This is a genomic window from Carboxylicivirga sp. M1479 (assembly GCF_007097485.1).
Lineage (GTDB): Bacteria > Bacteroidota > Bacteroidia > Bacteroidales > Marinilabiliaceae > Carboxylicivirga.
Map to the genome: position 1 here is coordinate 1 of NZ_VKDE01000013.1, position 112,860 is coordinate 112,860.

A 112,860-nucleotide genomic window follows, 5' to 3' on the forward strand; every position below is an offset into this window, starting at 1 on the left:
TTGATTATAGGGCTTGAAATTGATTTGTTTCATGCTTTTAAGATACTAAATATCAGGCACATGAACAAACTAACTCAGCTGTAATCAATTGATTATGAACGAAAAAAGAGGGAATCCGTTTTTGGACACCCTCTTTTTTGTTATACGTAAATACTGTCTCTTTTTATAATGGACAATGCCTCAAACGGCACCCTGAGCCATCATGGCATCGGCTACTTTAACGAAACCGCCTATGTTAGCCCCATTGATATAATTAATAAAGCCGTTTTCGTTTTTACCGTACGAACAACACGTGGAATGAATTTGTCTCATAATGGCTTGTAAGCGCTCATCTATTTCTTCGCGAGTCCAACTTAGGCGCATGCTGTTCTGGGTCATCTCAAGTCCTGAAACGGCAACACCACCCGCATTAGCAGCTTTGCCTGGACCAAATAGAATTTTGTTCTTAATAAATACATGGATAGCTTCTGGACTGGATGGCATATTTGCCCCCTCAGAAACACAAATGCATCCATTTGCAATCAATGCCAAAGCATCTGCTTCATCAATTTCATTTTGAGTTGCACTTGGTAGAGCAATGTCTCCTTTTTCTGACCAAGGTCGCTTGTTTTTAAAGTAACTAACACCATATTTCTTGGCGTACTCTTCAATTCGTCCGCGTTTATTATTTTTAAGATGCATTACGTATTCCAGCTTCTTATCATCTATACCATCGGGATCAAGAATATACCCACTTGAATCGGATAAAGTAATAACCTTGCCACCTAGTTGAGTTACCTTTTGAACCGTGTACTGTGCTACATTACCCGAGCCAGATACCAGAATCTTTTTACCATCAAAGTCTTCGTTTTTAGTTTTTAGCATTTCTCGTGCGAAATAAACATTGCCATAACCAGTGGCTTCTGGACGTATCAAGCTACCGCCCCAATTGAGGCCTTTACCTGTTAATACTCCTGTGAATTCGTTTCGTATGCGTTTGTATTGCCCAAATAAGAAGCCAATTTCACGGCCTCCAACGCCTATATCACCTGCAGGGATATCCGTATTAGGTCCAATATGGCGATATAATTCAGTCATGAAACTTTGACAGAATCGCATTACTTCGTTATCTGATTTCCCTTTAGGGTCGAAGTCACTACCGCCTTTGCCTCCTCCCATTGGAAGAGTTGTTAAACTGTTTTTAAAAACCTGTTCAAACGCTAAAAATTTTAATACGCCTAAGGTAACTGTGGGGTGAAAACGTAAACCGCCCTTGTAGGGACCAATGGCACTATTCATTTCTATTCGATATCCGCGGTTAACGCACATAATGCCTTTGTCGTTTACCCATGGGATTCGAAACATAATTACCCGCTCAGGTTCAACAATGCGTTCTAAAATTCTTGCATGCCTGTATTTAGGGTGTTCATTAAGGAAATCTTCAAGTGATTCAACTACTTCGTGTACTGCTTGATGGAATTCTGGTTCAGCGGCGTTTTTAGCTTTTAAATCAGCCATAAATGCGGCGGTGTTGTTGGGTGATGCTACTGACATAATGATAGATTTTAAGGGTTTATTTATAATTCACAACGGAGGTTCTAATCCTTATCTATTATGTGCACTAGAGTTATTTGGCTAGTAGGTTGCGTAAAATAAAAAGTTAAGCAATTAATGTAGAAAGAGCGAATGTACTGTGCTTTTTTATGCTTAGAAAGCATTAAAAAATAGGGTTTAAAAACTAGTTCTTTTTCAGTAACTTATGTTGTAATTCTTTTTGCTATGAAGAAAGGGGAACAAGAACATAAATTAGCAAGTAAATTTGATGTTACACCACGATCATCACGTGTGTTAAAAGTACTTGATGAGCTTAATGAAATAATGTTGTTGGGCAACCCGATTGATGAAACCCTGGAAGATTTAGCTAGGGTAGCGTCAAATGGTTTTTCTTACAACGATGCTCTAGTTCGGATTCAATATAAAGCTCAGGTTTACCCAACTAAAGAGTTGATGGAAACCGATTGGGTTTTAACTGAACGTTTTTCAACGATTGATAATCAAAAAGGAGTCATCGATGCATTTTACCATCAAGAACATCCACGTGAGAATGAAGGTGTTTTTACCAAAGATGAAAGAACGCTGTTGAACCAACTGGCACGCATGATTTCTGGTTATATTAATCGAGTGCTGGCCGAGCGAAACCGTTCCGAATCATTGGAGCGATTAAAGGAGTTAGATACAATTAATCGAACCACACGCATTATTAACGAGGGGCAATCGGTAAAGGATGTGTTGCAGCAAATAGTATTTACCATTCCTATGGGTTGGCAATATCCCAAATATACAGTCGTACGTTTGCAGTATGACCAAGCTGAATTTACAAGTGAATATTTTGTAGAAAGCGAATGGGTACAAACTCAGCGATTCCATACTGTAGATGGAAAAACTGGTTCATTGGATGTATTCTATACAAAAGAATTTTCAGCGATTAATGGTGATCCCTTTCTGGCTGAAGAAAGAGACTTATTAATTAATTTATCCCGCCTAGTAACTGATTACTTAAATAATCAATTGGCAATAAAGGAACAGCTTGAAAAGAATGAGAGGCTGAAGGAATTGTCAGCCATTAACGAGACTTCGCGCATTATTGCTTTGAACCTTGGAGTGCCCTATACATTAAATAAAATTGCCACCAAGTTACCTGCGGGTATGCAGCATCCTAATTATTCAGTAGCTCGAATTGTATTTGGTAACGATGTATTTACGAGTGATGGTTTTGCCGAAAGTCCGTGGTTATTGAGTCAATCTTTTGAAACCATCAATGGCAAAAAAGGAGCTGTGGAGGTGTTTTACCTAAAGGAGATAGCCAAAACAAAAGAAGAGCTATTCCTCAACGAAGAAAATGACCTGATTAAAAATATCAGCCACCTTATTGTTGGTTATTTAAATGGCGAAGAAGCTCGAAACTTGGTAGAACATATTAAAAGGCCTTATTTAAAAAGACCTCTGCAGGTAACTGCCAATCTTAACGAGGCATATAAAAGCAAGCACCTACTCCAGAATTTCATGCACCGCAATAATGCCGCACGCGATATTTATCACGATCTGATGCCTTTTAGGGTAAAGGAAATATTGTTGGTGGCCAACCTTTACGATGCTTATGCAATAGAAAATGAGGGACGTTTTACAGAGCAGGTAATGGGCGGATTTTATCAGTTACACTTATCCTTGTTGCCGCGAGTAACTGGTGTTACCACCTATCAGGAAGCAATTAATAAATTAAACGAAAAGCATTACGATTTAATAATTGTGATGGTTGGTGTTGATAAACAATCGCCCGTTGACCTCAGTCAAATGGTCAAAAAAGATTTTCCGTACATACCTATTTTTATGCTGCTCAATAACGATGCAGATATTCCTTTTTACCAGGCCAGACAAAGGGAACTGGGTGTTCTAGACGAAATTTTCGTATGGAATGGTGATCCTAAAGTCTTTTCATCGATGGTATTTCACTTGGAAGATAAAGTGAACGTAGAGAATGATACGGAAATTGGTTTAGCACGGGTTATTTTATTAGTGGAGGATTCAGTAAGGTATTACTCCAAGTATTTGCCTTTACTCTATGCTAGTGTGTTGGAGCAGACCAAACGTTTAATTGACGATGTTAAAGAAGATAAGTTGTATGGCGTATTGCGTTTAAAGGCACGACCTAAAATACTATTGGCAAGGACCTATGAGGAAGCATTGGAGATGTTTGAAAAATATAGGGATTATTTATTGTGTCTGATTTCGGATGTTGAATTCTCTAAAAATGGCCAAGTAAATGCAAATGCAGGTTTTGATTTGGTTAATTATGCCAAAATTCAGATTCCCGACTTGCCCGTTATTTTGCAATCTTCCAAAATAGAATACTCGCAAGATGCCTATGAGCTTAAAACTGTATTTATTAATAAGTACTCTGAAAGTTTAATTCAAGACATTAAAACTTTTATCAGCCATTATTTAGGCTTTGGTAATTTCTCCTATAAAGATGCGAATGGACGAACGATTGCGGTAGCCAGTAATTTAAAAGAGTTTGAGCGAACAATGCGTAAGGTGCCTGTCGAATCAATTGTTTATCATTCCCGAAAAAACCATTTTTCCTTGTGGTTAATGGCAAGGGGCGAGATTAAAATAGCACGTAAAATTGCTCCTAAGCGGATAACTGATTTTGAAGATGCAGAACAAATTCGTAGCTACTTACTAAAAGTTATAATTGAACATCGAAAAGAAAAAAATCAAGGCAAAGTTATTGATTTTGACGAAGTGGAAGTTATAGATACCACCAATATCGTTCGTTTATCAGGAGGCTCTCTTGGAGGTAAGGGGCGTGGTTTATCTTTTATCAATACCTTGCTGTTTAATTTCGACTTTGCCGCTTACGTGCCTGGCATTAATATTCAAACACCTCGAACTACTGTAATTGGCACGGATGAGTTTGAACAGTTTATAGAACGCAATAATTTTCACGAGTTGGTATTTCGTCAGTTAAGTTATGCCGAAATCAAAGAGCTCTTTCTAAAGGGTAATTTATCTGCAGAGCTTGTACAGTATTTAGATCGCTTGATGGATCAATTTACCAGGCCCATAGCTGTGCGTTCTTCAGGTTTGTTGGAGGATAGCCAAAAACAGCCTTTTGCTGGTGTGTTTGAGACTTATTTGTTGCCCAATAATGCCAATAGTAAAAGTGATCGTTTAAATGAGCTTTGTAAAGCGGTTAAAATGGTATTCGCATCGGTTTACAGTGATAAAGCACGAGCCTTTACCGAGGCGGTTGATTTTAAGGTTGAAGAAGAGAAAATGGCCGTTGTGATTCAAGAGGCTGTTGGAAAACAACATAACGACACCTTTTACCCGCATATTAGCGGTGTTGCACAATCATACAATTATTATGCATTCGGACATATGAATCCTGAAGACGGTTTTGCAGTTGCAGCATTGGGTTTTGGTAAGTATGTGGTCGATGGAGAAAAAGCATTTCGTTTTTGTCCTGTTTACCCTGAATTGGATAACGTAACGCCAATTGAGCAAATGAAAAACTCCCAAACCGAATTTTATGCCATCGATATGCGCCAACACCACCTGGATTTTTCTGCGGGTGATTCTGCTGGATTGGTAAGGCTGGATATTGATGATGCAGAGATGCATGGCGCCTTAAAGCATTTGGCATCTGTTTATAATGTAGATAATCAACACGTAGAATCTGGATTAGAGAGTAGTGGTCCGCGCATTATTAATTTTGCTAATATATTAAAGCATCATTATATCCCATTTGCAAAATCATTGGAAGTAGTGCTCGATGTGGTAAAGGAGGCCATGGGTACACCTGTTGAAATTGAATACGCCATTGATTTGACGAAAGATGAAGAGGGAAGAGCTACGTTCTATTTATTACAAATTAAACCATTATTAGGTGGTGATCAGAATTATTCTATCAATCCAAACAGTATTGATAGTGAGAATGTTATTCTTCAATCCAACCAAAGTATGGGAAATGGTAAGAACAAAACCATATCCGACATTATTTATATAGATAGAAATCGGTTTGATAAAGCTAAAACAAGAGAGATGGCGGATGAGATTGAGCAGTTTAATTCGATGCTTAAAAAACAAAACAGGAATTACATGCTTATTGGTCCAGGTCGTTGGGGTACAAGAGATCCCTGGATAGGAATTCCCGTTACCTGGTCGCAAATTTCGAATGCTAAAATGATTGTCGAAACCGATTTGGAGGATTTTCCCTTGGAGGCCTCTGGTGGATCGCATTTTTTTCATAATGTAACATCCATGCAAGTCGCTTATTGCTCGGTTAGTGAAAGTGATGCCTCATCATTTATCAAATGGGATGAATTGAATAATGCCAAGCTAATTGGACAAACAACTTATTTTAGGCATATTCGATTCGATAAACCAATAGTTATACGCCTTGATGGAAGAAAGCGTAAGGCCATTGTAACAAAGGGGTCTTGAATGAATCTATCACTAGGGATACCTCTTTGTAGCTAAGTGTTGTAGTGAATACCCAATGGTATTCTGTAATAAAAACTGAATTAGATGACAAAACCATTGAATATACAAAATGCCAATTATTTCTCAGAAACCCCATTTGGCCATTTAATGCAACGGCGCATACATAAAGTACTCTTAATATGTAGTGGTTACGATGCTTTTATGCTTGATGAGGATGGGCGAATTGATGAACAAATATTTAATGAGTACGTGTCATTAAACCTACGTTATCCACCACAATTTATCCATGTAGAAACATCGGAAGAGGCCCTTGTTGTGTTGGAAAATGAACCGATTGATCTGGTAATAACGATGTTGAGTATTGGAGGGATGGATCCTTTTTCCATGGCTAAAAAGGTAAAAGAATCTTACGAATCTATTCCCATTGTAGTGCTCACGCCATTTTCGCGAGAAGTTTCAGTACGTATGAGTCGCGAAGATACCAGTGCGATTGATTATGTGTTTTGCTGGTTAGGGAATGCAGATATAATGCTCGCTATCATTAAGCTGATTGAGGATGAAATGAATGTGGAGCACGATGTGGAGGAAGTGGGTGTTCAAACTATTTTACTGGTTGAAGATTCTGTGCGTTTCTATTCGAGTTACCTGCCTCTGATATATCGAATTATCCTTACCCAGGCGAAAAAGTTTATGGATGAGGGTTTGAACGAGCATCAAAAAATGATGCGTATGCGTGGGCGTCCCAAAATACTTTTAGCCAGAACATATGAAGAGGCAATAGAATTGTATGAAAGTTACGAGGAAAACTTACTTGGTATTATATCTGATGTATCCTATAACAAAGGAGGTGTAAAAGATACCGAAGCAGGATTAAAGCTAGCCCGACATGTAAAAGGGAGAAATAAGTACATGCCTTTTCTCTTACAATCGTCAAACAGAAACCTTGAGGCTGAAGCCAAAGAGTTAAGGGTTGCTTTTTTATACAAACATTCCTCTTCACTTCTTCGTCGTTTAAAGCACTTCATCAATAAATATTTGGCTTTTGGCGATTTCGTATTTGTTGATCCTAAAAGTGGTAAAGAGGTTGGTCGTGTGAGTAACTTAAAAGAGTTGCAGGATAAAATATATAAAATACCAGACGAATCGTTGTTTTATCATTTTCAGCGTGATCATGTTTCGAAATGGCTTAATGCACGCGCCTTATTTTCCGTAGCTGAAGTGATTAAGTATTTGAAAGTGGAGGATTTTACCGACTTGGAGGCCACCAAACGTTTTGTGTTTGATACAATTGCGAACTTTAGGTATAGTAAAGGAAGAGGTATTATCGCCAAGTTTTACCGTGAAAAGTTTGATGAATACCTAACTTTTACGCGTATTGGCGATGGAACCATTGGAGGGAAAGCACGTGGGTTGGCTTTTTTGAACTTGTTAATTAAAAAATACAATGCTTTTTATGCAATGGATAATGTGGTCGTTACCATTCCGCGAACTGTTGTGTTAAGTACCGATGTGTTTGAAGAGTTTATGGAAGTTAATGAGTTGTACCCAACAGCTTTGTCTGAAATTGCCGATGAAGAGATATTGGATGCTTTTGTGAAAGCTCATTTACCCGAACGGATACATGGCGATTTATTAAAATTTGTTTCGGTAATAGAGGGGCCTATAGCTGTTCGTTCATCGAGTGTTTTGGAGGATAGTCATTATCAGCCTTTTGCTGGTATTTATTCGACCTATATGATTGCCAATAGTGATGAGGAAGAACTCATGTTAGAGCAGTTATGTAATGCTATCAAATGTGTGTATGCTTCAGCTTTTTACAATTCGAGTAAGCGCTATATGGAAGCTACCATGAATGTGATTGATGAAGAGCGGATGGGTATTGTTTTGCAAGAAGTTGTTGGGCAAAAGCATGGCGATGTATTCTATCCTACATTTTCGGGTGTTGGCCGCTCAGTTAACTTTTATCCAATTGAACCAGAAAAGGCAGAGGATGGAACTGTCAATGTGGCAATGGGCTTGGGGAAGCATATTGTTGAAGGGAGTGCGTCATTGCGTTTCTCGCCAAAGTACCCTCAAAAGATATTGCAACTGTCGAGCACAGATATGGCAGTGCGCGAGACTCAAAAGAATTTCTTTGCGCTGGATTTGAAATCATCGAGCTTCCACCCTGCTGTAAATGACTCGATAAATATTGTTAAGCTTGATTTAAAAACGGCGGAAGCACACGGAACTTTACGTTGGTTAGGGTCAGTTTATGATTACAACAACCACATGATTCGCGATGGTTTAATGGCTAAAGGGCTCAGGCTGGTTACTTTTTCCAATGTGCTTAAATATGATGCGTTTCCATTGGCGCCAATTATAGAAAAGGTATTGGAGATTGGTCAAAAAGAGATGAATCAACCTGTTGAAGTGGAGTTTGCTGTTGATTTACAGGTGCCACAAGGTCAACCACCCATTTTTTACTTATTACAAATACGCCCTATAGTTGATACCAAAGAATCGATTAACGAAAACCTGGAAGAGGTTAATCCAACGGATACCATTATTTATTCTAATTCGGCCTTGGGTAATGGGGTAATTGAAGATATTCAGGATGTGATTTATGTGAAGTCGGAAAACTTTAACCCAGCCAATAATACTCTGATTGCACCAATAATTGAAAAGTTAAATGCTCCGTTTCATGCTAGTCAAAAGCCATATGTACTCATTGGTCCAGGGCGATGGGGATCACAAGATTCATGGTTGGGTGTGCCAGTTAAGTGGACACAAATATCTGCTGCTCGGTTAATTGTTGAAACTGGATTAGAGAATTACCGTGTTGATCCAAGCCAAGGAACACATTTCTTTCAGAATCTTACTAGCTTACGTGTTGGTTATTTCACTGTTACGCCATCCATAGGTGATGGATATATTAATACGGAGTATCTTAATGATTTGCCAGCTGTGTATGAAGATGAATACGTTCGCCATGTGCAATTGCCATTTATGAGTTGTATAAAAATAGATGGTCAAAAAGGAATAGGCTTGCTTGATTTTCCAAAAGGCAATAATGATGGAGAAGACGATGTTCAGTCGGATTTTAATTTGCAATAATATTGTTAAGGATTGAATAGTTGTCGTATGTCACAATTATCATGTGTAGAATGTATTTTGAAAAAAAGCATAAAAAAAGACTGGTTAAAGCCAGTCTTTTGTACGTCAACATATAATGTTTTTAGTCTTCAGTTGGAATAATTAAAGGTAATCCCTCGTGCAATGAAGCCGAGATATGAGCATTTATGTAACCATCAATTTGATAAAATTGTGATGCTACCTTTATACCTAACTTCTTTTTCATTTGCTTGTAGTACTTGGCTCTAAGCGAGGTGCGTTTTTTAGTGATTTTAATACCTTGCTGAATTGTTTTATCGAGTTCTTCTTCTGTCATCTTACCTTCATTTTCAGCAATCGACTGTAGGAATTTAATACGTTGTTGACTCATTGGTTTTAATTCTGCCTCATAAGCTTCGTATATTTCCCAAAATGTTTCGGCTTCATTGGTAGCTAAATCCATGTTTTGTGCAAAAAACACTTTTACTTCTGATTTTAAAATAGATCCAATTAGGCCAATTTCTTGTGTGGTGGCCTGTGATTTAACTGTCAAATTCGTTAATAGGGCTAGGCTTAGAATAAATAGTAATTTCTTCATGCTTTATTGTGTTATAGTTTAATTATCTATCAATGTAAACCAAAAGTATGATATATTTGTTCTAGATAACAAGTACAATAAATATTTTTTTTGGAGAGACTTATTTAATGAAAAAAAGGAGAATAGACTTATTGCTCCTCCAACCTTAATTTAAATTATACAAGTATGTTAAAAAGATTGAATTTTATGCTGGCAATCGGACTGGTTTTTACCGTTTTTGCCTGTTACCCTGGTGGGGCCGAATTTGTGGATGAATTGGATACATCCATTTCAAAATATGATGATGAATATGCATGGGATGCGTTAAGTGGAAAAACTTATTCTATACCGGATAAAATTACCTATGTGAAAGACGGAAAGCCTGTTTTGGCCCCTGATCGCAAGCATGATGCTGCCATAAAAGCTCAGTTAAGAGAAGAATATGGTAATCTTGGGATGACTGAGGTTGCAGAGGGTGTTGATCCCAATATTGCAGTGGCTATAACCATTATCGAGCAAAATAACACTGGCGCAGCCTGGATCCCCGGCGGTGGCTGGTGGGGTGGCTACCCAGGATGGGGATGGGGTGGCTATTATCCTTGGTACCCTGTTTATTATAGCTTCAAAACTGGTTCTGTAGTAATCGAAAAAGGAGACTATGACAATAGGGATGAGGTGGAAGAAACCATTCCATTGATTTACTCAGGTGTCTTAGATGGCCTACTACAAGGAAGTGATGATTACATAGGTGATCGTATTGAACGTGGTATTGATGAACTGTTTAATCAAGTTCCTTTTAACTAACATTTACCTCAATATTTATAAAGAAAGTAATATGAAATTGATAAGATCTTTTTTAATTGTTGCATTTGCTGTTGTTAGCATTGGGGTAAATGCACAAAATAAAACAAATGCCTTTTATGGTATGGCTATGCCAATGGGTGATACAGAGAGCTATATAAGCCCAACAAGTTTTCGCGGTGCTAATATTGAATTCGAAAAATTAGTTAACCCCCGTGTTGGTGTAGGTTTATTAGTAGGTTGGAACACATTTTATGAAGCTAAGGATAGAGGTACTTACCCTATACAGAATGGTGAGATTACTAGTAATCAATACCGTTATTTAAATGCAATTCCAGTACAGGTAACCGGTAAATATTATTTTGCTGGTGATGATGCCATGATTAGGCCTTTTATTGGTCTTGCTGGTGGTACCTACTACATGGAGCAGCGAGTTGATAATGGTTTGTTCTCAAGTAGTGCTAAAGGATGGACTTGGTCCGTGGCTCCTAAAGCAGGTGTTTTGGTTCCTTTGTCGTTTCGTACAAGTTTAGCGCTTAGTGTTGATTATAGCACATCGTTTAAATCATCTGATTTAGAACAGCAAAACTGGTTAGGTATAAACGTAGGATTTAGCTGGGACTATTAAAGAAAAAAAAGTTGTAATAAATTAAGCGAGTCGTTTTTGAGCGGCTCGCTTTTTTTTGTGCAAAAAGATAGAGGTTGCCAATGGCAACCTCTATACACACAGGAATTGTTGGGAGGAAAATAACTCTCATAACGGTTTCAAAGATCTTCTTTTGCTCGAATGTACTAGTTACCTCTTTGTTATTTCTAGTTTAAATAAAGATTACCAAGCAGTATTTTGGATATCTGTCATTATGGCTTATAAAATTCAGAATTAGTGACTAATTGACGCTCGACATTCGTAATGCTCTGACATTCTGACTTATAACGAGAATTGGTATAGTCATTGAACTATCTGAGTCAAGAAATAAAACAAATAAAAACTTAAATAATAGGAGATTTAGTTATGAGACTAGTAAGAGTAAACAATTCGTACCCACAGGTAAGTAACTTATTTAATAGTTTATTGGGAAGTGAAGTTGTTAACGAATCAGCAAGATTATGGAATAGCCATTCCGTAAATCTACCCAAAGTCAATATTATTGAATCAGAAGCATCTTTTGAATTAGAAGTTTCCGCTCCTGGTTTCGAGAAGGATGATTTTAACGTGGAGGTAGAGAATAATATTCTAACAATTGAAGCTTCTAAAAAGGAGACAGAAGCCAATAAGAGTTACTCGCGCATTGAGTTTAAAAATGATTCATTTAAGCGTTCCTTTTCATTGTCGAAAGAAAAAATTAATGAGTCAGGTATTGAAGCAAAATATGAGAATGGAATATTAAATGTTATGCTTCCGATTAAAGAGGAAGCCAAGGCTAAGCCCAAGCGTTTGGTTAGTGTAAATTAATTTTTTAGTGCTTTTTCATAATAAGGTAGAGGTTGCGCATGGCAACCTCTATTTTTTTAATATAACTTTCGTTTTTGTCTGGTGTATTTGCCACCAATGCTATTTAGTGGATTAGCAGTTTCGCTACATGGTACGGCAGGTCGTCTGCCTCCTGATCGGTAACGGGCTCGCTGGTTAAATTCAAAAATTAGCGAGAGTTCGTGAGCACCTGCTGTTGACCAACCTAAACTTCCTATTGTAATATCATAACTATAACCTATCCTAATAGAGCCAAGGTCGTATGCTAATAGGGCAATTATAGCATCTTGATTAACAGCTGCACTTTCATGGGCGTTATTAAAAACAGGTAATCCACGATACCATACGCCTATTTCCAATGGTGAATTATGCCAATATACTCCCAGATCGAGCTGGTTAAATTGATCTTGCCTTTGATACCTAAAACTCGCCGAAAAGGCATGTTGTATGGCGTTTCTTCTTCTTTCACTCCAGATGTTCATCCCACCAAATACAACATATTTTAATTCTGCCTTAGCGTCCTCATTCATAAAAGTATAGTTCGGTTTGGCTAAATGATCAACTGTTAAACCAATCCAATATTTAGGACTGTATAAAAAGACTGAACTGGCTAAATCGATGTAATGCACTTGTTCGTTGGATAGACGATCGTAAGCTCCACTTGAACTGCTATTTATAGGTGGTTGATCGGGGAAAATGGCTTTTGAAAAATCTACTGCTTTATTTCCGTATGCAAACTGTATGGCAGGTATAATTTGCCAATAATCTGAGATAACTAAGTTATATGAATATTGAAAAGCAGCATTAGTTGTTGTTAAACCTGCACTGCCAGCTTTATCTTGTATCAAATAAAAGCCAATTCCACTGTTGAATTTCGAGAAGAAATTATCAAACGATATAGAGTAGGTAGAAAAAGCTTTAGATACTTCAGGCCACTGATTGCGATAGTTCACAATTAAGCGACCGCCATCTGTTGCTCCAGCTAGAGAGGGGCTGAGGTACAGTGGATTCGCATAAAATTGCGAAAAGTGCGGGTCTTGCGCCACAGCTGTAAAGCTGCAGAATACCAATATAATATTAAGTAGCTTTTTAATCATCTGAACAATGTTACATCTCCCGTTTGTGTTTCAATATTTCCGTTGGAATAGCGACAGTTCACTTTCCATATATAGACACCGCCTTGGCATATTTTTCCACGATGATAGCCATCCCATCCAATATTGATGTCTTTGCTTTCAAAGATGAGCTCGCCCCAGCGCGTAAAAATTCGCAATTGGTACTCTACTATGCCCTCGTAGTTGAATGGGTAAAAAACAAAGTTATCGGATGATCCGGGTGTGTATTCACCGCCCGATGAACCTGAGGGGCTAGGGGTAAAAGCATTCGGGAAACTTATAGCACCTGCTTCTTCCACAATGGCAGCTTCTCTAATGGTGTGCTCGTCAGTGCATCCTAAATCATTTGTTGCCATCAAAGTTACATCGTAAACTCCTGCTTTTTTATAGAGGTATTGTATGGAGTGTTCGGTAGATGTTTCGCCATCTCCAAAATTCCACAAATAACTAGTGGCTCGTTCCGAATGATTGATGAATGATACCGTTTCAGGAAGTTTAACTAGTGTTGGTCTTACTTCAAAATCAGCTAGTGGTGTATCGTACACCTTTATTGTAGCATTATCTGCTTCAACCAATCCGCCGGGACCCTCAGCCATTAGCTTAACCTTATAATTGCCTGAAGTATGATAAGTGTGGGCAGGTTCTTTTTCTGATGAAACATTGCCATCGCCAAAGTCCCAGAAGTAGGTGTGTGCATCAATCGTATTATTGTAAAACTGAACTTTTAATGGAGGACACCCCTCTGCATTGGGGCCGTAATCTAAAGCTGGTAGCGTGGGGTAAATACTTACAATTTGCATAGCCGAATCACTACACTCTTCTCCATTTACTTTAAGCCAAACTTCATACTCCCCGGATACTCCATACGTGTGGGATCCTGGATTTTTCATAAGCGATGTAGCCATATCGCCAAATTTCCAAAAGTAATCCCAATCATTTCCTTGAGTCAGGTTTTGAATGTTAACTGTTGATTCTGGCATTTGCATCTCTTTTGGGCTTAAAGAGAATGATGGTGTTGGTCGTCGGAAAACACTTACATTGGTGTAGCTTGTGTCAGAACAGCCATAGCTTGATTGTGCAATTAATTCCACCTCATAATCTTTGTCTTGAAGCGTTGAATTGACGAATGTATTATGACCATTAAAGGCTGATGAGGTGTTGCCATCGCCAAAGTCCCATAAAAACTGATTGGCACCAATAGAATTGTTAAGCAAGCTTTCGGAGTATGGAGTGCATCCTGTTCCACCATCGGAAATTGAAGCCGTTACTTTGGGGTAAACATTGAGGTAATGAAAACTTGAATCTTTACAACCTGCCGAGTTTTCAACTACTAACTTTGTTTGAAATGAGGCGGCCGATAATTCTGAATTAACATAGGTGTGTTGAATATTATCCGATCCGTCTTCTAATGTTTCACTTCCATCGCCAAAGAACCAACTACTTGAAGTGGCACCGCTTGATAAATTAGTTAAGTCTGCAGTAAAAGGCGAACATCCTTCATTCAGGTTTGGTTTAAAACTGCTAATAGGAGATGGATGTACAGTAACAATGGTTTCGCTTGAATCCTGGCAGCCAAAAACGGAGCTGGTAATAAGTTTAATGGTAACTTCTTTTGCGCTTGATTCTGTGTTTTCAAAAGTATGGGAAACCTTGTTGCTACCATCTAAAGATTGACCATCGCCAAAGTGCCACAGATAGGAGTAGGCTCCCGGGTCTGCTAAAATCTCAGTTTTTAAGGGGTGGCACCCTTCCAATGGACTTGTTGTAAAGTTGTATGAGACGAGCGGGTAAACTGTTACAAACTTATCCAAAGTATCCTTACATCCATAGGTGTTATTCGCCACAAGCATTACCTTAAATGATTGTACGTAATGTTCTTCGTTACTAAAGGTATGGCTTGGACTTTCCGTTGAGCTAGTTTCTCCATCTCCAAATTGCCATTCGTAGTCGGTGGCTCCTTCAGATTGATTAGTAAAAAGAAGTTCTAATGGACTGCATGCTGGTTCTTCATTATTTTGAAATTGTGCCAAAGGTGTTGGTAACACGCTTAGGTCAAATCGTCCGGTATCAACGCAACCATAGTTGTTAGATGCTACGAGTTCAATTTCATAATCAATCGGATCGAGTGAGTTGTTTGTAAAGGTATGAGTGGGGTTGCTTTGGTTGGAAATATATCCATCTCCAAAATCCCAAAAATAAGTATCGGCATTGCTCGATGTATTGGTGAATGGCAACGTTATGGGACTGCATGATTCGTTATTAAAGGGTGCGATTTCTGCACTTGGAATTGGATAGAATTCAATGTTTAAAGTGTCGCCTGCGATACAGCCATTATTGTTTTCAACCCATGCGAATTGATACATTCCGGCTTGTGAAACATTTACATTGGTGTTGGCTAGATTGTTATTATCAAACAGACCGCTGCTGGGCCCATCAATGTTTTTCCAAATGCCTATCCCCATATCTGGGATCGCTCTAAGTGGGTATGTAAGGCTACAAGTATCGGCATCATTCATTATTCCTGGTTGTGGAATTTGATAAAATGTAATGGTAACATCCGATACATCAATACATTCGTTGTTGTTTTCAGTCCACCTGAATGTGTAGCTTCCATAGGAATCAACTATTAGGGTTGATTTAGGATTGAAAATATCTGCAATATCTACAGCTCCTGCACCTGCCACTAAGCTCCACTCACCTATTCCAACAGATGGTGTTGCATCTAAAGTGTATTCTAAACCACAAGCTGTATCGTTGGAGCCTGCCTTGCTCAGCGGTTGTTCATAAACGTTGACATATACACTGTCAATGTCTTCGCATCCATATGAATCGCGTACCATATAGGCATACTTAAATAAACCTGGGCTTGAGCTCTCAAATACTGGGTTTTCACTGCTTGTTGATGATAATAAATCTGTTCTATCGCCATCCCATTGATGAAATACAAAAGTTCCTGATCCTCCCGTTGGATTTGGTTCCAATGCTTTGGCAACATCGGTGCATAAAGTTAGTTGTTGGTTCAAAAATTGAATACTAACAGAATCGACTATAATATTAACAGTGTCTTCGTCAAAGCATCCTCTGTTATCTGTAACGCGGTAAACAAGTTCGAAATTCCCTTCAATAATGGATTCAAATGTTGGGTCAACAATCGAAGTGTTACTAAGTGGTGTCGTGTCTTCGCTCCAATTGTGGGTATATGGTATTTGGCCTTGGGATGGGTTGCCATTTAGTTGTAACTGCGTACCAGGACATAAATGAGCTTCAGGACCTGTTGAGATATCGGCAAGGGGAGAATCCCAAACCTCAATGGTGATGGAGCCAGTGGCACTACATGCATTGCCATCCTCAACATAGTAAGTGATGGTGTGAATACCTGGTTTTGCCATCGATGGATCAAACTCGCCTGTCCATTCGTTTGTTATGCCGGGTCCTGACCATTGGCCACCTGGGGTAACTGGATTAAGTATTACAGGTGCATCGTATTCACAAAATGGACCTGCAGGAGTTATGCTGCCGTTTGGATCATCAACAATGACAATAACGGCAGTAGTTTGTACTGGATCATACCCTTGATCGTAAGGGTTACAATAGTTCCAATTATTAAGGGTTACCTCAAACTCATCGCCAACTACTCTATCGTCAGGCACAAATATTGGGAGTGCCTCATTCCAAGGTGTTGTTGGAGCTAATATTGGTTCAAAAGTTTCGTCAATAGATCCAGAATAAGGATATGCTCTAACGGAACCGTTTACCCTAGCGTTGTCAATGAAATTTCCTGCGCTATTATTGGTTCCATAGATCCATTGTATCCATCTCTTGCGATCGTTTGGTTGGTCGTTTTCATCTGGAGGAACACAATTCCATTGGCTGTTATCCATGAAGGTTACGCTACCGCTATTACCCACACAGATAGGAAAAACTCTGGGGTCTATTGAAATTTCACCACCATTTTTGTCATCAGTATCCCATACGGTTACAATTTGCTCTTGTACAGTACTTGTGCATACTACGTCATCAACAACAAGTGATACGGTAGGGTGGTAGTTGCATTCATTTCCACCAATGGGGTATACATGGTTGTGCGAGGCAGACCATTCGTTTAGTGCCGGGTCTGTAAGAGTGGCATCAATGGTTTGTATTGCCGATCCATCGTTCCAGTCAAATTGCATTTTTACATTGCCAGTTCCGCCATCATTAACACCCCTGTATATAACGTCCCAAGTGACTGTTACAGGTGCACATAATTTGTCTGGTACTATGTCGTTAGCTTTTGAAGTTATGGTACATGATTGTGCATAACTGTCAAAACCAACAAGTACAAACAACATTATTAAAATAGCTCGTAGTTTACCGTCCATAAGCGCCTTTAATGTGAGTAGATCTCTTAACTTACTTGTTAACAGATGTGTATTTTTCTATCTTTTAGTAATTGTTCTAGTTCATATACAATCTTTTTTTTGATGACTTATGATTGTTTACCTGAAAAGATGAGTTTAGTCATTTTTTTTGTTCGAAAGATTTCGAAAATTTACAACACTGAATTCAAACAAAACTCCCTGGGAAATCCAAATAGTAATATTGACTATCCGTCGGTACTACGTAACTTTTTGCCATTTGGTTCCGATCAATAGCATTTTTTTTAATAAGAAACTAAAAGGAAATCTACGATGTTTAATAAATTAATTGCAGGATTACTGCCCCATTTTCCGAAAAAATTCGTGTGGGTTTTTTCAAAGAAATACATTGCAGGTGAGACAATTGCAGAGGCCATAGCGGCATCAAAAGCCTTGAATGAGAATAATATGTCGGTAACTGTTGATTTGTTGGGTGAGTTTATCACCAACTTAGATCAGGCTCGGCATAGTAAAGAAGAGTACCTGGAAATAATTGATCGCTTCGAAGGGGATAAAATTGAAGGTACCTATTCTTTAAAACCAACCAGTTTTGGTCTTTTACTGGATGAAGATGTTTGTTATCAGCACATACGTGAAATTGTGCAAAAAGCTGCTTCATACGATCGTTTTGTTCGTATTGATATGGAAGATTCTAAATGTGTGGATTTAGAAATTGAGTTATTCCGAAAGCTAAAAGCCGAATTTCCCAAAAATGTGGGTTTGGTAGTGCAGGCATACCTAAAGAGAACTTTGAAAGACTTGGAGGATCTAATGGATTTGCATACCGAAGAAACGCCTGTCAATTATCGCCTTTGTAAAGGTATTTATGTTGAGCCCAAGGAAATTGCTTACAAACAATACGAGGAGATTAACGAGCACTACCTCGAAGATTTGGAGTATTTGTTAAAGAATAAAGTGCATGTTGGGATTGCAACTCATGACAAAAAGTTAGTGGATGGCGCCATAAAAATTATAAAGGAAAACAACATTCCAAATGAGCAATTTGAATTCCAAATGTTGTACGGTGTTACACCTGAGCTGAGGCAGCAGGTTTTAGATAAAGGATACAAAATGCGTGTTTATGTGCCATATGGAAAAGACTGGTTTGGTTATAGTACCCGCCGTTTAAAGGAAAATCCAAAAATGGCGAACCATATTATAAAATCCTTATTTGTAAAAGGATAATAAGGATTAAAAGTTTTTTAAAGTGGCATCTTATGAGAGTAGGATGTCATTTTTAGTTTCTATTCTTAAAAACTTTTAAATGCTTGTAAAAGAATGTTTGTAACACCCCTCTGCTAAGCATAAAAACGTTCATAGCCAGCCATAAGGCGTGGTTGTTGTATGTTGTTTTTAACGAATAATAGAGTATGAAGAAAACGCATGTTGCTAAAAGCATGGTGTTACGCATTAATCGAGATGAGGTGGTTCCAATAAAAATGCCATCCCAAATGAATGAAGAGAAACCAGTTAAAGGCAAGATAATCAGCCATGGTAAAAATTGTTTAGCTGTATCTATTACTTCGCTTTGATTGGTAAATAGCAGTATTAACTGGTCTCCCAAAGTTCCATAAATTATCATAAAAACAACGGCAAAGCCACTACCCCAGCCAAATAAGTATTTAACCGTTCTTTTTATTTGTGGTATGTTTTTCGCGCCTGCAAATTTACCAACTAAAGCTTCTGCCGCATAGGCAAAACCATCGAGAAAGTACGAGAATAGAAATAAGAATTGTAGTAAAGCGCTATTGGCTGCTAATATTGTATCACTGGCGCCAGCCGACTTGGACGTGAAGAATGTGAATACTATAATTATGCAAAGCGTTCGTAGAAAAATATCTCCACTTACATCTAAAAAGCGGAAGAGACCAACTTTGTCAAGTACTTCCTTAAAGTTAAACTCCTTTAGTATATAGTGGTATTTTTTAAGAAATAGGACTATTGCCAGTATTATTCCGGCGATGTTTGCAATGACTGATCCAAGAGCAACACCCTCTACTTTCATGTCAAGTACTTTAACAAAAAAGAAGGACGACAGAATATTGATAATGTTGATAGTAATGGAGATGATCATTGGATAAATAGCATTTTGCATACCAAGAAACCATCCATTAATTACCATTAATGAAATAGCCAATGGAGCCGCCCAAATACGCACGTAAAAGTAATTGCTTGCTAATTCCTTTACTTGTGAGCTGCCTTCGAGTATGGTAAAACTTGCTGTTATTATGCCTTTTTGAAGAAGTAATAGAATAACTCCTGCGCTAATGGCCAAAAACATACCACGGAAAAGCATCATGGCCATTTCCTGATTGCTATTGCGACCATATGCTTGTGCTGCCAGGCCACTAATACTCATGCGTAAGAATGCAAAACCCCAGTAAACAAAATTAAAAACAACTCCACCCAAAGCAACGGCACCCATAAATATTGATGAATCCTGATAACCCATCAAATGCATATCAACCATGCCTAATAAAGGAACGGTTAGGTTGGTTAAGATGTTAGGAAGTGCGAGTTTTAATATGTTCTTATTCATGCGTGCAAATTAGGTGTACGAAGATAGTTTTATTTGAGATAAAAACGATATGTAATCAATTGTCTAGTTATTAGGTGTTTGAGTTTAAGGATGCATGATTTTAAAAATAAAAGATAAAATTGTCTTTATTTTATTTGGACTAATTCCAAATAGTTTTTAGTTTTGAATCGTTATTTAAATTATTAACCCGATAACAATTGAATTATGGCTTTTGAATTACCGCAATTAGAATATGCATACGACGCATTAGAACCACATATCGATGCGCGTACAATGGAAATACATCATACAAAACACCATGCAACTTATACTGCTAATTTAAATGGAGCTGTTGAAGGAACTGAACTTGAAGGTCAAAGTATTGAGACCATACTAGCCAATATTTCTAAACACTCGGTGGCAGTGCGTAATAATGGAGGAGGTTTTTATAACCACAATCTATTCTGGACGGTTATGTCGCCCAACGGTGGTGGAAAACCAAGTGGCGAATTAGCAAGTGCTATTGATAAAGCATTTGGATCGTTTGATGCATTAAAAGAAACATTTAATAAGGCAGCAGCAACACGTTTTGGCTCAGGTTGGGCCTGGTTGGTTAAGCAAGCCGACGGTACGCTAGCTGTTACTTCTTCAGCAAATCAAGATAATCCGTTAATGGATATTGCTGATGTGAAAGGAACACCAATTTTAGGATTGGATGTATGGGAACATGCTTATTACTTACACTACCAAAATAAACGTCCTGATTATATTGGCGCATTCTGGAATGTTGTCAATTGGGACGAAGTAACAAGACGTTTTAAAGTTTAGTTTGTTCATTTTGTCTGGGAAAAAAGGGAATTCAAACGTGAATTCCCTTTTTGTTTTTTTACAGTTTTTTGAAAACATAAATATGCTATGTTTGTTTAATCCCAAGACAAATACTTAAAACGAACAAATATGAGCTTTGAATTGCCAAAATTACCGTACGCGCTTAATGCGCTTGAGCCAGTAATATCTCAAAAAACACTTGAGTTTCATTACGGAAAGCACCATCAGGCATATGTCAACAATTTGAATAACCTTATTAAAGGAACCGAATTTGAAAATGCTGATTTGGATACGATCGTAAAAAAGTCAGAAGGTGGTATTTTTAATAATGGCGCCCAGGTTTGGAACCATACTTTTTACTTTATGTCGTTTAAACCCAATGGTGGGGGCGAACCTAAGGGGGCTTTAGCCGAAGCTATTAATTCTACCTTTGGTTCATTTGATAAATTTAAAGAAGAATTTTCTGCAGCCGCAGCAACAGTATTTGGTTCAGGTTGGGCATGGTTGGTTAAGAACGATGCAGGTGCCTTATCTATTGTAAAAGAGAGTAATGCTGGAAATCCTCTTCGCGATGGTTTAACACCTATTTTAACATGCGATGTTTGGGAGCATGCTTACTATCTTGATAAGCAGAATCTTCGTCCTAAATACATTGAAGAGTTCTTTAGTATTTTAGATTGGGATGTTGTATCGGCTAGATACTAAGACAATTAAAAAATAGAAGATACAGCGGGACTTGATTACTTTTTTAGTATATTAAGTCTCGCTTTTTTGTACCCTTTAAACAATAACTAAAAAGAGTTTTTATGCTTAAAGATTTGATTCTTAAGAACCGTAGTTACCGTCGTTTTTATCAGGATGACGTGGTGGAACTGGAAACTTTACACGAGTTAATTGATTTGGCTCGTTTATCGCCCTCAGCCCGTAATGCACAACCCCTAAAATATTTTGTGGCTAATTCCGCTGATATCAATGATAAAATTTTCCCCCACCTTTCCTGGGCTGGTTATTTAAAAGACTGGGCAGGGCCAGAAAAAGGAGAACAGCCAGCTGCTTATATCATCGTATTGAACGATACTGAAATATCGGCCAACTATTTTTGCGACGATGGTATTGCTTCGCAAAGCATATTATTAGGCGCCGTGGAAAAAGGTTTAGGTGGGTGTATAATTGGCTCGCTTAACCGTTTGCAGTTACAACGCGAATTGCGCTTGTCCGATAACCTTAAAATTGTTCATATTATCGCCCTTGGAAAACCTAAGGAAGAGGTTAATATCGAAGAAATGAAGGACGATAGTATTAAGTATTGGCGAGATGTTAAACAAGTGCATCATGTGCCGAAGCGAGATTTGAAAGATATTATTATATAAGAATTAGTAAACTTGATAAACCCGATGCTGAGCGTCGGGTTTTTTGTTATGTGATTGTTTCCAACCAAATTGCCTCTTTAGTTGTTATATTATTAGAGTTTTCAAAAATCATACAAAACCCAAGTGCTATGAGAAAATATATTTTGGCCATATTCTTGATCCTACCAGCTTATTTAATGTCAATTGCACAAGAGCAGTCAAGTGATTCTTTACGAATAACGGGAGTTGTGTTTGGGCAAGATAGCTTAGAGCTATTACCCTATTCAAAGCTGAAAATTGGATCAAGCTCCTATGTTTCTGATGAGGAAGGGCAATTTTCATTTTGGGCCAAAGAGGGCGAGGTTGTACAGTTCTCGCATATGGGTTTTAAGGATACGTATTTGCAAGTGGATGATACATTGCAGTATAAAAACTTTATGTTGGGTGTATTCTTAACAAGAGATACTGTTCGCATTAGTGAAGTTATTGTTATGCCTCGTTATGAGAACTTGGCTTTGCAGGCTAAAACAATGCCACTGATCGTGACTCCCGACGATGCTTATGCATCAAATAATGTTCGATCATCTACTTACCAGGCTTTGACACAAACGCCATTGAAAATGGATGCAGAAATGAATCAGAAAATGGTATTGCAGGAGCGCGTTTGGAGTACTATATACAAAACTCAGATTCCGCCGAATCAAACAGTTGGAATTACCTCGGATAATTTAGCTCAGATGCGCTTGTTTTTACCTAAAAATGAGCAAAAAGTGAAGGAGGTTAATTTGCAGCCATTGAATAGGAACGAACTGGATTTGCTGTTAAGGATCTATCAACAACGTCAAGAGTTACTGAAACCGCAGCCTGAATGAGCAAAACCTTTCTAAAATCAGATAAATATCAGTAATATATTCAAAGAAAATAGTCACTTTTGCAATTCGTAAAGGTTTGTTCTAGCAAAAATAAAATAATGGAATTTACTTTAAATGGAAAGAAAGGGTATTCGAAAGTAGAATCATACGATGATGAAACGACAAATGATCTTTCGAATCACTATAAAAAGATACTAGAGTCTTTAGGCGAAGATACCGAACGTGAGGGTTTAGAAAAGACGCCTTTGCGTGTGGCTAAGGCCATGCAGTTTTTAACGCAAGGGTATCACATGGATCCTGAAGAAATTATTAAGTCGGCTATGTTTCGCGAAGATTATCAGCAAATGGTAGTTGTTAAGGATATAGAGCTATACTCAATGTGTGAGCACCATATGTTACCATTTTTCGGCAAGGCTCATGTGGCTTATATACCTCGACACCATATTACCGGCTTAAGTAAATTAGCACGTGTAGTAGAAGCATTTGCACGGCGCTTACAAGTTCAGGAGCGTTTAACGACACAAATAAAAGAGTGCATTCAGGATACTCTAAATCCTTTAGGAGTTGCCGTTGTTATTGAGGCGCAACATATGTGTATGCAAATGCGTGGTGTTCAAAAGCAACACTCCGTAACAACAACATCTGATTTTACAGGTGCTTTTCAAAAGAACTTGGCAACACGAGAAGAGTTTATGAAGATAATTAGTGCTCGCTTGCATTAATAGGAAATAGAATAATACAAAAAAGGCCCGCTTTCTTTTGAAAATGTGGGCCTTTTATATTTTAGCTTGTTCTAGAAGAACAACACAGCACCAATTTGAAAGTACTCTGTTTTTGAGTCGGTATCTTCTATAACATCTACCAATCCCCAATTGTATTTGGCTTCTACTCCAAGCATTAGAAACTTAACGCCAAGTCCTAGATGAGCACCTGCATCAAATGTTGAAACATCCAAATCAACTTCTTGACCATCAATTTTGTAATCGCCACCAACTTTTAAAGCACCACTTAGTCCGCCAAGTCCATAGATGGGCCCCAGTTTGACACGAAGCGCTATCGGGATGTTCACATAATGGAGCTTTAACTCAGATTTAAATTGTGTATTAAATAATGAATAAGTTTTCTCGCCTTTAACTTGATAGTATTCAAGACCTGTGTCAAGTTTAAGAATACTAACACCAATGTTATTACTCTTAAAAAAACCAACGTAAAAACCATTTGATTCATCAGACAGTTCAACACCATCTATTGCTATAAAGCTACTCTGCCATCCAGCTCTGATTCCTTTACCATCCGGACCATCTTTTGCTTGGGTGGTAGAAATAAACCCCAGCATCACTATTACCAAACTAAATACTAAACCTCTTTTCATAGTTATATAATTAAGTTGATTAAAATTTGATCCTCAAGTTAATCAATCAATTAATAAATGTAAAGCTTGACCAAGGAGCTTAATTATAATAAAGTAACAAACCTGGATGTTTTGAGTATAAAAAAGCCGAACCCTTTAGGATTCGACTCAATAGATTTGGGTAAATTTTATGTAATTGCTCTTATAACCCAATTAATTTAAAGCCAAGTGAGAAAGTCAAAACATCTGTTTTTTGACCAATGTTTGCACTTGCCAAATCTGATATGTCAGATAATCCCCACTCATATCGAACATCAGCTGTTAAGCGCCAAAATTCAATGCCTCCGCCAGCTTGGAATGTCCAGTTGGTATTTTTAAACTCATTCCATTCTGGAATATCAGTTTTTGTATCAGCAATGAATGATGCAACTGGTCCGGCAACGCCATAAATTTTTACGGCTTTTAAATCGATTAATTGCAGGTTGGCCAAAATTGGAACATCCCATGTGTGAAAAGTATAATCAGTTGTTTCTGGTAATTCGTTTTCAGGTATTGCCGATATATTTGATGTTTTCTTCGCATAATACAATTCTGGTTGTATGGAAAATGCTTCTGTTAATCGTAGTTTACCATACGCTCCAATTAGAAAACCACTGTTGGCTTCATTTTTTATTTGTACCCCATCAGGAACATCGTTTAGTTTAATTTTTGTGGAGTTGAATCCTGCTTTAAGACCAATTGCAATGCGGTCTTGAGCAGTTGTTGATCCAAAGGCAATAGTGATCAATGCCAAAAATAATAATGTCTTTTTCATATGATTCTAATTTGTATACATTTGCCACATGAACTTACTAAAAAAGTCATGCGCTTCTGTGTGAGTTAATTCGTATGGCTCCTATTATGTATTTGTAGTTATTCGAATTTACTTCCCTTTCCTAAGTGTGCATATATGACAGCTAAAATAATTATAACACTTATAAATAATTGTAAGTTTTTTATATTTCTTGCGTCTAAGTGAGCAAATGATAATCAATCAAAGGTTTATTAATATGTAACGAGCCATGAGAATAGCTTCTCACACAGGAGGATGACAAAATTGGCGAGTTCCATATGGCAAATGAATACAAACTTCAGACATATGAAAATTTTTATATCAGTAGTAGCGGTTTTATTAATAAGTACAAGTTTAATAGCTCAGGAAGGGATTAATGTATCGGAAAAAGCACCCTTGTTTAAGGCGAAAGATCAAAATGGTCAATTAATTGATTTGGCAAAAGAATTAGAAAGTCATAAAGTTGTGTTGGTTTTTTATAGAGGTCAATGGTGTCCGCATTGTAACAGACATATGTCTGCTTTGCAAGATTCTTTATCCTTGATAAATGATAAAGGTGCTAAAGTTATTGCTATAACTCCTGAAAAAAGCGAAGAAATAGATAAAACTGTAGAAAAGACAGGCTTGAATTTTTCGGTTGTTTACGACGAGAATCATCAGATTATGGATGCCTACGCTGTTACGTTTACGATGAGTAAAAGTAAATTTGCGGCCTACAAAATCTATGGTATAAATATTAATAAGGCTAGTGGAAATGAAGATAGAGCTTTACCAATTCCAGCTACATATATTATATCAAAGGATGGGCTTGTTATTGATCGTCATTTTGAGAAAGATTACAAAAGGCGAATGAGCGTTAAGAATATCCTTAAAGCCTTGAAGTAACTGTTAGCTCCTGCTTTTCAATGGCAAAAGTTAAATAGTTGTCTTTGTCTATGTAAAGGATAAGTGGTGTTTCTTCTCCTCCTTCAAAACGGGTGGCTTTTCTGATTAATGTTAGAATGTAGTAATCCCAATCCGAATCGCAGCACATTTCAGTGCAATTAGTATTGGAAAATGAGATGGTACCGTCTTGTTTGGCTTTGTAGGTTCCGCCACAGGTGTTAGCCGATAGTTGCAAGCTAAATTCTTCTTGTTTAGGGAATGATATTTTGATTGGATTTTGATCCTCTCCACTTGCAGGGTAGGCTGGTGCATGCACTTCTTCTAAGGCATATATTTGTTTGAAATAATGCTTTTGAGTGACATAATTTACTGGATCGCAACTCATCAATGCGATTAGTACAATTAAAAGGGGTATTTTAAAATGAGGGCTTAGCATGTTAGGTTTTTAATAAAAGACAAGGGCAAAGTTAAATGGTTGCTTCTAAAAAGTAAATAATTATTGACGAACTGGTAAAAAACGCAGTTGAAGTGTAATAATATCTGCAGTAGTAATGCCGTTCTTTATCGTAGGTTGCCAACCTGCACCATTTCTTATTGCTTGAATTGCAATAGAAGAATATTCATCACCAGGACTTTTTTTAACCTCTATATTGGTAATGTTACCTTGTTTGTCAATGCTTAATTTAAGTTTTACAAGCTTTTGTTTGTTGGACCCATTGGCAGGACTTACTAAGGTCTTTTCAATCTCTGTTATGTATTTTTTCATTCCACCAATCGGTCTGGCTTCTCTGTTTAGGTTATTTCCTTTACTTTTAATAGCTATGTTAAACTCGTTATTGTTTGAAATGTTGTCGGTATAGTTACTGTCAGTCGTGATGCTCTGGACGGAAAGTGCTGTCTGAGGCAATGATGTTTTTTGACTTATGTTGGTGTCAATATTCTGCGCAGAATCATCGAAATTTGAGTACGCAACGCTATATGCTTGAACAGTGCTTTCTTTATGATCAGCTTTAGGAGGAGAAGTTTGTTTTGATAAGGAGCTGCGTTTTTTAGCAAGGTTTCTGTTGGCAGCTGTTGCACCCATAGCTCCTTCGGATTTTATCTCAGTGGGGTAGTTAACTTTCATTACCTCTTGTTCCAGCCTACTCGATGACTCATTGTTACTTTTATCAATGCTAATAGATTCCACTTCGGCCAATTCAAATGCTTCCTCCTGATCTTCCTCATTCTCTTCAACAATTGATAATGATGCTTGATCCATTTTTTGCATCACTTCTTTTTCTTCTTCTTCTTTTGTTTGAGTTGTATTGTTTGGAACAACTTGGCTTTTCGCTGCTTTTATGCTTGTGTTTTCAATTTGTTTAGGTATATCCAGTTCTGTTTTCATATTTGTATTGTCGGATACGTATACAGTGTCAGATGGAGTTAATTGCCATAGAATAGAAATGATACCAATAACTATAATAACAGAAGCTGCTACGTATAATATTGGGTGTTTCCAGTTTAAGCTTGGAGTTTTGCGTAGTTTTGATTTCAGTTTTTTAATATCCGAGTCAAAGTCATCTTCATTAATGGTAGATAAGCCGTCCAATGCATCTGACTCAAACGGATCTTTCAGGAGTTCACGTTCGAAATTGTGCGCGTCAATATTAGACATTTCGTTTTTTAGGTATTTTTGAAATGCCTCCTTATCATGTGGTTTTGTATGACGGTTTTTTTTACTCATTGTGTGCTTCGATGCATATTTTTAAATTACGTTTGCCATTTTGTATATAGCTCTTTACTTTTTTTATGTCAATATTAAGTTGTTCACTAATTGTTTGATAACACAATTCTTTATAATAAAATAATTCAACACAGGCCCTTTGATGTTCTCGAAGTTTGTTTAGGCAGTCTTCTAACCTCTCGTCCATTTCTTCGGGTTCCCAAGTGTTATAATCAGGATGCACAAAAGGGTTCAATTCCATAAGTGCCTGTTCATTTTTTTTATACGCACGTTCTTGTTTCAATCTAGCCTGTTGGCTTCGTAGACGCATTAAACATTGGTTTTTGCTTACCACATACAGCCATGGTTTAAAGTTGTCAACTTGTTTAGATAATAATTCCTTTCCCAGTTTTTCGTAAACCTCAATTACACAATCCTGAGCATCATCCCTGTTTTTAAGATATTTAAGGCATACACCGTACACAAGGTGCATGTAGCGTTCAAACAAAACACCAAGCAAATCAATGTTGCCAGTTTCCTGAAACTGATTGAGTAACTGATTGTCGCTTTTATCTGTGTTTTTAGGCTTTTTAATCCTCATACATTTCTTTGATGTTTTTAAAAGTAGAAAAAAAAGTAACACCATTTATGGAATAAGTCTTCAAGCTGCATCATAATAGCAAACGTTAAACTCGCATTATGTATTAGAATGTCGTTATGAACATTGAAAGAGCAATAAAACAAGGTTTTATCGAAACGAGGCATAGCACAGTTCTGGTGAGTTGAGATGAAACAACGAAGTGACTTGTTTTGAAGCAATTTCAATGTGTAATAGATTTTCTAATGCCTATTGCGTGTTAAATTAAAACCTTACGATTATGAAGAAGTTAATAATGATTTTAGCAGCTGTAATTTGTTTATTAGATGTAACAATGGTAGCACAACAGCGCACCCTTTCTGGTATTGTTAGTGATGAAAATGGTAAGCCTCTCATGGGTGTTTCCATTGTAAGTAAAATTTCTAATCACTCCACTGTAAGCGATGAAAAAGGTGTATTTGGTATCGAAGTAGTTGGGGATTATGATGTTTTACGCTTTATATACATTGGCAAGAAAGCGGAGGATATACGAGTTGGTAATAGAATGCATCTCAATGTTACTTTATTGGATGAGGTGTTATCGCAAGAGCCCCAGGTTATCCATTTTGAAATGGAGCAAGATCAGCTTTTTGTAAAAGCAAGCAGGCAAAATCGGTCTCAGCTCCAGATGCAAAAAAGAGCTGGTGTGCAAGGTCAGGCGAATTATTTTGTTTCTTCGCCGCCGCTTGGCGACTTTAATACTGAAAGTTATGCCCCAATTGATGAAAATGGATACAAGCAAACTTTAAAAAATCCTTTATCAACCTTTTCTTTAGATGTTGATAGAGCATCATATGCCAACGTACGTCGCTTTTTAAATAATGGACAAATGCCTCCTAAAGGATCTGTGCGTATCGAAGAAATGATCAATTATTTTAACTATGAATATAATGAGCCAACTGGAGATCATCCGTTTTCTCTCAATGCAGAATTAGCTACATGTCCTTGGGAGAAGGAGCATTATCTTATGAAGATTGGTTTAAAAGGGCAGGAATTAGAAATGGATGATATGCCTGCTTCTAACTTGGTGTTTTTAATTGATGTATCAGGATCGATGAATAGCGCAAATAAATTGCCTTTATTAAAGTCATCGTTGCGGTTGTTGGTAAATAAGCTGAGGCCAGAAGATTATGTTGCCATAGTGGTTTATGCAGGTGCATCAGGCGTTGTGTTAGAGCCTACTTCAGGGCAAGAAAAAAAGAAAATAATCGACGCTTTGGAGTCATTAAAGGCAGGAGGTTCAACCGCTGGAGGTGCAGGATTAGAGAAAGCCTATCAACTGGCGAAAAAGCACTACGATAAAAAAGCAAACAACCGAATTATTTTGGCTACTGATGGCGATTTTAATGTGGGCAAAAGTTCCAATGCAGCCATGGAAGATATGGTAGAGCAGCAAAGGAATAGCGGTATTTATATGACGGTTTTGGGCTTTGGTATGGGTAATTATAAAGACGATAGAATGGAAATAATTGCCAATAAAGGAAATGGTAATTATGCCTACATTGATAATTTGCAGGAAGCACAGAAAACTTTAATCACGGAGTTTGGAGGTACTTTATTTACCATTGCCAAGGATGTGAAGTTTCAAGTGGAATTTAACCCTTCTAAAGTTTTGGCTTACCGCTTAATTGGTTATGAAAATCGTCTGTTGAATAGCGAGGATTTTAATGATGATCAAAAAGATGCTGGTGAATTGGGAGCAGGTCATACTGTAACTGCCTTGTATGAGATTATTCCCGTTGGAGCAACCAATGCTGATAAGTGGATTACCAGTGTTGATGATTTGAAATACCAAAAACAAGCATCCGTAGTATCGTCTGATGATTGGCTCACGATTAAATTACGATACAAACAACCAGACTCTTCAGAGAGTATTTTAATTCAAAAAGCACTAAAGGGGAAAGTAAAAGAATATATAAAGGCCAGTAATGATTTTCGCTTTGCAGCATCTGTTGCCGCTTTTGGTATGTTGATGAATAACTCTGAATATGTGGGAACTTGCAGTTTTGAAAGTGTTAGAAGTATGGCTGAGCAAGCTCGAGGAGACGATAAGCAAGGGTTTAAAGCGGAGATGATCCGCCTTGTTACAACAGCTGAATTGTTGAGTCAGCAATATGCTCGGGATTGATGAATAAAAAGTTATTATCATGTTGGGTTCTGTTTGCACAAATGGAACCCTTCATTATTTTTGTAGCAGAACAAACCTAAAACGACATAATGGACGCTACAGAATATCTTGCTTTTTTACCCTTATTAATTTATGGTATTGCCTTGGCTGATTTGTTTGGACAATGGAAGCGTTTATTAGAACCCAAAGGAGTCTATGCTCCTTACCTTATTTTTACAGTAATTCTTACCGAAGCGGCCGTTTACAATGTGTTTGTGTATGCCGAGTTGGTTACTCATTTAAAGAACCTGAGCTACCATCATTATTTGCTAAAATTACTGCCACCATTCTTATTTATGCTGACGATTAATGTGTTTACCCCTGAAAAAGGGGATGATACCAAAGCTTATTTTATTAAGCAGATGCCCAATTTCTTTACCATGCTGGCAGCATTTATGGCCACTCACTTTTTCTATAGTTTTGGCGAAGGTGTTGTGACCATCGCTTTACGTAGTGTTGCAATTGTTTTAGTGTTAGTAGCAGGCTTTACCCGAAAAATATGGATGTGCTACCTTTTTGTTGTTATTTGGTTCTTATCTCTCTTTGCTCGTGCCGATTTTACTATTACAATGTAAAAATAATTTATTCTGCTGAGGTAGAGTTTATGCCTGCCATTGCTACATCTTCCCAATAATTAGGGTACGATTTTGTAATTACCATAGGATCGTTTATAACAAGTTGAGGGAATTTATAGGCAGCTGGAGCAAATGCCATGGCCATGCGATGATCTTTGTAAGTGTCAATTACTATTTCATCCTTACTTGAGATCTCACATTTTTCCCCATCCCAGCTTAAATCATCCCTTTGGTTACTTTTAAGTACATAACCCATTTTCTTTAGCTCATTCATCAGGGCTACAATGCGATCAGTTTCTTTTATTTTGAGTGTTTGTAGTCCTGTAAAATGAAAAGGAATTTCAAGCAAACAGCATGTTACAGCCAATGTTTGTGCCAAGTCGGGTTCGTTAATAAAATCGTATTTAAATTTCGAAGTTCTGGTCCCTGTATTGGTCAAAGTAGTTCCTTTCTGGGAAAACTTTGTTTTAACACCAAGAAGCTCAAACATCTTTTTAATATTTGAATCTCCTTGAAGGCTAATCTTCTTTAAACCCTTGAGGTTGATTTCTAAGTCTGGATTAAGAGCTGCTATTTCGTACCAATAGCTTGCTGCACTCCAGTCCGATTCTGCAGTTACTACTTTTGGTTGGTAATGACCTTCAGGAATAGTGATGACATTGCCTTTCCAGTGGCTTTCAACTCCAAAATCCTTCATTAGGGATAATGTCATTTCAAGGTATGGTCGTGAAATAATTTCTCCACTCAAGGTTAACCTTAGGCCATTTTCTATGGTTGGAGCAATCATTAGCAGAGCAGATATGTACTGGCTACTCACATTGCCAGGTAGTTCTATATCGCCACCTTCCAGGTTACTGCCAAAGATGCGCAAGGGCGGATAACCTTCTTTTTCGATGTATTCAATTTTTCCCCCCAGTTGATTAAGTGCATCCACCAATGTTTTTATGGGGCGTTGCTTCATGCGTTCAGATCCAGTAAGTACCCATTCGCCCACAATTTTTGATAAAAAAGCCGTTAAAAAACGCATGGATGTACCAGCAGCACCAACGTCAAACGTTGTACTATTGGAATTAAGCACACCAAGCATCGCTTTTGTATCATCGCTGTCTGATAAGTTTTTAATATCGTAAGGACTATAACTTAAGGCATTTAATAATAACAAACGGTTGCTGATGCTTTTCGATGATGGTAGTTGAACCTGAACTTTGCCTGTAACGTGTGAGTTGGATAAAATATATTGCATGTTTATTGACTTCAAATTGTTAAAATGATTGTTGATTAACCCAAGAGTATTACTTAAGGTTTCTGTAAAAATGCAGGGCATCAAAAACCTCTTTTTTACTTGCCTGACAATTGATTTGAATCTTACCTATTTCTTCAAGCAAGGTAAAGTTGATTTTATTGGATTCATTCTTTTTGTCATGCGTCATTAGTTGATACAATTCATCAAAGTGCGATTCCTCGTAATCAAAATGACCAAAAATAGCTTTTAGCTGATTGGCAATTTCCATTACCAGAGGCATTGGGAATCCCAATCGCGAATGCGATAGGTAAAGTTCGCATATCATACCAAAGGCAACCGCATAACCATGCAGCATCGCTCTGTTTTCGTGCATGGCCAAGCTTTCAAATGCATGACCAAAGGTATGGCCAAAGTTAAGAGCCTTTCGTATATGGTTTTCCAGTGGATCGTTTTGTACAAAATGATCCTTAATACGAATTGAATCGGCTACTAAGTCCTTAAGTTGTGAGTAATCGGGGTTAAAAATGTCAAATGCCTTTAGTTGATCCCAGCGTTCGGACGAATAAATAAACGCATGCTTAATCATCTCTGCAAAACCCGAAACAATGTTTTCCTGATCCAAGGTATCCAGAAAGCTGGTTTCGATTAACACGGCAGATGCTTGATTGAAAACACCTACTTCATTTTTAAAACCCTCGAAATTAATTCCGGTTTTCCCACCAATGGAGGCATCTACCTGAGCCAGTAAGGTGGTTGGGATATTGATGAATTGAATACCGCGTTTAAAAGTGGACGCAGCAAAGCCTCCCAAGTCGCAAGGCATTCCTCCTCCGAGTGTTATTAATAATGACTTTCGGTCGGCACCGCCATGGCTTAATAAATGCCAGACCTTACTTAATGTTTCAACTCCTTTGTTGCTATCACCCGATGGAATGATAACAGTGCGCTCTACCGATAAACCAATAACATCTTTGATTTTTGGAAAGCACTTTTCATAGGCTATTTCGTCCGATAATAAAAAGACTTTATCGTGTGAAAAATTACTAATTAGCTGCTCAATGTCTTTTTTTAAATCTTCTGCAATAAATACATTAGATTCTTTTGATATTAACGGAAACATGCCTGATAATTATTGATGAAACACCTTGGTTTTTCTATTCACAAAGCAAAACAAATAATAATTGCTTTGTTCCGTGCAAAAATAGTTATTTTTAGCAATCAGAAATATCTTTTTATTTCTGTTTAGGAAAAAGTTTCAAATTGATACATTTCGAGCATGACAATTGTCATATTGATAGGAGTCGAAGGGTGATCAATAATTAATAAAGAATGGAAATACGATTTGATAATAAGAAAAGGGCGAAGAGCATTAGTAATGTTTTGAGTTTGGTAGTTATGCTGGTGATACTAGCTATTGGCTTGAATTACTTGTGGTTCGAAACTACGGATAAGGCAATAGAAGTAAGTTTGTGGCTTGCTTTAGTTGTTATAATTGTATTATATTACATAGGTGGATTTTGTTATGTTGAATTTATGGGCAACGACTCCAAATTAGAAGTGAAATATTATAATTTATTCCCTTTTTGGCGTGAGTACAAAAGAATCGTATTGCCCATTGAGCGATTAAAAAGCATGAAAGTACGTGCTGGACTTGGTATTTTAGGGAGAGGTTTGTCAATTTATGGTCGCATTAGTGGTCGGCTAGCCATGTTTCCAACTGTTGGCTTGAGCGCTTTAAGTAAATCGCAATTAGATGAATTAAAACAATATGCGGCAAGTGTATCAAAATAGATTCTTTAAAATGAGTCATCTACTTAGTCTCTGGAAGAAAACTCAGATATTTCTCAAGCGCTTGAATGGAAAAGTTAAATTTCAAGGCTTGGTCTTTTTGAAAATCAAGGAGTTTACTTTTGTAAATGACTGTTTTCAAAAAGGGCGTAACGAAGAAATTGGACTTTTCGGGCAAGCACTACTTAAAAGTATGATGAGCTGTTTCTTATTGCTTATTGGCTTGTTGGCATCAGCTCAATATGGTAATCACGATTGGTATATCAGTCCAAAAATATCATTTGCCGACTTTAGTGACCGAAACAACTGGGATGGATACAGCATTAGTAAGGTGCCTCCAATCTCGGTAGGTGTAGAAAAGGGAGTGACTGATTTCTTAAGTTTGGGTTCTTTTATCGGCATCAGCCATGATAAATATGTAAACGATACCTTGTCAAGCAATATTCACCGTTACTCCGATATGGTGATTGGAAGTGGTGGTATGGTTCATTTTGCTGGTTGGATTGAGCAGTGGACCGACTATTCGGTATTTCTGGGTGATTGGGATATATATGCTGGCTTTAATGTTCTGTTCAAGTGGAAAAGTACAAATGAAACAGATGTGTGGAATGAGGAATTAATGATATTTGAAGATCATAAAAGTGACTCATTTGACATGAAACTTCGACCTCTAATGGGGGTGCGGTACTTTGTAACGGACAATTTTTGCATGATGCTTGAAATCGGCTATGCCAATATGGGTTTGGTGACAACGGGTGTTACTTTCCGAATTCCTAACCAGAACTACTAGATTATTATATAGTTAAGCACTGCAATCGGATTTAAACTTGCAAGGTTCCATGTTGTGTATCCGACATCAGCGACGTAGCTTGGGACCCACTTTTCTTTGATTTTGAATAGACAGAAAGCTGTATGACCGTAGGGAGTTCTTTCTGTCTCAAAACAAAGAAACTAGTGGGTAAGCGAGTGGTGTAGTCGGCGGGCTTCTTTGTTTACTTTCTTCGGCTGAAGGAAGAAAGTAAAAGCCCTTGCGACTAGAGCAAAATCAAGTTTTTTCCTCTTAAATAGAAGAGTTTCGCGAAAAAAGTTTTTAAATGCGATTGCCCTGTTTAGTTAAGTTAAAATGCTGATAAAAAAGTTGCCTTATACTTTTGTAAAAGTAACAGTATACTTTAGGTAAAGTTACCTTATACTTTAGTGAAAGTTGCAGCATACTTTGTGTAAAGTTCAAGGTAACTTTTTACAAAGTACGCTTTGACTTTTGGACATGAATAATAGGATTATGAGTACATTTCTGTGGATTAATAATAATTTGTAACGAAAGGAAGCAATGAAATACCCTGTTTTGTGAGATGATTTTCCTTTCTTTTGCATCGCCCAAAAAAACAAAACGCTAGTCCCATTGATGCTACCACCGGCTCTAATGATTAATCAATTTCACAATCAAAGTAGGTCAAGCTCCTTTGGTGTTCAATTAAATTAATCACTATTCACGCCTTGGCATGCCCGCCAATGGAGCAGGCCACCGAACTGTCGAAATTGCATTTCGAGTGGGGCAAGGAGGATAGCCAAAAGTGAAGGGTGAAAAACTAATTAATTAAATAATGTGCCAGCCCTGCACTAGGGCAGTGAATGATTTTAACATCGTGTGAGAGTTTATTGATTCTGTTTAATCATAATGCTTGGTAAGTTAATAATATTTTCTACTTTAGTAATTGATAATCAAACCTTACATTGTCAGATCGCTTAAAATATCAAATAGCCATCAGCTTGGTTAAGGGTATTGGCCCAAAACTAGCTCGTAACCTTGTTGCCTATGTTGGCGATGAGCAGGCCATCTTCTCCGAAAGTTCAAGAGCTTTAATGGCTATTCCTGGAATAGGAAAAAGCTTAGTCAGTGCCATAAAGTCAAGAGATGTGCTCGATAGGGCTGAAGAAGAATTGGAGTTTATTACCCGGCATAATATCCATACACTATATTTCAACGATGACAGTTATCCCAAGCGTCTGACTATGTGTGACGATGCGCCAATTATTCTGTATGTGAAAGGCCAGTTGCAGCTCAATCAGAACAAGGTAATAGGGGTGGTTGGAACAAGGAAGGCATCTGATGAGGCACGTATTAATTGTGAAAAACTCATCGAAGGCATTGCTAAGAGGTATCCTAAAACATGTATTGTAAGTGGTTTAGCTTATGGTATTGATGTTTGTGCCCATCAGGCTGCTTTAAAATTTGGCTTACCAACTTGGGGCGTTATGGCGCATGGCCTTGATCGTATCTATCCGCCCTTGCATCGGAATATTGCTAAAGAAATGCTTGTAAATGGCGGTTTGGTAACTGAGTTTACTTCGGGAACAAATCCCGACAAACCTAATTTTGTGAAACGAAACAGAATAGTAGCTGGTTTGGTAGATGCTCTGGTAATGGTGGAATCTGGCATTAAAGGCGGTGCTATTATTACTGCACGTATTGCTGAGTCCTACAATCGCGATGTGCTGGCTTTTCCTGGTAGTGCGCACGATGACTTGGCCAAAGGAGGTAATTATTTGATTAAGAAAAATATTGCAGCACTAATTGAGGGAGTAGATGATTTGGAGTATGCTCTAGCTTGGGAAAGTGTTGCGAAAGATCAGGCTGTTCAGTCTACCTTGTTTGTTGATTTTAAGTCGGCTGATGAAGAATTACTGTATAACGTACTGAAAGAAAATAAAGAGTTAACAGCAAATGAATTGTGCATAAAGAGTGGTTTAGCAGTGAGTAAAGTTAGTGCTAATATGTTGGCCTTAGAATTTAATGGCCTTGTTAAGTGCTTGCCTGGTAATGCTTTTCGTATACTGAAATAATGAGAGATGAATCAAAGGCTTAGTAAATTTTATTTGATCAAACATGGCTAAAGGAGCTTAAAATGAGTGTTGTTCATGTTTGTTTTTGGTAAAACACGACTAAAGTCCTATCGTAAATGGGGTTTTTACTACATCTTGAAAATGAAGCTAAAATATCAGTAAAACGAGCAACAAAAAGTATATTTTTGCGTAGAAAACACACATACGTTAGAATAGTAGAGTAAATTATAAAAGAAGGACGGGGATATGGGCATAAATACCCAAGCGTTAATCAATATAGGATTACGAGGAAGGATTGCATCTTTGATGTTAATCCTTAGTTTGTTGGTGGGAGTTGAGGTAGTAGGGCAAATAGTATATACTGGTGGGCGAGCCAGTTTAACCGGATTAGAAATTTTAACTGCTGCGGGTATTACGGGAGACGATTTAACTCATGATCATGACTGGACTACAATACCAGCTGGCCTTACTATTGCAGAAGGTGCAACGTTACGTTCAGATGACGATGTTATCACTTGGTCAGGAGGTACTGGTAGCTCTTATGTTGGATTAGAATGGCATGCTGGGGGTCATGGAGGTGTTCCTGTAACTATTATTGTTACAAATTCGCCGCCTGTACCTGTTTGTCAAGATGGAGTGGTTAGGTTAGCCAAATACTTAGTTGATACGGATTATGTAGAAGGTGTAGATGCAGCACCTCCAGGTCACCTTCAGAAAGGTTATTGGTCGGAGACAGCTGGTTTGACATTAACTGATGTTAATGATCCTGATGCCATTATAACAATACCTGCATCCGCACAAGAAGGCGATACATATACTCTGACATGGTTTCATGCAACAGATCAAACTTATACAGTAACTATTGCAGTAACCGGGCAAGTGGCACCAACTGTGCATTTGCATAATGAGGATGGAAATGAGCAAGATGTGCTATTTTGTTCATTTCCTGGAGGACAGTATACATTCGCAACAGTAGCTTCATCTGGTAGTATAAATATCGTAGATTTATTTAAGCAAAGTGAGGATGGAAGCACAGAAGAGATAATTAAAGATAGTAATACTCCCAGTGACCTGAGAGTTAACTTTGGTGGAGATAAAATTGTTAGTCAGGATTTGTTTTATGCCATGGTGGATGATGGTCAATGTCTTGATATTACCACAAATCGAATTAGATTAGGTGAACTAACAAGTGTTGATGTTCAGATACAAGGGGGGAAGTCAGCTTGTGATCCTACTATATTTGACGGTAATCATGTGCTTGAAGTGATGCCTTTTGATGAAAATAATTTTGACTATCAGTGGCAATTTAATGGGGCTGATATACCATTAGCTACAACATCAACCTATACATTAGAAGATGTTGCAAATGGGGGCTATGGAGCAGGAAGCTATACTGTTGTTGTAACAGATCCGACTGGAACTTGCGGACCTTTTCCGACAGCACCTGTTGTTGTAAGTGATACGCCTATGCCATCAATTTCAATTCTTGATAAACCTGACGGTTCAGGTGTTTTTGGTATGTGCGATGATGGTGTAAGTCAATTATATCTAGAAACACAACTTGATGCAGCAGAGCCTGCTAATAGCGGATATGCATGGTTTCATAATGGTGGCCTTCTAAGTGGGAATAGTAATTCATTTTTATTAGATAACGATCCAGGAACGGATCCAGATAATACTAGACCTGAATATAACGCATATGGCGAGTATGTTGTTGAAATATATGACGTAAACAATCCTGAATGTAGGAGCACTTCAGAGCCAATGCCTGTGAATGTTGTTAGTGCACCTACGGCTTATTCAGTTAGTGGTAGTAATCTTTGCAAATTGCCAAGCTCAGGTGCATCCATTAATATTGGAATGGCTAATAGCGAGGCTGGAGTGCGTTATGTACTTCTGAAAGATGGTGCTGAAATTGAATATGTCGATCGTAATGCAACTGGCTCATTTATATTTCCTGCAGTCAGTGATTTGGGAACTTATACAGTTGTAGCGCGAGCAGGAACATGTGCAGATGTGAATATGTTAGGTTCAGTCACAATCGAACAGTCAGTTAGCCCTCAAGATATCATGGCGCTAACTGGTAATTTGTGCTCTAATGATAACAATATTATTGGCTTAGCTGCTTCTGAAATGGGTGTAAGTTATTCTTTATACACTGGCATTGATATAGCTAGTGCTCTTGCCGCTGGGCCAATAGAATCAATAATTGGAGATGCTTCCGGAGCGGGTGGTCCTGTTTCGTTCAGTACTGTTTTATCTACTGCTGGAGTCTATTGGGTGCAGGGAACAAGAGTTAACTGTTCTGAATGGATGAATAATTCAATTACCATTGTACAGGGGCCCGATGTTAGTGGTATGGCATTGGTTGGTTCTAATGGTTGTTCCAATGAATTGAAGAATATTGGTTTAAATACCACGGAATTAAATGTCTTTTACGAATTATTGCGTGATAATAATATAGCGGCACCAGTTTCTTCTTTTACTGGTGATGGATCGGGTAAGAGCTTCTTTCCAGCAGTGCAGCTTTTGGCCCCTGGTGTTTACACTGTCAGAGCGACAAACGTCAATAATTGTCAAGAAATGGTGGCGGGCAACATCACAATCACTAAACAGCCAGATGATATAAGCTTCTTAACGATTAGCCCAAGTTACGTATGTGGAACAGGAACTATTACGATAAACCCTGGCGAACTTGGTGTGCGATATACTGTCTATCTAGATAATGGCGCGGGTAATAATCCTGTATTACCTGCAATGGAACAAACGGGTAATGGTGTAAACTACATTACTTTTGGTGGGCTTACTACTCCCGGAACCTATTCTGTTTTTGCCGAAAATAGTGTATGTTCTCGTTTTTTGAGTGATGTTTTGATTGTAGAGAAACAACCTATCCCTCAAACGGTGAGTATACCCGATTATAGTTATTGTACAAACGAAACAGGTGTTACAGTTAATATTGATGGCACTGAGAATTTAATTAATTATGTTTTAGTTGATAACTCAGGCAATGATGTATTAACAATAACTGGTGATGGCACGCTACGTAGTTTTTCAAATATTACAAAAGGAACGTATCATATAGAGGCTAGAAGTCCTAACCTAAGCTGTATAGTTACTTTAAAGGATGTACTCAATAATAGTGATTATTTTACCATACAGGAAAATACATTACCAGATGTTGATATATTAAATTTACCTGATAATTTTTGTGAGGATGAAGTAAATATAACCTTAGTTGGTGAACCAAGCAATGCAAGTGGTGTATGGTCAGGTGCAGGTCTTGGCTCCTTCTTAATTGACAATGGCGATGGTACTGCTACGTTTGAACCTGGCATGGTTGGTGTACCTGGAACAACATATGACTTAACATATACATATACAGATGGTTCTCAATGTATAAACAGCATTACTAAAGGAGCAACAGTGCATGCCAATTCCATTGATGCCACCACTTTGGAAATTGTCTTGTTTGATGATACGACTCCAAATACCGAGTACTGTGAGAACTCTCCTTCAATAGACATTAAAGCTAAGTTTAAAGGACTCGATCAGTTTTATGATTATGCTGTTTTTAGTGGACCTGGTGTGACATCAACAGGCTTAGGTACAGCCAGCTTCTCACCAGCAGACGCAGGCCTAGGTGATCATCAAATTACTCTTACTTTTCAGGATCCTTTAACGGACTGTGTGGGTAGTGTTACCTTGGATGTTTCCGTAGGCACACCAATTAGTATTGTTGGTTTGGCGAGTGAATATTGTGCTAATGATAATACTGATTACCCACTTCAGGGATATATTGATGGAGTATTGCCACCAGCAACGGTTGATAACTCATCATTTGAAATTGTCGATCCCGATGGAAATACTGTTGGGGATGGCATTGTAAATAATACGCAGAATTTTAACCCTAACCAGATTGTTACCTCAAGTAATGGTAAAACGGGTGTTTATACAGTAATTTATAGTTATAATAGTGGTTCGTGTGTTAATGAATTAATTCAGGAAATTAATATCATTGAAACTCCTGATTCAAGTTTTACTTTCCCTACCGATGATAATGGTGTGGAAATAGATAAGTTTTGTGCTAATTATGGTTTTGTTGGCTTGAAACCCTCAGATCCTAATATTGCTAATTATAGTTCTTTGTTTACCTTGAATGGAAGTATTATTAATAATGGCTTTAATACTACCACCAGTAATCTTAATTTATTTCCAACTTTAAATACAATTGTTCATCGTGTAGATAATAATGGATGTATTTCAACTAAAACAAGAACGTTTTCAGTTAATGAACCCAATGTTACTATATTATTGCCTTGCAGCATCTATTTTGAAAATGATGATCCATTTCAAGTCGTTGCAAGCGGTCTCGATGAAAATAATGGAACTGCTATATTTGAAATGTTTGCCAGTGACGGTAGTTCAGTTGCATGGTTGACGGATTCCGACTTAAGTGATAATATGGCAACGATTGATCCCAATGGGCATGTCGGCAATAATTATCGTGTTGTAATGACTTTCAAATCTGATAATACCGATTGTGAAAAAGTCGTTGAGACATCATTTGATATTTACCCAGCACTTGATTTTAACGGAGTATTCGATGGCGATAAAATATGTAATAGTTCAGGTCTTATCACTTTAAGTGGTACATCTATTCCAGCAGGAGCAAGTGCAGAGTTTACTATCATAAGCGGTTTAACAAATACAAGCAATGGGGTTGCGACAATTGACCCAGCTAGTATGAGTATTGGTATCAACACTCTTGAATTCAAACTTACAGGAGCTGATGGTTGTGTTCATACAGTCAGTAAACAAATCGAAATTCTTGATACTCCTTCTGCTATCTATGATATTCAAGGCGGAGGAATATATTGTAAGGATGCTCCGCTCGCAACAAAGGGACGAACTATTGGTTTAACAGGTTCATCCATTGGTGTTACCTACGAGTTATTAATAAATGGAGGAAGTTTATCCATACCTGTCACTTTCGATGGTACAGGTAGTTCATTTAACTTTACGGTTAATAATGATGGAACAGGTGGAGACCAACTTTTTACCAGTACAGGTAATTATACCGTAATTGCAGATATGGGCGGTTGTGCTGCCGTTATGAATGGCAGTACAGATATTATCATGTATGAGCTATCACTTAACTTGGATAGCCAAACGGATATTAGCTGCTTCGGAGATTCTGATGGAACCGTTACTTTAATCGGTGGTGGCGGTAGCGGCAACTATGAGTACTCAGTTGACGGTACGTCATGGCAATTATCACCAACATTCACAGGATTAGGTTTAGGCGATCACGAATTTTCGATACGAGATATTTCTATTCCGGCCGATAAATGTTCTGAACGAATTGATATATTAACAGTTAACGTTCAACAACCATTAACTGCGTTGGATGTTAACCTGCTTAATAAAACAAATGTTGGCTGTACCCCTTGTACAGCAGGTGTCGATTGCGAAGGAAGTGCAACTATTTCTATTTCTGGCGGAACACCAGATGGTGCATTGCCAGATGGCTATACGATTATTTGGTCAACAGGTGGTACTGGTTTAACAGAAACAGGAATGCCTGTTGGAAACCATAGTGTTCAGGTGACTGATGCTAAGGCTTGTACTACAACTTTTGGGGTTGAGATTATTGCCAATACACCAATAATGCTTACCGAGCATGCTGATGCCAATTTGCATATTGACAATGACTGTCATAATGGTACAAGTGGAGAATTTGTTGTAGTGGCAACAGGTGGTAGTGGAACTTTCGAATTTTCATTAACCGATCCGGCAACAACAACTGAAGTTTGGTTGCCAGCTACTAATGTTAATGAGTTTAACTACACCGGTTTGAGTGCTGGTGCTTATAATATTTGGGTACGCGATGCTGATGCTCTTTACCAAAGGTGCATAGTTAAAGTTGATACTCCAATAACTATCAGCGAACCAAATATTTTAACAATTACTGAAGAAGTTGTAAGTCATAAGGATATTACTTGTAGTACTGCTACCGATGGTGAATTTACTGTTAAAGCAAGTGGTGGTTTATCAGGTACTTACAATTTTTCTTTGACCGACCCTGCTATTGGTGCTTCGTGGCAAGCGGCCAATACAGCTCTTTTAGATGGTTTGTATGTAACAGGTGTTGGTGCTGGAGTACACAGTGTTTGGGTACAAGATGCAGTTTATAATTCTTGCGAAACACAAAAGGTTGATGTTACAATTCTGGATGTCAATCCATTAACATACACTGTAATAGACAATACGAATGTTTCGTGTCATTTAGGCAATGATGGACGACTAGAAGTTTTAGCGCAGGGAGGAAGCGGTAATTATGTTTATCAGTGGGAGCAGCCTGTTGGGACGATCATTTCAAGTGGACCGGTAAATTACATTGAAGACTTATTAGCTGGAGATTACCATTTGACTATTCAAGATGTAACTGATCCTACTAATATATGTGCTGCAGTTCAGCAAACATTTACAATTACGCAACCAGATGCTCTCGTCATAAATTTACTTGACATTCAAGCAAGTAATTGTTCATTGCAAAATACTGGTTCAATTGAAATTGATGTGCAAGGCGGAACGACCGACTTTGTTACTTATCCAGGATTAGGATATGATATCTCTTGGTCGAATGGAGAAAGCAATAAAGAAAAAATTGAAAATTTAACACCTGGCAATTATACAGTTGAGGTTATTGATAACAATGGCTGTCGAATTGACAATGTAGCAACACCATATATTGTTGGGGCACTTGCTGACATTTCATTGGAAAGTCACCTACTAACTCATAACGATTGTTTCCAAGGAAGTTTAGGAGAAATCGCTGTTAAAGTTGATGGAGGTTCGGGTCAGTATGAATTCAGATTACAAGGAGACAAAATTGTAGATTGGCAAACTGCTGTTCCTATTCTTTCCGATGAATTTGCCTGGTCTGGCTTATTAGCAGGAAACTATGAAGTACTAGTTCGTGATGCAAATGATAATGCTTGTGAATTTTCAATGGGAACCTTCGCAATTACCGAAGGAACAGAAATTATCATCAGTCATAATCCTGCCATTGATGTTACAGATGTGACTTGTAATGGTGGTAATGATGGAGCTATAACAGTCTCTACTATTGGAGGTTCTGGTGTGTATCATTATTCATTAGACAATGGAGCAACATGGTTTGCAACCAACCAGGCAGCAAGCTATACTTTTACCAATATTAATGCTGGTAAGTATTTTATTAAAGTTCAAGATGCGCTATCATGCTCTTCTTCAAATGTCTTAGAGATTGATGTTGATGAAGTTACACCTTTAAGTTTTGCACTTAATCCTTTAGTAACTCCTGTTTCATGTTTTGATGGTAATGATGGATCCATTGTTGTTTCAGGACAAGGAGGAAGCGGTAATTATGATTACTCCATTGATGGGGGTGCCAACTGGCAGCCAACTGGTGACTTTAATATTTTAGAGGCAGATACTTATTCATTAAGTATACGAGATAGAAACAATATTTTATGTCAACAATTAAACTTATTGACAATAACGGTTGATCAACCAAATGACTTTACTGTAACTGAGGATCCAGATCCTACGAAGCATATTGATGTCAACTGTTTCGGTGAAAGTACTGGTTCCTTAACAGTTGTAGCTTCAGGTGGTGAGGGAACTTTTGAATACCAGTTAAGTAATGCTAGTGGTGTAGTACGCGCTTGGCAATCTTTACCTACTTTCTCAGGATTAGCAGCTCAGACCTATAATGTGTCTGTGCGCGATATGGGAACAAGTACACCTGATAATTGCGAGAAGACAAATGTTTTATCAATCACTATAAGTGAACCAAGTTCTTTGCCAAGCATCGATAATATTTCAATCACTAATGTTGATTGCTTTGGTTCCGATTCTGGAGAAATTGAAGTTGGCGTAAGTGGTGGAACTGCTCCTTATACTTACCAATGGACGCGAGTATCTGATAATGCAAATATCTCAGCAGCTGTTGATAATAATCCAGTTGATTTATTAGCAGGCATTTATCGTTTAGTTGTTACCGATAATAATGGATGTGTTGTTGATGATTTACCAGAAGTAAAACAACCAATAGCTGCTATTAATGTATCGCATAATCCAACTAACATTTCGGTAGTTGGAGCTAACGATGGAACAATCTCGGTAAATACGCCTACCAATGGAACTTCGCCATATACAATTGTATGGAGCGATGGTGCTGGTGCATTCGATGGATTATGGATGCGCGATAATCTTGCAGCTGGTACTTATACATATATCATTACTGATAGCAATGGATGTACTGTAAGTAAGGATGTTACGATTTTAGAAACTGGTATCGCATTAAGTTTTGATTTAGTTAGCAATACTATTAATTGCTTTAACGATAATAGTGGTGTTATTTCGATAAAAGTAACTGGAGGAACCGGACCATTTGATATTGAGTGGGATGGAACAGTTCATGATGGAACAGTTGCTAACGGATCTAAATCCAATATTCTTACGAATGATATTATTTCATCCTTACGTGCCGGCACTTATACTGTTAAGTTAAAAGATGTCAATGGTGAATTGTCTAAAGTAATAAGTATTGATCAGGCTGATGAAGTGAGCATTACAGCCGGAGTCATCTCGTCAATATCATGTAATGGTGCTGGCGATGGAAGAATCATAGTTAACGTGGCAAGTGCAACTGATCCAACTGCTTACGAAATGATATGGAGTGGCCCAGGAGGTTATCTTGTAAGCGGAACGGTAGCAGCTGAAAGTACACAATCAGATTTATCGGTGCCAGGAGATTATTATGTGACTGTTAATTATAATAGTACATGTGCTGTTACTGAGAAATTCAATATTAAAGAGCCATTAGCATTAGGCATCAGTACAGATTTCGCTGATACAAAGAATGTATCTTGCGATGGAGGTAATGATGGACAAATTGCTGTTAATGTAACAGGAGGTTCTGGTTTTTCTTATACTTGGTATGAGTGGAATACAAGCACTAGCACATTTGATGTCGTTGCCGGTGAAACTAATCGAGTAATTACCGGATTAACTGCAGGATTGTACAAAGTTGAGGCTGAGTTGTCTAGCACTTCATGTACCATTGAACACGAAGTGACACTAACAGAACCTCAAGCATTAACACTTGATCTTTCTCCTGTACATATTACTTCTTGCTTTGGAAATGCAGATGGAGCAATGCAGTTAACTATAGGTGGAGGTACAGCTCCTTACCGTTATAACTTCGGGGCGGGGGATCAATTAATGAATCCTCTAGATACTGAAGCGCTTAAGACAAACCTTCTTGCAGGAACTCACACTGTTGTAGTAACTGACGATAAGGGTTGTGTCGTAACGGCCTCTGAAGATATATTAGAGCCTAACGAGCTTCAAGTAACAGTAGTTGATTATGCAATAAGTTGCGAAACACCAACTAGCGGTGACGATGGTTATCTTGATATTACTATCGCTGGTGGATACGATAATGGCGGTCAGCAGTATAGAGTGTCGATAGAGAACAGTAGTAATGAGTTGGTTTACTCAGATGTTTACACGAATACAGTAGGTGTGGCGTTGCCAGTTAACGTTGATAAGCTTGCAGCTGATACTTACGATCTTATTGTTGAGGATATCAATTCCAGCGATGCCTCTAATTGTACTTTTACCGATCGTTTTACGCTTAGTACAATTGTAATAAGTGGATCTACTGAAGATGCGACCTGTATAACGGTTAACGATGGTGAAATCAATGATGTTGTCATTACTGGAGCAACAGCTTCATATACTTATAATTGGCAGTCATTAGATGGCGGAGTTGGTTTCTCAGACGCCACTTTAAACCAGGCAGGACTGTCGGTTGGTACATACCGTTTAACGGTTACCGATCCAGGACGTGGTGGATGCGTTGCAGATACTAATTTTGTTATCATTCCAAAAACGGAGATTGACATTGCCGCATCGGTGAGTGATGTTGAATGTTTTGGAGATCAGACTGGTGCCATTGAAATCGATCCTAAAGGTCGTGTTTATACATACACTTGGAGTGGGCCAGGTATTACGGCTAGTAACGAACATAGTCAGAACCTGAGCAATGTTGTTGCTGGCCAGTACGAACTATTGGTAGAAGATGGTGCCTGTAGTTTTGTTGCTTTCTACGATATTGAAGAGCCGGCTGAAATAGATTTCGATTTACATTACGAAATAACGGATTGTGACGATTATGAACGCACAATTGTGATTGACAATGTAAGTGGTGGTACAGGTGACATTGCAAGTGAATATGCATTCAGCGTTTCTGGAACAGGTACAGCCGTTCAAGATGTTAGTGATAAGCAGAAGTTTATTGTTGATCAAGGTGGAAGCTATACAGTAAGTGTTTTTGATAAAAATGCATGTTTTACTTCTCGTTCAATAACCATTCCGCTTGAAATGAACAAAAGTGAAGTGATTAACGATGTTGTATGTCATAATGGTGCTACAGGAAGTATTAACTTAAACATGTCTGGTGGAAGTGGTGCATTTACGTATGCATGGACTAACACAGGAGATGCTACATACTCAGAAAGTACCGCATCTATCTCAAATCTTAAAGCAGGTGAATATCAGGTTCTTGTAACGGATGTAATTGAAGGATGTACACGCACTTGGTTATTCGATGTGGCAGAACCACAGGCTATTACCATTGGTATTGACAAGGGTGATATCACTTGTAACGGAGATAATAATGGCTATATCAATGTATCAGCCACAGGAGGTGTAGAGTCATATACATATTATTGGTCCCCAACTTCTGGAGGTATTGTGCAAAATGCACAGAACCAAAGTGACTTATCAAGTGGTAGCTATACAGTAACTGTTCGCGATAATAATAATTGTTCCGCAAACGAAACGGTTGTTATTGAGGAGAATGATCCAATTAGTGCAGTTCTTACCCCAACAGATACTGACTGTGATGGGAATAATGGTCAACTGGAATTAACCGTTAATGGTGGATCAAATAACTATACCTATAACTGGAGTACTGTTGATGGTAATCATACCGCTCTTAATAATTCTCTTACTACACAAACAGGTTTATCCGGCGGTACTTACCAGGTTACGGTAACGGATGCCGACCCGGCTAAATCATCGTGTAGTATTACTGTAGAGGAAACCCTTACTAAGGCTATTGAGGTAATTAATAAGGTGGTTACACCAGTATCTTGTTCTGGAAACAATGATGGTACTATTTCCTTTGATGTAATTGGAGGTGATGAAAACTATACCTATTCTTGGACGACCTTAATAGGTGATCCAACGAAAATACAAGATGGAGTTCGTAATCAAATAGGTTTATCTGAAGGTAAATACCAGGTGGACATTGCTGATGGACGAACACCAGCTGGTGTACCTTGTAGTATACCAGTCATATTTGATGTTGTTGCAACTTCGGGCTTAATAGTCGATGTCGCGATAGATAATGTCGTTTGTAAAGGCGAGTCATCAGGTAAGTTAAGTGTTACTGTTTCAGGTGGAAATAGCAACGATAATTACACCTATGACTGGAATGATGGAGCTTATTCAGGAAAAAATCTAGATAATTTACCAGCTGGTCCTTACAAGTTGCTTGTGATTGATAATGAGTTATCTTGCGAATTTATTCAAACATACCATATTACAGAACCTAGCGAGCTTGTATCAATTGATTTGGTAGATGTAACCGATGTTAAATGTAAAGATGATGCAAGTGGTGAAATACTTATCAGTGCTTCTGGCGGAACAGGTGCTTTAACGTATCTATGGTCTGGTAGTCCTAGTATTCCAACGGGTAATAATCCAACTGGACTCCTAGCCGGAACTTATGAAGTTGCTATAGTAGATGCAGAAGGTTGCAATATTTCAAGTGGACCAATTGTAATCAATGAGCCAGCACAAAGTATTGCGATTGATGACTTTACTGTTAGTCATACCACTTTACCATTAGCTAGCGATGGATCTATTTCTATCGCTGTTAGCGGTGGCGTAGGAACCTATCATTATGCCTGGTTTGATAAAGATGACAATGCAGTAGGTACTGATAATACTGTATTAGATGGTGTTGGAAAAGGAGAGTACTATGTTATCGTTACAGATGATAATGCATGTTCTGTAAGAAGCGGACTGATAAATGTTGTTGGTCCAGATGCAAGCTTAGACTTTGACTATGAATTATACCATGTACGACCATGTAATGGTGATGGTAATGGTATTATTGACATCACTAATATCTACGGTGGGCATAAAAACTTAGCTACCGGAAGTCCTACCTATAACATTAAAATAGAACAGGGTGCTGTTACACATGTAGAAGTTGATGCATTGAATTATACATACACTGGTGTATTGGCTGGTACTTACCAAATTACTATTACCGATAGAGATGGTAACACAGCACTTAAAGAAGTAATTGTTACCGAAGAGCCTGTGTTAACAATTGCGAGCGATGTGATTAGCAATGCAACATGTTACTTGGGTAACAATGGTGTAATTGAAGTAACCGTTGACGGAGGTATTCCAGATGCTTCGGGTAATTATTTCGTTGAGATTGTAGGCGATAATGGCGATTATCAAAGTAAGTCAGATGTTAAAGCAAACGTAGCTTTAAATTTCTCAGGGCTTGCTGCAGCCACCTACAGCATAAGGGTAAGTGACCATGTTAAAGACTACCCTGGATACGAATCAGCACCTACTAATTGTTTTGCTGAGGATATCAAAGAAATTACCCAACCAGAGGCACAAGTAGCTCTTGATGTTTCAGCAGGTAGTAAGGAAATTTGTTGGGGCGAGGATGCAAATTTAACATTGGCTGTTAGCAACTGGAACTTTAGTGATGGTAATCTTGCAGTAACTATTTTCGATGGAAAAAATAAATATACCGATGTAACAGTGAGTAGTTCACCGTTCAATGTAACTGTAACTCCAGAAACTAGAGGAAACTATGAATACAGCATATTAAAGGTTTATGAACCTGGAAATGCGACTTGTTTAAGAGGTTTTGATATAACACCTGTTCCTGCCACTGTTATTGTTAACGAACCACCAACAGCGAGTATTTCATCTACTGTAACAGAAGTATGTCAGGGTGATGATGTTGGTTTATCGGTTGTATTTAGCAGTGGAACAGAGTGGACTTTTACATGGGAAGATCTTAATAATGGAAGTTCAGGTACTGTAACAACGACTAATAATCCATACTTATTCACTGATTCACCAATTGACGATGCCAGATATGTGATCACATCTGTTGATAATACTACTTGTAGCAGTGTGGGTAATGGCGAAGTATTGGTAGATGTCAGAGATAATCCAAGTGTATTGTTAAGCGGGGCAAAAGCCATTTGTGCAAATGATGCAAGCGGTGTTGATTTACAGCTCGATTTTACTGGGCAAGCACCCTACACACTAGTAATGGATGAAGATGGTAAAGAAGTAAGTTATACCTTTAATAGCGATTCAGAGACCTTAAACGTTAGGCCGCTTACAACCACTACATATACAGTTAAGTCAGTACGCGATGCCAACAGTTGTATTGTAAATGTGGCTGGCCAGCAAGCTATTGTAACCATCAATCACTTGCCTGAGCGCATTGCAAAAATCAATGTTGTAGATCCACAATATACCGATGGCGTTTGTCAAGGTGCTGTAGGCGTTGAGTATTCAGTAGAAGCGGTTAATTATGCGACTGGTGGATATACCTGGATTGCTCCTGACAATAGTAGCATAGTATCAGGTGACGGTACTATTAAGGTTGAATTAGAATTTGATAGCAACTTTGCCGGAGGTTATCTTAAAGTTAAAGGAGGCGATAACGGTTGTGGTGAAGGTCCTGTTACTAAACTTTGGATTCCTGCTAAACCATTGCCTGCTAATCCGTCAGTGATTACTGGGCCAGCAGAATTATGCGAGGGACAGTTTGGCTTCTCATACAGTATTACTCCAGTGGCGAATGCCACAGCATACCGATGGGAGTTGCCAACAGGCTTTAATATTGTTGGTGATACCGATGGAGCTTCTATTGTTGTGGAATTAGATCCGATAATCAATTCCTTAAGTAGTACGATCAAGGTAATACCTTATAATAATTGTGGCGATGCTTTAGCTGATTCAGAACTAGGTGTTAATGTATATCCATTGCCAGTTGCCTATGCAGGGCCTAATGGAAATGTATGTGGTAGCGCTGATACCTATACGATGCAGGCAAATAATGCATCTTTAGTTAATGCTGCTTATTCTGGTGAATGGGAAGTAGTAAGTGGAGAGGCTACTATTACCGACGTATCAAAATACAATACAACAGTCACAAACTTAAGCAGAGGAGATGTCGTTTTCCGCTGGAGAGTGACAAATACTAATATGGGTAACAATCAATGTGGTGCAGAGTCGTTTACAACGGTGCGCAACAATGAATTGTCAGTATTAGCTCAGGCTGCAAGCTCAACTGTATGTAACAGCATAGCCGATTTAACAGGAACACCAATTCCACTTGATATAGATGGTAATGTTTATGCCAATACAAGCGGCGCTTGGAAAGTGGTAGAGCCAATCAGTTCTACAGCGGTTATAAGTGATGGTAGCGCTAATGTCACTTCTGTTTCTAACCTGGAGAATGGGCGCAATGTATTTAGCTGGACAATAACTCAAAACGGGTGTTCAAGCACTGCATTGGTTGAAGTATACAATAATGAGCCATCTGATCCTGTAATAACCAACGGTACATTGGTCGATGTGTGTGGTGACGCAGTAACATTAACGGCTGCCGGTTCGGTTGTTGGCAATGGTAGTTGGAGTTTGATTAGTGGTTCAGGTACTGTTGCAAGTTCTAATAGTACTACAACTAATATTACAGGCTTACGTCAAGGTGATAATACATTTAGATATACGATTGAAGAAGGAGGCTGTACTAAGTCTTCTGAAATTGTTGTACGCAATAACAAATTAGATGTAAGTGCAGGAGCCGATGATATTGTTTGTGGTGATGTTTATTTATTAGAAGCTACACCTGTCGATCCTGCGAATGGTATCACTGGTTATTGGTCTTCAACAGAGAGTGTATTTTTTGTAGATGGAACTAATCCTTCTACCGAAGTGCGACAGTTGTTGCCAGATGACAATACACTGACATGGACTTTAAAGCAGAATGGATGTGAAAGCTCAGCTCAGGTTGTTATAACAAATAACCAACCAACATTAGCCGAAGTTGGAGCTAATGATGCCGTTTGTTCGTACGAAACAGAATTAAAAGCAACGAGCTTTCCTGATCTTGCCAGAGGAGAACAAGCTTACTGGTCAGTGCTTAGTGGAGCAGGTAAATTCGAGGATAAAACAAAGTTTAATACAAAAGTTAGTGGTCTAGGCCTTGGAGAAAACACTTTCCGATGGACCATTACTCATGAAGGATGTTCATCTTATGCCGATCAAACCATCACTAACTTACATGTTGAAGTAAATGCCGGAAAAGATACTGTTGTATGTGAGAAAACAGTGATGTTGAATGGCAATAAGCCTGTTAATGGAGATATAGGAGCATGGAGTATTGTTGAAGGTGGAGCGACTTATGAGGTAGATCAAAATAGTAACCCAAGTATTTTGTTAGGTAACCTGGAATATGGTGTAAATAGGTTCGCTTGGACTATTATGCATGAAACTTGTCCATCTTCTGATATCGTAACAGTTACTAATAATAAACCCTATTACATCGACTCTAACCAAGATAAACGTGAAGTTTCAGCAGGTTCGCAAGTTACTGTTAGCGGCAGTGAGGCTACGATGACGGCAGATAGGCCTCATGAAGGTAGTGGCTTTTGGATTTTGGTGTCTGGTGGTGGTAATATTGTTGATCCGGATAATGCAGGAACAAAAATTACGAATCTTCGTCAGGGAGAAAGTGTTTTCCGCTGGACAGTTACGAATGCGGGCTGTAGTTATTCATCGGATGTTACTGTAGTGAATGGCGCAATTGAACAAGCCAATGCAGGGCGTAACGATTCTACATGTAATGCTGAGATTCTTTTAAATGGTAACGAACCATTGGTAGCACTTGGTGAGTGGAGCATTATTGAGGGGGCCGGATCATTTGAAGATGAAAATAAGTTTAACACCAAAGTTGTTGGTTTAGATGCAGGAAGAAATATTTTCAGATGGACACTATATAATGGTGCCAGCAAGTCATATGATGATGTGGTGATAATAAACAATGAAGTGGTTGTCGCTAATGCCGGTGAAGATGGAACAATCTGTATTGATAATGTATTTGCATTAAGTGGTTCTATTCCAACTCCTAATCGCGAGACGGTTAAGTGGTCGGTGATTGGTGGTTCAGGTACCTTTGCTGATGAAAATGCTTATTCGACTACTGTTAGCGGACTTGAACAAGGTGAGAACATTATCAAGTACGAAGTTGATTACCATGGTTGTTATTCAGAAGATTACATGACCATAATTAACGATACGCCAACCGAGCCTTTTGCTGGTGACAATGTAACTTTATGTACTGATTCAATTATGTTAACGCCTAATACACCAACATTTGGTGTTGGAGAATGGATTCGTGTGAGCGGTCATGCTGATGCTCTTGCATTGGACGATAATTGGGCCAAGGACCTTGCTCCAGGTATTAATAAGTTGAGTTGGCAAATAAGTAATAACGGCTGTGTTTTAAGCGATACAATTACCATAATTAATAATCAACCGGATATGGCTGTTGCAGGACAGGATAGACCTGTTTGTGACAATTCGGTGGTATTATCGGCTAACCAACCACGTGCTGGTATGGGAATCGGATACTGGCAATTAATTGCCGGCTCAGGCAGTATAGCTGATTCAACCAATCGAGAATCTGCTGTAACTGACCTAGGATTAGGAAATAATCGCTTTAGATGGGTGATTGATAATAATGGTTGTCTTTCTATGGACGAAGTAAATATCGCCTATAACTTAGTTGAGGCGGATGCCGGTTATGCAATGGTCCTATGTGAAGATTCAACTGTACTAAATGCGAATACAGCTTATCCAGGTGTTGGATCATGGGGAATTGAGTCAGGTAGCGGATCGGCAAGGTTTGAAGAACCTAATAACCCATATACTAAAGTGACTGGTTTGGATCAGGGAGACAACATACTTACTTGGACAATCGACTATGGCGGATGTCAGTCAGTTAGTACTGTTGTTATCACAAATAATAGTCCAACCAAAGCTGATGCAGGTAGCGATCAGGCTTTATGTGATGTTAATATGGCGACATTAGGTGGTAATATACCTCTATCAGGACATGGAACCGGGCAATGGAGTATTAAAAATGGTACTGGTAGTTTTGACAACATTGATGTTAATAATCCAACAGTAAATGATATTGAGTTCGGTGATAATATTTATCGCTGGACCATTAGTAATAAAGATTGTAAATCGTTTGACGATGTTGTGATTAGTAATAATCGCATTGAATCAGTTGCAGGAGAATTGCAGGAACTGTGCGCGAGTGAAACAATTCTTGATGGTAATGCCGCAACACCAGGAATCGGAACTTGGAGCGTTATTGGTGGCACTAGTCAGGCATCTTTTGAGGATCTTCATAATCCGCACACAACGGTAAGTAACTTAGCAAAAGGCACAAATGTATTACGCTGGGTAGTTGCTTACCGAGGATGTGAAACAATATCAGAGGTAACAATTGTGAATAATTCTCCAAGTGCTGCCTATGCTGGTAATACTCAGGAGTTATGTGAGAGTGAAGCAGTGTTGGATGCCTCTGTTCCATCACCTGGTGAAGGTGTTTGGACAGTGATCAATGGCTCAGGAACGATAACGGATCTAACTGACCCTAAAGCTCCGGTTACTGGTCTGTCTAAAGGAGACAATGTTTTAAGGTGGACTGTCAGCAATGGTATTTGTACATCAGTTGACGAAGTTCGAATTATTAATAACGAACCATCTGTACCATATGCTGGTATTGATGAAACAACCTGTGATGGTTCCATTAGCTTGAAAGCGGAAGAGCCTCTCGTTAATGAAGAGCATCTTTGGACAATTGAACAGGGTTATGGTAATTTTGATGATCCAACGAGTCCAACAGCGACTATTAGTAACTTAATGCCTGGTGATAATATTCTAAAATGGACTATTACTCGAGGACAATGTGAATTGAGTCATTCAATCACGATATCAAACAACGCCGCTGAAATATCTGAAGCTGGACCTGATATAGAAGACTGTAAAGATTGGTCTGAACTTGATGCGAATGTACCGCAGGATGGTAATGGTATTGGAGAGTGGTCACTTGTGTCTGGTAAAGGAGATTTTGATAATGCCTCTGATGCTAAAACGACTATTCGTAATCTTGGTTTCGGTGAAAATATATTAATGTGGACCATTACCAATGGCGATTGTTTTACTTCTGATCAGATCACTATTTTTAATAAAATACCAGATCAATCAGAAGCTGGAGACGACCGCACAATATGCGAAGATTACATAACTCTAAATGCCAACGATCCGCTTGATGGAATTGGACAATGGAGTGTTGAGAGTGGCATTGGTGAGTTTGTTGATGCTTCAAAACACAACACTCAGGTGACGGGTATTGGTTATGGTACCAACATATTTAAGTGGACGATCTCTTATGGTGATTGTACTACGGAAGATGTTGTACAGGTGACAAGTAATAAGGCGAGCCCATATGCTGGAGAAGATGATGTAACCTACGATAATGAATATGACATGCAGGCACAAAACCCTGGTAGTTTAGATGGTGTTTGGACGGTAGTTTCAGGAGGAGGCACATTTGATGATCCTAACTTTTTTAACACCACTGTACGTGACTTACCTGCTGGGAAAAGTACTTTCCGTTGGTCAATTATTACCGAAGGTTGTGAAGCTTACGATGAAGTAACCATTGATTATTTGGAGACGCCGGATGCTGGATTTATTGTTGATCATGAGGTGGGTTGTTATCCTCTTGAAGTTAAGTTTACCAATTACTCTGTTAATGGTAGTAGGTATATTTGGGACTTTGGAGATGGAACTGAATCTTATGTGTCCGACAAAGTGAATGGACCACAACACGTTTATGAGGATCCAGGTACATATACCGCTTCTTTAACAGTACCCGGACCTGGTGGTAATGATGCTATTTTTACACAACGTATAATCGTACATGATCATCCAGTAGCAGATTTTAATGTTGGGCCAGAGCTTGTGTATCTGCCAGAAGATGAAATTAGGTGTTACGACTTATCAATTGATGCTGTTAGTTGGTTCTGGGAGTTTGGCGATGGTCAAACATCCGAAGAGCAGAATCCAAGCTATCTATATACTGATGAGGGTACCTATTCTATTACATTGACTGTTCAGAATGGATTAGGATGTGAAGATAGTTTCACAAAAGATAATGCTATTGAGGCCTATTTAAGTGGTTATGTTGAATTCCCGAATGCCTTTAGGCCGCGTCCTGGTGGTTCTGGCGGATCTGGAACCATTGGTGAGCGTAACGATGCTATTTTTAAAGCCAAAAATAAAGATGTTGAAGAATATAGTATTCAAATATTTAATCGATGGGGGCAGCTTATTTACGAGTCAAAAGATATTGAACAAGGTTGGGATGGAACTTATAAGGGTAAACTTGTGCCGCAGGCTGTTTATGTTTACAAAGCTTTTGTTAGATTTACCAACGGTAGAGAAAAAAATAAAGCAGGAAGCGTTTTATTAGTGAGATAATGGGAATAATAAGAGATATCATTTCAAAAGTTAATCAAGGCAAACAAGTGTTTGTGTTATGTGCTATTGTTATGCTTGTGGCCGGAGTTACTCGAGTGCAGGCGCAAGATGTATCATTTTCACAAATGTATGCCACTCCCATGTATCTAAGCCCATCGTTTACTGGTTTAACACAGGGAACACGTATGGGCTTAACCTATCGCGATCAGTGGCCTGGAATAGCCAATACATATAGTTCTTATGCCTTATCAGTCGATCATTTTTTTGATGAGTACAGTAGTGGTATTGGTTTTATGGCTATGCGAGATGATGCTGGTAATGGACTTTTAGTTCGTCAGGACTTTAGCTTGCTGTATGCCTACGAGTTTGAGGTGGCTCGCGAGATATTTGTTCGCCCGGGTATTGAATTTGCTTATAAAGAGCGTAATCTAAATTTGGTCGATGCAGTTTTTCCATCCGATCAAAGTTTAGAAGGCGGTTTTATACCTGGCAGTGGAAGTACGGGTGAGGAGTACAGTCATAAGCAATTTGATGCAGCCGCTTCGGCCATGATTTATAGTGATGATTTTTGGTTTGGTTTTGCTTTTCACAATTTGGTTAAAAGTAATATTGGAGTGACAGATATTGAAACTTATAATCCTTTTAAAACCACATTATATGGTGGATATAAGTATCAGTATAAAGATCAAATGCGTCGTAATGATGAGCAAAGTATTACACTTGCTTTTCATTATCGAATGCAAGAGAGTTTTCGTCAACTAGATGCGGGTACTTATTGGTATATTAATCCAATAGAATTGGGATTGTGGTATAGAGGTATACCTTTTGCATCAAGTGGAGGGCTAGAGAATCAAGATGGCTTAATTTTTATACTTGGTATCAATGTAGGGTCTGCTCGTTTTGCTTATAGCTACGATTGGACATTATCCGAACTAGGTGGTTATAGTAATGGAGCCAATGAACTAACATTAATATACCGTTTTAATCAATCTGTTAAAAAAGTTAAGTCGCGTGGTGCTATACCGTGTAGTGCTCCAGGTATAAATGGAGGATCAGGTTCCAAATACCGTCGTCGATCTCGCTCTTTCTTTTAATAGTATTGCTTACAAATGGGTATTAGTACATTACGGTTAATGGCGCTAATTAAGTACTGTAGTGCTTTATTATAGGGCCGTGTAGAAAGTTTAAAAAAAGAGAGCAAATATTTTTATATGAATGGTAATCCGTTATATTTGTTCTCCGTAAAATTAAAAGGTTAAATTTCACTAGGGAGAGTATGAAACAATTATCAACAGTGTTGAATGGCGTATTATTAGTAGCTGTTATTATATTATTTGTATTGCATTTTTCTAACTCAGGAAACAGTCAGGCAAAAAACATAGCCGATACGACAGTGCAAGGAGGAGAAGTTTTTCCTGTAGCTTATATTAATACAGATTCACTATTATTAAACTACAGCTTTGCAAAGGAAGTTAACGAGCAGTTAATGGGTAAAGAAGAAGCATCAAGAGCTGATTTTAATGAAAAGGCAAAAGTGTTTCAGCAGGATGCAGTTGAGTTTCAGCGTAAAGTTCAAAACAATGGTTTTTTGAGTATGGAGCGTGCTCAAAAGGAGCAAGAGCGCCTGGCAAAGGCTGAGCAGGATTTACAACAGCTGAATCAGCAGTTGACGAACGAGTTGATGAAAGAACAAGACAAATTAAACCGTCAGTTACGCGATACTCTAATGAATTATCTTGATGAGTATGCTAAGGTAAATCCTTACAAGGTTATTTTAAGTAATACATTAGGTGATAATGTACTGTATGGAGCTGATGGCGTTGATATTACCAATGAAATTGTAGAGGTATTAAATGCCCGTCATTTGGCTTCTAAGTAATAGCTAAAACGTATTATAAAAAGGCAGAGGTCAAGCGACTTCTGCCTTTTTTCATTTTTATACTTTGCTTTCGTTTGTCACATGGAATTCTCAAGTAAAATTTATTTATCTTCTGTGTGTCAAACCGAATTATCAACTTTACAAGTTCGTATCATTTGTTATGGACCAAAAGTGTCCTAAATGATTTATTGATATGAATCGAACTGATTGAAATTAAGTATGATATTAGTGTTAATTAAAAACTGGGGTTCTTTTAAGCATCATATCTTATGGCCTCTCTTTTAAATGACTTTAGTTTTCTCGAAAGCTTTAGTAAGACCGAGAAGTTCCGAACTTGATTCGGAAATCACTCGGCCGCACTTAAGCTTGAGATAAATTGAAGCGGAGCGGAAATCATGAATACCTTTGAAAGGTTGAGGCGATATGAACTAATAAGAAAGTAATTTAAAAAGTAGCCTTGATCTTTTTCCTTAGTTTTTTAGATCAAGCTAAAAAAGTAAGTTGGGTTTGGGCGAATAGCCCAATTGAAAAAAATATTTAGGACAACATTGGTTATGGATAAGGTATTTAGAAAGTATTTTGAGAAACATCCGATTGCTATAAATACAACTATTAGTAGTGATATTAAAGTTGTTGTACCTGTTTATCTTGAAGAAGAAGACTTACCCATTTTATTGAATAGTTTGTCGACAGCAAGTAAGCAATCAAAGGCTGTGGTAGAACTGGTTTTGGTTTTTAATTATAGCGATGATGCTTCGCAAGATGTGATTGATCGGCAGCACCAACTCTTGCATAGGGTACAAAGTGAACAGAGTCAATGGGAGAATGATAGGTTTAAGATTACGTGTTTAAAGGCCTTTGGTGTTGCCAAAAAGCATGCAGGTGTTGGTAATGCCCGTAAGGTAGGAATGGATTATGCTGCATTTTCATTTGTTAAAGGCAATAAACCAAGAGGTATTATCGTATCATTAGATGCCGACTGTAGGGTGCAGGAGAATTATTTTGAAGCCATAATTGATGCTTATTCAAACAGTACGATTAACGGCTGTAATATCTACTTTGAGCATCCGATGGATGGATCAATTTCAGAAGAAAACGATGCTGCCATTGCTGAATATGAACTACACCTTCGGTATTACGTACAAGCTTTGCGTTACATTGGATTTCCTTTGGCTTTTCATACGGTGGGTTCTTGTTTTACGGTCACAGCTGATACCTATTTAAAAGTAGGAGGGATGCCCCGTAAACAGGCAGGAGAAGATTTTTATTTTTTGCAGAAGATAATACCATCGGGTAAGTTTATCGAAATCAGTAACACGGTTGTTTATCCATCATCCAGACCATCTGACAGGGTGCCTTTTGGTACCGGACCGTCTATTAATACACTCTTAGGCTCCGATCAAGAATACCAGACTTATAATTTACAAGCCTTTCTCGATCTCAATGAGTTTCTTGATATTAAAGATGAGTTATATACTTTAAAGCCCATCAATATTGAAGAATTTACCCACAAGGTGGGAGGACGTATACGCAGTTATTTGCTTAATTCCGATTTCTTCAAGGCCATTGAGTCCTTAGTTGATAATTGCAGTACCATAGAAGTGTTTCAGAAGCGTTTTTACGAAGTTTTTAGCGCCTTTAGGGTTGTAAAATACCTTAACTATACACACGAACATTTTCTTGATAAAATGCCCGTGTTTGATGCTGCTTTAAACTTAGAAGAATTAATGACAGGAGAAGAGTCTGATGTATTTGATACGCCTGAGTTGTTAGATTTGTATCGACACAGAGAAAAGCAGGGCTAAGGCTGCTATTTTTTTATTCGCCTGAAGCTGGCATAGCTATCTAAAATGGCCGTTAGCAAGATGAAAATAATCCAATAGCCCCTATGTGTTAGCATAGCCCAGGTCCCGGGTAATAACATAAAAGCACTGTATACTAAAATGCTATGCACTCTTTTGTTTTCTGGTTTACCCATTAGTAAATTGTACAATCTGATGCCAAACATAATGAGTGCACCTAAACCAAAGCACCATGCTCCATAAGGTAAGTCGCTCATGTGCATTAGAACGCCCGTAAAAACAAAGGCCATACCTACGTAGTAAACCACGCTTAATAATTTATAAATATTCATGTGTTTAAATTTATTTTCAAAGGCCACATGGAACTCCCAAATAAATTTGATCATCCTCCTGTGTGTCAATTTGGATGAGCAAATTTGCATGGTCGTTTCATATGAATAAAATTGTTTTTGTTACGCTTGTGTCAAACAATGTGGTTTTCGAAAACTGTAAGATGGATTAACTTGAGAGATTATTCCTCTTCAACCACAAAAATTACTTCATCTTTCTTCTTCATTAAATACTCCTCACGTGCAAACTTCTCCAGGTTGTCATCACTACTTTGTAGCTCTTCCATTTTCCTGTTGTTCTGATCAATTTCTTTAATGTAATGTTCTTTCTGGTTTTCGAGCTGTTTAATACGTTTCGATAACTGGTAGCGATCAATTAAGCTATTTTGATCAAAAGCAGTGATGTAAATAATGAAGATAAGCGTTGCAATAAAGAACTTATTACTGACTATTGGTTGTATGTATTTTTTAAAATTCGACCAGTTCATCTCTGCTTATTTTTGACAAATATAACGATTTAGTAATGAAATTATAACTTCCAAAAATAGATTATAATCCATAAAAAAAGCAAGGCTCCCAATCGGAAGCCTTGCTAATACTTTGCAGATGCCAAGAGTTTAAGTAAACTCTATCATCTACTTATCTTTATACCTATTCAGCTAAGAATGGATATTTGAAATCATGAGCAGGAACAAATGTTTCCTTAATAGTGCGTGGGCTAACCCAACGCATTAGGTTAATGGCCGAACCAGCTTTATCGTTCGTACCTGAACCCCGAGAACCACCAAATGGCTGCTGACCAACAACAGCACCAGTTGGTTTATCGTTGATGTAGAAGTTACCAGCTGTATTAACTAAGCGCTTGGTAGCTTGTTCAATAACATAACGATCTTGAGCAAAGATACATCCTGTTAATGCATAAATCGATGTAGAGTCAAGGATATCCATTGTTTCCTCAAACTTGTTATCTTCATATACATAAATGGTTAAGATTGGGCCGAATAACTCCTCTTCCATTGTGCGGTACATTGGATTAGTTGTTAAGATAATTGTAGGCTCAACAAAGTAACCAACCGATTTATCGTAGCCACCACCAATAATTACTTCAGCCTCTTTGCTGGCCTTAGCTTCATCAATAGCACCTGATAATATATCAAACGAAGTTTCGTCAATAACAGCATTTACAAAGTTACTGAAGTCTTCAGGAGGCCCCATTTTCACTTCTTTCATTTGTTCTTCAACATATCCGCGTATCTCGTTCCAACGACCCGCTGGCATATAAGCACGAGATGCTGCTGAACATTTCTGTCCCTGGTATTCAAATGCACCACGAACAATAGCAGTTGCTACAGCTTTAGCATCACATGATTTGTGAGCCATGATGTAATCTTTTCCGCCTGTTTCACCTACAATACGAGGGTATGTTTTGTACTTCTCAATGTTGTCACCAATTGCTTTCCAAGTGCTTTGGAATACTCCTGTAGAACCAGTAAAGTGGAAACCTGCAAAATCAGGGTGTGCAAATATTTCTTTAGCAGCAACAGGACCCGAAGCATATACCAAGTTAATAACACCATCAGGTACACCAGCTTCTTTAAATAACTTCATCAAGAAATAAGCCGAGTAAACAGCTGTTTTAGATGGTTTCCAAACAGTAACGTTACCCATCATTGCAGGAGCCGTTTGCAGGTTACCAGCAATTGAAGTAAAGTTAAATGGCGTTAAAGCAAATACGAATCCTTCTAATGGACGGTACTCAACACGATCCCAAATGCCTGGAGCCGAATCTGGCTGACCTGCATAAATCTCGGTCATGTACTGAACGTTAAAACGGAAGAAGTCAGCCAACTCACAAGCCGAATCAATCTCAGCCTGAAAAGCATTTTTCGATTGTCCTAACATGGTTGCTGCATTAATTAACTGACGGTAAGGTCCAGCTAATAAATCAGCCGCTTTTAAAAAGATAGCAGCACGGTGCTCCCAGCTAAGATTAGCCCACTCTTCGCGTGCTTTTAAAGCTGAGTCAATAGCCATGTGTACATGGGTTTCGTCACCCTGGTGGTAATGGCCTAATGTGTGCTTAATTTCATGAGGTGGGTGAATACGCTTGGTATTACCCGTTCTAATTTCTTCACCACCAATAAACATAGGGATGTCAACTTCTTGAGAACGAAGTTCTTCTAACATCTTTTTTAGATCAGCACGTTCTGGTGAACCTGGTGCGTAGCTTTTAATTGGCTCATTTACAGCCGGCGGTACTTGAAAAATTCCTTTTGGCATAGATCTTATTTTTTTTTGGTTGTTATTTAGTCAATTAATATGACTCAATTATGAATGGAACATAACCCAATCATCGATCCTTTCATCTGGTTTTAACAAATCTATGAAATAAAAAAGCTCTTGTACATGAAATATGTCAGGGTTTGACCTGAATTTGGATATTTTTTAACTCACTTTTTTGTCATAATAGGCCTAAATGCTTTTAAAAACGGTAAATGTCGCTGTTTCTGATGGAGTATATTTTTATCTTTTCGATGCAGAAAAGTTTAGATTTATTTCAGTTTCTAATGTGTTGTTGCATCAATAAACCGTCTTAACCACAGTCTTCTTCGAAATGAATTGATTCAAAGAGTACGATTTGGCAGATGATTTCGTCTTTACTATAGTAAATGGAAAGTCTATCGACCATCCAGCATTCATTTTCCTGGATTTTTTCAAGACGTCTTATCTGCTCTTTGTCTTCGATATAATCACTCCATTTACAGTTGAATATTTCACCTTGTGATGGTAGGTGTCGAGGATTTTCTATATAAAAGCTTTTAAGGCCTGTTGAATTAAATGATATTCGAATTTTTGTTTTCATGGCTAATGGTATTTGTTTATGCGATAGTGTTTTATTGTGATAAAATTTATCTAAGCTTTAGAATAAACATTAATGTAACCGTAAAAAAGGCCCCGCACAACGTGCAGGGCCACAACTAATCTCAAGCTTAAAATTAATTTACTCGTTTACTTCTACTTTATTGCGGCGTAGTCGCACTGCATTATTGCTTTCACTAATGCGGTTGGCAGTATGTTGTGCCAGTTCGCTATAAACATCGGCCTGTACCTTTTGCATCACATTCAGGTAGGCAATCAGTTCTTCGTTAATAAAGCAAATAAGCTGCTTTTTAATATCAGTGGCCGAGGCGAGGTTTTGCTCATCATCTTTAACTGACAGATAAGCATTTTGCTTGGTATTAAAATTATTAACTGCTGTTTCTAGCATGTTGAAACGCTCAGCACAGCCATCCAGTTGGGCAATGGAAGCAGGGTAGGGTTCCGTTTTGCTCTCCGTTAGCATTGAGCCAAGAAGCGGGTATTCTTCGCGGTAGCTTTTTTTCTTCACCTCCAGACCATACTTATCAATCATTTGAAAAAGCATATGGGCAGCATTGGCTATTGCTTCGTCAGGGTGGCAGGTATAACCTTTGGTGAGGCCATGCAATTGACTTACTTCATTATCGGTTATGGCATCCAGGTCGGCTAATTCTGATTGTGCTGTATGTCGCATAATGGCAATGCCAAGCTGTTGGTTTGTGTCAGAAAGGTTGGCAAACAACTGAGTCAGATGACTATCGCTACTGTAATCGCCTTTGGTGTATTTGTCAATGAGTTGTTGTGTTACGCCATTAAGCTCACTTACTCGGGTGGTTGTTAAAATTTTTGGAATCATAAAATGTTGTTTTGGGTTAAAAATGTATGATGTTGAGATTAGTTGTATGTTCTTTGACTATTTAGTCATAAGGCTTCTCGGTATTTTTGTTATGACTAAATAGTCATTTTGCATTTCTCTGCTGAAATTGGCTATGACTATTTAGTTAAGCGGTGTTTCACTCCTGAAATGGGCTTTCACTATTTAGTCATCGCATTTTTCGTTATTGATTGATGCTTTAACTATTTAGTCACGGGCCTTTTCTTTACTGCGGCAATCAATAACTATTTAGTCATGGCTTGTTTCTGTAAAAAGTTGATGTTTTCAGCTCAAAGCATTGGCAAAATCTATGCTTTCCAGCTCTGTGTTGCTGAGGGTATTGTGCCTGTTGTGTTTTTGAATGCATTGCGAAAACGATTGCCAGTTAACATCTTTCGAAGGGCTGTCGATAAACGACAAGTCTTCGTTGAGTTGGAAAAGGGGCAAAAGTCCGCTTTCTTCAAAATAGGGGTATAGCGGGTTATCGCTCGTCATGGTATTATAAATAAACGTATTGAGCATGGTGATGTCCCAGTAGTTCATATCCATTTTGTGCAAACCGGTTAGTTCTTGAAATTTACGTCCTTCAGGGGCTGTAGCGTGGCTGGCAATAATAAAGGTTTTAATCAGCACTTTGTCATCAACTATTTCGGCCACAAAATATCCTGCCTTAACATTATTAATATGGTAGGGAAGGTATAATTTTTTGTTTTTAACAATTGGCTTATCAATCGACAGCAGGCTAGTGTTAAAACCATAATTGCTGATTATGGGGTGAATGGGTAATGTACGTTCTTGAAATCTTCTGATAGCATGGCTTTGTATGTATATCAACAGTTCTTTTTTATCGCCCTTGTAAAAAGGCTTTAGTGCCGATGTTTTTAACCTGCTGCGCACAAGGTCTGTACTTTTGCCACCGCAAGGTATAAACACCTGGTAAATGAGGCGTTTTTGCTTGTTGATAACAATGTGTTCTTTTTGGGGCCTGATGATGCGCATGGTAAATAATAACTCGCCAATATAGAATGAGCTGCTTTGATGTACAGAAATAATTTTTGCATCAAAAGCACAGAGTGACTGGTCGGGCAAATTTTTAGTAAAGGATGCCTGAACGATACATTGGTTAACGTACGCGCTTAGTTTATCTGGGCTAAAGCGATTGTTGAGCTGCTGTAGGTATACCTGTGCTTGCTCGGGCTGGTTGGGGTCTCTTTCTAAAAAGTTGGTTAGCGCACATAAATAGGTAAAATCAACAAGGCTTATATATTCTGTTATTCCTTCTACCTTATGAATAGGACTTTTTGCAATATTTTTAATGATTTTAGAATACTTTGTTTTGTAGTTGCTATTGCTGTATTCACTGTTTATATCAGTGATATTGCCAATTCTGAATCGCCATCTGGCCATTCTTAGTATTTCTTTATAAGTACTGAAGTGCTGCATAACATCGCAGCCAAGCATATCACATAGTTCATTGAGTCTGTTAACAAAGGGTTTGATAGCCTCTGTTTTACTGACAGGCGCAATAGCAGGTTTCTTCTTTCGGGTTTTAGATTTGGCCATTGTTCGGGTATTTACGTTCTCTAAAATGCTTTGCATAAATGATTATCACACCATTAACTCTTCCAGTTTAGTGTTTTCCATTTCTTCCTGACTGGTGTTTTGATGTATATGCTGCTTGCTAATGCAATTGAGCATGTGCTGCCAGGTGGCCTCGGTGTTACTTTTTTTATCTGGAGATGTAAATGTATCATCTAAGTCGAATAGTGATATTAACCCACTTTCTTTAAAGTAAGGATAAAGCGGATTGTCGGATGGCATTGTGTTGTTAATGAAGGTTTCAAGTTTGGTAATGTCCCAGTAATTCATGTCGTGTTTGCTTAGTCCGGTTAGTTTTTGGAACTTTTGCCCCTCGGGAGCAGAGGCATGGGTGGCCAGAATGAAGGTTTTTATAACAATGATGTCATCGATAATTTCAGCAACAAAATAGCCGATTCGAATCTTGGTCATATTGCAGGGGATATAAATACACTGCCCAATTACTACAGGTATGGGGTCGCATATTAGCGATTGCGAAAAGTGGAATCTCTTTATAATATCACCAATCGGGTTTGTACGTTCCTTGTACCTGTTTATGGCATGTCCTTGAATATATACTTCTAATTCATCTTTATCTCCTTTGTATAAATTACTTAATAAGTTTCGTTGAATATGGCAATACAGATTATACTCAGGTTTTGAAGCCGGAATGAAAACTTTATAAATAGGTCGGCTTTGTTTGTTAATGGTCGCATATTCTTTTATTGGACGACGGATGTATACATTAAAATTAATGTCGCCAAGTAAATGGCAACCACACCCAATGTGTCGTGAAAAACTAATGTCAAAAGAGCAAATAGGTGCATTTGGCAAGTTGTCGTAATATGCAAGCAAGTTTAAATAGTTAAATATTTCGCTTATAAATGCCTCTTCGTCTTTAAAGAAGCGGTTTAACTGTTCGAGATATTCTTCCTTAAGATGTTTGTTTTCAAAGTATTTCGAATTAATATACTTTTTTAGTGCATTTATATAGCATAGGTCAACCAAGCTGACTTTGGTATTCGTGCCAACGATTTGTGTTCGCTTAAACTTGGAAAAAAGCTTAATTATTTTCGTGTAATTTTGTTTGTAGTTACCCTGTCCATAATCACTATGTACGTTTCTTACACGTCCGATTCTATATCTGTGAATGTTTAAAAGATTAATGTCGCGCTGGCTTTTAATATGCAACATGGCATCACATTGAACAAGATCACACAATTCTTTTAGGCGTGTTATAAAATTGTGTTGAGAAGACGATTTATTAATAGTAGCAGGTTTCTTTTTTCGGAGCTTAGACTTGGCCATTATTCGGGTGTTTAGGTTTTATAAAATGCATTGTTGGTATGATTATCACACCATTACTTCCTCCAGTTTAGTGTTTTGGAAATCTTGCTGACTCAGGTTCTTGTGAATTTGTTGTTTGCTAATGCAATTGAGCATGTGTTGCCAGTTGGCCACATTGTTACTTTTATCTTCGGGCAAAATATTCTTGTCATCTAAATCAAATAAGGGTAATAAGCCGCTTTCCTTAAAATATGGATATAGCGCATTGTCCGGTGTCATATTGTTATAAATAAACGTATCGAGTTTGGTAATGTCCCAGTAACTCATATCATGTTTTCTAAAACCAGTGAGTTGCTGGAATTTTCGCCCTTCGGGAGCCGAAGCATGGGTGGCCAGTATAAAGGTTTTAATCACCACTTTATCGACAATAAGCACCGCAACAAAATAGCCAATGATTATCGAATTGAGTTTATACGGAATAAAGAGCTTCTCGCTTCGACAAATAGGCGAAATTGACTTTAGCATGAGCAGCGAAAAGTGAAGCTTAATATACATATCATGATAAGGGGCAACTCTTTCGCGCAAACGTTGAAGTGCATGAGCTTGTATGTAAACGTAAAGGTGTTCTTCATTGCCATTGTATAAGCTACCTAAAGCATGAGTTTTAATGCTGGTTTTATGCTGAAGTTTATCGGTAAACAGAGGAATGTAAACCTGAAATACTGTCCGTTTTTGACTGTTCATTTCAATATTCTCCTTAATGGGGCGTCGGAGGTAGAGCTGAAAAGTCATTTCCGTGTTAAAAAGTCCATGCTTATGTGTAATAACAGATGGCGTGTAACCAATTGAAAGCATGGCTTCGTCTGGTAGGTTTTCTAAGAATGTAAGCATTAATAGATCGTTCTGAAGCAAGTGGTAGAGTTTGCTGTTTTTGCAATTATAGTAAGGCTTTATTTTAGAAAGTATCATGTCTGACAAAGCTTTGTTTTTAAGCCTGTTTTCATCAAGGAAAATGGTGAGAGCATCCAGATAGGTCACATCTTCAAAGCTTGTGCTAATAGGGAAGTTTGTTAAGGTTTGTTTACGATGCTTGAGCGTATCTTTAATCATTTTATTAAAAATGGACTTGAATGGTCTGGTGTATTGATAGTCGTTACTGATATTATTAATTGATCCAATTCTGAATCGGTAATTCGCCAACAGCAACAAGTCGCTTTGACTGGTAATGTATTGCATCGCATCACAGTCAATTGCCTTGCACAGTTCATGTAATCGTATAATAAATGGTTTGATAGCCTCCATTTTATTGAATGGAGCATTAGTAGTTCTCTTTTTGCGCGCTTTGGGTTTTGCCATTTCTTTAGTTTGTTAGGGTTAACGAAGTCTCACCTATCTAAAACTGATAAATGTTAACTAAAGATATGATGCCCTAAAAAGTAAGAATATGATAAAAGTCGTGTTTGAATTTGTCTGCGGTAACAAGCTTGTGTTTTTTGACGAATCCCTCGTTTTATTTGGTGAATGAGTCGTATTCGTTTTCCGTGACTGGATGATGAGGTTATGGAAAGAGGAAGTGCATACCGTATAATACCAAATGAATAACAAAATGATTGTTAAAGCATTTTGCTTATATCATAGGTTAATGCCGAAACAGAATCATAGATGGATTTTTTATCAATCGTTTTGATTCGTAATCGGTAAAAATATTAAAATGCACTAGTATAATGCCGATACATATTCATAGTGCTTTTAGGACTGAAGTCACGGCAATTCGCATTTAAAAGTTGAATCCCTTTATAATTCTATAATTGAGAATTTTAATTTGCCCCAGATTTTATCTGGGGTTATTCTTATTCAACCACTTTGTGGTTGAATCTTAAATGCAATTGTCGTGGGACTGAAGTGAACGAAAGGCGTATTTTGAATAGAAATCGGTATTACCCAATAGTGATAACCAAAAACAGCCGACTGTAAATAGTCGGCTGTTTAATGTAATATAATTTTTTAAATTAGAAGGTGAATGCAATTTCCAATTCAAATTGATTCATTTCTAACTCTATGGTTTGGTTGGGTACCATATTGCCTAACATAGCTTGCTCAGGATCGAAATCAAAAGGATTATAACCTTTAACTGTTGCAGGTAGAGCATATACCATTGCTAAGTGAAGTGCTTTGCCCGATTCTCCAAATGCTTTGGAGCAACCTAAAGTAATGTGGTTCTCAATTACGCCAGGTGCTAAGATGTTAAACATCACTTCGCTTTCCGGTATTGGTTGATCATTATGTGAGAAACCACCACGGAATACCCAACTATTAGCATTGTCAAACTCAAGACCAATTTTGTAAACATTAATATCATTCCAGCCAAATCCTGAGCCATCATCCGCTCCCAGAGGAACATGATTAGGGTTTGGAGTATAGTCACCAGGATTACTTGGATCGCCACCTGGGTTTAAAAATGCGGGTGGTAATGCCATTGGATCCATTGGATTACCAATAGAGGCAACCTCCGAATAGTTAATACGTTTGAAGTCAAACATCGCAGTTAGTTTGTCATTCACTTGGAAAGCTGCTCCAACGGTGAAATTCGAGGGTATGTCAAAACCTCCTTGTTCTGCAAAAAGACCAGCATATTCATCAAATTCACTCATTTTTAACTTCGGTTGATAACTTGCTCCAACAGATAAAGCGTCAGTGAGTTGTCCCATGTAACCTAGCTTAAAACCAACACCATATGAGTTATCATGACCATTCGCTGTTAATTTGTCTGGATTACTTGACATTGGTGCAAATTCTGATAGTCCTGTTGCTTCAAAGTATTGATAGGCACCTAGTAGTGTAATACCTAAACTATGTTTTTCACCCAGCATTCGTGAATAAGTCAAGCCTAAGAACATCTGTCCCAAATCAACTCCTGTTGTGGCTGAAGATTGATCACCAAATGTCATTGTAGGGTAATCTGTGTTCATACCGCCATTCCCAAATAGTGTTGCAGAAAAGCTACTTTTTTCATTTATCATCCAATTTGCACCAATGCTAGGCATAATAAATAATTTTGAATCACTCTCTACAGTACCAGGCATTAACCCCATCGTACCAGGCATCATAGAAGGATTCCCTTCAACGGTATATTGTCTATTGGGATTAAAGAAGCCAACTCCAACTTGATATTGTTTACCTAGAAATACGTTACCTGCTGGGTTGCCATTCATTAGTGAGTACTTGTACCAGGCCACGCCCGCACCAGCTAAACCTTTGTTTTGTGCACCATAGCCTACCCCAAAGTAGCCATCGGTCGCATTGGCTATGGAAGGTAATAGCAGTCCAATAACCAAAGTAATTACATAGAATTTTTTCATAGTACTTGAATTTTATGTGTAGATATGAATACAGATATATTCATGTTTAAATATAGAAATCTTTCTATATATTGGTTCTTAGACTAATTCTAAACTAGATTTATTTTGATGAGATGTGTTGTCGTGTTAATGGTATTGTGCATGTAATCAATAAGTAAGCTGTGGTTAAGGTGTTGAGCCAACTAAGAATTAGTTTGATTAAGAATATAGGGACGAAGTAAATCAAATCTTAGTCAAGAATTCTTATCATTTCTTCATGCTATATTTCAAGGAATTGGAAATGTTAACACCTATCAGTCGTTGGTAGTTGTCGCTAATGTTTTGATAATAAACATATATGATGTAGTCATTTTCTGTTTGGCCAAAGCTGCCTTCAAAGCGCTCTACCTCAGCTTGATGGTGTTTATCTTCTAAAAAGTGGTATTGGTAATTGTAAAACCCCTGTTTTAATAGTAAGGTAACTTCATACATACGAGTATTGAAATTATATTCCATCCTATTGGCATCGTTTAACTGCCAATCATTCAAACCGCCAGTAACATATATTTGACCATCAACATAAGGTGCTTGAACTGGTAGCTTAAAGTGCACGTAAACATAATCGGCTTCTATAAATGGATCTCTATTTTCTTTAACTTCAATGTAGTATTTGCCGTTAAAATCCTCACGATAGAAGTAGGGTTTCTCACTTAGGTATTTATCTGGAAACAATGTGAAATGATAGTGTGGGTCAAAAAAAGCGATATCAGCAACATGCTCGGGCGCAAACCGAGTGCTTCGTATATCTAACCATCGGTATTCGTTACCACCATCAAATAAATTCTCTCGGTTGTACGAGTAATCCAATTCGTTGTGTCTGATAAATAATGGTTTTAAGTCATCAATCTGACTATCCCAACGTCCATTTTGTTGAACCACGACTTTTATTTCATCTTGCGGGTTGTTAATACGAAAGTTGGGGTGTTGTATACTAAAGTTAACCTCCTGCATTGTCTCTCGGAAGTTAGAATTGGATGTGTATTTAATGCGAGGAAAAATGCTAACAGCCGATTCGCTCACATAAAAAGGACGAACAAGCACGGGTTCATCTTCGTATCCCAATTCAAATATTTTAATAAGGTAATTGCCCGATATCTTAAGCTTGATATCCTTATTCGGAAAATCTAAGGTGTAATGAATGTAATCAAAAGTTGTATTGAACGAATATTGATAATCATAAACCGAATTGGGCATAAAACCATCCACATACTCCGTTTGCATCAAGTTTGACTCCTCCCAATCGGCCGTACAATGAACGATACTGTATTGGTAGTTTTTACTTTCATAAGCAAAGTCATCAAACTCCAATGTTAATTGCTCTTGTGGATAAAGATTGATGATAGGGTAAGACATATTCCAGCCTTTTTTATAGAGCTGAACTGTTTTAATATTGGCATTTGTTTGAACAGGATTATTGCTTATTAATGTTTGATTATTAATAAATAAGATAGCCAACAAGGCAATTGTTGACTTTGTGCCAATTGTCAAAAACAAAGGTAAACGCTTAAGTAGAGTATCTATATATTTATATTTATTAAAGCTATCCATGTAATTATGTGTTTTACAAGCGCAATATATATGGATTAGTGATAAATTTATGTATTTTTGCGCGTAAAAATAAGAAAACCGTTTTTCAAATATGTCAGAGGTAATCAAAATTAAAAAAGGTCTTGATATCCAACTTGCCGGTAAAGCGGACAAGGTTTTTGGTCAGGCTGAATTACCCGAGCTTTTTGCAGTGAAACCCACCGATTTTCATGGTGTGGTTCCTAAAATGGCAATTAAAGTTGGGGACAAGGTGAAAGCGGGTACAGTTTTATTTTTCGACAAGAATCGTCCGGAAATAAAATTTGTGTCTCCTGTAAGTGGGGAGTTGGTTGCGGTTAATCGCGGCGAACGCCGAAGAATCCTTGAAGTAGTCGTTAAGTCTGATGGTTCGGATGATAAGGAGCAGTTTGATACTGCCAATCCTGCCGATCTATCCAAAGAAGAAATCGTTGAGAAATTGCAAGCTGCTGGTCTTTGGCCTTTCATTCGCAAGCGTCCGTATGATGTTATTGCTAATGCAAGCGAAACGCCAAAAGCATTCTTTATTTCTGGCTTCGATAGTGCTCCTTTAGCACCCGATATGGATTTCATCCTTTCTGGTAGCGAAGATGCTCTTCAGGCAGGTATAAATGTGGTGAAGCAATTGTGCGATAATGTGCATGTTGGTGTACAGCACGATGCGGCTTCAAAAATTTTCAACAACCTTAAAGGTGTTCAGGTACATGCATTCGAAGGCCCACACCCGGCTGGTAATGTAGGTATTCAAATTCATCACACTTTGCCAATTAACAAAGGTGAAGTTGTATGGGTTGCTCAACCGCAAGAAATTGTTGCCATCGGAAAATTATTTACCGAAGGTATTTACGATGCTAACCGCACGGTTGTTGTTGCAGGTAGCGAAGTAGAAAAAAAGGCTTACTACAAAACAAAAGTTGGCGCCAGCATCTCTACATTAGTAAAGAACAATGTTAAAACCGATGATAAGTTGCGCTATATCAGTGGTAACGTATTAACTGGTTCGCACATTGACGAAGACGGATACTTAGGTGTATATCATTCTCAGGTAACCGTTATTCCTGAGGGAGATTATTACGAATTTATGGGTTGGGCAACACCTGGCTTTGGTAAATTCAGTATGTCGCGCTCATTCTTTAGCTGGATGTGCAAAAAGAAAGAATACCGCTTAGATGCTAACATGCACGGAGGTCTTCGTTCTTTTGTTGTTTCGGGTCAATACGATCAGGTACTGCCGATGGATATTCTTCCTGAGTTCTTATTCAGAGCTATTTTGGTTGAAGACATTGATAAAATGGAGCAATTAGGTATCTATGAGTTAGCCGAAGAAGACATCGCTCTTTGTGAGTTTGTATGTACTTCAAAGCAACCATTGCAATCGGTATTGCGTACAGGTATTGATTTAATGATTAAAGAGTTGAGTTAATTTTTAAGACAAAAGACTTAAGTGTCAAGACGCAAGATTATTTGCTAATACCAAATAAGTAAGCTGCATTTCATCTTGATACTTGATACTTTAAATCTTGATACTAAAAAAAATAACATTGAAAGCGTTAAGAAATTTATTAGATAACATTAAACCTCACGTTCAGAAGGGCGCGAAGTTTGAGAAATTTCATTCGACCTTTGATGCTCTTGAAACTTTATTCTTTGTTCCGAATACAACGAACAAAAATGGAGTTCACGTGCGCGATGCGGTTGATTTGAAACGTACCATGGCATTGGTGGTGAAAGCATTAATTCCTGCTTTGCTATTTGGTATTTGGAACACAGGTTATCAGCACTATCTAGCGATGGGCGTTGATGCTACTTTTTGGATGGAAGTAGGACATGGAGCACTTAAAGTTTTACCTATCGTTATTATTTCGTATGGTGTAGGACTGGGAGTAGAGTTTATGTTCGCACAAATGCGAGGTCACGAGGTACAAGAGGGTTTTCTTGTATCGGGTATGTTAATTCCATTGGTATTACCTGTTGATATACCATTATGGATGGTAGCAGTAGCCACAATTTTTTCCGTAGTAATTGGTAAAGAAGTGTTTGGTGGTACTGGTATGAATATTTGGAACCCAGCTTTGGTGGCTCGTGCTTTCCTTTTCTTTGCTTACCCATCAAAAATGTCGGGTGACTTGGTTTGGATTTCAGGCATGACTAAAGGAGAAGGTGTTGTTGATGGATTCTCAGGAGCTACCTCATTGGGGCAAGCTGCTTCGGGTATGGCGCCAAGTCATTCCATTATGGAGAGCTTTATCGGAATGATACCTGGTTCAATTGGAGAAACGTCTACACTAGCCATTTTAATTGGTGCAGCCATCCTTATTTATACAGGTATTGGAAGCTGGAAAATTATGCTATCTGTTTTTGCAGGTGGATATGCCATGGGCTTAATCTTTAACCTTTGGGGCGCCAACGCATTAATGCAGGTAGATGCTTTACACCATATTTGTTTAGGTGGATTTGCTTTTGGTGCTGTGTTTATGGCTACCGATCCGGTTTCGGCTACTCGTACAGAGAAAGGAAAGTGGATATACGGATTCCTAATTGGATTCTTAGCCATTATGGTACGTGTGTTTAACCCGGCTTACCCCGAAGGAGTAATGTTGGCCGTCTTATTGATGAACACATTTGCACCGTTAATTGACCATTATGTGGTACAAGGAAATATTAAACGTCGTTTAAAAAGAGCTAAAGTAGCTGCTTAAATAATTGAAAATGGATAGACAAGGAAATACATACACATTTCTGTACGCATCTATTATGGTGATTGTGGTAGCGGCGATTCTGGCCTTTTTGGCTCAGTCGTTAAAACCAATGCAGGATAAAAATGCGGCAGTAGCCAAAAAAATGGACATCCTGAAATCGGTACAGATTGAAAGTACAGCAGCAAATGCTGAAGCGAAATTTGAGAAATACATCGGTAAAAATGCCTATGTGCTAAATGTAAAAGGCGAAAAGATTGACGGAGTAGCTTTTACAGTTGATTTAGCAAAAGAGGTAAAGAAAGATGATGCCGAGCGTGCATACCCTATTTACGAGTGTCAACTCGATAACGGTTCAACCAAATACATTATTCCTGTTAGAGGAAAAGGACTTTGGGGACCTATCTGGGGTTATGTTTCTTTAAACGAGGATAAAAACACGGTATTTGGTGCCATCTTCGGCCATAAGGGTGAAACACCTGGTTTAGGAGCTGAAATTACAACACCAATATTCCAGGATCCTTTTAAAGGGAAGCAACTTTTTGACCAGAGCGGAGCTTTTGCTTCAATCGAAATTGTGAAAAAAGGACAAGCAGGTTCTGACCTTCACAAGGTAGATGGAATATCTGGTGGTACTATTACCAGTGTTGGTGTTGGTACTATGTTGAAGGACTGTCTGGAAGGATATGAAAAGTTTTTAAAGAACTAAAATATTGTGACGATGAGTAGTGAAAAAGAACCTTTGTTCTCAGCCAAGAATCTGAAGCTGATTACAACTCCTCTGGGAGCACAAAACCCCATTACCATTCAGGTTTTGGGTATCTGTTCTGCACTAGCAGTAACAGTTAAGTTAGAGCCGGCCATTGTATTGTCCATCTCTGTAATGTTTGTAACGGTATTTTCAAACTTGATAATATCTCTTCTGCGTAACACCATACCTGCACGTATTCGTATTATTGTACAGTTGGTTGTTGTGGCATCTCTAGTAATTATTGTTGACCAGGTATTAAAAGCCTTTGCTTACGAAGTGAGTTTGCAGCTTTCCGTATTTGTTGGTTTGATTATTACCAACTGTATTATTATGGGTCGTTTGGAAGCTTTTGCACTTGGTAACAAGCCTTGGCCAGCAGTATTAGATGGTATTGGTAATGGAGCCGGTTATGGTTTTATCCTTATTGTGGTGGCTTTCTTCCGTGAGTTATTCGGAACAGGTAACCTAACTTTACCAGGTATTGGAGCCATCCAAATTATTCCTGATGCATTTTATGAAATGGGATATGCTAACAACGGATTTATGATTTTGCCTCCAATGGCTTTGATTGTTGTAGGTATCATTATTTGGGTGCAGCGTTCGCGTGATAAAGATTTGATAGAGTCGTAATTAGAAAAAAGCAGAAAAATGGATTATATAAATATATTCATCAAGTCTATCTTTATTGATAACATGGTATTTGCTTACTTCTTTGGTATGTGTTCATACCTGGCTGTATCAAAAACTGTGAATACATCATTAGGGTTAGGACTTGCCGTAACATTTGTATTAGGTATTACTGTGCCAGTAAACTACTTGCTTAACGAGTTTGTATTAAGCGAGGGTGCTTTGGTGTGGTTAGATAACCTAATGGGATTAGAAAATAAGTTTGCAAGCTATGATTTAAGCTTTTTAAGCTTTATCATGTTTATAGCTGTAATTGCCTCTATGGTGCAGTTAGTTGAAATGATTGTAGAGAAATTTGCACCTACGCTATACTCGCAACTGGGTATCTTCTTACCGCTTATTGCTGTTAACTGTGCCATTTTAGGTGGTTCGTTATTTATGCAAGAGCGCGACTATGTTAACTTGGGCGAAGCCACAGTATTCGGTCTTGGTTCAGGTATTGGCTGGTTATTAGCGATTGTTGGTATTGCTGCCATCCGCGAAAAAATTCAATATTCCGATATACCAGCACCATTGCGTGGTTTAGGTATCACGTTTATTGTTACCGGACTGATGGGTGTGGCATTTATGAGTTTCATGGGAATTCAGTTGTAAAAAGTAAAACGTATTAGAAATGACATTATTAGCAATTGATAGTACAGTAATCTTTACCAGTGTAACGATTTTCCTTTTGGTAATCCTACTATTGGTGTCGATTCTATTGTACGCTAAGAAAAAACTGATGCCATCAGGCGAAGTAACCATCAATATTAACGATGGGGAGAAAGAATTGGTTGTTGAACCAGGTCAGACTTTGCTATCTGCATTAGGAAGTAATAAAATCTTCTTACCATCAGCTTGTGGTGGTGGTGGTACATGTGCCATGTGTCGTTGTCAGGTTGATAGCGGTGCGGGTTCAATTTTACCAACCGAAACAGGTTATTTTACCCGTAAAGAGGCTGCCAATAACTGGCGCTTAGCATGTCAGGTAAAAGTGAAAGAAGATATGGCTATGCAAATTCCTGCCGAAGTAATGGGTATTAAAAAGTGGGAATGCGAAGTGGTATCTAACGATGGACAGGCAACCTTTATTAAGGAGTTTGTGGTGAAGTTACCTGATGGTGAAATCTTAGACTTTAAATCGGGTGGATACATCCAGATTGATGTGCCTAAGATTGATGTTGATTTTAAGGACATGGATATTGAGGAAGAGTATCGTGGCGAGTGGGAAAAATTCGGCATGTTTGACTTAACCATGAAAAATCCAGAGCCAACATACCGTGCCTATTCAATGGCTAACCACCCTGCGGAAGGTAATATTGTGATGCTAAACATCCGTATTGCTACTCCACCTTGGGATAGGGTTGCCGGAGGATTCCAAAAAGTGAACCCAGGTATCTGTTCTTCATTTATCTTCTCGCGTAAGCCAGGTGATAAAGTAACGGTATCAGGACCTTATGGTGAGTTCTTTATTAAAGAAACGGAACGTGAGATGATGTTTATTGGTGGAGGTGCTGGTATGGCGCCAATGCGTTCGCACATCTTCCACTTGTTCCATACTTTAAAAACTGGTCGTAAGGCTACTTTCTGGTATGGTGCACGTTCTAAGAAAGAGATTTTCTATGAAGATCACTTCCGTGCCATCGAGAAGGAATTCCCGAACTTTAAGTTTACCATCGCCCTTTCTGAGCCATTGCCAGAAGATAACTGGGAAGGTTCTACAGGATTTATTCACCAGGTTATTCATGACGAGTATTTAAGCAAGCATGAAGAGCCAGAGGATATCGAGTACTACCTTTGTGGTCCTCCGATGATGAATGATGCAATTACAAAAATGCTCTACGATCTTGGAGTGCCAGATGAAATGGTTGACTTTGATGATTTCGGATCATAAACATATTTTAAGCCCCTGAAAAGGGGCTTTTTTTATGCCTTATTTTTACTGTTTACTTAAGTGGAGAATGTGCCTACAATAATTTAGGTTTTTGTTTAAAATAACTTTATGTAGTCAGTGTATTCAATTGTTATATGAATCGAATATTGTCTTTTGAATTATTGCTTAATAACATGCATAACTTATGATTTTTATCACAGGATGCCTTGCTTTGATACTTTACATTTGATGTTTTAATTGATATTATAGTTATTTCTACATTAAAAAATAGTGACTCATGAAAGTATTAACGCTTGTTTTATGTTTCTTTTTATGCCTACCTGCCATTGCGCAAAATGAAACACCTGAATTAACACTAGAGAACATCTACAGTCATAACGTTTTAGACATTCATTACTTTGGGCCAGTACGTTGGTTGAAAGACGGTAAAAGTTATGCAGCCCTGGAAAAAAATTCTGTAACCAATGCTTCTGATATTGTGCGTTACGATGCCAAAAGTGGTAAGAGAAGCATAATGGTTGCATCTCAGGACCTCCTGCCTCAGGGAAGTGATCAGGCATTGTCCATTCGCGATTATCAGTGGTCAGATGATAATTCAAAAGTGCTTTTATTTTGTAATACAACCCGTGTGTGGCGTTATCATACCCGAGGCGATTATTGGGTGTATAATCCGCAAGCAGGCACCCTGCAACAGTTGGGGGCTGATATGCCAAAGTCCAGTCTCATGTTTGCCAAATTTTCTCCTCAGGGCGATCGTGTAGCCTATGTGTGTGAAAATAATGTGTATGTTGAGCACCTTGCTAATGGAAAAAGAATAGCCCTTACAAACGATGGAAACAAGCATATTGTTAATGGAACATTTGACTGGGTTTACGAGGAGGAGTTCGATTGTCGTGATGGTTTTCGTTGGAGCCCTGATGGAAGTAAAATTGCCTACTGGCAATCTAATACCGAGGGGACTGGAACTTTTTACATGGTCAATACTGTCGACTCGGTATATTCGCAGCTAATACCATTGCCATACCCCAAAGCTGGAACCACCAATTCGGCTGTGAAGGTTGGTGTGGTGAGTGCCGATGGTGGTGAAACACAATGGTTAGATATACCTGGAGATCCGCGTAATAATTATATCCCACGAATGGATTTCATACCCAATAGCAATGAGTTGATGATTCAGCAGTTTAATCGCTTGCAAAACACCAACAAGATATGGGTGGCCAATGCTAGCAATGGCTCTTTAAATAATATACTTACCGAGTCGGAAGATACCTGGGTGGATGTACATGATAACATACAGTGGTTGAAAAATAACCAGTTTTTTACATGGACTAGTGAACGCAGTGGTTATCGACACCTTTATATGGTTAGCCGCGATGGAAATACTGTTACCCCTATTACAAAAGGCGATTTTGATGTAGTGAGCATTCAACGAATTGATGAAAAAGGGGGATATGTATATTATACAGCTTCTCCTCAGGAATTTTATCGTAAAAATTTATACCGAAGCCGATTAAATGGTAAAGGCCCGGCTGAACGTATGACTCCTACGTCATTTGTTGGGCATAGTAACTATCAAATATCACCAAGTGCTAAGTATGCGATCCATCGTTTTAATAATTCGTCTACACCAACAATCACTTCTTTGGTGAGTTTACCAGCGCATAAACAAGTTCGCATGTTTGAGGATAATGCGGCTGCTAAAGCACGTTATGATGCCTGGGGATTACAAAGCAAAGAGTTTATAAAAGTAGATATTGGCAGTGCCATCTTGGATGCCTGGGTAATTAAACCGCGTGATTTTGATGCTAGCAAAAAATACCCAAGCATATTTTACGTATATGGCGAACCGTATTTGACGGAGGTACAAGACCAGTGGAAAGGATCAGATTTGTGGCATCAGTACATGGCACAGCAGGGTTATGTAATCGTGTGCGTTGATAATCGTGGTACAAAAGTGCCGCGAGGCAAAAAATTCAGAAAGTGCATTTATGGTCAAGTGGGTGAATTAGCTGTTCACGATCAGGCCGATGCTGCTCGCAAAATTGCAGAAGAATATTCATATATCGATGCCGCTCGTTTGGGTATTTGGGGATGGAGTGGTGGTGGTTCCATGACACTCAATTGCATGTTCCGCTATTCAGATGTCTATAAAACGGGTATAGCCGTAGCTGCTGTTTCTGATCAACGCATTTATAACACCATATATCAAGAACGATACATGGGGCTACCATCAGTTAACACTAAAGGGTATGTTAATGGATCACCCATAACACATGCATCAAAGCTAGAGGGTAATTTAATGTTAATACATGGTACTGGCGATGATAATGTGCACTACCAAAGTGCCGAAATGTTAATATCGGAATTGGTGAAGCACAATAAACTATTCAGCTTTATGGCATACCCTATGTGCGGGCATAGTCTGTACGAGCGTCCGAATACATCATTACATTTGCGTCGTACGATGGAGGATTACTGGTTGAAAAACCTAAGGCCTGGAGGCGAGTAGCACAACTTCATAATTAATTAAAAGAATAAGGTAGCTGTTGTATCTTATACTGTATGTAGGGAATTTGCTTATAAGCATTTTAATCACGTCCACACTTCGTGGTACTTTTCCTTGGCAAGGAGGAGAGGGTTGAAAAACCGTCCCCTCCTGAATTTTAGGAGGGGTGCCGACAGGTGGGGTGGTATAATTGGTTTTATAAGCAATTTCCCTGATACTGTATGGATGACAGCTACCTTTCTGTTTTTTTGGCAATGAGCGGCTATAAATTCATCCATCTATGTAGCAATCGAGTTCAAGCACCAACACCAAAGACTCTATTGTCTATGATTTTTAGTCGATATTCTGGCTTTTTCGTAGGTTCTTCTAGTTAAAAGCGAGACGTTCCTCCATATTTAGTACGCTTTTCTATGAATTTCATCAAATACTATTCAAAAAAGTCAGATGATTCTACGAATTTGATAGAATCATCTCCCAAAAAGTGAGATCGTTCTATCTCCATTATAGAAAGACCTCCCAAAAAGTTAGATTTTCGATACTTTAATTTAGCATATTGTCTCTAAAGGGCAGAGTTTTTATTATGCTGGGTTATTAAGGGCATGAACAAGTAACCTTGTTTAGGCGAAAAGCTAGGCTCCCGATTGTTTCCAGCACATCTAATATCGCCAAAGTTGGAATTTCCTTAACTCTTTATCACCTTTGCTGGCCTAATTATTTGATTTTAATATGTCACGTCCAACTCCGCTCAAAATTTCGTTTATGCGCCTATCAATACTATTACTTGTTACAGTTGTTATATCGGCTTGTCAACCTAAAAAAAAATTTCAACGCAACGAGGGCTTAATTTTTGGCACCATTTATCACATGACCTATGAAGCTCCACAGGATTTGTCCGACACCATTCAAAGTACTCTTAATGCCTTTGATTGGTCCATGTCAACTTACAAAGAAGAGTCTGTAATTAGTAAGCTTAATCGCAATGTTTCAAATGAAACAGACATTTATTTTCGTCAAGTATTTAACAAGGCCCTGGAAATCACAAAAGAAACCAGTGGAGCCTTTGATATGACGGTTGCTCCTTTGGTAAATGCATGGGGTTTTGGTTTTTCTAAAAAAGATAGCCTGACTGATGGCGGCATTGATTCAATTATGACTTTTGTTGGAATGGATATGTTGCAACTGAATGGAACGAAACTGGTGAAGCAGAAGCCTGAAATAATGCTTGATGGAAGCGCCATTGCTAAAGGTTTTGCTGTAGATGTAGTGGCTGATTTATTAGAAGCATACGATGTGGATAATTATATGGTTGAGATAGGCGGAGAAATGCGTGTTAAGGGTCATAATCCTAAAAATACGGCATGGCGTGTTGGTATTGATCAGCCAATTGATGATCCAGAGGTACTCAATCGCCAGTTACAAGAGATTATTGGCATTAGTGATTTGGCGTTAGCCACATCAGGTAATTATCGCAATTTTTACATTAAGGACGGTAAAAAGTACGCGCATACCATTAGTCCTTTCACAGGCTATCCAATAAATCATCAGTTGTTAGGAGTATCGGTATTAGCTTCAGACTGTATGAGTGCCGATGCCTATGCTACTGCATTTATGGTATTGGGTTACGAACAAAGCATTGCAATTGTTGAAAAGAATGCTGATTTAGAGGCTTATTTTATTCTCGCCGGTTCAGGCGACGGATATGAAATTAAAATGAGCACAGGTTTTTCCAAATATCTTATTGACAAGTTGTAAAACACGAGCTAACTTGCAGTTTCGAATGAGGGAACTAAACAAATTTGTTAACCAAATTAATCAAATGGCTCATGAAAAAAATTGCAAGTTATGGATGGTTTATTCTAGTTATAGCATTATTAGTAGGTGCTTGTGAAGGAGTAAACGAAGAACCAAATCCAGATGTTAGTGACTTATCTTTAGAAGAGGCAGTTAATGGTGCTGCCCTAAACATTGATGCTGCAGTTGAGGATATTGAAGCCTCATACGCTTATCAATTGTTTGCTACGCAGGCAAGAACAAAAGGAGGGAGCGAGGAGGATGCGCCAACGGCTAATATGTACCTCGAGGATATAATGGGTGTTTACGAATATGCCCCATCTGATGATGATGGAGGTAGTAAAACACAATCGAAATGTGAATCCATTTTTAAACGTACAGGAGACAGTGAGTGGTTAGTGGTTTACATGCCATTTGAAAAACTATTGCAGCCAAAACAGCTATTTGAGTACGATTCAGAAAGTGAGATTGTTAATAACTTAATGATCAATACCACTGAATATCTCTATGAATCATCACAAAAAGAGAAGTGGATGAAGTATAATTTGGCATCTAACTTTATGGTGGATGAGGAGTATGCCGGGCATTTGTGGGTTCAAGAAGAGAAGCAAGGTTTTTTGAATGTTAAAAACAGTTCAAAGTTTGGCTTTACCGATGAGCATTTTATCAAAGTAATGACACAATTCAATGATACTTTGTTAATTAGTTATGGCTTGGAAAATGCCAATGAAGAGAAGTTGTACTGTGAAACCATATCATTTGTGTTATCAGGTTTGGGCCAAAATGCCAATTTGCAGTTTGCCTACGAAATGCAGATTGGTGATGTGCGAATTGTTAAAACCTTAGATGAAGAAGTGCAATTGGTGTATCACATTTATAAAGGCGATGTATTGCAAGAGAACGCCATGGTAGAAGTGATAATGCCTGAGGGTGAGTCCGCAACAAGCTATAACTGCCTATTTATGCACAATAACAAAGATTTAAAAATCACGTTTGATGATGAGTCAGAAGTGCTATTGTCCGATCTGTTAGGCGATTCGCAAGACGTATTATCTGGTTTGTTCTCTACAATGAAAGATATGTACCTATCTAAAGTAATTGTCAATCATTTGGCCTGGACTATTTATGCCGAACAAAATTGTGACGACGATGAAGGATAGAATACTTCAATAAAATTGAAAGTTGGGTTTGGGTGCGATTATAGTTGAATGTAAAAAGAGGTTTTCAGTAGAAAACCTCTTTTTATATACTAACAACTAGTTGTGTTACTTTCATATTCTCCATCAAGCTTTAGGGGCTTGATTTTAAATGCTTCTTTGCGGGCTAATTTGTCTTGTGTTGTTGCACATTGTATACCTTTGTCATTTAAGGCTTTATTACCACCAATATGGGTATTGGGGAACTTACCATTCTTTTGAAGCAGAATGCGTATTGACATCAACGCAAAAACAATTCCCATTAAAATAATCGTCAATATTAAAACCGGCCACATATCTATCCCTTTTTTAATTCGGTACAAAAGTACTAAAATTTGTTATTAGGCAAACAAAGCAAGCCTTTCATATGTTTGATAGATGCCCAATAAATTATGATACAATCTTACTAGATTTGTATTCAGCAACTAAATAGTAAAAAATTCATTATATGTCAGTAGATGGAAGTGAGCTCAGTTTTATTGAGTTTAAGAAGGAAGTGATTACCGACTATAAAATTGCCTGTGTAAGCCGTCAAATGAGCTTGCTTGCACGTAAAGAGGTTTTAGGAGGAAAAGCGAAATTCGGAATTTTTGGCGATGGCAAAGAAATCCCCCAGATTGCCATGGCAAAACAATTTAAAAATGGCGATTGGCGTTCAGGTTATTATCGTGATCAAACATTTATTTTGGCTGCCGGAATGACAACTCCCAAAGAGTTTTTTGCTCAATTATACGGAGAAACGCGGACAGAATTAAATCCTGATAACGGAGGTCGTTCATTTAATAATCATTTTGGAACACGTACAATTGATGAAACAGGAGCGTGGAAACGCTTGACTGACTTAAAATGTACCTCCTCAGATATTTCTCCAACAGCGGGTCAAATGCCTCGGTTGGTTGGTTTGGCAATGGCATCTAAATTATATAGAAACAATCCTGGCTTAAAGGAATTTGATCAATTTAGTATTAATGGTAATGAAGTGGCTTTTGGTACCATTGGTGATGCCAGTACATCAGAGGGTCATTTTTTTGAAACGTTAAATGCCGCAGGAGTTTTACAAATTCCAATGGCTGTTTCGGTATGGGACGATGGTTATGGAATATCCGTGCCTAAAAAGTTTCAAACTACCAAAGAAAGTATCAGTAAGGTTCTTAAGGGCTTTGAAAAAGGAGCCAAAGATAAAACCGGTATGCTTATATACACGGCTAAAGGTTGGGATTATGCCGGCTTATGTCAGATGTATGAGAAAGGTATTAAAAGATGTCGCGAAGAACACGTGCCAGTTCTGTTCCATGTAGAAGAGCTAACACAACCAGTTGGTCACTCAACCAGTGGTTCACACGAACGTTATAAGTCTGCGGAACGTCTTCAGTGGGAGAAAGATTACGATGGTTTGGTGCAAATGCGCAAATGGATGCTTGAAAGTAAACTAGCTTCAGATGAAGAGTTAGATGTGATTGAGCAAGATGCTTTATCTGAAGTTAAGCAGGCGCAAAAAGAAGCTTTTAAGGAGTTTAATGATGCCTTTAAGCTGGAACGAAAGGAATTGCTGAGTATCATTACTAAAAAGGAGTGTGTTTGTAACGAGATAAAGCAGGATAAAATTGACGGGATTGTCAATGAATTGAAATCCAGTTTAGCACTCAATAGAAAAGAAATACTCAGCGCTGCACGCAAAGTGCTCCGTCATTACTGTTCGGCATGTGAAAAGCCAAATAGTATGAAAGCTCAATTGAAAGAGTGGGTTAAGAAATACTTTGATGAGGGATGGGAAAATTATAGCAAGTGGCTTTATAGTGAGGATGAGTTCTCTGCTTTAAAGGTAAAACCTGTTGACCCTGTTTTTGATGCCAACTCAAGCAAAGTGCCAGGCAGGGAAATACTTCGTGATAATTTTGATTATATATTCAAAAATAATCCACGTGTAGTTACTTTTGGTGAAGATACAGGCTTTCTGGGTGGTGTTAACCAAACACTGGAAGGCATGCAAGAAAAATATGGGGAGTTGCGAATTCGTGATACAGGTATTCGTGAAACGACCATTATGGGTAAAGGTATTGGAATGGCTTTGCGAGGACTGCGTCCTATCGCTGAAATACAATATTTCGATTACATACTCTATGCCCTACAAACCATGAGTGATGATTTAGCCACAACACGCTACCGAACAAAAAACGGACAGAAAGCGCCGGTTATTGTTCGTACCCGAGGACATCGTTTAGAGGGAATTTGGCACAGTGGATCTCCATTGAGCATGGTTATTAACTCCATTCGTGGGGTATACGTATGTGTGCCGCGCGATATGACACGAGCCGCTGGTTTTTATAATACCTTATTAGCGGCCGATGATCCGGCTTTGGTTATCGAACCTTTAAATGGTTATCGTTTACGTGAGCAGTATCCAGCCAATATTGGCGAATTTAAGGTGCCATTAGGTATTCCTGAAATTATAGAAAAAGGGAGCGATGTTACACTGGTTACCTATGGATCATGTGTGCGCATTGCACAAGATGCCGTTAAGCAATTGGCTGAAATAGGAGTGTCGGTCGAACTGATTGATGTACAAACCTTGCTGCCTTTTGATATCAATAAGGTGATATTGGAGTCTGTTAAGAAAACCAATCGCGTGGTATTTTTTGATGAGGATGTACCAGGTGGTGCAACAGCATATATGTTACATAAGGTGGTGGAGGAGCATGGTGCGTTTTACCATTTAGATGCTTCGCCTAAAACCGTGACGGCTAAAGATCATCGACCTGCTTATGGTACGGATGGTGATTACTTTAGTAATCCAAATGCCGAGGATGTGTACGAAGCTATCTATGCTTTGATGGCTGAATCTGATCCAATGCGCTTTCCTGCAATTTATTAATAACCCGAGTTCGATTAAAATTAAACAGCACAGATTTTATTAAATGACTGATATACAATATAAATTTTTGAAGCATAGCGAGCTATCGTGATGAAATTTAGAGAAGTAGATCAGTTATTTAATAAAAAGCCTGACTTTCCACTTGTAAACAACTATTTTCTTCGTCATATTTGCTTACCATTACTTGTTCCGCGTTAAGCGGAAGCCCGCTCCCGAAAAATCGGGACTAGTTATGCCTTCGCAAAGATTCCTTGAAACCAATTATTTACAAGCGGTCTGAGCTATTAATTTTATGTCGAACTCGGGTTAATATTAAAAGCTATCAGTCATTTGTATGTGGCTGATAGCTTTTCTTCTACACTACTTTCCCTTTTATCCGAATAAAAACAAAGAGTATTGCTCCTGCAAGTATGTAGGAGAAGATGACAGGCACTCCAAATGCTGATGGAAGTGTGCCGGCAAGCAATGCAATGGATCCAACCAATAAGGCATATGGCATTTGCGTGCGCACGTGATGAATATGGTTACACGAGCAAGCTAATGAACTCAAAATAGTAGTATCAGAAATAGGGGAACAGTGATCGCCTAATACAGAGCCAGCTAATACACATGAAACAGCATTGTAAAAGAGAGGTAAAATAGCTTCTGTATCCATGCCAGCTTCCAGTCCAATTTTCCAAATGGCGGGAAGTATTAAGGGATAAATTATAGCCATGGTACCCCAACTTGAACCAGTGCTAAAAGCAATAGCTGCAGCAAATACAAATGTGAGTGCCGGTATAAATTCCGGACTGATATTGATGGCTGTTAATATGCTGGTAATGAATTCAGCCGTGTGCAAGTGATCTGTTAAAATGGCCAGTGACCAAGCCAGTGAAAGAATTAATATGGCATGAAACATGGTTTTAAAACCATTAATCAGTCCTTCTATACTCTCTTTTAAATTGAGTATTCCTTGTGATGTGGTGAGTAATAATGCCGCAAAAACGCCAGCCAGCGATGACCAGATAAGGGCATTAAATACATCGGCATCGCCAATGGTTTGAGATAGTTTAGTGGTAAAGCTAAGGCTAGCATTACCCCAAACATTAACATTCCAACCCGTGTATATAAGGCCAGTCATAGTGCCAATAACCACAATTAGAACCGGTATGCCCGCATTGTACCATCTTGGTTTTACATCTTCTGAAACCTCAAGCTCTTTCATTATTTGCGGCGATCGGCCACTCTTCTTAATGTCTTCGGGATTGGACTGAATAGCTTGTTTTTCGGCTTTTAGCATAGGGCCGAAATCTCTCTTTTGCCAAATAAGTAGTGGAACAAAAAAGAGTGTTAATAAGGGGTAGAATGAATATTGCAATGATTGAAGAAATACCGAATAAGCTGACATTTCAAGGCCTATTTCAATGATGCCTTGTTGAATATAGCTTAATTCAGCGCCAATCCAGGTGGTAATAAATGCAATGGCAGCTATGGGCGCCGATGTCGAATCGACCAAATAGGCTAGTTTCTCACGTGATATCTTTAATTTATCAGTTACCGGACGCATGGTATTACCCACAACGAGCGTATTCGCGTAATCATCAAAAAATATTAAAAGCCCCATCAAGTAGGTAATCATTTGTCCTGAACGACGATTGTTAGCGTATTTTGATAAAATATTAACAACGCCTTTCATGCCACCATTAAGGGAAATAAGTGTGACCATTCCGCCTATCAGCATACTAAAGATGATTATAGATAAATGCTCGTGGCTTAATAAGGCCTGCATTAAATAGGTGTCTATTATGGCAAAAGCACCTTTAAAAACTGCCACAAATAAGCCTATGCCCGAGTATTTATAAATAACACTTGTGCCAATTAATAAGCCAATAAATAGCGATGAAAAGACTTCTTTGGTAATGAGCGCCATTAAAATGGCAATAAGAGGTGGAAGTATTGATAACCATAAGGGAATGGGTGTAATGTTCTTTTTTTCAACCCTATTTTGATGAATCAGTTGTATTTCCGTTGTTTCGCGAAAGGTATATTGGCAATAAAACCCCTCATCATCCATTTTTATTTCCCGTTTGGTACCATCAATAAGTAAAATAGGTTGAGCAAAGTTGTCGGTAGGTGCGCTTTCAATTCGAATGGTTGTATTCACACTACTCATAATCGCCGGCGGCAAAATAAGGTGACTTTCATTGGAAGAATTACCCAAAAGAATAGTTGGTGAAATAATTGATGATAGTAAAAAGATGAATGAGAATAAGATAAAAGCCTTTGTGCGCATAGTTTATTTTTTCACGAAGTTTAAATGTAAGCATATTGTGATTAAAAATAAACTATTTGCAAGGTGCAAATACTGGATGAAAACTGGACGGATAAATTCAATCACGGCAATCGCATTTAAGATTCAACCACTTTGTGGTTGTTATTAAAAGGTATATATCATACCCCCTGCATTCCATGCAGGGTTATTAATATTAAATCCTTTTCAGGATTTATCACCAACAACCACAGCGTGGTTGAATAAGAATAACCCCAGATAAAATCTGGGGCAGATTAAAATTCTCATTTATAGAATCCTAAAGGGATTCAACTTTTAAATGCGATTGCCGTGCAATTGGACTCAATCCTTATTTATAATCTTAAGAAATAGTAGGTGGAGTACATGCCGTTATTGTCAATTGATATTTTATTCTAAAAAGCTTCATTCAGAGGGTACTTACATCCCTAACGTATTATTACAAGTGTTGCGTTTGCATTTTATTGAGACTATGCGCTAGGTAGTTATTTTGTTAAAACCAATGTTTAAATTGATGAATATTGATCTATTTGCGAGCAACCTTTAATTAAATTTATTACATTTAAACAAGCAGTTTAATATATGAAGAGTTTGAATTTTGACATATTTAAAGGGCATAAGCCGGGATTAGAACCTGAAATTGGACGGGTTTTAATTGCAGAACCTTTTTTACAAGGCCCCTATTTTAACCGCTCTATTGTGATTATTACAGAACATGGAGCTGATGGTGCGGTGGGGTTTGTTTTAAATAAATCATCGGAATTATATCCCGATGAGGTGATTGAAGACTTGTTTAACTTCAAAGGAGAATTATACGTAGGCGGGCCAGTTGCATCTAATACATTATATTTTATTCATAGTTTGGGCGATAAGGTGCCCGACTCGGTTAAAATAACCGATACATTATATTGGGGAGGTGATTTTGAAGTAATTAAAAACTTGATTAACACAGGAATGGCCGATTATTCACAGGTGAAGTTTTTTGCTGGATATTCAGGATGGTCGCCAGGGCAGTTGGAGAGTGAGATTAAAGAAGAATCGTGGATTGTAGCCAATGTTGATGACAAGCTAATAATGGATGATGATATTGACCATATTTGGAAACAAGCAATGGAGGGCTTAGGCGATATTTTTAAAGCTTGGACTAATTTTCCAGAGAATCCATCATATAATTAGTGATATCCTCGTGAAGAAGACGACTTATTTTCTTGCTCATATTGCAGAAGTAACGTTTATCCTTAAGGCCTACCACCCATTGAATACCCTGAATAGCATTGCTTAGGAAAATTTCATCAGCCGCCAACAGTGTTTCAAAATTTGTACCTCCAACTTCGAGAATAGGGATTTTATTCGAGCGTAGAATGCGAATAACTTGTTTACGCATAACACCATCAACACAACCGGATGATCGAAGAGGGGTAAAAACAGTACCATCTTTAATCCAGAATAGATTAGAAGCCAAACCTTCTATCAGTTCATGTTTGGCATTACAAATAAGAACATCGTCTTTTTTTTGCTCAGTTTTGTAAATGCCTGCGAGAATAAATAGGAGCGAATTAGCCGTTTTGTATAAGCTAATACGACTCATGGCTTTCTGTTCGTCGTCAAATATATCAACTAGCAAGCCTTTGCTGTTCAGTTGGTAAGGGCTTGAGCTAAGGTGTGATGTTTCTATCAGGCAGTTAACCTTATTGCTACTAGGTGTATAAAGGCCTCCATCTTCACGAAAAACCGTTAGGCGAACACGTACATCGCCAAATAACTTGTTTTTTTGGATGAGAGAGCTTATTTGCTCGGACAGAATATTGGCCGGCGGCAGACTTTTTATGTCCATTTTTAACAAGCTCATACCATTGATTAAGCGTTGGTAATGATCTTGAAAATACGCCGGCTTTTGATGCATACATCTGATTGTTTCAAATAAAGCATCTCCATAACGAAATGCTCTGTTAGCGGTATAAAAAACAGGCTTGTCCTCCTTTATTTTAATACCGTTTAATGAGATGTATGCTGCCTGATCCATTAAAGTCCGGTAATTTGTTTGCAAATAGAAACAATGGATGAGTTACTCTCAATTTTAAAGCATTGCTTAAGGCAAGCTGCCTCACCTGCTTCAATGTCCCTGTCTGAATCGCCAATTAAAAATGATTTGCTTTTATCGATCTGGTGCTCGTCAATGGCTTGCAAAATCATTCCTGGAGATGGTTTACGACAATCACAGGCCTCAATGTCGCTGTGATGAGGGCAGTAATAGATGTCAGTAATACGAATGTCTTCATCAAACATTTCCCCTAAAAAGTAGCCGTGTACCTTTTCAACATCGTCTTCACTATATTCCCCTTTGGCAATACCGCCCTGGTTGGTTATTATAAAAAGCTTGTATCCTGCTTTCTGAAGAAGCTGAAGCCCCTCCACAATGCCGTTATTTATCTTGAAGTCTTTTGTTTTGTATATGTAATAGTGGCCTTCGTCATTATTGATAACCCCGTCTCGGTCGATAAATACTGCTTTGTTTTTCATCTGTATATAATTTATTATTCTATTTCCCCTGTATTCCTACTTAAAACAACGTACTGTTGATATAGTGTGCTACGAAAAAAATGATGCTTATTTATTTCAAACTACAAAAATACTCGAAATTCATTAAAAAAGCGGATAAGAAGAGATGGATTAAGAATAATAGGGAAGATAAAGCCGTAAACAGCACCCCAAAAGTGGGCATCATGACCAATGTTATCAACATTCTTTTTTGACATAATGCGAGAATAGATAAGGTAGCCAATGCCCAGTACTATACCTGGGATAGGTATGAAATATAGGTAGATAATGCGAAATGGATCGTAAAGGATGCTGGCGAACACAACAGCAGAAACTGCCCCTGAGGCACCAATGGCGTTGTAGTTATAATTATTTTTTTCTTTTAAATAAGAGTATATGCTTGATATTACAATGGCAGAAAAGAAGAAGAAGATAAATACGATGCTGCTATTCCCAGGTAAACTAACCAGGAAATACTGTCGAACCGGACCGCCAAAAGACCATAAAACAAACATGTTTATTAATAAGTGCATCCAACTGCCATGAAAGAAGCCATGACTGATCCATCTTACATATTCTTTACGATTTTTAATTTGCCATGCATTAAACTGATACTTGTAAAGAAGCTCTGGCTGACTGAAACCAGCAATGCTAATTAGTCCGATGATGATTATAATGATGATTGAAATATCCATGATAGTTAATAATGGTTATTGATTAATTATCAATTGTAAATGTTTAATGTATTAATCCGAATTCGATTAAAATTTAAGAGCTCAGAATTTATTAAACATTTATCATTAACAATTATAAGTTAGTGCATAATTTTAAAAACCAATTCCTTTAATAATTCTCCTGATTCTGTGGTTGAACTGCCAAACCCTTTTGATTTCATGTCATACTCCCGAATAAGGCTAATCACTTGAATCACTTTACGAGCTGGATAATGGCGTGCACCAGTTGTGTAATCAGCAACAAAAAATGGATTGATTTTCAGAGCTGAAGCAACCGCATTTTTCGATTTATCGGGTAAGTAGTAAAAGGCCAATAATTTTTGAAAGTACCCAAACAATGTCACTGTTGTCATTTGAATAGGGTAGGCTTTAGGGTTCTTACCAAAAGCAAGAATAATCTTGTTGGCTTTTGCAACATCTTTGTTTAATACTGCTTTTTGCAGTTCAAAGTTATTGTAGTCTTTACTAACACCTATGTTTTTTTCGATGTGCGCAGCCGTAATTTGTTGTACAGATGAGCCAATGGCCAGTTCAAGCTTGTCGAGTTCGTGCGCTATCTTTGATAAATCAGTACCCAAAAACTCAGTTAACAAGGCCGAAGCTTTGGGTTCAATCTTTTTACCTTTAACTTGTAGGTAGGAGTTTATCCATTGTGGTACTTGGTTATCGTACAGTTTTTTTGCCTCAAAAAGAACACCGTTTTTCGCAACACTCTTGTAGAATTTCTTCCGCTTATCGAGTGTTTTATAGCGATAATTAATAACGAGGATGGTTGAATTTAACGGGTTATTAGCATAAACCTCCAGGTCTTCTATTTTGGCAATGTTTTGAGCTTCTTTAACTATAATTACTTGATGCTGTGACATCATAGGGAAACGACGCGCAGCATGAATGATTTCAGTTGTATCAACATCTTTACCATACAAAACAGTTTGGTTAAAGCCTTTTTCCTCCTCACTTAACACATTGTCGGCAATGTGTTTGGTAATCTCATCTATAAAATAACCTTCATCACCCATTAAAAAGTAAATGGGACGGTATTTTTTTTGCTTTAATTCTTGTAAAATCTGCTCAAATGTCATTATGCAATCTTAGCTTTCAAATTTTAGGTGTTTCACCGATTTACCACCATTCATAATGGTTGATAAGGCTTTAATACCTAGTTTAATATGTCTTTCAACATAGTTTTGTGTTACAACTTCGTCACTGGCCGTTGTTTTTACCCCGGTTGAAATCATTGGCTGATCAGAAACCAAAAGCAAAGCACCAGTTGGGATGTGGTTGTAAAATCCGACTGTAAAAATAGTAGCAGTTTCCATATCTATGGCCATGGCACGGGTTTTTTCCAGATATTTTTTAAATCGCTGGTCGTATTCCCACACCCGTTTGTTGGTGGTAAAAACTGTTCCTGTCCAGTAGTCCAATTCATTATCGCGGATGGCACTAGATACGGCACGTTGTAGACTAAAGGCCGGAAGAGCGGGAATCTCTGGTGGAAGATAATCGTCGGAGGTTCCATCGCTACGTATAGCAGCAATTGGTAATACTAAATCGCCTAGTTCATTCTTCTTTTTGAGTCCACCACATTTACCTAAAAAAAGAACCGCTTTTGGCGATACTGCACTTAGTAGGTCCATCATGGTTGCAGCATTTGGACTTCCCATGCCAAAATTAATGATGGTAATTCCATTGGCACTGCAATTGGGCATGTTGCCGTTTTTGCCAAGTATGGGTGCATCAAACCATTCGGAAAATAGTTCAACGTAATGATTGAAATTAGTTAGTAAAATGTAGGGGGTAAAATCTTCTAGCTTTCTGCCAGTGTAGCGTGGTAGCCAGTTGTCAACAATTTCTTTTTTAGTTTTCATAAAAGATAATGTATCAGGTTAAGTGTAGTTAACTCATCCTACCTGCTTCGAGTCGAGCTGTGTGTAGGAATTTATTATTCATGCTAAGGTAAGTTTTTCTAATCAAATTGATTTATTTTGTCAAAAAAAAGGGAAGTATGTCTCAACTCAACCTACCACCAGTGCAGTTTAAAACCAAACAAGTAAATGAAAAAGTGCAGGTGTTTGATGAGGTTCGTAAAAAGTATGTGGTACTAACACCCGAGGAAAGGGTGCGTCAGCATTTTCTTCATTTTTTAGTAAAACAGCAAGGTTATTCTCCTGGTCTTATTGCGGTGGAAATGTTGGTAAAGGTGAATGGTTTAAGTCAGCGTGCTGACATTGTTTTGTATAACAAAAAAGGAAAGCCCAGTATTATTGTGGAGTGCAAAGCACCCGAAGTACCAATTACCCGTAAAACATTTAATCAGGCGGCACGCTATAACATGCCTTTGGATGTGGATTATTTAATAGTGACCAATGGAATGCAGCATTATTGCGCTCAGTTGCAAGGTAAAGATGGAGCTTATGAATTGCTGAAATCAATACCCATGGCTAAAGATGTTTACCTTTAGCTTACTTGATAAGTTGATACATGCATTCATCGGCATAGCCATTTTTGGTTTTACGCCAGTCTTTTTTTATTCCTATTAATTTGAATCCTACTTTTTCGAACAGAGCAAGGCTAGCTGTATTGTCGACAGAAATATTAGCGTATAGTTGATGTAGTGCCAGATTGTTAAAGCAATAGTCTTTAAAAAGCATCAGAGCCTCGTAAGCAAAGCCCCTTTGTCGGTATACAGCATTTATAATGATGCCGACACCTCCACGTTGGTGGAAAGGATCAAAATCAAATAAGTCGATCATGCCGATTACTTGCTTGGAGTTTTCAAGCTCAATGATCAGACGTAACTGTTTTGTTTGAAAAATATCGAGTTGTGCTTGCTCAATATACTTTGTAAGCTGGTGTTTAGAAAAAGGGGTGAGCGTATTGCTCACCTCCCATATTTCCATATTATTTTCCCATTGGTAGAGCAGATGAATGTCATCTGGCTCCAGGGCTCTTAAAACCAACTCTTCGTTGTTCATTATTCATTCATTAATTGCTCATATTGCTTGATGTCTCTTACAAAGCTATCTTGCCACAACTTGGTATTAAGCACCTTTTCTTTACCTTTTAAAGCGGCTTTATAACCTTTAAAGGAACCATATGAATAGCGGTAAAAACCATCGGTACATTTGTATTCTTTAATTAAGTCATGCTCTAGGCCAACAAATACATCATACGATGATAGTGCTTGTTTTAATGATAGAATTTGAACGGTGTAATATGGGATGCCATCTGAAGTATCAAGAGCTTGAACAACTTTTACAGTTTCTTCCTCTTCGCTTTCAGGAACCGGTTTAGCATCGGCTAGCATCATTACATCATCAAGATTGCTTGCCGTACTTGAACTCTTATAAGTCATTTCACGCGTAACATCTAATGTTGTGCTTTGCTCTTCGAAACCAAGGCCTGAATACTCAACAACATATTTGGCATCTGCTTCTAATATTAAAACATATTTACCTGTGCCAGGATGAGGACGATATTGACCAACAGGAGTGGTTTCTCCCTCACGAGTAACTTTTATTACCACATTTTCAATTGGGGCATCGTTTGTTGAATTAATACATCCTTTGATAACTGCTAAACGGTTAATCTCAGGCTCTTCATATTCAATTAAATAAATGTCTGTTCCGCCGTAATTGTCATCATAGCGAGCTGATGCATAGTAGGCAACATTGGGTGTAGTTGTTGGTACGAAAAAGAAATCATCGTCGGGAGTATTAATCGGGTAGCCCATGTTAATAACTGGACCCCAATTGCCCTCGTCATCCATTACGCAGTAAAAAATATCGAACTGTCCCATGGAATTATGCCCCTCGGAGCTAAAATACATTATTTTACCGTTGGGGTGAAGAACAGGCGTTTCTTCATCATACATGGTATTGAAAGCTTGCATATTCTCGGCTTTTCCCCATTCTCCATTAGGTAATTTTCGCACTCGGTAAATATCTAATCCACCCATTCCGCCGGGGCGGTTACTGGTAAAATATAGGGTTTGTTTATCAGCAGTTGCCGTTAAATGTGTCTCTTCGTATTTTGAGTTAATGGGGCTCACAGCTTTAACGGGTTCACTCCAGGTAGAACCATCGAACATGCTTGAGTACAAATTAGCACCATCAATATCATTGCGATAGATAACTAGTTCTGTGGCTTGAGCAGAAATGGCTACGCCTGCTTCGTGACCTGGTTTTTTGAATAACTCTTGTAATGATTTTGCTTTTTTCCACTCATTATCTTCTTTTGATGATGAATAGATACGTTCAGCATATTGTCCATCAAAAAGTAAGTCGCTATAACTTGAGGCTCGACGTGAAGTGAAAAATAACTGGCTTTGATCAGCAGATATCATTGGACTGTGATCGTCGTACTTGGAATTAATATTCGGACCAAGATTCTTTACTTTGAGCACTACAGGAGATTGCATTAGTTCAATGGCATTTTCACAAATCTCGATTTCTCTTAGTGCTTCTTGTCTTAGTAAATCATCTTCAGCTGGTAAAATAGCAATCAACTCTTCGTAGGCGGTAATGGCTTTTTCTTGCTCTAATAAGTATTGGTATGATTTTCCGATTGATAATTGAATATCAACACCTATATCTCCAATTTTCTCATCATCTTCCAGTAAGTTATATGCTTTCTCAAAATACACAATAGCCGTATCTGGCCCATCAGAAGTGTTGAGGTAGCAGTTACCAATATTGTACAAAACAGCTACATTTTCAGGGTTGGTTTCTAAAATATCAGCAAATAATTTAATGGCTTCACCGAAAGCTTCATCATTGGCTAACTTAACAGCTTCATTGAATTTTTTGGTGTCGACTTTAGTTTCTGTTTGTGCCCCCGATAAGTGACAAAAGAGAAGGAAGATAGCAACAATTAGTGCCTGTGGTCGTGTCATACCTTAATTACTTAGTGTTTGGTTTTAATAAATAACTGTGCAAAATAGTTAAAAATGTGTTTCTACAGCCTGTTACAAGTCTATTTTTTATTAACATACCCTTGTGCTTGATTGATAGTCGAAATGAGTGTGTGAAAGGAATATGTCAAATTATCTTCAAGCTTTATTATTGTTTTTTTATTAATACTGGATCTAGGTACGTGGCACTAGCTCTTGTTTTGTAATTAGAGCGATATGGAATTTCAATCTCTTTCGATTGACTAACCATACCAGGTGTATCAATGGTCATGGTGTAACTCACCCCAGTAGGAAGGATCATGGTGTACTTTCCACTACTTGCCTGCGGCTTATAAGTGCCAATGTATTCGTTAGAGTCAGTGCTTGTGATGGTTATTTTTGATGATACAGAGGGCTGTCCGGATTCTGTAAAGAGAAAACCAGAAATAACAGCTAAGGATCGTTCATCAGAAGCTGGAAATTCAATAATATATATGTCAGAACCGCCAAAACCACCACTTCTCTCTGATGCAAAATAAACGCGCTGTCCATCTAAGGTAGGCAGGAAAAATAAATCGTCACCAGGCGTATTGATTGGGTAGCCAATGTTCATCGCTTTGCTCCATTGTCCGGTGCTGTCTTTTTCAGATTTAAAAATATCGTAACCGCCCATTGAGTTGTGGCCCTCAGAGGCAAAAAATAGAGTCTGCCCATCATGTGATAAAAAAGGGCTCTCCTCATTCTTAGTGGTGTTGATGTTTTCGCCCAAAAGCATTGCCTTGCTCCAGGTGCCATTGGGTAGCTTATTGGTAACAAAAATGTCTTTTCCTCCCATGCCATCAGGTCTGTCGCTTACAAATAGTAAGGTGTTACCATCTAGTGAAAAGCTGGCATGGCTTTCTTCGTAGGAAGTATTAATGGGTTTCGGTAATTTTTCAGGCTGACTCCATTTATCATTCTTTAAATGACTAAGGTAAAGGTCGCCGTTATTGTCGTTACGATACATGATCATTGTTTGTCCATCAGAACTTAAACTGCAAGTGGCATCGTACTCATTAGTGTTGACGGTTTTACCAGCATTTTTAGCTGGGAGCCATTTGCCATCGCGCCATATGGAAGTGTAAATGTCTTCTGAAAATACGGTGTTACGTGTTGTTTCTTTACCTAAACCATGTTTATTAGAGGTAAACATGAGCAAGTTTTCATCGCCAGATATCACGGGGCTGTGTTCATCGTTTTCAGAGTTGATAGCCTGCCCTAGATTGGTAATTCTAAAGTCTACAGGAGCCTGTTTGAGTTTGGTAGCACTGTGGCAATAGGAGATGTGTTGCTTTAGTAGTTGATGTATTTTTTCTCGCTTCGGAGGCACTGTATCTTTCAATTGCTCAAACAGATTTAGGGCCTTATCAAATTCGTAATTCAAATGATAAGCTTGAGCTAAATGAAAATTAGCTTTTATGGCATTGTCATTTTTTGAAGAGTACAGACCAAATTGTTCTTTCGCACGTGAAAGTGGCAGAATTGCATTTTTTGTTTCGTGGTTTAAATTCAGCAAGCAAATACCTTGCATTAAAAAAAGATAAGCATCCTGTGGATGTTTTATTTGAAGTTTTTTAATGTCGTTTAGTGCCTCATCATAACGATTATTGCTAATCAATATCTCAATGGGAAGAATATCTTTCTTTCGGAGTTTCTTACCAGCAATATCCATTATTGAGATGGATGAGCAAATGAGGATAAGAAGTAGGTTTTTTATCATGAGAGCGAGTTTGAAAATGCATAATGCGCATTAAAAATGCAAAAATCATTTGCTGCACGCAAATCAAAGTACCATAAATCGTAATGCTTTTGGTGAGAGTGAGCTTATTGTAGGTGAATGACATGCCCTTTGTTGGCAGCACCATCACTAATAATGAGTGTAGACTTGTCTTGAGGTAAATAACCGTAGGTAGATGGGTGAGTTTCCAAATGTTCGATAACGGTCTTGTACTTAAGTAGGTTGAAGTCAAATATAGTTAATTGATCCTGCTTAGGAACATCAAGTGAATCTTGCATTATTATGGACTCATGCAGTGTTTCCTGAAGCTTTTTTAGCAGTTGTTTGTCGTCAGAGATTAATACAATTGACTGATAGTACTTTAAAGGCGTTGGTTTGCTAGGACCAAATGCTTTTGCCTGAACCAATTTTAGTGCTGTTAATAACTTAATACTTAGCCAAACAGTAAAGTTGGTAACAATTGATTTGTTTTGTTTGATGTGTAGTTTGTAAAACAACCACATTGAATGGTAAAAGTGCCAAACAATGCTTAAGCTATGCTTTGTGCTCTGTCCTTTAAAATGAATGATGGGACATTGAGGTAAGTAGGTGTTTTTTTGATTCTTTTTTTGCAGGCGGCACGATAGGTCAATATCCTCACCATACATAAAAAACGATTCATCCAGCAATGTGAAATTTCCCTTGTTATCGCGAGGCATGGCTAAAAAAGCTCCTGACAAAATATCGACTTGGTGTTGTTCATCAATCGGTAAGTGTCCTTCGTAATATTTGGCAAGTCGTTGCGATTGGGGGCGCCACTTGTAGAGTCCAAATATCTTATATAAAGAGGTTGTTAATTTAGGGAACCCGCGTTTCGATTCTTTCAAAAATTCACCATTACCATCCAACATTTTCACACCCAGTCCATTTGTTTCAGGATGTCTTGTGTGAAAGGTAATAATTTTTGAGAATGTATCTTCAGCAACCAAAGTGTCGGGGTTTAGCAGTAAAGCTAATTGTCCATTTGCGTTTTTTAAAGCTAGGTTGTTGGCTTTAGCAAAACCTAAATTTTTGGTGTTTTGAATGATTTTAACAAATGGATAGTCGGATTGAACCAGCTTGATTAGCTCCTGGTTATTGGAGTTATCAACTAATAAAACTTCAATTGAATTATTTTGTATAGCTGATTTTACCGAGTCGAGCGTCAGTTTTAAAAATGCAGGTGCATTATAACTGACGATTACAATCGATAATTCAAACTCAAACTGATTCATAAGGTACTTGCTTCGATACTCTATGAACGTGAAAATTTATGAATTGTTATTTATTGCAGAAAATAGCTTGTAAAAAACCACATAAGGTTCGGCGCTGAGCTTTTTGATAGTTGGCTTTGAATCGATCCGTTTCACTTTTAGACGCTTCTTTATTAATCCATTGCCAAATTTCGCCCCACCCCATAAATCCACCAACGTTACGGTCGTCAATAAAAATATCAGCATTCACTTTTCTGCTCATATTATCATTAATTTCTTCCTCAGGGTGGGTTCTGTTAACCGCATAAAACTCAATACCTCTTTTTTGACAGTATTCAATTGCAGCATCAAGTTCTTTACCCGATCGAATTGTCCATAAAATGAGCAGGTGGCCATCTTTTTGAAGTGACTTTAGTGTTTCAAAAGCAAATATTTTTTCTTTACCAATGGCAGGGTATTTATGCTCTACAATGGTACCATCGAAATCAACAGCTATAATCATGGGCTCAATTTATAATTCTGACTCTTGAATATTTAACTCTTCTAAAACGCTTTTTCTTCTAGGATAGTTAAGCAACAGAAATAGATAAACCAACCCAAATATCATTAGTTGGTTGATATTGCCAGTCATTAAATATCCTAAGAGGCTTAACAATGAGATGCCTTCAAGCGTCATTATTTTTATAAAAAAAGCCATGCGGTATTGCTGAAGCTTCCTGGCCGCATCCATATTTTCATCCAGATGTTTTACTTTTCTGTTTTGGAACATATAACTGGCAGGTATTCCTACCAAGGCCAAAATAACAATTAAAGATTTGAGATTGCTTTCGGCATTTGCTTCAAGCGAGTATACAGCTCCTACTTTTGTTATGTACATAAAAGATATAAGTGCAAATATGGCCAGCAAAATGGTAATGATAAAGTAGAGCAGTTTAATCTGCTTTAAGGATTTATGTGCGTTCATGTTATAGTGTGTTTTCAAAAGGTAATCGATTGACTAATGATCGTCCGAGTGTTACTTCATCTGTGTATTCGAGTTCATCACCAATAGATACACCTCGTGCAATGGTAGTTGTTTTAATATGATGTTTCTCAAACTTTTTATATAAATAGAAATTGGTGGTATCTCCTTCCATGGTAGTGCTTAGGGCAAAAATTAATTCTTTCACATCGCCTGATTTAACTTTATCTTCCAAAGGACCGATTGTTAAATCATCAGGCCCTATGCCATCCATTGGTGAGATAACTCCGCCTAGTACATGGTAAATGCCAGCAAATTGCTGAGTGCTTTCAATCGCCATCACATCACGAATACTCTCAACCACACAAATAAGTCCATGATCACGGTTTTGATCAGCGCAAATATTACAAGTTTCGCTGTCAGAAATATTATGGCAGCTTTTGCAGTACATAATTTCCTGACGCATATTGTGCAATGTGTCAGCAAATTTAAAAACCATGTCCTTTTCTTGCTTTAACAGGTGCAGCACCAAGCGAAGAGCCGTTTTTTTTCCTATACCCGGAAGCTTGGAAAATTCATTAACCGCACTTTCTAACAACCTGGATGGATATGATGATGGTGTCATAATCTATACTTCCTCAATTTGGCGCTAAGATAGTAAAGATTGTAAACTAGCAGTGAGAATGCAGACGGATAATCGTTGCATATATCAATCTAAAATATGTGTCGCTGTTAAAGGTTGGAATTAATAACTAAGATGCAATTATTAGTATTAAACATGTTTAGATTATGCCATTATCTACCAGCAAAATAATGTGTTCTATCATTTTGTCATCCCCATCCTTATGGTATTCGGCTTTGAGGTTTGAACCAAACAGACGGGCTACTCCTTGCCAAAAAAAAGCACTCATACCACCCTTAAAGTGCTTAATCAGCTCATAGCTTGTGTCACCTGTTTCGCGATTGATTAGCTTAATTAATAACTTGCCTTGTGAGAAAGTAAGCTTACGCAATGGTTGTTCGAATTCATCAAACAATTCTCTTTCAGCCTCTTTTAAAAAAGCTTTTTTCTCTTCTTTAGTAGTAAGTGAATCTAAATGCGAATTAATCGCATTTACCTTCTGTCCTGCACTGCGTGCATAGGGAAGTACAACTTTAATATTCCTTACAAACTTACCATATCGTTTTTTGTGACGCTTGTTTTTGAAATGGTAGGGCGGTATAACCGGTATTTCTTTCAGGTTAACGTGTGGCATGGTATCTTTTTCAACAATTCGATGTTGCAAAACAATATTGATAGAATCAGCCAATTCTTGTGCTTCAGTTTTAGGGGCAAACCATGTACTTATGGTTAAAATAACCAAACAAGCTACAAATCGATATTTACCCCTTAAAAGCATATGACAAAAATAGGGTGTAAAAAGGTTTATTAGCAAATTTAATTAATAATGGTGCATCCTTAGTGGTAAGAATTATGTCCTTGTTTAAACTGTGGCAGAATAATTGTTAACACATGCATGAATTTTTAAAATTTGCGATATGAAGATTTTCTATAAGGGATTACTGACTTTAATATTAGTATCAATGGTATTTACATCTTGCGATACCAATTGTGTAAGTGGGAGTGGCGATAAAATTACCACAGCACTTTACCTAGATGATGTGTTAGAAGTAGTAGCCTATGGTAATATGAAAATAAACATTCAGTATGCAGAAGAACAGAGTGTTTCTGTTGTTGGGCATCCAAATATTATTGATTTGTTAAACACACGTATTAGTGGAGGTGTTTGGCATATTGGCTTTAATGCCGATTGTGTATCTGATCTTGATTTAACAGTAAATATATCGTTGCCTGACATAGAAAAGATTGAGATGATTGGCTCTGGCAACATTGTAGTTGATGATTTTTTAGGATTGCATGAGTTAGATATGCGTGTGGTTGGTTCTGGCCATATACTATTTAATGAGCTAAACTGTGAAATTTTTAATATTTATGTTGAGGGAAGTGGTGAGGTTTATGCCAATGATGTAGCCTCTGTTGAAATGTATAATGCAACCGTTATTGGTAGTGGAAAGATTGATACATATAATGTAATTGGCGAAGAGTGTATTGCATCAGTTATTGGCAGTGGAGGTGTTAATTTAACTGCTATTGAAACACTAGATGCTGAAATTGATGGTTCGGGCATAATTAATTACATGGGCAATGCTACTGTTACAAAGCACATTGTTGGTAGTGGCACCGTGATAGATAAGAATTGAAATTTCAAAATCTTATTTGATGAACAGCTAATCGGAGGTTTAAATTAGCTTGAGAAAATTATGGTTTAAATGTTTTTAAGATTGCCTGATACACAACGAATTCATCTTACGAAATCGGGATTGCAAAAAAAAAGTGCTTCCTGCTGCATGGGGGTACAGCAAGAAGCGGGGAGGTATTTAGCACAAGTAAGGAGTGTATTTAAAGTTGTATATTTTGTATGTTCCAACCATTTGTTTTTAAGCGCCTGAAAATTTCTGCAAGTTCGACCTTTACCCGGTGAATATGGCTTGGTGCTTCAAATATTGGCTGACGTATAATTTTTTTTATACGATCAACTCTAAAGTGATAGGACATTAGGATGAATACCAATTGATCCTCGTAATATTTTTTCTTCTCGGTGTAATTAAATTTTGTGTCCATTTGGCTAGCCTTTCGTTTTGTTAATAGTGTATTGCAAAAGTGCTATGATTTACACAAAACAAGAGCTCCAAAAAGATCATGTAAAAGCCTAAAACGCCCAAGTTGCTGTTTTAATAAATAGTGATCTTTCTCTTTAGAATTATATTTAAGCAATACCATGCTTGTTAACAGTTGTTTAGTGTGCATAATTCAAAAGTGTTGTTGGATCTATAACGCCAAACTCAGGTAAATAACTCCCTAAAGAATAATTACTTCGAAAAATATTCTACTTTTGCGGCCTCAATTGTTTCTGATGATAGCTTTTTGGCGCATAATTTTCTTTTCAATATTTATTATTAGTAGTGTTTCAACGAGCACTATTGCGTATGATTTATGCCCGAATGAAACACCCTATTGTTCTACCAAAAGTGTTTTTTCGCAGGATGATTCACATTCATCATTTTATCGTGATGGATTAGCTAGCTATGAGCTGGAAGATGAAACGTTCAAAGAAGTATACAAAAACAATCGGCTTAAGAAACATACTTATCTAGTTTGTTTGTCAAATGTGGGCAAGGGCCAATCAGCTCAACTCTTCAATTCTTTTATTCTTTTCGAAACCGACAATTCCCCTCCGGTTATTAGCTAAAGTTTTATTAAATCCGAAGTATCCATTATACGATAATTTTGTTGTCGAAATAATGAATTTAGGCGGATTAACCTTGGTTTAGAAAATCACACTTTTGGTATTTTACCTAGTGTGATGATGAGCATTAATGCTAGCCTGGGTTTTAACGAAGCAAGCCGCTTCCTTATCGTTAGTAAGCTAAAAGTTAATTTTTTAGAATAGATCAATATGTTTTTTTTAATGTTAGTAGTCTTTGTTGTAGGCTACGGATTAATTGTGTCTGAGCACGTTAATCAAATTAATAAGGCAGCCACTGCTTTGTTAATCGGAACAGTATTATGGGCTTTATATGCCTTGGGTGGAGATGAAATTCTGGCAATGGGAGCTAGTGTCTCATGGAAAGACTATACTGCTGCAGGTGGTTCAGACCTTGTTGCGTTTATTACACATCACGAATTATTTCATCACTTATCAGATATAGCATCCATCTTGTTTTTCTTGATAGGAGCCATGACCATTGTTGAGCTTGTGGATAAATATCAAGGCTTTAGAATAATAACAAGCAAAATTAAAAGCGACAATGTTATTCGTTTGCTTTGGATAATTAGTATTCTCACCTTTTTTATGTCGGCTGTGCTCGATAATTTAACCACCACTATTGTATTAATAACCGTACTTAAAAAGATTATAACTAAGCAGGAGAACCGGTGGGTCTTTGCCAGTGTGGTTGTTCTCTCGGCTAATGCAGGTGGAGCGTGGTCGCCCATTGGCGATGTAACAACCATAATGTTGTGGATTGGAGGACAAGTTACCGCTAGTCACATTGTAGGAAGCTTAATACTACCCAGCTTGGTAAATATGCTAGTATCAACTATGCTGTTCAGTTTCTTTGTTGTAAAGGGGCAGACTGTTAGGCCTGTTTTACCCGCTAATGAAATTTCGGCTTTTACATCTAGGCGCGAACAGGTTTTTATGCTCATCTTAGGTACATTAGCCTTAGTATCGGTGCCTGTTTTTAAAACGCTTACGCATCTACCGCCTTTTATGGGCATGCTTTTTAGCTTGTCTGTTATGTGGATTATGACGGATCGATATCTGAAAAAACGCAGTGCTGAAGATAAGCGCACTCTAACAGTTACAGCGGCCTTAAAAGCGGTAGATATACCAACTATTTTGTTTTTTCTTGGAATATTAAGTGCTGTAGCAGCTTTACAATCAGCTGGTCATTTAGATATATTATCCATTTACTTGAAAGAATCAATCAGTAATATTTATGTGCTTAACATGTTAATTGGCGGTTTGTCGGCTATTGTCGATAATGTGCCATTGGTAGCCGCATCGATGGGCATGTATTCTATTGCAGGAGTAGAGGCAACAGGTGCTGCTATGGATTTTATGCAGAATGGACACTTCTGGACTTTCTTAGCCTATTGTGCTGGTACAGGTGGGAGTATGCTAATTATTGGGTCGGCATCAGGTGTTGCTGCTATGGGCTTAGAGAAGATCAATTTTATGTGGTACCTAAGGCGTATATCCTGGATTGCTTTGCTTGGCTATTTAGCAGGTGCACTAACTTATTATTTGCAAACAAACTGGTTTTAGTTCAAGGAATCCAATAAGTAAAAATCAAATAATCATGAGCAACAATAAAACAAATAAATATAGTGAGCTAAATGTCACTAGACAGTTTCCGTGTACTTGGATTAGTGTAATTGTTATTACAGTTCTTGTTCTAATGGTACGTCTTATATTAGGTCTGATGTAATTAATTTGCTTGGTCTTGTAATTTTAAATTGTGCTACATTGAGTGTTTACATAAGCGGTTAACTTATTGATGTGCAGTTGATGGTACTCAGTAGGTTTATCGCTTCTTGTAAATTATCTAACAATAGTACTATACTTATTTTTTTAATTCTAAAATGGCAATGCTTTTGGGTTTAATATTTATGTCATTTAATTTACTATAACGGTCGTTGTTGCTAACATCATTAAATTTTCGATACGAATTTAAATCTTCACCAAATAGGGTTTCATCAACCCTATAATCCATGTTGTTTGAGTTATTGATAATAATTAATAGTGCTTCATCATTATTTGATCTGGAAAAGGCATATACCTCATCGTTGATAAAATAATGGTAGAAATCACCCATAAAAAAATCTGCATTATTCCTACGCCAGCTTAATAGCTTCTTTAGTTGTTTGTGCCACATTTTGTGTTCGCTACTCATCCCCAAACCTGAGAATGCATTCTGCTCGTCATCGGCCCAACCTCCTGGGAAATCCTTTGATAGATTACTTAAACCTTTACTTTCTAAACCCGTCATCAGGCACTCGGTACCATAATAAATGCGAGGAATACCTGGTGTAGTTATCAGATGCTTAAGCATCATCGTAATTTGCTTAATGTCGTTGTCGGCATTTGTAAAAGCTCTGTTTTGTTGGTGATTATCAAGCATTATAATATTGCTTAATTGTGTTTTGTGTACTGCCTGGCGATGATATGAATAAAGCGTTTTAATGCCAATTGAAGCTTCTTCAAAAATAGTAAATGCATCGGCAATGGCATGCGCATGATAGTAGTCGCAAACAATGGTTGGTAGGGCCTCTGATAAGGGACTCCAATAGGTGTTTTGTTCATTATATGTGAGGTTGTCAATCACAATAGTGAGCGTGGGATATTCTTTTTGCAAAGCCTGATAAAAACGTTTGATAAATAATGGGGTGTTGCGTGCTGCTTGTTCAATTTTGATGTATTGTAAACCAGTTGCTTCAATCCACCAAATGCAATGTTGAATAATCGACTGAGCCACAAAGTCATGAGATTGGTTGATGGTTGGGAAGTTAGAATATTCCCAAATAACTCGATTATTCTTTTTGCTTGTCTCGTTAATATATGGATCAATTAATAAGTCATTATCAGGAGCATCCCATTCATAGTTATAATTTTTTGTGTAAAAATAGGCTTCATCAAACATGTGCTTATACCAACTATGGTAGTTGCCAACCTGGTGCAATACAAAACTTTGAATGAATTTTAATTGATATACATTACAGCTGTCAACCAGGTTTTTATAGTGTTCCAATGTTCCTAGGCGTTCATCAATCTTGTAATGGTTAGTAGGAGCCATTCGTTTGTACGAATTAGTCATTAAGTTACTTTCTAAAACGGGCATTAACTCAATGGCTGTGAACCCCAAATTATTAATGTACGATGTTTTAGATGCAATGCCTTCCAAATCACCTCCATGTACACCTGTTGGGTTTAACCTGTCGTTTTTCTCAAAGTAGGATTCTATGTCATCGTTTTTTGTATTGGCATTACAAAAACGATCTGGCAAAATTTGATAGATAACATCTTTTGCACTAAGCGGCGTAATGGGCTTTTTCTCTTCCCGATCCAGTATGTTAAACGGGATGGCAATGGGTTTTTGACCTTTGGATTGAATAACGATGTGGACCATACGTGCTTCAGCAGTGGGGGGTATGGTGATATGCAGAAAATGGCTGTTGGGGTGGGTTGTAGGGTAGTGTTTGTTTAATTGAATAGTGGAGTCGTTAATGCTGATATCTAGAATGTTAAGAGGAGCATTTTCAACTAGTAGAATAATTTGATTATGCTGCATATTAGTCCACCAATTACTCGGGCTAATGCTTATTTCCTTGGCTATACTATTACCTATGAGCACAGTAGCCAAACATAATGCAAGGATTATTCGTTTCATTGTAGATGCTTTATTAGATGTGTATCGTGTTAACAACAAGTTAGATAAAGCAACTAAGGATATCAAGTTGATAAAAGTTAAAACATAAAAAAAAGGAACCGTAAGGCTCCTTTTAATATATTGTAACAGTTGTTTATGCAGGTATTGATTTCGATAGACCTGGTTCAATAACTAATTTTTGGTCACGTACTGTTAATTCAATATTGCTTTGTGCATGCGAGATAATAACAATCTCTTTTGAATTAACTACTACTTCAAGGTCATTACCCAAAAAGGATATTTTAAATGAATACTCTTGCCATTGCTGCGGAATAGTTGGATTCAGAAACAGCTGCCCATCGTGAACGCGTTTGCCGCCAAAACCTTCAACAATTGCCATCCATGTACCAGCCATACTGGTAATGTGCAGTCCTTCGTGCGCCTCGTGGTTATAATCATCTATATCTAAGCGTGAAGTGCGAAGATACATCTCATATGCCTTTTTGTAATCGCCAATTTTAGCAGCTAAAACAGTATGCACACATGGCGATAGCGATGATTCATGAACTGTACGTGGCTCATAGAATTCAAAGTTACGCTTGATGGTTTCTAAATCATACTCTTCTTCAAATACATAAATACCTTGCAGTGTATCTGCCTGTTTGATGTAGCAACTGCGTAAGATACGATCCCACGACCAGTATTGGTTGATTGGTCGTTCGGCAGGATTCAAATCTTTAACCAGGATTTGTTCCTTATCCATGAAACCATCTTGTTGCATGAACACCTGAAGTTTTTCGTTGTATGGGAAATACATGTTACCTGCAATTTCTTTCCAACGTTTAACCTCTACATCATAATCAAAGCTAGTTTTGTCAATAATGCTGGCGTACTTAGCTGCATCCATGGTTTTAACCTTGGTTAAAGCTTCAACGGTGTAGTTTAAACACCAAACGGCCATCTTATTGGTGTACCAGTTATTATTGATGTTATTCTCGTACTCATTTGGGCCTGTTACGCCAAGCATCACATATTTCTGACGCTCTTCAGAGAAAGTAACTCTTTGACTCCAGAAACGTGAAATACCCATTAATACCTCCAAACCATATTCAGCTAAATAAGCTTCGTCGTTGGTGTGGCGTATGTAGTTGTGAATAGCAAAAGCGATGGCTCCGTTACGGTGAATTTCTTCAAAGGTAATTTCCCATTCGTTATGACACTCTTCTCCATTGATTGTAACCATTGGATAAAGTGCAGCACCATTTTTAAAACCTAACTTTTCGGCATTTTTAATGGCATTTTCTAAATGTTTGTAACGATAAATCAAAAGATTTCGAGTTACATTAGCTGGCGCTGTGGCAATAAAGAAAGGCACACAGTAGGCTTCAGTATCCCAATACGTTGATCCTCCATATTTTTCGCCTGTGAATCCTTTTGGACCAACATTAAGGCGTTCATCTTCACCTGTGTAGGTTTGATTTAGATGGAAAATATTAAAGCGGATGCCCTGCTGAGCTGCTACATCACCTTTAATGCGGATGTCACTTAATACCCATTTGTCGGCCCACATTTTAACGTGGTCTGATAAAAGAGCATCATAACCTTTAGTAAAGCCGCTATTGGTTACTTGCTTGGTCGCAGCAAGTAACTTATCCTTATCGTAGTTGAGTGAGCTTGTCACTCCAGCTATTTTCTCAATGGTGAAACATTCACCTTCTTTAATAGTTCGTTCAATGCGATTGGCAACCCAGCTTTCTTTCTTCAGAACTTCTGGAGATATATTTAATGGAGAGTCGCCAATTTTTGCTGAAATTTTCATTCCAAAACCAACTCTAAAACCAATTTTTTTTGTTTCAGTAACGAGGTAGGCTTCGCCAGCATGGGCTTCCATATCAATGATGTTCCAAAACTTCTCATCGTAATTGGAATCTTCGTTTTCAACATCGCCATCTAGGTAGGCTGTATAGGCAACCTTACCATCGAAATTGAGGGGGGTAACCGAATAGCGGATAGCGCCGTTTTCAGTATCGGCCATGCTTACAAAGCGTTTGGCTGAAACCTGAATCTTTTTACCATCGTCAAGTATTGCAGTGAATTCGCGTAACAAATAACCTTCTTTCATGTTAAGTGTTCGTGTGAAGTTCTCTGTTTTACAGGTATATAAATCCAGATAATGACCATCGATTTGAACATCAATACCAATCCAGTTCGGACTATTTAATACTTTTGCAAAATATTCAGGATAACCATTTTTCCACCAACCAACACGTGTTTTGTCGGGGTAATAAATACCAGCAATATAGCTACCTTGTAATGATGGTCCAGAATAGGTTTCTTCAAAATTGGCTCTGTGTCCCATTTTACCATTTCCCAAGCTGAATATGCTTTCAGATGATTGATGGTTATCAGGGTTGAAGCCCTCTTCTATAATGCACCACTCGTCGTGTTTTAAATACTCTTTCATTGTAATAGGTTTAAGATTTGTAGTTGGTGACCGTAGTCACTTTTCATCAAAACCGTTTAATCTCTTAATCTAATTTCATTAGTTTCTCATAGCTCATTTGGTGCAAGCCATCTATAACTAAATTAGCTTTGCCCAAAACATTGGGTGAACCAATTCCTACGCACCTCATGTTCCCAGCTAATGCGGCCTCAACACCTGCTTCTGCATCTTCAAAAACAACACACTCTTCAGCTTGAACATTTAATGCTTCTGCGCCTTTTAAGAATACTTCCGGATCGGGCTTTGCTTTGCTTACTTTAGTACCGTCAATAATGGCTTCAAAAAGATCGGTGAGCTCCAGTTTATTTAGAATCGTCATCGCATTTTTGCTTGCCGAGCCTAGTGCTATTCGAATGCCTTTTTCTTTTAGTTCGAGTAACAAATCTTTAGCACCATCTAAAATTTCGTCGGGCTTCATTTGTAAAATGAAAGTTCGGTAGTTTTCATTCTTTTTGTCGGCTAAGCGTAGCTTTTCTTCCTCACTTAATGAAACGCCACCAATTTCCAACAGAATATCCAATGAGGTCATTCTGCTGACTCCTTTTAAGCGTTCGTTGTCTTCTATAGTAAACTCGAAACCCAGTTCATTGGCCAACTCCCTCCAGGCTATGTAGTGATACTTTGCAGTGTCTACAATAACCCCATCTAAATCAAATAAACAAGCTTTTATTTGTCCCATTGTATTCTATAATTTAAGACTGTTCTTTTGTGTTTTTTGTAGTGACAAAGAATACTGAAATTGCGCCCAGTATCATCATAGCTCCTGCTAAGGCAATCATATAAATTGCTTCGCCATCAAAAAAGTACTTTAAAATTGTTCCGGCTACCAAGCCACTTAAAATTTGTGGACCTGCAATAGTAAAATTGAAAATGCCCATGAATACGCCCATCTTGTCGGCAGGCAGTGATTCAGATAAAATGGCATAAGGCATGGCTAGTATAGCAGCCCATGCAATACCAACACCAAGCATTGGAATCATCCACATCACCGCGCTTGAAGGCACATCAACTTGTGTAAATAGCAGGTTAAGGTGAACCATGTCTCCACCATGTAAGAATAGAGTCATTATATAACTTACACCACCCAACAATAAGGCTGTACTGTAAACTGTTTTTCGACCTATAGTATTGGCTAGTTTAGTCATTAAGACGGAGAAGATGGCTGCAAATAAACTATAACCGGCAAATAAAATACCAATCCAGTCACCAGCATCTTGTGCCGCTTGTGATGTGCTATCACCAATTTCGCAGCCCCAAACATGTTGAGATACTGCAGGTGTAAAGTATACCCACATAATATAAAGGGCAAACCAACTGAAGAATTGAACAACAGCCAATTGAATCATTGTTTTAGGGGTGATTTTCAATAATCTGAAAAAGCCCATGATTCCTTTGTACTGAGGATCTTCAGCCTTTTGATCATCAATCCCTTTGTAGGCAGCATATTCTTCTGGTGGATACTCTTTCGTTTTTATTACTGTCCAAACAACTGAGCCTAGCAAAGCAGCACCACCAATATAAAACGACCATATAACAGATGGAGGCACTTGTCCTTCTGGAGCAGTGTTGGCAATGTTTAACGAATTAGTTAAAACAAACGGTAAAATGGAACCAATAACAGCACCTGCATTAATCAGGAAACTCTGCATCGAGTAACCAAGGTTCCGCTGCTCAGGAGGCGTCATGTCAGCCACCAAAGCTCTGAAAGGTTGCATGGTAATGTTAAATGAGCCATCCATTAAGGCAAACATGATTAAACCAAAAAGTAATACCGGCATTATGGCAATAGCGATTGATGCATTGGGCATTAGAAACATGGATAAAGCTGCAATTACCGCACCTACTAATATATAGGGGCTTCTTCTTCCAAGTTTATTCCATGTTCGATCACTCGCTGAGCCAACAATTGGTTGAACGATTAAGCCCATAAGTGGAGCTGCAATCCAGAATAATGGCAAAGCATGTAAATCTGCTCCTAAATTGGATAAGATACGACTAACATTGGCACTTTGAAGTGCAAATCCCATTTGTATACCCAAAAAGCCAAAGCTGACATTCCAGATCTGCCAAAAGGATAGATGAGGCATTTTTTTCATGTGTTTATAATTTTGTTATTCTCTGACATAGAGTTTGTTTCAAAATAAGTTGTAAACGCCAAGAAGTTAAATTTTCATGTTCATGCTCGAGGCAATAGTCCTGTGTGCTTAGCGTTTGAAGTCAGTTTCATATA

77 protein-coding genes are annotated in these 112,860 nt (G+C 38.0%); 35 read left to right on the top strand and 42 right to left on the bottom strand.

What is annotated here, in order from left to right:
- Window positions 1-180: 180 nt before the first annotated feature.
- Window positions 181-1,533, bottom strand: coding sequence for an NADP-specific glutamate dehydrogenase (gdhA, locus tag FNN09_RS09205; protein WP_143301760.1), 1,353 nt, complete (start codon window positions 1,531-1,533; stop codon window positions 181-183).
- Between the two features lie 225 nt (window positions 1,534-1,758).
- On the opposite strand from gdhA, the gene FNN09_RS09210 reads away from it, so the two are divergent.
- Together FNN09_RS09210 and FNN09_RS09215 are read left to right on the top strand one after the other, a co-directional pair.
- Complete coding sequence (locus FNN09_RS09210; RefSeq protein WP_143301761.1) at window positions 1,759-5,985, top strand: PEP/pyruvate-binding domain-containing protein; 4,227 nt, start codon at window positions 1,759-1,761, stop codon at window positions 5,983-5,985.
- A gap of 84 nt (window positions 5,986-6,069) precedes the next feature.
- A complete protein-coding gene (locus FNN09_RS09215; RefSeq protein WP_143301763.1) occupies window positions 6,070-9,081 on the top strand; it encodes a PEP/pyruvate-binding domain-containing protein in 3,012 nt (1,003 codons plus the stop codon).
- A gap of 121 nt (window positions 9,082-9,202) precedes the next feature.
- Here FNN09_RS09215 and FNN09_RS09220 read toward each other — a convergent pair whose 3' ends face one another.
- Window positions 9,203-9,676 (bottom strand): hypothetical protein, encoded by a 474-nt coding sequence (locus tag FNN09_RS09220; RefSeq protein ID WP_143301764.1) that lies wholly within the window; start codon window positions 9,674-9,676, stop codon window positions 9,203-9,205.
- Window positions 9,677-9,841: 165 nt separating this feature from the next.
- Here FNN09_RS09220 and FNN09_RS09225 point away from each other — a divergent pair, with 165 nt between their 5' ends.
- The 3 genes from FNN09_RS09225 to FNN09_RS09235 all read left to right on the top strand — a co-directional run bounded on the left by FNN09_RS09225 (window position 9,842) and on the right by FNN09_RS09235 (window position 11,909).
- Window positions 9,842-10,459, top strand: a complete 618-nt coding sequence (locus FNN09_RS09225) for a DUF4136 domain-containing protein (RefSeq protein WP_143301766.1) — start codon at window positions 9,842-9,844, stop codon at window positions 10,457-10,459.
- A 31-nt stretch (window positions 10,460-10,490) separates the two neighbouring features.
- Window positions 10,491-11,084, top strand: coding sequence for an OmpW family outer membrane protein (locus tag FNN09_RS09230; RefSeq protein WP_185968951.1), 594 nt, complete (start codon window positions 10,491-10,493; stop codon window positions 11,082-11,084).
- A gap of 384 nt (window positions 11,085-11,468) precedes the next feature.
- Window positions 11,469-11,909: an Hsp20/alpha crystallin family protein gene (locus FNN09_RS09235; RefSeq protein ID WP_143301770.1), complete on the top strand. Its 441-nt coding sequence runs from the start codon at window positions 11,469-11,471 to the stop codon at window positions 11,907-11,909.
- A gap of 56 nt (window positions 11,910-11,965) precedes the next feature.
- Here FNN09_RS09235 and FNN09_RS09240 read toward each other — a convergent pair whose 3' ends face one another.
- Together FNN09_RS09240 and FNN09_RS09245 are read right to left on the bottom strand one after the other, a co-directional pair.
- Window positions 11,966-13,024 carry a PorP/SprF family type IX secretion system membrane protein gene (locus FNN09_RS09240; protein ID WP_143301772.1) on the bottom strand — a complete coding sequence of 353 codons (1,059 nt, stop codon included), beginning with the start codon at window positions 13,022-13,024 and terminating at the stop codon, window positions 11,966-11,968.
- Window positions 13,021-17,403 (bottom strand): PKD domain-containing protein, encoded by a 4,383-nt coding sequence (locus FNN09_RS09245; RefSeq protein ID WP_143301774.1) that lies wholly within the window; start codon window positions 17,401-17,403, stop codon window positions 13,021-13,023. The genes FNN09_RS09240 and FNN09_RS09245 overlap by 4 nt, the downstream gene beginning before the upstream one ends.
- A 309-nt stretch (window positions 17,404-17,712) precedes the next feature.
- On the opposite strand from FNN09_RS09245, the gene FNN09_RS09250 reads away from it, so the two are divergent.
- On the top strand, window positions 17,713-18,624 hold the full coding sequence (locus tag FNN09_RS09250; protein ID WP_143301776.1) for a proline dehydrogenase family protein: 912 nt from the start codon (window positions 17,713-17,715) through the stop codon (window positions 18,622-18,624).
- 52 nt (window positions 18,625-18,676) lie between these two features.
- Here FNN09_RS09250 and FNN09_RS09255 read toward each other — a convergent pair whose 3' ends face one another.
- The gene (locus tag FNN09_RS09255; protein WP_143301778.1) at window positions 18,677-19,978 is read right to left on the bottom strand and encodes an MATE family efflux transporter; all 1,302 of its coding nucleotides are present in this window, start codon (window positions 19,976-19,978) and stop codon (window positions 18,677-18,679) included.
- A 204-nt stretch (window positions 19,979-20,182) separates the two neighbouring features.
- Here FNN09_RS09255 and FNN09_RS09260 point away from each other — a divergent pair, with 204 nt between their 5' ends.
- The 5 genes from FNN09_RS09260 to folE all read left to right on the top strand — a co-directional run bounded on the left by FNN09_RS09260 (window position 20,183) and on the right by folE (window position 23,728).
- Entirely contained in the window at window positions 20,183-20,785 is a 603-nt protein-coding gene (locus FNN09_RS09260) for a superoxide dismutase (RefSeq protein WP_143301780.1), read from the top strand.
- Between the two features lie 129 nt (window positions 20,786-20,914).
- Window positions 20,915-21,490 (top strand): superoxide dismutase, encoded by a 576-nt coding sequence (locus tag FNN09_RS09265; protein WP_143301782.1) that lies wholly within the window; start codon window positions 20,915-20,917, stop codon window positions 21,488-21,490.
- Window positions 21,491-21,591: 101 nt separating this feature from the next.
- Window positions 21,592-22,155, top strand: coding sequence for a nitroreductase family protein (locus FNN09_RS09270; protein WP_143301784.1), 564 nt, complete (start codon window positions 21,592-21,594; stop codon window positions 22,153-22,155).
- A 128-nt stretch (window positions 22,156-22,283) separates the two neighbouring features.
- Entirely contained in the window at window positions 22,284-23,006 is a 723-nt protein-coding gene (locus tag FNN09_RS09275) for a hypothetical protein (protein ID WP_143301786.1), read from the top strand.
- Between the two features lie 98 nt (window positions 23,007-23,104).
- Window positions 23,105-23,728 (top strand): GTP cyclohydrolase I FolE, encoded by a 624-nt coding sequence (folE, locus tag FNN09_RS09280; RefSeq protein ID WP_143301788.1) that lies wholly within the window; start codon window positions 23,105-23,107, stop codon window positions 23,726-23,728.
- Between the two features lie 71 nt (window positions 23,729-23,799).
- On the opposite strand, the gene FNN09_RS09285 is transcribed toward folE, so the two are convergent.
- Both FNN09_RS09285 and FNN09_RS09290 read right to left on the bottom strand, forming a co-directional pair.
- Window positions 23,800-24,378: an outer membrane beta-barrel protein gene (locus tag FNN09_RS09285; RefSeq protein ID WP_143301790.1), complete on the bottom strand. Its 579-nt coding sequence runs from the start codon at window positions 24,376-24,378 to the stop codon at window positions 23,800-23,802.
- Between the two features lie 181 nt (window positions 24,379-24,559).
- Entirely contained in the window at window positions 24,560-25,171 is a 612-nt protein-coding gene (locus FNN09_RS09290) for a porin family protein (protein WP_143301792.1), read from the bottom strand.
- 324 nt (window positions 25,172-25,495) lie between these two features.
- Here FNN09_RS09290 and FNN09_RS09295 point away from each other — a divergent pair, with 324 nt between their 5' ends.
- Complete coding sequence (locus FNN09_RS09295; protein WP_185968952.1) at window positions 25,496-26,074, top strand: peroxiredoxin-like family protein; 579 nt, start codon at window positions 25,496-25,498, stop codon at window positions 26,072-26,074.
- Here FNN09_RS09295 and FNN09_RS09300 read toward each other — a convergent pair.
- The 3 genes from FNN09_RS09300 to FNN09_RS09310 are packed head-to-tail and all read right to left on the bottom strand — an operon-like array spanning window position 26,058 to window position 28,380.
- Window positions 26,058-26,510: an META domain-containing protein gene (locus FNN09_RS09300; protein ID WP_143301796.1), complete on the bottom strand. Its 453-nt coding sequence runs from the start codon at window positions 26,508-26,510 to the stop codon at window positions 26,058-26,060. The two genes, FNN09_RS09295 and FNN09_RS09300, sit on opposite strands and share 17 nt — an antisense overlap.
- 60 nt (window positions 26,511-26,570) lie before the next feature.
- On the bottom strand, window positions 26,571-27,800 hold the full coding sequence (locus FNN09_RS09305; protein ID WP_143301798.1) for an energy transducer TonB: 1,230 nt from the start codon (window positions 27,798-27,800) through the stop codon (window positions 26,571-26,573).
- Window positions 27,793-28,380: an RNA polymerase sigma factor gene (locus tag FNN09_RS09310; RefSeq protein ID WP_143301800.1), complete on the bottom strand. Its 588-nt coding sequence runs from the start codon at window positions 28,378-28,380 to the stop codon at window positions 27,793-27,795. The genes FNN09_RS09305 and FNN09_RS09310 overlap by 8 nt, the downstream gene beginning before the upstream one ends.
- A gap of 277 nt (window positions 28,381-28,657) precedes the next feature.
- On the opposite strand from FNN09_RS09310, the gene FNN09_RS09315 reads away from it, so the two are divergent.
- Both FNN09_RS09315 and FNN09_RS09320 read left to right on the top strand, forming a co-directional pair.
- On the top strand, window positions 28,658-30,544 hold the full coding sequence (locus FNN09_RS09315; RefSeq protein ID WP_143301803.1) for a von Willebrand factor type A domain-containing protein: 1,887 nt from the start codon (window positions 28,658-28,660) through the stop codon (window positions 30,542-30,544).
- Between the two features lie 89 nt (window positions 30,545-30,633).
- Complete coding sequence (locus tag FNN09_RS09320; protein ID WP_143301805.1) at window positions 30,634-31,158, top strand: hypothetical protein; 525 nt, start codon at window positions 30,634-30,636, stop codon at window positions 31,156-31,158.
- A gap of 7 nt (window positions 31,159-31,165) precedes the next feature.
- Here the strand turns inward: FNN09_RS09320 and aroA are convergent, their stop codons facing one another.
- Entirely contained in the window at window positions 31,166-32,401 is a 1,236-nt protein-coding gene (aroA, locus tag FNN09_RS09325) for a 3-phosphoshikimate 1-carboxyvinyltransferase (protein WP_143301807.1), read from the bottom strand.
- A gap of 49 nt (window positions 32,402-32,450) precedes the next feature.
- On the bottom strand, window positions 32,451-33,521 hold the full coding sequence (gene aroB, locus FNN09_RS09330) for a 3-dehydroquinate synthase (protein ID WP_143301809.1): 1,071 nt from the start codon (window positions 33,519-33,521) through the stop codon (window positions 32,451-32,453).
- 209 nt (window positions 33,522-33,730) lie between these two features.
- On the opposite strand from aroB, the gene FNN09_RS09335 reads away from it, so the two are divergent.
- The 7 genes from FNN09_RS09335 (at window position 33,731) to FNN09_RS09365 (ending at window position 60,451) form a co-directional block, all read left to right on the top strand.
- Window positions 33,731-34,192: a hypothetical protein gene (locus FNN09_RS09335; protein WP_143301811.1), complete on the top strand. Its 462-nt coding sequence runs from the start codon at window positions 33,731-33,733 to the stop codon at window positions 34,190-34,192.
- A gap of 10 nt (window positions 34,193-34,202) precedes the next feature.
- Window positions 34,203-34,979 carry an outer membrane beta-barrel protein gene (locus FNN09_RS09340; protein ID WP_143301813.1) on the top strand — a complete coding sequence of 259 codons (777 nt, stop codon included), beginning with the start codon at window positions 34,203-34,205 and terminating at the stop codon, window positions 34,977-34,979.
- Between the two features lie 944 nt (window positions 34,980-35,923).
- A complete protein-coding gene (gene dprA, locus FNN09_RS09345; protein ID WP_143301815.1) occupies window positions 35,924-37,033 on the top strand; it encodes a DNA-processing protein DprA in 1,110 nt (369 codons plus the stop codon).
- A 246-nt stretch (window positions 37,034-37,279) separates the two neighbouring features.
- Window positions 37,280-56,767, top strand: a complete 19,488-nt coding sequence (locus FNN09_RS09350; protein WP_143301817.1) for a PKD domain-containing protein — start codon at window positions 37,280-37,282, stop codon at window positions 56,765-56,767.
- The gene (locus tag FNN09_RS09355) at window positions 56,767-57,861 is read left to right on the top strand and encodes a type IX secretion system membrane protein PorP/SprF (RefSeq protein WP_143301819.1); all 1,095 of its coding nucleotides are present in this window, start codon (window positions 56,767-56,769) and stop codon (window positions 57,859-57,861) included. The genes FNN09_RS09350 and FNN09_RS09355 overlap by 1 nt, the downstream gene beginning before the upstream one ends.
- A gap of 182 nt (window positions 57,862-58,043) precedes the next feature.
- Complete coding sequence (locus FNN09_RS09360; protein WP_143301821.1) at window positions 58,044-58,646, top strand: OmpH family outer membrane protein; 603 nt, start codon at window positions 58,044-58,046, stop codon at window positions 58,644-58,646.
- A gap of 554 nt (window positions 58,647-59,200) precedes the next feature.
- A complete protein-coding gene (locus tag FNN09_RS09365) occupies window positions 59,201-60,451 on the top strand; it encodes a glycosyltransferase family 2 protein (protein WP_143301823.1) in 1,251 nt (416 codons plus the stop codon).
- A gap of 5 nt (window positions 60,452-60,456) precedes the next feature.
- On the opposite strand, the gene FNN09_RS09370 is transcribed toward FNN09_RS09365, so the two are convergent.
- The 10 genes from FNN09_RS09370 to FNN09_RS09415 form a co-directional block, all read right to left on the bottom strand.
- A complete protein-coding gene (locus tag FNN09_RS09370) occupies window positions 60,457-60,780 on the bottom strand; it encodes a hypothetical protein (protein WP_143301825.1) in 324 nt (107 codons plus the stop codon).
- A 179-nt stretch (window positions 60,781-60,959) separates the two neighbouring features.
- A complete protein-coding gene (locus FNN09_RS09375; RefSeq protein ID WP_143301827.1) occupies window positions 60,960-61,265 on the bottom strand; it encodes a septum formation initiator family protein in 306 nt (101 codons plus the stop codon).
- A 163-nt stretch (window positions 61,266-61,428) separates the two neighbouring features.
- Window positions 61,429-63,057, bottom strand: coding sequence for an L-glutamate gamma-semialdehyde dehydrogenase (gene pruA, locus FNN09_RS09380; RefSeq protein WP_143301829.1), 1,629 nt, complete (start codon window positions 63,055-63,057; stop codon window positions 61,429-61,431).
- A gap of 313 nt (window positions 63,058-63,370) precedes the next feature.
- Complete coding sequence (locus FNN09_RS09385) at window positions 63,371-63,640, bottom strand: hypothetical protein (RefSeq protein ID WP_143301831.1); 270 nt, start codon at window positions 63,638-63,640, stop codon at window positions 63,371-63,373.
- A 138-nt stretch (window positions 63,641-63,778) separates the two neighbouring features.
- Window positions 63,779-64,492, bottom strand: a complete 714-nt coding sequence (locus FNN09_RS09390; RefSeq protein ID WP_143301832.1) for a DUF6261 family protein — start codon at window positions 64,490-64,492, stop codon at window positions 63,779-63,781.
- A gap of 303 nt (window positions 64,493-64,795) precedes the next feature.
- Window positions 64,796-66,073, bottom strand: a complete 1,278-nt coding sequence (locus FNN09_RS09395; RefSeq protein WP_143301834.1) for a hypothetical protein — start codon at window positions 66,071-66,073, stop codon at window positions 64,796-64,798.
- A 45-nt stretch (window positions 66,074-66,118) separates the two neighbouring features.
- Window positions 66,119-67,396: a hypothetical protein gene (locus FNN09_RS09400; RefSeq protein WP_143301836.1), complete on the bottom strand. Its 1,278-nt coding sequence runs from the start codon at window positions 67,394-67,396 to the stop codon at window positions 66,119-66,121.
- 45 nt (window positions 67,397-67,441) lie between these two features.
- Complete coding sequence (locus tag FNN09_RS09405; RefSeq protein WP_143301838.1) at window positions 67,442-68,731, bottom strand: hypothetical protein; 1,290 nt, start codon at window positions 68,729-68,731, stop codon at window positions 67,442-67,444.
- A 653-nt stretch (window positions 68,732-69,384) separates the two neighbouring features.
- Window positions 69,385-70,734 (bottom strand): OmpP1/FadL family transporter, encoded by a 1,350-nt coding sequence (locus FNN09_RS09410; RefSeq protein WP_143301840.1) that lies wholly within the window; start codon window positions 70,732-70,734, stop codon window positions 69,385-69,387.
- Window positions 70,735-70,980: 246 nt separating this feature from the next.
- Window positions 70,981-72,321 carry a type IX secretion system plug protein domain-containing protein gene (locus FNN09_RS09415; protein ID WP_143301842.1) on the bottom strand — a complete coding sequence of 447 codons (1,341 nt, stop codon included), beginning with the start codon at window positions 72,319-72,321 and terminating at the stop codon, window positions 70,981-70,983.
- A 91-nt stretch (window positions 72,322-72,412) separates the two neighbouring features.
- Here FNN09_RS09415 and FNN09_RS09420 point away from each other — a divergent pair, with 91 nt between their 5' ends.
- The 9 genes from FNN09_RS09420 (at window position 72,413) to FNN09_RS09460 (ending at window position 83,803) form a co-directional block, all read left to right on the top strand.
- Window positions 72,413-73,762 (top strand): Na(+)-translocating NADH-quinone reductase subunit A, encoded by a 1,350-nt coding sequence (locus tag FNN09_RS09420; RefSeq protein WP_143301844.1) that lies wholly within the window; start codon window positions 72,413-72,415, stop codon window positions 73,760-73,762.
- A 118-nt stretch (window positions 73,763-73,880) separates the two neighbouring features.
- Window positions 73,881-75,038, top strand: coding sequence for an NADH:ubiquinone reductase (Na(+)-transporting) subunit B (locus FNN09_RS09425; protein WP_143301846.1), 1,158 nt, complete (start codon window positions 73,881-73,883; stop codon window positions 75,036-75,038).
- A gap of 10 nt (window positions 75,039-75,048) precedes the next feature.
- Window positions 75,049-75,744: an NADH:ubiquinone reductase (Na(+)-transporting) subunit C gene (nqrC, locus tag FNN09_RS09430; protein ID WP_143301848.1), complete on the top strand. Its 696-nt coding sequence runs from the start codon at window positions 75,049-75,051 to the stop codon at window positions 75,742-75,744.
- 12 nt (window positions 75,745-75,756) lie between these two features.
- Entirely contained in the window at window positions 75,757-76,416 is a 660-nt protein-coding gene (locus FNN09_RS09435; RefSeq protein WP_143301850.1) for an NADH:ubiquinone reductase (Na(+)-transporting) subunit D, read from the top strand.
- A gap of 18 nt (window positions 76,417-76,434) precedes the next feature.
- Window positions 76,435-77,067, top strand: a complete 633-nt coding sequence (nqrE, locus tag FNN09_RS09440) for an NADH:ubiquinone reductase (Na(+)-transporting) subunit E (protein WP_143301852.1) — start codon at window positions 76,435-76,437, stop codon at window positions 77,065-77,067.
- Between the two features lie 19 nt (window positions 77,068-77,086).
- Window positions 77,087-78,346, top strand: coding sequence for an NADH:ubiquinone reductase (Na(+)-transporting) subunit F (nqrF, locus tag FNN09_RS09445; RefSeq protein ID WP_143301854.1), 1,260 nt, complete (start codon window positions 77,087-77,089; stop codon window positions 78,344-78,346).
- 277 nt (window positions 78,347-78,623) lie between these two features.
- A complete protein-coding gene (locus FNN09_RS09450; protein WP_143301856.1) occupies window positions 78,624-80,855 on the top strand; it encodes a S9 family peptidase in 2,232 nt (743 codons plus the stop codon).
- 756 nt (window positions 80,856-81,611) lie between these two features.
- Window positions 81,612-82,604, top strand: a complete 993-nt coding sequence (locus FNN09_RS09455; RefSeq protein ID WP_143301858.1) for an FAD:protein FMN transferase — start codon at window positions 81,612-81,614, stop codon at window positions 82,602-82,604.
- 71 nt (window positions 82,605-82,675) lie between these two features.
- The gene (locus FNN09_RS09460; RefSeq protein ID WP_143301860.1) at window positions 82,676-83,803 is read left to right on the top strand and encodes a hypothetical protein; all 1,128 of its coding nucleotides are present in this window, start codon (window positions 82,676-82,678) and stop codon (window positions 83,801-83,803) included.
- An 89-nt stretch (window positions 83,804-83,892) separates the two neighbouring features.
- On the opposite strand, the gene FNN09_RS09465 is transcribed toward FNN09_RS09460, so the two are convergent.
- Entirely contained in the window at window positions 83,893-84,162 is a 270-nt protein-coding gene (locus FNN09_RS09465; protein WP_221932464.1) for a hypothetical protein, read from the bottom strand.
- 125 nt (window positions 84,163-84,287) lie between these two features.
- Between FNN09_RS09465 and FNN09_RS09470 the strand changes: the two genes are divergently transcribed.
- Window positions 84,288-86,711, top strand: a complete 2,424-nt coding sequence (locus FNN09_RS09470; protein WP_143301861.1) for a thiamine pyrophosphate-dependent enzyme — start codon at window positions 84,288-84,290, stop codon at window positions 86,709-86,711.
- 355 nt (window positions 86,712-87,066) lie between these two features.
- On the opposite strand, the gene FNN09_RS09475 is transcribed toward FNN09_RS09470, so the two are convergent.
- Window positions 87,067-88,986 (bottom strand): Na+/H+ antiporter NhaC family protein, encoded by a 1,920-nt coding sequence (locus tag FNN09_RS09475; RefSeq protein ID WP_143301863.1) that lies wholly within the window; start codon window positions 88,984-88,986, stop codon window positions 87,067-87,069.
- A gap of 597 nt (window positions 88,987-89,583) precedes the next feature.
- Here FNN09_RS09475 and FNN09_RS09480 point away from each other — a divergent pair.
- Complete coding sequence (locus FNN09_RS09480; protein ID WP_143301865.1) at window positions 89,584-90,177, top strand: YqgE/AlgH family protein; 594 nt, start codon at window positions 89,584-89,586, stop codon at window positions 90,175-90,177.
- Here the strand turns inward: FNN09_RS09480 and FNN09_RS09485 are convergent.
- The 5 genes from FNN09_RS09485 to FNN09_RS09505 all read right to left on the bottom strand — a co-directional run bounded on the left by FNN09_RS09485 (window position 90,146) and on the right by FNN09_RS09505 (window position 94,141).
- Window positions 90,146-91,024, bottom strand: coding sequence for an aminotransferase class IV (locus FNN09_RS09485; RefSeq protein WP_143301868.1), 879 nt, complete (start codon window positions 91,022-91,024; stop codon window positions 90,146-90,148). The genes FNN09_RS09480 and FNN09_RS09485 overlap by 32 nt on opposite strands.
- Window positions 91,024-91,521: a D-glycero-beta-D-manno-heptose 1,7-bisphosphate 7-phosphatase gene (locus FNN09_RS09490; RefSeq protein ID WP_143301870.1), complete on the bottom strand. Its 498-nt coding sequence runs from the start codon at window positions 91,519-91,521 to the stop codon at window positions 91,024-91,026. The genes FNN09_RS09485 and FNN09_RS09490 overlap by 1 nt, the downstream gene beginning before the upstream one ends.
- Before the next feature lie 101 nt (window positions 91,522-91,622).
- Complete coding sequence (locus FNN09_RS09495) at window positions 91,623-92,234, bottom strand: rhomboid family intramembrane serine protease (protein ID WP_143301872.1); 612 nt, start codon at window positions 92,232-92,234, stop codon at window positions 91,623-91,625.
- A gap of 119 nt (window positions 92,235-92,353) precedes the next feature.
- Window positions 92,354-93,355 carry a DNA polymerase III subunit delta gene (holA, locus tag FNN09_RS09500; protein WP_143301874.1) on the bottom strand — a complete coding sequence of 334 codons (1,002 nt, stop codon included), beginning with the start codon at window positions 93,353-93,355 and terminating at the stop codon, window positions 92,354-92,356.
- Window positions 93,356-93,364: 9 nt separating this feature from the next.
- Entirely contained in the window at window positions 93,365-94,141 is a 777-nt protein-coding gene (locus FNN09_RS09505; protein ID WP_143301876.1) for an AMP nucleosidase, read from the bottom strand.
- A 137-nt stretch (window positions 94,142-94,278) separates the two neighbouring features.
- Between FNN09_RS09505 and FNN09_RS09510 the strand changes: the two genes are divergently transcribed.
- A complete protein-coding gene (locus FNN09_RS09510; RefSeq protein WP_143301878.1) occupies window positions 94,279-94,734 on the top strand; it encodes a type I restriction enzyme HsdR N-terminal domain-containing protein in 456 nt (151 codons plus the stop codon).
- 1 nt (window position 94,735) lies between these two features.
- Here the strand turns inward: FNN09_RS09510 and FNN09_RS09515 are convergent, their stop codons facing one another.
- The 8 genes from FNN09_RS09515 to FNN09_RS09550 form a co-directional block, all read right to left on the bottom strand.
- A complete protein-coding gene (locus FNN09_RS09515; protein ID WP_255434076.1) occupies window positions 94,736-95,248 on the bottom strand; it encodes a GNAT family N-acetyltransferase in 513 nt (170 codons plus the stop codon).
- Window positions 95,248-97,167, bottom strand: a complete 1,920-nt coding sequence (locus FNN09_RS09520) for a PD40 domain-containing protein (protein ID WP_143301881.1) — start codon at window positions 97,165-97,167, stop codon at window positions 95,248-95,250. Before FNN09_RS09520 ends, FNN09_RS09515 begins: the two co-directional genes overlap by 1 nt.
- A 166-nt stretch (window positions 97,168-97,333) precedes the next feature.
- The gene (locus tag FNN09_RS09525) at window positions 97,334-98,923 is read right to left on the bottom strand and encodes a PD40 domain-containing protein (RefSeq protein WP_143301883.1); all 1,590 of its coding nucleotides are present in this window, start codon (window positions 98,921-98,923) and stop codon (window positions 97,334-97,336) included.
- A 104-nt stretch (window positions 98,924-99,027) separates the two neighbouring features.
- Window positions 99,028-100,194 carry a glycosyltransferase family 2 protein gene (locus FNN09_RS09530; RefSeq protein ID WP_143301885.1) on the bottom strand — a complete coding sequence of 389 codons (1,167 nt, stop codon included), beginning with the start codon at window positions 100,192-100,194 and terminating at the stop codon, window positions 99,028-99,030.
- 46 nt (window positions 100,195-100,240) lie between these two features.
- On the bottom strand, window positions 100,241-100,675 hold the full coding sequence (locus FNN09_RS09535) for a BT0820 family HAD-type phosphatase (RefSeq protein ID WP_143301887.1): 435 nt from the start codon (window positions 100,673-100,675) through the stop codon (window positions 100,241-100,243).
- Window positions 100,676-100,684: 9 nt separating this feature from the next.
- Window positions 100,685-101,137 carry a hypothetical protein gene (locus tag FNN09_RS09540; RefSeq protein WP_143301889.1) on the bottom strand — a complete coding sequence of 151 codons (453 nt, stop codon included), beginning with the start codon at window positions 101,135-101,137 and terminating at the stop codon, window positions 100,685-100,687.
- Between the two features lies 1 nt (window position 101,138).
- Window positions 101,139-101,759, bottom strand: coding sequence for a recombination mediator RecR (gene recR / locus FNN09_RS09545; protein ID WP_143301890.1), 621 nt, complete (start codon window positions 101,757-101,759; stop codon window positions 101,139-101,141).
- Between the two features lie 157 nt (window positions 101,760-101,916).
- A complete protein-coding gene (locus FNN09_RS09550; protein WP_143301892.1) occupies window positions 101,917-102,534 on the bottom strand; it encodes a DUF4294 domain-containing protein in 618 nt (205 codons plus the stop codon).
- Between the two features lie 139 nt (window positions 102,535-102,673).
- On the opposite strand from FNN09_RS09550, the gene FNN09_RS09555 reads away from it, so the two are divergent.
- Window positions 102,674-103,396: a GIN domain-containing protein gene (locus FNN09_RS09555; RefSeq protein WP_143301894.1), complete on the top strand. Its 723-nt coding sequence runs from the start codon at window positions 102,674-102,676 to the stop codon at window positions 103,394-103,396.
- A 199-nt stretch (window positions 103,397-103,595) separates the two neighbouring features.
- Here FNN09_RS09555 and FNN09_RS09560 read toward each other — a convergent pair whose 3' ends face one another.
- Entirely contained in the window at window positions 103,596-103,817 is a 222-nt protein-coding gene (locus FNN09_RS09560; RefSeq protein WP_143301896.1) for a hypothetical protein, read from the bottom strand.
- A gap of 847 nt (window positions 103,818-104,664) precedes the next feature.
- Between FNN09_RS09560 and nhaD the strand changes: the two genes are divergently transcribed.
- Complete coding sequence (gene nhaD, locus FNN09_RS09565; RefSeq protein ID WP_255434077.1) at window positions 104,665-106,026, top strand: sodium:proton antiporter NhaD; 1,362 nt, start codon at window positions 104,665-104,667, stop codon at window positions 106,024-106,026.
- A 298-nt stretch (window positions 106,027-106,324) separates the two neighbouring features.
- Here the strand turns inward: nhaD and FNN09_RS09570 are convergent, their stop codons facing one another.
- The 4 genes from FNN09_RS09570 to FNN09_RS09585 form a co-directional block, all read right to left on the bottom strand.
- Window positions 106,325-108,148, bottom strand: a complete 1,824-nt coding sequence (locus FNN09_RS09570) for an alpha-amylase family glycosyl hydrolase (RefSeq protein ID WP_143301899.1) — start codon at window positions 108,146-108,148, stop codon at window positions 106,325-106,327.
- A 133-nt stretch (window positions 108,149-108,281) separates the two neighbouring features.
- The gene (locus tag FNN09_RS09575) at window positions 108,282-110,591 is read right to left on the bottom strand and encodes a family 65 glycosyl hydrolase domain-containing protein (protein WP_143301901.1); all 2,310 of its coding nucleotides are present in this window, start codon (window positions 110,589-110,591) and stop codon (window positions 108,282-108,284) included.
- Window positions 110,592-110,655: 64 nt separating this feature from the next.
- The gene (gene pgmB, locus FNN09_RS09580) at window positions 110,656-111,309 is read right to left on the bottom strand and encodes a beta-phosphoglucomutase (protein ID WP_143301903.1); all 654 of its coding nucleotides are present in this window, start codon (window positions 111,307-111,309) and stop codon (window positions 110,656-110,658) included.
- Window positions 111,310-111,322: 13 nt separating this feature from the next.
- Window positions 111,323-112,726 (bottom strand): MFS transporter, encoded by a 1,404-nt coding sequence (locus tag FNN09_RS09585; protein ID WP_143301905.1) that lies wholly within the window; start codon window positions 112,724-112,726, stop codon window positions 111,323-111,325.
- Window positions 112,727-112,860: the final 134 nt, after the last annotated feature.

What these genes read in the sequence shown, in the direction of transcription:
- FNN09_RS09495 (WP_143301872.1), bottom strand. Translation starts at nt 92,234, where the DNA reads ATGGATATTTCAATCATCATTATAATCATCATCGGACTAATTAGCATT.
- FNN09_RS09570 (WP_143301899.1), bottom strand. Translation starts at nt 108,148, where the DNA reads ATGAAACGAATAATCCTTGCATTATGTTTGGCTACTGTGCTCATAGGT.
- folE (WP_143301788.1), top strand. Translation starts at nt 23,105, where the DNA reads ATGGAATTTACTTTAAATGGAAAGAAAGGGTATTCGAAAGTAGAATCA.
- FNN09_RS09460 (WP_143301860.1), top strand. Translation starts at nt 82,676, where the DNA reads ATGAAAAAAATTGCAAGTTATGGATGGTTTATTCTAGTTATAGCATTA.
- FNN09_RS09575 (WP_143301901.1), bottom strand. Translation starts at nt 110,591, where the DNA reads ATGAAAGAGTATTTAAAACACGACGAGTGGTGCATTATAGAAGAGGGC.
- FNN09_RS09525 (WP_143301883.1), bottom strand. Translation starts at nt 98,923, where the DNA reads ATGATAAAAAACCTACTTCTTATCCTCATTTGCTCATCCATCTCAATA.
- FNN09_RS09265 (WP_143301782.1), top strand. Translation starts at nt 20,915, where the DNA reads ATGAGCTTTGAATTGCCAAAATTACCGTACGCGCTTAATGCGCTTGAG.
- pgmB (WP_143301903.1), bottom strand. Translation starts at nt 111,309, where the DNA reads ATGGGACAAATAAAAGCTTGTTTATTTGATTTAGATGGGGTTATTGTA.
- nhaD (WP_255434077.1), top strand. Translation starts at nt 104,665, where the DNA reads ATGTTAGTAGTCTTTGTTGTAGGCTACGGATTAATTGTGTCTGAGCAC.
- FNN09_RS09475 (WP_143301863.1), bottom strand. Translation starts at nt 88,986, where the DNA reads ATGCGCACAAAGGCTTTTATCTTATTCTCATTCATCTTTTTACTATCA.
- FNN09_RS09435 (WP_143301850.1), top strand. Translation starts at nt 75,757, where the DNA reads ATGAGTAGTGAAAAAGAACCTTTGTTCTCAGCCAAGAATCTGAAGCTG.
- FNN09_RS09550 (WP_143301892.1), bottom strand. Translation starts at nt 102,534, where the DNA reads ATGCTTTTAAGGGGTAAATATCGATTTGTAGCTTGTTTGGTTATTTTA.
- FNN09_RS09490 (WP_143301870.1), bottom strand. Translation starts at nt 91,521, where the DNA reads ATGAAAAACAAAGCAGTATTTATCGACCGAGACGGGGTTATCAATAAT.
- FNN09_RS09315 (WP_143301803.1), top strand. Translation starts at nt 28,658, where the DNA reads ATGAAGAAGTTAATAATGATTTTAGCAGCTGTAATTTGTTTATTAGAT.
- FNN09_RS09415 (WP_143301842.1), bottom strand. Translation starts at nt 72,321, where the DNA reads ATGGATAGCTTTAATAAATATAAATATATAGATACTCTACTTAAGCGT.
- aroA (WP_143301807.1), bottom strand. Translation starts at nt 32,401, where the DNA reads ATGCAATATATTTTATCCAACTCACACGTTACAGGCAAAGTTCAGGTT.
- FNN09_RS09390 (WP_143301832.1), bottom strand. Translation starts at nt 64,492, where the DNA reads ATGATTCCAAAAATTTTAACAACCACCCGAGTAAGTGAGCTTAATGGC.
- FNN09_RS09515 (WP_255434076.1), bottom strand. Translation starts at nt 95,248, where the DNA reads ATGAACAACGAAGAGTTGGTTTTAAGAGCCCTGGAGCCAGATGACATT.
- FNN09_RS09305 (WP_143301798.1), bottom strand. Translation starts at nt 27,800, where the DNA reads ATGAGTAAAAAAAACCGTCATACAAAACCACATGATAAGGAGGCATTT.
- FNN09_RS09405 (WP_143301838.1), bottom strand. Translation starts at nt 68,731, where the DNA reads ATGGCAAAACCCAAAGCGCGCAAAAAGAGAACTACTAATGCTCCATTC.
- FNN09_RS09235 (WP_143301770.1), top strand. Translation starts at nt 11,469, where the DNA reads ATGAGACTAGTAAGAGTAAACAATTCGTACCCACAGGTAAGTAACTTA.
- FNN09_RS09585 (WP_143301905.1), bottom strand. Translation starts at nt 112,726, where the DNA reads ATGAAAAAAATGCCTCATCTATCCTTTTGGCAGATCTGGAATGTCAGC.
- FNN09_RS09240 (WP_143301772.1), bottom strand. Translation starts at nt 13,024, where the DNA reads ATGATTAAAAAGCTACTTAATATTATATTGGTATTCTGCAGCTTTACA.
- FNN09_RS09480 (WP_143301865.1), top strand. Translation starts at nt 89,584, where the DNA reads ATGAAGAGTTTGAATTTTGACATATTTAAAGGGCATAAGCCGGGATTA.
- FNN09_RS09340 (WP_143301813.1), top strand. Translation starts at nt 34,203, where the DNA reads ATGAGTCATCTACTTAGTCTCTGGAAGAAAACTCAGATATTTCTCAAG.
- FNN09_RS09535 (WP_143301887.1), bottom strand. Translation starts at nt 100,675, where the DNA reads ATGATTATAGCTGTTGATTTCGATGGTACCATTGTAGAGCATAAATAC.
- FNN09_RS09420 (WP_143301844.1), top strand. Translation starts at nt 72,413, where the DNA reads ATGTCAGAGGTAATCAAAATTAAAAAAGGTCTTGATATCCAACTTGCC.
- FNN09_RS09510 (WP_143301878.1), top strand. Translation starts at nt 94,279, where the DNA reads ATGTCTCAACTCAACCTACCACCAGTGCAGTTTAAAACCAAACAAGTA.
- holA (WP_143301874.1), bottom strand. Translation starts at nt 93,355, where the DNA reads ATGACATTTGAGCAGATTTTACAAGAATTAAAGCAAAAAAAATACCGT.
- FNN09_RS09560 (WP_143301896.1), bottom strand. Translation starts at nt 103,817, where the DNA reads ATGGACACAAAATTTAATTACACCGAGAAGAAAAAATATTACGAGGAT.
- FNN09_RS09220 (WP_143301764.1), bottom strand. Translation starts at nt 9,676, where the DNA reads ATGAAGAAATTACTATTTATTCTAAGCCTAGCCCTATTAACGAATTTG.
- gdhA (WP_143301760.1), bottom strand. Translation starts at nt 1,533, where the DNA reads ATGTCAGTAGCATCACCCAACAACACCGCCGCATTTATGGCTGATTTA.
- FNN09_RS09555 (WP_143301894.1), top strand. Translation starts at nt 102,674, where the DNA reads ATGAAGATTTTCTATAAGGGATTACTGACTTTAATATTAGTATCAATG.
- FNN09_RS09530 (WP_143301885.1), bottom strand. Translation starts at nt 100,194, where the DNA reads ATGAATCAGTTTGAGTTTGAATTATCGATTGTAATCGTCAGTTATAAT.
- pruA (WP_143301829.1), bottom strand. Translation starts at nt 63,057, where the DNA reads ATGCCAAAAGGAATTTTTCAAGTACCGCCGGCTGTAAATGAGCCAATT.
- FNN09_RS09285 (WP_143301790.1), bottom strand. Translation starts at nt 24,378, where the DNA reads ATGAAAAGAGGTTTAGTATTTAGTTTGGTAATAGTGATGCTGGGGTTT.
- FNN09_RS09230 (WP_185968951.1), top strand. Translation starts at nt 10,491, where the DNA reads ATGAAATTGATAAGATCTTTTTTAATTGTTGCATTTGCTGTTGTTAGC.
- FNN09_RS09385 (WP_143301831.1), bottom strand. Translation starts at nt 63,640, where the DNA reads ATGAAAACAAAAATTCGAATATCATTTAATTCAACAGGCCTTAAAAGC.
- FNN09_RS09355 (WP_143301819.1), top strand. Translation starts at nt 56,767, where the DNA reads ATGGGAATAATAAGAGATATCATTTCAAAAGTTAATCAAGGCAAACAA.
- FNN09_RS09485 (WP_143301868.1), bottom strand. Translation starts at nt 91,024, where the DNA reads ATGGATCAGGCAGCATACATCTCATTAAACGGTATTAAAATAAAGGAG.
- FNN09_RS09255 (WP_143301778.1), bottom strand. Translation starts at nt 19,978, where the DNA reads ATGAATAAGAACATATTAAAACTCGCACTTCCTAACATCTTAACCAAC.
- FNN09_RS09455 (WP_143301858.1), top strand. Translation starts at nt 81,612, where the DNA reads ATGCGCCTATCAATACTATTACTTGTTACAGTTGTTATATCGGCTTGT.
- FNN09_RS09300 (WP_143301796.1), bottom strand. Translation starts at nt 26,510, where the DNA reads ATGCTAAGCCCTCATTTTAAAATACCCCTTTTAATTGTACTAATCGCA.
- FNN09_RS09540 (WP_143301889.1), bottom strand. Translation starts at nt 101,137, where the DNA reads ATGAACGCACATAAATCCTTAAAGCAGATTAAACTGCTCTACTTTATC.
- FNN09_RS09470 (WP_143301861.1), top strand. Translation starts at nt 84,288, where the DNA reads ATGTCAGTAGATGGAAGTGAGCTCAGTTTTATTGAGTTTAAGAAGGAA.
- FNN09_RS09260 (WP_143301780.1), top strand. Translation starts at nt 20,183, where the DNA reads ATGGCTTTTGAATTACCGCAATTAGAATATGCATACGACGCATTAGAA.
- FNN09_RS09275 (WP_143301786.1), top strand. Translation starts at nt 22,284, where the DNA reads ATGAGAAAATATATTTTGGCCATATTCTTGATCCTACCAGCTTATTTA.
- FNN09_RS09400 (WP_143301836.1), bottom strand. Translation starts at nt 67,396, where the DNA reads ATGGCCAAGTCTAAGCTCCGAAAAAAGAAACCTGCTACTATTAATAAA.
- FNN09_RS09365 (WP_143301823.1), top strand. Translation starts at nt 59,201, where the DNA reads ATGGATAAGGTATTTAGAAAGTATTTTGAGAAACATCCGATTGCTATA.
- FNN09_RS09225 (WP_143301766.1), top strand. Translation starts at nt 9,842, where the DNA reads ATGTTAAAAAGATTGAATTTTATGCTGGCAATCGGACTGGTTTTTACC.
- FNN09_RS09245 (WP_143301774.1), bottom strand. Translation starts at nt 17,403, where the DNA reads ATGGACGGTAAACTACGAGCTATTTTAATAATGTTGTTTGTACTTGTT.
- FNN09_RS09505 (WP_143301876.1), bottom strand. Translation starts at nt 94,141, where the DNA reads ATGAAAACTAAAAAAGAAATTGTTGACAACTGGCTACCACGCTACACT.
- FNN09_RS09450 (WP_143301856.1), top strand. Translation starts at nt 78,624, where the DNA reads ATGAAAGTATTAACGCTTGTTTTATGTTTCTTTTTATGCCTACCTGCC.
- FNN09_RS09395 (WP_143301834.1), bottom strand. Translation starts at nt 66,073, where the DNA reads ATGGCCAAATCTAAAACCCGAAAGAAGAAACCTGCTATTGCGCCTGTC.
- nqrC (WP_143301848.1), top strand. Translation starts at nt 75,049, where the DNA reads ATGGATAGACAAGGAAATACATACACATTTCTGTACGCATCTATTATG.
- FNN09_RS09290 (WP_143301792.1), bottom strand. Translation starts at nt 25,171, where the DNA reads ATGAAAAAGACATTATTATTTTTGGCATTGATCACTATTGCCTTTGGA.
- FNN09_RS09215 (WP_143301763.1), top strand. Translation starts at nt 6,070, where the DNA reads ATGACAAAACCATTGAATATACAAAATGCCAATTATTTCTCAGAAACC.
- FNN09_RS09210 (WP_143301761.1), top strand. Translation starts at nt 1,759, where the DNA reads ATGAAGAAAGGGGAACAAGAACATAAATTAGCAAGTAAATTTGATGTT.
- FNN09_RS09520 (WP_143301881.1), bottom strand. Translation starts at nt 97,167, where the DNA reads ATGACACGACCACAGGCACTAATTGTTGCTATCTTCCTTCTCTTTTGT.
- FNN09_RS09250 (WP_143301776.1), top strand. Translation starts at nt 17,713, where the DNA reads ATGTTTAATAAATTAATTGCAGGATTACTGCCCCATTTTCCGAAAAAA.
- FNN09_RS09410 (WP_143301840.1), bottom strand. Translation starts at nt 70,734, where the DNA reads ATGAAAAAATTCTATGTAATTACTTTGGTTATTGGACTGCTATTACCT.
- FNN09_RS09295 (WP_185968952.1), top strand. Translation starts at nt 25,496, where the DNA reads ATGAAAATTTTTATATCAGTAGTAGCGGTTTTATTAATAAGTACAAGT.
- FNN09_RS09375 (WP_143301827.1), bottom strand. Translation starts at nt 61,265, where the DNA reads ATGAACTGGTCGAATTTTAAAAAATACATACAACCAATAGTCAGTAAT.
- nqrF (WP_143301854.1), top strand. Translation starts at nt 77,087, where the DNA reads ATGACATTATTAGCAATTGATAGTACAGTAATCTTTACCAGTGTAACG.
- FNN09_RS09310 (WP_143301800.1), bottom strand. Translation starts at nt 28,380, where the DNA reads ATGAGGATTAAAAAGCCTAAAAACACAGATAAAAGCGACAATCAGTTA.
- FNN09_RS09360 (WP_143301821.1), top strand. Translation starts at nt 58,044, where the DNA reads ATGAAACAATTATCAACAGTGTTGAATGGCGTATTATTAGTAGCTGTT.
- FNN09_RS09335 (WP_143301811.1), top strand. Translation starts at nt 33,731, where the DNA reads ATGGAAATACGATTTGATAATAAGAAAAGGGCGAAGAGCATTAGTAAT.
- aroB (WP_143301809.1), bottom strand. Translation starts at nt 33,521, where the DNA reads ATGTTTCCGTTAATATCAAAAGAATCTAATGTATTTATTGCAGAAGAT.
- FNN09_RS09320 (WP_143301805.1), top strand. Translation starts at nt 30,634, where the DNA reads ATGGACGCTACAGAATATCTTGCTTTTTTACCCTTATTAATTTATGGT.
- recR (WP_143301890.1), bottom strand. Translation starts at nt 101,759, where the DNA reads ATGACACCATCATCATATCCATCCAGGTTGTTAGAAAGTGCGGTTAAT.
- nqrE (WP_143301852.1), top strand. Translation starts at nt 76,435, where the DNA reads ATGGATTATATAAATATATTCATCAAGTCTATCTTTATTGATAACATG.
- FNN09_RS09350 (WP_143301817.1), top strand. Translation starts at nt 37,280, where the DNA reads ATGGGCATAAATACCCAAGCGTTAATCAATATAGGATTACGAGGAAGG.
- FNN09_RS09370 (WP_143301825.1), bottom strand. Translation starts at nt 60,780, where the DNA reads ATGAATATTTATAAATTATTAAGCGTGGTTTACTACGTAGGTATGGCC.
- FNN09_RS09270 (WP_143301784.1), top strand. Translation starts at nt 21,592, where the DNA reads ATGCTTAAAGATTTGATTCTTAAGAACCGTAGTTACCGTCGTTTTTAT.